Below are 110,869 nucleotides of genomic sequence, written 5' to 3' on the forward strand. Positions count from 1 at the left end.
CTCACCCCGCCGGTCCACCATGAACGGCGAGTCCGGCCGCACGCTGCGCGCCCCGAACCGGCGACGGCGGCTGTCCAGGTAGCCGGCCAGCACCCGGTCCAGCCCGTCCTCGATCGGCACCGTGCGCGGCCGCCCGCCCTTGCCCGCCACCTCCACCCGTCGCTCGCCCTCCCGGCCGGTCACCGACGCCACGCGCAGCGCCAGCAGCTCGGACAGGCGCAACCCCGCGCACAGCGCCAACGCCAGCACCGCCAGGTCCCGCTCCGGCCACGGGTCCCGCTGCCGGCCGGCCTCGCGGGCGACCGCGGCCAGGAGCTCCTCCGGGGTGTCCTCACCGCGCAGGGGCTTCGGCTGGGGGAGCGGGGCCCGGGGTCGCCCCACCGCCGGCATCGGGTTTCCCGGTACGACCCCCTCCGCGACCAGGAAGGTGAAGAAGGTGTTCCAGGTGGACCAGGCGCGGTGGACGGAGGCGGCGGCGCGGGGCGCGGCGAACCGGGCGAACGCCGCCCGCATGAGCCGGGGGGAGAGGGCGTCGAGCGGCAGGGCGTCGAGGGGGAGGGGAGGGGTGAGGGCCTCACCGGCCAGGGCGCCGACAGTGCGCAGATCACGCCGGTAGGCCTCCAGGGTGTGCGGCGAGGGTTTGCGGGTGGCCCGGGCCGTCAGGAACTCCTCGATCCAGAACTGCACCGATTCGTCCCGTTTGTCATGCATAAGGCAAATTATGCATGATTTTCGCGTTGCCGGACAACCGAGGGGAGAGGGGGCCAATGGCGCAGCACGGGCCGCACGTCAGGCCGGCGGCCGGGTGAGTCTGGCGGCCACGGTGTCGAGGATCCACTCCAGGCCGGTCGCGAAGGATGCCTCGGGGTCCACGTCCGTGCCGTCGTACACGACCCTGCGCAGCGCCGGGAAGCGCCCCGTGGCCAACATCCTCGTCACGTGGGGGCCGGAGGCGCGCTGCCAGTCGCGCTCGGACAGTCCCGTGGCGCGCTCGGCCCGCAGGTGCGCGATCTCCCGCCTGATCGCGCCGATGTAGTAGGCGCTGACAACCTCCACCGCGCGCATGACGGTGTCGAGGTCGGCGAGACCGTCGAGCGCGGCCAGCGTCGCCTCGGTCACCGCGAGCCCGTTCGGACCCAGGGTGGGGCGGCCGCCGAGCAGGTCGGCCAGCCACTCGTGCCGGAGAGCGGACTGCCTGGTGCGATGGGCGAGGACGCGTAGCGCCTCCCGCCACTCGCCGGGCCGCTCCTCGGGGAGGATCTCGGCGTGGACCTCGTCCACCATGAGGTCGAACAGCTCCTCCTTGGTGGAGATGTACCCGTACAGCCGCATCGGGCCGGCGTCCAGCCGGGCGGCCACCTTGCGCAACGACACCGCCTCCAGCCCGCCCTCGTCGGCGAGCGCGATGGCGGCGGCAACGATCCGCTCCCGATCGAGCGGCACGGGGCGAGTCGGCGGCTCCGGCCGGTCCCACACGGTCATGGTGACACCGTACTGTTGCGATGCGGTGTAACGCGGCAATACGGTGTATCGACATGAGACGCCGTATCGCCGTGGTCGGGGCCGGGCCCGCGGGCCTCACCTTCGCCCGCGTCCTGCACCGCCACGGTCACCCCGTCGCCGTCCTCGAACGCGATTCCGCCCCCGACGCCCGACCACCGGGCGGCACGCTCGACCTGCACGAAGGGCTGGGCCAGCGCGCACTGGAGAAGGCGGGGCTGCTGGCGGAGTTCCGGGCGCTGTCCCGTCCCGAGGGGCAGGCGATGCGCATCCTGGACACCGACGGGACCGTCCTGCGCGACTGGCGGCCCCGTCCGGAGGACCGGGCCAACCCCGAGATCGACCGCGGGCAGCTTCGTGACCTGCTGCTCGGCCCGCTCGACGTCCGGTGGGGGCGGGGCGTGACACAGGTGGCGCCGGGCACCGGGGCCGGCGTCCTGGTCCACTTCGCCGACGGGCGGCAGGAGACGTACGACCTCGTGGTGGGCGTGGACGGCGCCTGGTCGCGGGTTCGCCCGGCGGTCTCGCCGGTGACGCCGAACTACACCGGTGTCACCCTGGTCGAGACCTCGCTCGACGACGTCGACACCCGCCACCCTGACCTCGCCCGGTTGATCGGCGACGGTTCCGTGGCCGTGTACGGCGCGAACCGGGCCCTCGTCGCCCAGCGCAACAGCGGCGGCCACGTCAAGGTGTACGCCCAGTTCCGCGCCCCGCTGGACTGGCACGCGACCCTGGACCCGGCCGACGCGCAGGCCGTGCGATCGAGGCTGCTGGCCCTGTTCGACGGGTGGGCCGATCCCGTCCTCGACCTGCTGCGCCACGGCGCCGCCTTCGTCCGCCGGCCCCTGTACGTCCTGCCCGCGTCCCACACCTGGACCCACGTTCCCGGGGTGACGCTGCTGGGCGACGCCGCCCACCTGATGCCTCCCTTGGGGGCCGGCGCGAACCTCGCGATGCTGGAGGGCGCGGAACTCGCCGAGTGCGTCGCCGCCGATCCGGAGGATCTGGACGAGGCCGTCCGCGCGTTCGAGGAACGCATGTGGGCGCGGGCCGCCAGATGGGCGGAGATCACTCTGGCCGGCCTGGAACGCCTCGTGAGCCCGGACCCCGCCGAAGCGCTCGCCCTGTTCGACGAGGTCCAGCAGGCCTGAGGGCGAGGGGCGGGTCGCGCCGGCAGTCCCGAGCCCACCGACCCGACCGACCCCCTCTCGAGGGAGGGCCCGATCCGGTGAGCTTTACATAATGTAGATTATCGAATCTGGGCTGCCGGGTGCGTCACCTGCGGGAAGCGCTGCGTCCGAGGCATTCTCGATAACCCGGGCCATCTCCCAGTGCCGTCGCCTTCCGGTACGCGCTGCCCCCGAGGCCGCGCAGCCGTTATCGACGGCGGGTTCGCCCGCGCGGTCATGCCCGACGTGTGCAAGCGCGCGCCTCGCCGCCACACCCGAGGGCCGGCTCGTCCGGCCGCAGCGGTTACCCGGCACTCCCCGCGCTGCCCGGGATCGCCGGTGAGAGGGCCGGCTCTCGTCCGCGAGCCGCCGTCGAGGCTCCCCCGGTCCGGATGGCTACGCTGGCTCCCGCGTGCCGGAGGAGGTTGCGATCTGCATGGGTGACTGGCCCGAGCCCGAACTGTCGGAGCAGGAGGACCCGCTCGGCGCCGGATGGGAGACCCACCGCCCCGCGGTCTTCGGTGTGGCCTACCGGCTGCTGGGAAGTGTGGCCGACGCCGAGGACGTGACCCAGGACGTCTGGCTGCGGGCGGCCGGGGCGGATCTGCGGGACGTCGCGGATCTGCGGGCCTGGCTGGTGACGGTGGCCGCGCGACGGTCGTACGACATCCTCAAGAGCGCCCGGTTCCGCCGTGAGGCCTATGTCGGGCCGTGGCTGCCGGAGCCGCTGCTGACCGGGCCGGACGCGTCGCAGCCGGTCCTCGTCGACGAATCGGTCAGTTCGGCGATGCTGTTGATCATGGAGGAGTTGAGCCCACCGGAGCGGGTGGCCTTCGTCCTGCACGATGTTTTCGGTATCGAGTTCGGCCGGATCGCCGAGGTGCTGGCGGTCTCCGTGCCGGGTGCCCGGCAGCTCGCCTCGCGGGCGCGACGGCGGGTGGCCAGCGCCAGGCAGTCCGCGCCGCAGGCGTCGAAGGCGGAGCGGGAACGTGTCCTCAGGGTCTTTCGTGCCGCCTACGAGGCCGGGGACCTGGCCGGCCTGGTCGGGCTCCTGCACCCGGACGCCGTCTACGTCACCGACGGTGGTGGCAAGGCCTCCGCGGCGCGCAAGCTCATCCTCGGTGGCGAGCGGGTGGCGGAGGTCATGGTGCGTACGGGCCGCCGGTGGCGCCCGGACCGGATCGACTTCGCCGAGGTCGGCGGCGAGCTGGCCCTCGTGTTCCACCGGCAGGGGCGGGTCTACTCCGTCGACACGGTGCAGATCACCGGCGGTCTGATCACCGCGTACCGCCGGGTCCTCAACCCCGACAAGCTCGCGCGCGTCTGAGCTGTCACGCCCGGAGGGGTCACCTCGTCTCCCTGATGAGAACGCGAACGGGCGGCGAAGGAACACGCGCGAGCAGGTGGGATCGGCCGTAGCACCTGCGCGGGTGTGCGCCCTGCGCGAGTCGCCCCTCCCCAGTAAGGACCCTTATGCAAGCCATCATCTGGGTGGGATCGGGCTGCCGGTCCTGCCGGTACGTCCCCGACGGAGCCACCCGCCGCACCGCGACAGGAGATCCGTCGTGATCGGAATGCGGATCGCCGGCGGCCTCCTGGCGGTTGCCACGCTGACCGTGGCCACGGCCTGTTCGGCCTCGGAGCAGCCTGCCCGGGCCGACGGGCCGGCCACGACCACGGCTGCGGCGTCGGCGTCGGCATCGGGGCGTCCTGCCGAGGCGCTCAAGCCGCTGCTCCAGCAGGCCCTGCCAAATGTGACGGGCAAGACGTTCACCTCTGCGATCGTCGAACTTCCGCCCGACGCGAGCGCCGCGCCGCACAGGCACGGGCAGGCGTTCGTGTACGCCTACGTGCTCGAGGGCACGGTGCGCAGCAAGCTCGACGACAAGCCGGTGACCACCTACCACCAGGGCGAGAACTGGGTCGAGCAGCCGGGCGCCGACCACGTGCTCACCGAGAACGCGAGCCGGACCGAGCCGGCCCGGCTACTGGTCGTCTTCGTCTCGACCACCGGAGACAAGCTCAAGGTCGAGCACCCGGAGCCGTAGCCCGGCGCGGCCCGAATCCCCTCCCCTGCCCGGACACGCGCCGCGCGCCGTCATGCGGACGCGCGGCGCGGATCACGAACGGATCAACGGAATCATGACCGAACATCAGCGTGTCAACATCGGCGAGCAGCATCCGGCCGCCTACAAGGCCCTCATCGCCCTGTCGTCGGAGGTGACCGAGGCCGCCGCCGCGGCGGGCCTCGACCCGCTCCTGGTCGAGCTGCTGCGCATCCGCGCCTCCCAGATCAACGGCTGCGCGTTCTGCCTGCGCATGCACACTCGCGACGCCCTCAGGAAGGGCGAGAGCCCCGACCGGATCGCGGTGCTGCCGGCCTGGGAGGAGAGTGACTACTTCTCCGAGACCGACCGCGCCGCCCTCCGCCTGACCGAGGCGGTCACGGGTGTGTCGGACGGGCACGTCAGCGACGAGGACTACGACGCCGCGGCGGCCGTGCTCACCGCGGATCAGGTCTCGGCGGTCGCCTGGCTGGCGACCGTGATGAACGCCTTCAACCGAGTCTCGATCACCAGCCGGTACCGGGTGGGCGACTGACCTCGACGGTGACACCGGCTGGGTCCGGTCCACGCGGGTCGCCGTCGACGTCGAAGGGGCGCGGGCTCTGTACGAGCACGCGCCCCTTCGGATCGGTGGTGTCGGTGCCGCCTCAGTTCTCGCGCAGCGGCGCGAGCGCGCGGCTCCAGGCGACGACCTGGTCGAGGGTGGCGTTGAGCGAGTCCCGCTGGAAGTCGTTGGGCTTGAAGACGCTGAAGTTCTCGAAGTCGGTGAAGAGCGAGAGCGCCACCTGGGCCCGCACGTCGGCCATCTGGAGCTCGGCGGCGATCAGGCGCAGGTGCTCGACGGCCCGGGTGCCGCCGACGGAGCCGTAGCTGACGAAGCCGACCGCCTTGTTGTTCCACTCGTTGTAGAGGAAGTCGATGGCGTTCTTGAGCGCGCCGGAGGTCGAGTGGTTGTACTCCGGGGTGACGATGACGTACCCGTCGAAGGACGCGATCTTGTTGGCCCATTCGAGGGTGTGCGCCTGCTGGTACTGCCCCATCGACGGCGGGTAGATCTCGTCGAGGTGCGGCAGCTTGTAGTCGAGCAGGTCGACGAGTTCGAACTCGACGTCGGTGCGCTGCTTGGCGACCTCGTACACCCACTGGGCCACGGCGGCGCCGTTGCGGCCCGGGCGGGTGCTGCCGAGGATGATTCCGATCCTGGTCATCTTCCACTCCTCTTCGCGTCGGACACCCTCGTTGGCGGATGTCCTTGCTTGACGAAGCAAAGGTACCGGCAGAAATTGCTTCGTCAAGCAAGTACACTGGTGTCATGTCCAGCGTCACACCGGAACCGGCATCGACTCCCAAAACGGCACAACCGCTCAACCCGGACGAAGAGGCCGTCGTCCGGGCGCTCACGCGCGTGATCTACGCGCTCCCCCGCGCCGTCGACGCCGACATGATGCGCGAGCAGGGCCTGCCCCTCATCGAGTACCTCGCCCTGATGAACCTCTCCGAGGCTCCCGGGCGGCATCTGCGGATGAGCGAGCTCGCCACGGCGTGTGACATGTCGCTCAGCGGCATGAGCCGGGTGGTGCAGAAGCTGGAGTCGCAGGGCCTCGTGCGGCGGGTCCGGAGCGAGGAGGACGCCCGCGGCTGGAACGCCGTGCTCACCGACGCGGGTCTCACCCGCCTGGAGCAGGCCTGGCCCACCAACCTGGCCGCCACCCGCCGGCACTTCCTGGACCACCTCGCCGGGCTGGACCTCAGGAAGGTGGCGGCGGCGTTCCGGAGGATCGCCACGTGACGGGAGCCACCCGTCGAGCGGGTGGCTCCGTCACGGCGGGTCAGGCGCCCACGTAGGCGGCGAGGTGCTCGCCGGTGAGAGTGGCTCGGGCGGCCACCAGGTCGGCCGGTGCGCCCTCGAAGACGATCCGGCCGCCGTCGTGGCCCGCGCCCGGGCCCAGGTCGATGATCCAGTCGGCGTGTGCCATGACCGCCTGGTGGTGCTCGATGACGAGGACGGACTTGCCGGAGTCGACGAGCCGGTCGAGCAGGCCGAGCAGTTGCTGGACGTCGGCGAGGTGCAGGCCGGTGGTGGGCTCGTCGAGGACGTAGATGCCGCCCTTCTCGGCCATGTGGGTGGCGAGCTTGAGTCGCTGGCGTTCGCCGCCGGAGAGGGTGGTGAGCGGCTGGCCGAGGGTGAGGTAGCCGAGCCCGACGTCGGCGAGCCGGTCGAGGATGGCGTGTGCCGCCGGGGTGCGGGCGTCGCCGGCGGCGAAGAACTCCTCGGCCTCGGAGACGGACATCGCGAGCACCTCGGCGATGTCGCGACCGCCGAGGGTGTATTCCAGCACGGAGGCCTGGAACCGCTTGCCCTCGCACTCCTCGCAGGTGGACTCGACGGTGGCCATCACGCCCAGGTCGGTGTAGATGACGCCGGCGCCGTTGCAGGCGGGGCAGGCGCCCTCGGAGTTGGCGCTGAACAGGGCGGGCTTGACGCCGTTGGCCTTCGCGAAGGCCTTGCGGATCGGGTCGAGCAGGCCGGTGTAGGTCGCGGGGTTGCTGCGCCGGGAGCCGCGGATGGGGCTCTGGTCGACGACCACGACGCCGTCGCGGCCGGCCACCGAACCGTGGATGAGGGAGCTCTTGCCGGAGCCGGCGACGCCGGTGAACACGCACAGGACGCCGAGGGGGATGTCGACGTCGACGTCGCGGAGGTTGTGGGTGGTGGCGCCGCGGACCTGGAGCGCGCCGGAGGGGGCGCGAACGGATGTCTTGAGGGCCGCCCGGTCGTCGAGGTGACGGCCGGTGATCGTGTCGCTCGCCCGCAGGCCGTCGAGGGTGCCCTCGAAGCAGATGGTGCCGCCGCCGGTGCCCGCGCCGGGGCCGAGGTCGACGATGTGGTCGGCGATGGCGATGGTCTCGGGCTTGTGTTCGACGACCAGGACGGTGTTGCCCTTGTCGCGCAGCCGCAGCAGCAGGTTGTTCATCCGCTGAATGTCGTGCGGGTGCAGGCCGATGGTGGGCTCGTCGAAGACGTAGGTGACGTCGGTGAGGGAGGAGCCGAGGTGGCGGATCATCTTGGTGCGCTGCGCCTCTCCCCCGGACAGCGTGCCCGCCGGCCGGTCGAGGGAGAGGTAGCCGAGCCCGATCTCGGTGAAGGAGTCGAGGAGGCGTTGCAGCCCGGTAAGCAGTGGGGCCACGGTCGGTTCGTCGAGCTTGCGGACCCAGTCGGCGAGGTCGGTGATCTGCATGGCGCACAGGTCGGCGATGTTCTTGCCGTTGATCCTGGAGGAGCGCGCCTCCTTGGTCAGCCGGGTGCCGTCGCACTCGGGGCAGGTCGTGAAGGTGATGGCCCGTTCCACGAAGGCGCGGATGTGGGGCTGCATGGCGTCGACGTCCTTGCTGAGCATCGACTTCTGGATCTTGGGGATGAGGCCCTCGTACGTGAGGTTGATGCCATCGACCTTGATCTTGGTCGGCTCCCGGTAGAGGAGGTCGTGCAGCTCCTTCTTCGTGTACTTGCCGATCGGCTTGTCCATGTCGAAGTAGCCGCTGCCGCTGAAGATGCGCCCGTACCAGCCGTCCATGCTGTAGCCGGGGACGGTGAGGGCGCCCTCGCTGAGCGACTTGGTGTCGTCGTAGAGCGCCGACAGGTCGAAGTCGTTGACCGAGCCCATGCCCTCGCAGCGGGGGCACATGCCGCCGAGGCGGGTGAAGGTGGCCTTCTCGGTCTTCGTCTTGCCGGCGCCGCGCTCGACGGTGATCGCCCCGCTGGCCTTCACCGAGGGGACGTTGAACGAGTAGGCGTTGGGTGAGCCGATGTGCGGCGTGCCCAGCCGGCTGAAGAGGATGCGCAGCATGGCGTTGGCGTCGGTGGCGGTCCCGACGGTGGAACGGGGGTTGGAGCCCATCCGCTCCTGGTCGACGATGATCGCCGTCGTGAGCCCGTCGAGCAGGTCGACCTCGGGCCGGGCCAACGTCGGCATGAAGCCCTGCACGAAGGCGCTGTAGGTCTCGTTGATCATCCGCTGGGACTCCGCGGCGATCGTGCCGAACACCAGGGAACTCTTGCCGGAGCCGGAGACGCCGGTGAACACGGTCAGGCGGCGTTTGGGGATCTCGACGCTGACGTCCTTGAGGTTGTTGACGCGCGCGCCGTGCACCCGGATCAGGTCGTGGCTGTCGGCGGCGTGGGGCGCGGGCGACTGCGGGTCGGTCCTCGTGGCCGTGCTCATCGTCTCTCCATCTGTCGTCCTGCGCCGGGGTCCGGCCGGCGTCGGGTCGGTGTCGGGTCGTCGTGGTGGGCGGGCCGCTCAGCGCACCTCGTTGATGCGGACGAGGTTGCCGGCGGGGTCGCGGAAGGCGCAGTCGCGCACGCCGTACGGCTGCTCGGTCGGCTCCTGGACCACGTCGGCGCCGCTGGCCTGCAACCTGTCGAAGAGGCCGTCGAGGTCGTCGGTGGCCAGGGTGACGGCGCCGTAGTTGCCCTTGGCCATCAGTTCGAGGATCGTCCGGCGCTCGTCGTCGGTGATGCTGGGATCGGCGGCCGGCGGGTGCAGCACGATGGAGGTGCCCGGCTGGCCGGGCGGGCCGACCGTGAGCCAGCGCATGCCGTCGTAGCCGACGTCGTTGCGCAGCTCGAAGCCGAGGGCGTCGCGGTAGAAGGCCAGCGCGGCGTCCCCGTCGGTGTGCGGGAGGAAGGCGTAGTGGATGGTGACGTTCATGGCGGTCAGGCTAGTTGCGGCTGCGCGACCGGTGCTTCTCGATTCCTGATCGGTCGGGTCACCCGCTTCGACATGCACGCCGGCATCTCCGTGCTCGCGCCGGCCGCCGCCCGCGCGCGGTAGGTGCTGGGCGGGACGCCGACCAGCTCGGTGAAGCGGGTGCTGAAGGTGCCCAGCGACGAGCAGCCGACCGCGAAACAGACATCGGTGACGCTGAGGTCACCGCGGCGCAGCAGGGCCATGGCCCGCTCGATGCGCCGGGTCATGAGGTAGGCGTAGGGGGACTCGCCGTAGGCCTGGCGGAACTGGCGGCTGAGGTGCCCGGCGGACATGTTCACGCCCCGGGCGAGCGCCTCGACGTCGAGCGGTTTGGCGTACTCGCGGTCGATGCGGTCGCGGACGCGGCGCAGCCGCGCGAGGTCGCGCAGGTGCTGCTCCTCGGCGGATCTGCTGGTCACGTGCTGGATGGTGCCACATGGGGCCGACAGTTGCCCACGCACGCGCGCTCCGGGCGTGGCACGGTCGCTCAGCTGGTGGTGTCGGCCGTGGCCCGCATGCCGGTCAGCAGCGCGGTCAGGATGCGGGTGAGTTGCGGGCCGACGTCGACCGCGGCGTGGGCCAGCTCCGGGTGGGTCTCGTAGAGGGTGCGCAGCTGCGTGCCGGGCGCGGCCATCTGCCAGAGCGCCCCGGCCATGGCGGTGGCGGTGGCGACGACGTCGACGGCCTGGCGGTCGGTGAGGCCGAGGAGGCGGCGCAGGTCGTGGACGATCGCGTCGACCCGGCTCAGCACGAGCTTCTTGAACCGGTGGGCGGCGTCGAGTGACACGTTGCGTTCGAGGTTCAACGGGGCCTGGGAGAGCAGGTCGCAGAAGAACGGGCGGTCGGTCAGCGACTCGGCGATGGCCGCCGCGGCGGTCTCGGCAGTGGCGGGGTCGAGGGCGTCGAGGGCCGCGTGGACGGCGTCGGACCACTCGCGCCACCCTTCCGCGGTGAGGGTCAGGAAGATCTGCTCCCGGGTCTCGAAGTAGCGCAGCATGGCGGACTTGTGCATGCCGACCGCCGCGGCGATGTCGGTGAGGGTGACCTCGCGGACGGTGCGGGCGGCGCCGAGGGCGCGGGCGGCGTCGAGGATGGCCCGCTCACGCAGCTGCTTCGCCTGGTCGCTGCGCGCTCGCTGCTGGGGGGTAGCTGACGTCACACACCCAGACTAACACAACACCGTTGCGATATTAACGAAACAGTGTTTTGCTAGGTGCATGACGAAGACATGGTTCATCACGGGCTCGTCCCGTGGCTTCGGCCGCGCCCTCACCACGGCCGCTCTGGAGGCCGGCGACCAGGTCGTGGCCACCGCCCGCACCCCCGAGCAGCTCTCCGACCTCGTCGAGCAGTACGGCCAGCGGATCCTGCCGGTGGCCCTCGACGTGTCCCAGCAGGCCGCCGTCGCGGCCGCCGTCGAGAGCGGGGTGGACCGCTTCGGTCGCCTCGACGTGGTCGTCAACAACGCCGGCTACGCGAACCTCGCCCCGGTGGAGACCGGCACCGAGGAGGACTTTCGGCGCCAGTTCGAGACGAACTTCTGGGGCGTCTACCACGTGTCGAGGGCGGCGGTGCCCGTGCTGCGCGCGCAGGGCGGCGGCCTGATCATCCAGTTCTCGTCCATCGGCGGACGGGTCGGCGGCAGCCCCGGCCTGGGCTCGTACCAGGCGGCGAAGTTCGCCGTCGACGGCTTCACCCGGGTGCTCGCCGCCGAGACGGCGCCGTTCGGCATCCGGACCCTCGTCGTGGAGCCCAGCGGCTTCGCCACCGACTGGGCGGGCTCGTCCATGCAGGTACACGACATCCCGCCGGAGTACGCGGACACGGTGGGCCTGCGCCGGGAGAACAACCCGCTGCTGACCGCGGGCGACCCGAAGCGCGCCGCCGAGATCCTCGTCCGCATGGCCGACCGTCGTGACCTGCCCTCGCACCTGCCCATCGGCGCGTACGCGGTGACGTCGGCGCTGGACTACTCGCGGCGGCAGATCGCCGAGGCCGGCGCGTGGGAGCAGGTCAGCCGCTCGGCCGACTTCGCCGAGCCGTACCCGGTGGACTTCCCGCCGGAGCAGCCGGCGGGCAGCTGAGGCGATCCGCCGCCGGGTCGCTGCGGGCCGGCGCGGCCCGCAGCGACCCGGGCCCGGTCAGGACCAGGGCACCTGCGCCGACGGGTAGAAGTTGACCTCCTGCAGGCGCCAGCGGGGCCCCTGCGTGCCCAGGCGCGCCCGGAACGACTCCCAGTCGTGGCTGGCCGCCGTGGACCAGCCGAGCTCGGCGATCGCGGGCAGGCGCGGGAAGGCCATGTACTCGATGTCGTCGATGCTGCGCAGCGTCTCCGACCACAGCGGCGCCTCCACGCCGAGCACCGCGTCCTCCCCCACGCCGGTCACCCGCGTCGCGGGATCCCAGTCGTAGGCGTCGCGCACCTCGATGTAGCCGGCCCAGCGCAGGCCCAGCGGGGTGCTGGGGTCGTACTTCATGTCGAGGTACGTCTTGTTGGCCGGCGACATCACGACCTTGTTGCCGCGGGCCGCGGCCTCGGCCAGGTCGGCGTTGGTGGTGCCGGTGCCCCAGTACTGCGCGACGACGTCGGTGGACGGGTCGACCTGCATGACCTCGTTCCAGCCGAAGGCGCGCTTGCCGTACTTCGCGACGAGCGGCAGGACGCGGCGCATGAAGGTGGCGTAGTCCTCGTCGGTGGTCGCGTGGGCCTCGTCACCGCCGATGTGCAGGTACGGGCCGGGGGTGATCGCGGCCAGCTCGCGGATGACGTCCTCGACGAACCGGTAGGTCAGCTCGTCGTCGATGCAGAGGGAGCTGTAGCCGACGGCCGTGTCGGTGCGCGGCGGCGGCGCGACCCCGTCGCAGTTCAGCTCGGCGTAGGTGGACTGCGCGGCGTTGGTGTGCCCCGGCATGTCGATCTCGGGGACGACCGTGATGTGCCGGGCGGCCGCGTACGCGACGACCGCCGCGTAGTCGGCCTTGGTGAGGTATCCGGGGCCGACGCCGTCCACACCGGTGCCGGGGCCGCCGCCCACGGTGGTCAGTCGCGGCCAGGAGTCGATCTGGATGCGCCAGCCCTGGTCGTCGGTCAGGTGCAGGTGCAGGTGGTTCACCTTGTACTGACTGATCAGGTCGATGTACGTCTTGATCTCGTCGACGGTGTGGAAGTGCCGGGCCAGGTCGAGCATCGCGCCGCGGTAGGCGAAGCGCGGGTAGTCGACGACGCGTCCGCCGGGCACCGTCCAGGTGGTCCGCTGCCGCGTGCCGGCCTCGATCTGGGCGGGCAGGAGCTGGCGCAGGGTCTGCGTGCCGGCGAAGAGACCGGCGGCGGTGTTGGCGCGGATGGTCACCCCGCGGCGGGTGACGTCGAGCTGGTAGCCCTGCTGTCCGACGCGGGGGTCGGCGCCGCCGAGGAGCAGGGCGATCTCGGGCAGCGGGGTGGCGGGGACGGGCAGCACGGGCAGCGGGTAGCCGGTGGCGGGGCGCAGGGTGTCGGCGAGTTGCCGGCCCACCTTCCACGCGGCGGTCGAGCCGGGTGCGGTGCGGATGACGGTCAGCGGGCCGAGGGTGAACGTGCCCCGGGCGTCGGGGCGGGTCTCCACCGGCGCGGGGATCACGTCGGTGAGCTGCCGGGTGGGCGCCGCGGCCGGCGCGGCAGCCGCGGCGCTCGCGGGAACGGCCAGTGGCAGGGTGAGCGCGGCTGCGGCGACCAGCCGGGTGAGGGTGTGGCGGCGACGCACGGACACCTCCAGGTGCTCGTCGTGATCGGTGGTGATCGATCCGATTCGCACGCTACCGGTGACCCGCCCGGACTGTAAACCTTCCTTATCGTCGCTCGGTCGTCCCGGCGGGGCGGCGAGCCAGCACCAGGCTGGTGCGCAGCCGCAGGACGATGCTGCCGCCGAAGCCGTCGACCAGGGAGCGGACCGCGGCCAGCGCCCGCGCCTGTTGGTCGGCGGTGTGCTGACGGAACGGGCCGAAGGTGCGCACCAGGTCGAGGTAGCGGTCGGTGGACAGGGTGATGTCCCGGTCGACCGTCTCGGCGCGCACGTCGGTGAACAGGCCGCTGGCGCTGATGTCGAGGTGGAACCAGCCGGCGGGCCGGTCCTTCACGTCCGGGTCGATCGCCCGCAGCGCGGCGTCGACGGCCCGGGACTGGCCGGGGTCGGCGTACCCGTACGTGTGGCCGAACACGGCCAGGGTGCCGCCGGGGGCGAGGGCGTCGTGGGCACGCCGGTTGCGGGTGGCGGGATCGAGCCAGTGCCAGACCAGGGCCGCGGCGATCAGGGGTACGCCTTCCGCGGGCGGCTGCCACTGCTCGAACGTCTCGGTGCGCACGGTCACCCGGGGCAGGTTCGCGGTCAGCCGGGCCGCCATCCGGGGGTCGGGCTCCAGACAGGTGATCGGTGCGTCGAGGCGCAGCAGCAACCGGGTGCCTATGCCGGTGCCCGCGCCGATCTCGACGACGTGCTCCGGGGTCGCGCCGTGGTAGTCGCGGATCGCCTCGGCGACGCTGTCGGGATAGCCCGGGCGTACGTCGTCGTAGGTGTCGGCGACCGCACCGAAGACGAGGGTCACGACCTCATCCTGGCACGGTGTCGCCGGCTGGTCGATGGTCGCCGGTGCGACCGTTCGGCTCACCGCACCGACCGCCCGGCGATGATCGGGTTTCCCGCGGCCCGCCGTCGGGGGGATGAAGGGAGGCGAACCCGCCTCCTGGAGGAAGGACCAGCGGCATGCTCTCCGCTCTAGATCGTCGGCACACCGTCGCGCCGCCGGGGTACAGCCGTTGGCTGATACCACCCGCGGCGCTGGCGATCCACCTCTGCATCGGACAGGTCTACGCGACGAGCGTGTACAAGAACTCCCTCATCGCGCACTTCGACACCAGCCAGACCGCGATCGGGGTCATCTTCAGCATCGCGATCGTGATGCTGGGTCTGTCGGCCGCCGTGGCGGGCACCTGGGTGGAGGCGAACGGGCCGCGCAAGGCGATGTTCGTCTCGGCGTGCTTCTGGGCGGCCGGCTTCCTGGTCGGGGCGGTGGGCATCGCCACCCGGCAGCTGTGGCTGCTGTACCTCGGCTACGGGCTGCTGGGCGGCATCGGCCTGGGCATCGGCTACATCTCCCCGGTCTCCACGCTGATCAAGTGGTTCCCGGACCGGCCCGGCCTGGCGACCGGCCTGGCGATCATGGGTTTCGGCGGCGGGGCGATGGTGGCCTCTCCCCTGTCCCGCCAGCTGCTGTCCCTCTACGACGCCGGCTACGACCCGTCGAACGCCGGCTCGACGGCGTCCGGAAGCGCCCTGGTGTGGCTGTTCGTGACACTCGGCGTCGGCTACTTCCTGATCATGATGTTCGGGGTGTTCAACGTGCGCGTCCCGGCCCCGGACTGGCGCCCGGCCGGATTCGACCCGGCCCGGGTGGCGGCGAAGCCGCTGGTCACCACGGCGAACGTGTCGGCGGCGAACGCGGTGAAGACCCGGTCGTTCTGGCTGCTGTGGGTGGTGCTGTTCTGCAACGTGACCGCCGGGATCGGCATCCTGGAGCAGGCCAGCCCGATGATCCAGGACTTCTTCCGCGACGGCGGCGTCTCGACGGTGTCGGTGGCCGCGGCGGGCGGTTTCGTCGGCCTGCTGTCCCTGTTCAACATGGCCGGTCGGTTCGTGTGGTCGTCCACGTCGGACGTCATCGGGCGCCGGCCGATCTACCTGCTCTACCTCGGTGTGGGCATGGTGACGTACGCGCTGCTGGCGCTCGTGGGGCACGCCGCCACCGCGCTGTTCGTGCTGCTGGCGTGCGTCATCCTGTCCTTCTACGGTGGCGGGTTCGCCACGGTGCCGGCGTACCTGCGCGACCTGTTCGGCACCTACCAGGTGGGCGCCATCCACGGGCGGCTGCTCACGGCCTGGTCGGCGGCGGGCATCGCCGGTCCGCTGATCGTCAACGGGTTCCTCGACGCGCAGGGCGAGCCGGGGACGTTGACCGCCTCGGCGTACCGGCCGGCGCTGTTCACGATGGTCGGGGTGCTGGCGGTGGGGTTCGTCGCCAACCTGCTGATCCGGCCGGTGCCGCAGCGGTTCCACGAACGCACGGTGCGTGACCCGGAGCGGGACGCGGCAACGACGGTGGAGAGGAGCGGTACGCGATGAACGAGGTCAACCCCCGCGGCCAACGGGCCCGGTTGTGGGTCTCCTGGCTGGTGGTGTCGGCGCTGCTCGGCTACGGGGTGGCGCAGACGGTCGTCACGGCCGCGAAGCTGTTCACGAGTTGAGCGCGGCGGCGGCCCGGGGTCGCGCCCGGGCCGCCGGTCGACGCGCGAAGCCGGGCGCCCGCCGGAAACCCGTGCGGCGGAGGCCGGCGGCCGCCCACCACGGCCCGGTCAGAGGCCGCCGGCGACGCGCAGCACGGCGCCGGTGGTGTACGAGGCGTCGGGGCCGAGCAGCCAGGCGATGGCACCGGCGACCTCGTCGGGTTCCCCGGCGCGGCCCAGCGGGATGCGACCGGCCGCGGTGTCGGGCCGGTCGGGCATGCCGGACACGGCGTGGATGTCGGTGCGGATGATGCCCGGGGCGACGGCGTTGACCCGGATCCCCCGGGGGGCGAGCTCCTTGGCCAGGCCGACGGTGAGCGTGTCGGTGCCCGCCTTCACGGCGGCGTAGTGGATGTACTCGCCGGGGCTGCCGAGGGTCGCGGCGGCGGAGGAGACGTTGACGATGGCGCCGCCGGAGGCCATCCGCCGGGCGGCCTGCTGTGCGCAGAGCACGTAGCCCACGAGGTTCACGTCCACCACACGGCGCAGGTCGGCCGGATCCAGCTCGACGAAGGGGCCGATTGGGCTGGTCACGCCCGCGTTGTTGACCAGGCCGGTGATCTCCCCGAGGTCGGCGGCGGCGTCGAAGAGCGCCCCGACCCGCTCGGGGTCGGTCGTCTCGGCGGGCACGGCGACACCGCGCCGGCCGGCGGCGCGGATGTCGGCGAGCACCGCGGCGGCGGCCTCGTGGTCGCGGCGGTAGCCGAGGGCGATGTCGTGGCCCGCCTGGGCGAGCCGGCGGGCGGTGGCGGCGCCGATGCCGCGACTGCCGCCGGTGATGACAGTGACCGGATTCAACGCGTCTCTCCCCTGCCCGTGCTGCTGAGGCGACGTTACCGTGACCGGCACGGACGGGAAGGGAGGCGAACATCACGTGACGAGGGCGTTGGTGCTGGGCGGTGGTGGCGTCACCGGGGTGGCCTGGGAGTGGGGGCTGCTCGCCGGGTTGGCGCGGCGCGGTGTGCCGCTGGCCGAGGCGGATCTGGTGGTGGGCACGTCGGCCGGGTCCGTGGTGGGCGCGCAGCTGTGCTCGGGCCGGCCGGTCGAGGAGTCGTACGCGGCGCAGCTGGCCGCGCCGGGCGGCGAGGTGGCGGCGCGGTTCGGGTTGCCGGCGGTCGCGCGGCTGGTGTGGGCCGGTGCCCGCACCCGGGATCCGGTGCGGGCGCGGGCCCGGATCGGGGCGATGGCGTTGGCGGCGCGGACGCCCTCGGAGGCGTCGCGGCGCGCGGTGATCGAGTCCCGGTTGCCGGTGCGGCGGTGGCCGCGGCGGCGGCTGCTCGTGACGGCGGTGGACGCGTACTCGGGTGAGTTCGTCGTCTTCGACTCCTCCTCCGGGGTGTCGCTGGTGGACGCGGTGGGCGCGAGCTGCGCGGTGCCCGGCGTGTGGCCGCCGGTGACGATCGGCGAGCGGCGTTACGTCGACGGTGGCATGCGGTCGGCGGCGAACGCGGACCTGGCGGCCGGCGCCCGGCAGGTGGTGATACTGGCGCCGACGACGGCCGCGTTCGGGCCCATGCCACGGTTGTCGGCCCAGGTGGCGCGGTTGCGGGAGCAGCATGCCCGGGTGGTCGTGGTGTCGCCCGACGCGGCGGCGCGCGCGGCGATCGGGCGCAACGTGCTCGACCCGGCGCGGCGGGCGGGGGCCGCGCGGGCGGGGCTGGCCCAGGCGGCGGTCGTGGCCGAGGAGGTCGCGGCGGTCTGGGAATGATCCTCTAGGCTGCCCGCGCGTCGGTGTCGAGGCGGCGGCTCCCGTGCCCGGGCGGCGCGGGACCGGGTGATCCCCTGTCGACGGTGTCGCAGCCGACTGGTATCAAGGCAGGAATCAAACAGGTGTACGGAAGAGGTTGCTGATGGGTGCCGCTGGCCAGGGGTTGTCCGAGGACGATGTGCGCACCTTCCGGGAGGCGTTGGCCGCCGGCCGCAAGCCGAAGGTCGTGTTCACCGCCGCGGCGGGGCAGATCGCCGGGCAGGTCGGTCAGGTGGTGGAGCTGACCGACCCGGCGCAGTCCGACGAGTTCGTGGTCGTGCGGTTCGGCCGCGACGAGCTGCCCTTCTCCCCCGCCGACGTGGCGGTCGCGCCGCGCGGCGCGGGGCGCCGGGTGGCCGAGCCGCAGCCGGAGCCGGAGCCCGAGCCGGCCGCGACGCCCGCCGAGCCGGAGTTCGTGTTGGACCGGGTGCCGGCGCCGCGGCCGGCCCCGCGGGAGGAGTCGAAGGTGGAGACGGTGGAGGCGGCCAAGCCGGCGCGCCGGGCGGTGAAGGCGGCGAAGCCGAAGGGGCCCGCCGGGCTGACCGTCACGTTGGCCTACGCCGACGGCGAGTGGACGGTGGCGGCGCAGCAGGGCAGCAAGGCCCTCGCGAAGCCGTACGTGGTGAAGCCGGCGGAGGCGCTGCGGATGGTGGCGCTGGTGGACGTGCCGGGGGTGCACGAGGCCGTCGAGCAGATCCTCGCCGCCGAGCGGGCCGAGGCGGAGCAGCAGGCGGAGAAGCTGCGCGCCGAGCTGGCCGAGATCGAGGCCCGCCTGGCGGAGCTGCGCGAGGCGGGCTGAGCCCCGCACCGGCCGGGTCGGCCGCGCGAGGCAGCGACACCGCCGTCGGTGCGCGGCCGACCTCGGGCGGCGCGAGGCGCCGACACCGCCGTCAGCACGCGGCCGACCCGGCCGGAGGGCGCGAGGGTGGCGGGGCTTCCCCCGGCGCGCGGCCGACCTCGGGCGGCGCGGTCCGGCGGTCGGGCCGCAGGAGGCCGGCGGGCGGCCGGTTGCCGCTCGCGGTCAGTGGCGCTGCCGGTGGTGGGTCAGGAGCTTGTCGAGCAGGCTGACGAGCTGCTGGCGTTCCGGGGCGGTCAGCGGGGCGAGCAGCGTCTCCTGCACCTGGTCGAGGGTCTGCGACATCCGCTCGAGTTCCCGCCGCCCGGCGGGCGTGACGGTGATGACGTTGCGACGCCGGTCGGCGGGGTCGGGCGCGCGGACGACGAGCTTCGCGGCGACGAGGTCGTTGACGGTGGCCACCACGTCGCTGCGGTCGATGCCGCCCCGCCGGCCGAGGTCGGCCTGGCTCGCGGGGCCGAACTCGTCGAGGGCGGCGAGGATCCGGAAGTGGTAGCCGCGGGCGCCGATGCCGCCGAAGCCGTCGCTGACGAGCCGGCCGGCGTGGGCGGCGGTCTGGGTCAGCAGCCAGCTCGGGGTGGCGCGTAGCCGCGCGGGTGGTTCCTGCTCGCCGGTGTGCCGCATGGCGCGAGCCTAACCCAGCCGTTGGCGCGGCCCACGAGTCCGCGCCGCCGGGTCGACGCCCGCCACCGCCGCCGCACCCGGCGACGCGGGTCCGCGCCGCCGCCCCTTCGGTGGCGGCTCAGTGCTGCGGGATGTGCGCGACACCGATGCGCTTGCGGAACACCCAGTACGTCCAGCCCTGGTAGGCCAGCACGATCGGGGTGAACACCACCGCGATCCAGCTCATGATCTTCAGTGTGTAGGGGGTGGAGGCGGCGTTGGTGGCGGTCAGCGTGCCGGCCGGGTCCAGGGTGGAGGGCAGCACGTTCGGGAACAACGCGGCGAACAGGGTCGCCACCGCCAGGCCGATGGCCACCGCCGTGCCGGTGAACGCCCAGCCCTCCCGGCGTACGCGGGCGGCGGCGAGACCGGCCAGCAGCGCGACCGCCGCGCCGGCGGCGAGCGCGACGGCGGCCGTGCTGGAGCGGATGCCCAGCGTCCAGGCCAGGAACGCGACCGCCAGCACCGCGGCGACGACACCCACGCGCACCGCGAGCCTGCCCGCGCGCTCGCGGACCTCGCCGACGGTCTTCAACGCGATGAAGACCGCGCCGTGGGTGAGGAACAGCGCCGCGGTGGTCGCGCCGCCGAGCAGGGCGTACGGGTTGAGCAGGTCGAGCAGTCCGCCGACGTACTCGTGCTCGGCGTCCAGCGGCACGCCGCGCAGGATGTTCGCGAAGGCGACGCCCCACAGCACGGCCGGGACCAGCGAGCCGAAGAAGATCGCCGCGTCCCAGCGCCGCTTCCACGACGGCTCGGGCCGCTTGTGCCGGTACTCGAAGGCGACGCCACGGGCGATCAGCGCCAGCAGGATCAGCAGCAGCGGCAGGTAGAAGCCGGAGAAGAGGGTGGCGTACCACTCGGGGAAGGCGGCGAACATGGCGCCGCCCGCGGTGATGAGCCAGACCTCGTTGCCGTCCCAGACCGGGCCGATGGTGTTGATGAGCACGCGGCGTTCCCGGTCGTCGCGGCCGAGCACGGGCAGCAGCATGCCGACGCCGAAGTCGAAGCCCTCCAGGATGAAGTAGCCCGTGAAGAGCACGGCGACGAGCAGGAACCAGATGGTGGTGAGTTCCACGAGGGGCTCCCTGTGATCAGTAGGCGAACGCGAGCGGGCGCTCGGCGTCGTCGTGACTGTCGTCGATCTCGGGCTGCGGGGTGACGTCGGGGACGCCGGCCTTGGCGTAGCGGACCAGCAGCTTGAACTCGATCACCGCGAGGGTGGCGTAGATCAGGGTGAACGCGGTGAAGGAGGTGAGCACCTCGGTCAGCGACACGCTGCGGGAGACGCCGTTGCGGGTGAGCATCTCGCCGAAGACGATCCAGGGCTGGCGGCCCATCTCGGTGAAGATCCAGCCGAAGGAGTTCGCGACCAGCGGCAGCACCGGCATGGCCAGGCCGGCGCGCAGCAGCCACCTGCTGCGCGGGGCGCGGCCCTTGCGGTGGGTCCAGAGCACCAGCAGGGCGATCGCGGCGGCGGCCATCCCGAAGGCGATCATGAACCGGAAGCTCCAGTAGGTGACCGGGATGATCGGCGCGTAGTTGCCGGGCCCGTACTGGCTGGCGTACTGGGCCTGGAGGTCGTCGATGCCGTGCACCGTGCCGTTGAGGTCGCCGGTGCCGAGGTACGACAGCAGGTACGGGATCTTGATGGCGAACAGTTCCCGGCTGCCGTCGAGGCTGCCGACGGTGAGCACGGAGAACGAGGCGGGGCTCTCGGTGTTGTAGAGCCCCTCGGCGGCGGCCATCTTCATCGGCTGCACCTGGGTCATGATCTTGCCCTGGATGTCGCCGGTGATGACGACGCCGGCGGCGGCGACCAGGGTCACCCAGGAGCCGAACTTGGCGGCGAAGCGGTAGGTCGAGGTGTCGGCCGAGTCGCGATCGCGGATCAGGTGCCACAGGGCGACGGCGACCAGCAGCGAGCCGGCCACCAGGAACGCGCCGGCGATGGTGTGCGGGAACGTCACCAGGGCGACCTTGTTGGTGAGCACGGCGACGAAGTCGGTCAGCTCGGCCCGGCCGGTGTCGGGGTTGATCCGGTAGCCGACGGGGTTCTGCATGAACGAGTTCGCGGCGAGGATGAAGTACGCGGACAGGTTCGTGCCGATCGCCGCGGCCCAGATGCTGGCCAGGTGCAGCCGCTTGGGCAGCCGGTCCCAACCGAAGATCCACAGGCCGATGAAGGTCGACTCGAGGAAGAACGCGACCAGCGCCTCGATGGCCAGCGGGGCGCCGAAGATGTCCCCGACGAACCGGGAGTAGTCGCTCCAGTTCATGCCGAACTGGAACTCCTGCACGATGCCGGTCACCACGCCCATGGCGAAGTTGATGAGGAAGAGCTTGCCGTAGAACTTGGTGAGCTTGAGGTAGCGCTCGTTGCCGGTGCGGTGCCAGAGGGTCTGGAGGATGGCGACCAGCACGGACAGGCCGATTGTCAACGGCACGAAGAGGAAGTGGTAGACGGTGGTGACACCGAACTGCCAGCGGGCGACGTCCAACGCGTCCACCTGGAACCCCCTGCGGTTCATACTACGAGACGTAGTAAATACTACCGCTCGTCGTAGAGGATTCGGCAGGGACGGTGGTCCCGAACCGCCCCGGGACCAATGACCCTGATCACCCCGGGCCGCCCGGCCCCGGGGAGCGCGACGCGAACATCGCCGGCGCGTCCGATGGCCGGCCTCGGCACCGCGCCCCGGCGGGCGTGCGACCATGTCCCGCTGATGGACACCGCCCACGCCACCTGGCAGCCGCCCGCGATCTGGCGCGTCGCCCAGATGCTCGCCCGCGCGGTCGTCGCCGCCCTCGCCCGGCTCGAGGTCAGCGGGGAGGTGCCCGAGGCGCTGCGCCGCGGGCCGCTGGTCCTGGCCGCCAACCACATCAGCCCTTTCGACCCGGTGGTGCTCACCGCCGCCTGCCGGGCCCGCGGCGTCGCCCCCCGGATCATGGCCACCGCCGGGCTGTTCCGGGCGCCCGTCGTCGGGCCGCTGATGCGCCACGCCGGGCACATCCGCGTCGACCGGGGCACGGCCGCCGTCGGCCGGGCGCTCGACAACGCCGCGGCGGCCGTCGCCACCGGCTCGGTGATCCTGGTCTACCCCGAGGGGCGCATCGGGCTCGACCCCGGCCTGTGGCCGGAGCGCGGCAAGACCGGCGCCGCCCGCCTCGCCTTCGCCTGCGGCGCCCCGGTGATCCCGGTGGCACAGTGGGGCTCGCACGAGGTGGTGCCGTACCGGGCGCCGAAGGGGCTGCTGCGCGGCCTGGCTCGCTCGATCGTGCGTCGCCCGGTGATCCGGGTGCACTTCGGCGCGCCGGTCGACCTCGCCGACCTCGCCACCGGCGCCCCCGGCGCGGCCCGCCGCGCCACCGACCGGATCATCGACGCGATCACCGACGCGCTGGTGCCGCTGCGCCGTGAGGAGCCCGACCGGCCCCGGCACGTCGACCCCGGTCGGCCCGTCGACACCAGCCGCTCGCACCGCCGCAGGCCGGCCGGATGAGCAGGCCCCACCGCCTCACCCTGGTCGTCCTGGTGCTGCTCGTCGTCGGCGGGATCGGGTACGCCGGGCTGCGCTCGGCGTACCACCGGGCCAAGGACCAGCGCGACCTGCTCGACCTGACCGCGCGGTCCCCGTGGCCGCGCGAGCACCTGCTGATCCCGGACGGGACGGCCCGCCCCGGAAACGTGGCCTGGCTGCACCGCGAGGGCCTGGAGGTAGCGTACGACCTCGACGCCGGTCACGGCCGGCGCGTGCCGGTGGTGTGGGGGCTGTACGTCCCGCAGCCCCGCACCGGGCTGCCGGAGGGGGTCGACTGCGGATCGCCGCGGCTGCGCACCTGCACGGATCTGGGCGACGGCGAGCTGCTGATGGTCACCCACCGGACGGAGAACAGCAGCCCCTCCACCGCGCTCTACCGCACCGACGGGGGCCGGGTGCGCGCGGTCGAGGTGCAGGGGCCGGACCCGGTCGAGGTCGACGTGCTGCGCGCCGCGCTGGACCGGGCGCACCGGCCCACCGACGCCGAACTGCTGGAGCTGCTGCGCGGCGAGGGCTACCAGACCGACTGGAGCTGACCTGTCCACCCGCCCGGTGTGGGGCGCCTCACCCGACGGCGCAGCGCCGGACGTCGACGCCGGCCGGACCCGGGGATCAGGCGGCCAGCCGGGCGTCGAGCGCGGCCAGGTCGGGCACGAACCAGACGTGGTCGTGCCGGTTGGACTCGGCCACCAGGGCCCGCAGCGCACCGCTGGTCGCGAGGTGCGCGGAGATGTCGCCGACCACCACCAGCCGCAGGCGGTAGTTGACGAACTTCTGCATGATCTCCCCGGCGACCCGGGTCTCCAGGGAGAAGAAGCTCGGGTCGAGCCGGCCTGCGGGCACGGCCACGACCTCGGCGCCGCCGAAGGACGCGTTGCCGATCAGGTCGAGGACCTGATCGACGGTGGCTACCGGCGGGCCGGCCGGGTCGCAGCGCAGCACGGGCACCCCGGCCCGGTCCTCCAGCACGTCAGCCATCGGTGGGCTCCTTCGAGAGCAGGTCGGTGCCGCCGCGCAGCAGGGCGTCGACCAGCCGCAGCAGGTCAGCGGTGTCGGCGGCGTCGCCCAGGATCACGATCTTCATCCGGTGGCGCTCCTCGTCGTAGAGGGTCTGCACGCGCATCGGGCGTGCCGGGTCGTGGTGGGTGTTGACGCCGGCCAGCACGAGGGTGGCGAGCCGGTCGGCCGCGGCCCGGTCGACGCCGTCGACCTGCACGATGCTCGACACCTCCAGCGCCGGCCCGGCGGCCGCCGGCGCCGGCGCGGGCCCGCCGGTCATCGCGTCGAGGTCGGCCCGCGCGATCCGGTACTGCTTGCCGATCCGCACCGCGCGCAACCGGCCGGTGCGGATGTAGCCCCGCACGGTGCGCACGTGCAGGCCGAGAAGCTCTGCCACCTGCTCGGCCGAATACATGTCGTTACGCATCGCACCCTATCTTAGGCGCATTAGGGAGCGGTAGGGAAGTTGGCCGGCTCGTCACCTGCACGCCACCCGCGCCCGGCATACTTCCGGCGTGCGACCCCGCCACCCCTACCTCGACGCGCCCGCGCCACTGGCCTTCGCCCACCGCGGGGGCGCCGCCGAGGGCGACGAGAACACCACCGAGGCGTTCGCCCGCGCCATCGCCCTCGGCTACCGGTACGTGGAGACCGACGTGCACGCCACCGCCGACGGCGTGGCGGTGATCTTCCACGACCCCACCCTGCGCCGGGTGACCGGCGAGCCGGGGCGCATCGCCGACCTGCGGTGGAGCGACCTCGCCTCGGTGCGCGTCGGCGGCGCCGCCGTGGTGCCCCGCCTCGACGAGGTCCTCGGCGCCTGGCCCGAGGTCCGGTTCAACGTCGACGTCAAGTCCGACGGCGGCGTCGAACCGGCCGTGGCCACCGTCACCCGCGTCGGCGCCGGTGACCGCGTGCTGCTCGCCTCGTTCAGCGACGCCCGGCTGATCCGGCTGCGCGCCCTGGCCGGGCCGAAGGTCGCCACCAGCCTCGGCGTGCGCGGCGTGGCCCGGCTGCGGCTGGCCTCCCTGCACGGGCGGCCGCTGCGGCTGCCCCCGTCCGTCGTCGCCGCCCAGGTCCCCGTCCGGTACGGGCGCATCCCGGTGGTCGACCGGCGCTTCCTCACCTACTGCCACCGGCTCGGGTTGCAGGTGCACGTCTGGACGATCGACGAACCCGCCGAGATGCACGACTTACTTGATCGTGGCGTGGATGGCATCATGACCGATCACGTCGGCGTGCTGCGCGACGTCTACCGCAGCCGCGGCCACTGGGCCGCCTGAAACCCCCGAGGACCCCGATGGCCGAAACGGTCACCCCCGCCGTCGCCGAGCCCGCGCAGCCGGCCAGCACCCGCCGGGAACGCACCGGCTGGTACGTCTACGACTGGGCGAACTCCGCGTTCCAGACCACCGTGATCACGGTCTTCCTCGGGCCGTTCCTCACCACCGTCACCGAGCTGGCCGCCGGCTGCGAACTCGGCGCCGACACCTGCGACGGTCACGTGTACCCGCTCGGCATCCGGGTCGCCGCGGGCTCGTACTACCCGTACCTCATCTCGCTGTCGGTGTTCCTGACCGTCTTCGTGCTGCCGGTCATGGGCGCCATCGCGGACCGGTCGATGCACAAGAAGCGGCTGCTCGCGGGCGCGGCGTTCACCGGCGCCGCCGCGACCACCGCGATGGCCTTCGTCACCGGCGACCGCTACCTGCTCGGCGGGGCGCTCTTCCTGATCGCCAACATCAGCTTCGGCGCCGCGATCGTGGTCTACAACTCGTTCCTGCCACAGCTCGGCGGCCCCGACGAGCGGGACGGCATCTCCAGCCGCGGCTGGGCGCTGGGCTACCTCGGTGGCGGCCTGCTGCTGGCGTTGAACCTGGTCGCGGTCACGATGTTCAGCGAGGAGGGCAACCCCCAGCGCACCCTGGACCTGGCCCGCTGGTCGATCGTCTCGGCCGGCGTGTGGTGGGCGGTGTTCACCCTCGTACCGCTGCGCTGGCTGCGCGAACGCCCGACCGCCGCCGCCCTGGCCGGCCGCGGCAACGTGCTCACCGACGGGTTCCGGCAGCTCGGCCGCACCCTGCGGGAGATCAAGGCGTACCCCCTCACACTGTTCTTCCTGCTCGCCTTCCTGGTCTACAACGACGGCATCCAGACCGTCATCACTCTCGCCAGCCAGTACGGCACCGAGGAGCTGAGGCTGGAGCAGAGCACCCTCATCACCACGATCCTGCTGGTGCAGTTCCTCGCCTTCGGCGGCGCGCTGCTGCTCGGCGCGCTCGCCCGCCGCGTCGGCGCGTGGAAGACCGTGCTGCTCAGCCTCGTGCTGTGGACCGTCGTGATCGTCGCCGCGTTCCGGCTGCCCGCCGAGGCGCCGCTGCCGTTCATGGTCCTCGGCGCCGCCATCGGCCTGGTCCTCGGCGGCAGCCAGGCGCTGAGCCGGTCCCTGTTCAGCCAGCTCATCCCCGCCGGCAAGGAGGGCGAGTACTACGGCTTCTACGAGATCAGCGACAAGGGCACCAGCTGGCTCGGGCCGCTCGCGTTCGGCCTGGTCTTCCAGCTCACCTCCTCCTACCGGGTGGGCCTGGTCTCGCTGCTGATCTTCTTCGTGGTCGGCTTCCTGCTGCTGCTGGCCGTGCCGATCCGGCGGGCCATCGTCGCCGCCGGCAACACCCCGCCCCGGGTGCTCTGAGGCCGGCGGCGCGGGCCGCAACCATGATCCGCAGCCCTGATCCGCCCCGGTCGATGGGTTAGGCTGCCCGACCGTGACCGACGACGCCGCTGCCGCACCCACCTGCCTGGCCCGCCCCCTCGGGGTACCGGACGACGTCCCCGCCGGGTGCGCGGCGGCGCGCGGCATGGACGGACGACCGCTGCACGCGGCGGCGCTGCGGTTCTTCTGGGGGCCGATGGACTGCGGGAAGTCCACGATGGCCCTCCAGATGAACTACAACCACGCCCGGCAGGGCCGCCGGGGCCTGGTCACCACCCGCATCGACCGGTCGATGGGCCCGCAGGTCACCACCCGCATCGGGCTGGCGCACTCCGCCATCGAGATCACCGACGACCTGGACCTGCGGACGCTGGTGCGCGACCGCTGGGATCGGGGGGAACGGGTCGACTACCTCGTCTGCGACGAGGCGAGCTTCTACACCGTCGCGCACGTCGAGCAGATGGCCGACCTGGTGGACAGTTACGACGTCGACGTGTACGCGTTCGGCCTGGCCACCGACTTCCGCTCCTGCCTGTTCCCCGCCGCCCAGCGGCTGTTCGAGCTGGCCGACGAGGTGGCCCGCATCCAGGTGGAGGTGCTCTGCTGGTGCGGCAGGGAAGGGTTGCTCAACGCCCGGGTGGTCGGCGGCCGCGTGGTCCGCGAGGGCGAGCAGGTCGTCATCGGCGACACGGTGGAGAGCGCCGAGGTGCGCTACCAGGTGCTCTGCCGGCGGCACTACCGCAGCGGGGACCTCGGCCCGCGACGCTGACCGGGCGACGGCGCGCGGCGGGCCGGCTCAGAACGGGTCGCCGCACACCCGCCAACCGCCGTCCTCCTGCACCACCGGCACCTCCCGCTGCTCGGTGAGGCCGCTCTCGCGGGTCAGCTGGACGACCACGGTGCCCCACGGACGCCCGCCTCGGGTGGTCACCGACACGTCCACGATCTCGAAGTCCCGCACGGTCGGCGGCGTACGCACCCAACTGGTGAAGCCACCCTCGCTCCACTTCTCGCGGGCGTCGGCGCAGAGCCGCTCGTACGCGCCACCGGTGTCGCCGAGCGTCACCTCCTGGAGGAACTCCTCCGCGGTCTCCCGCACCGGGCCGGCCGCCTGCGTGACCACCTGGAGGTTGCGTACCGCGAGACCGGCGACGCCGACACAGCACAACGCGACGCCGACACCGGCGAACACCAGCCCCGTACGCACGCGACGGTGACGCCGGGCCGGCCGGCTCCACGGCTGTCCCGCCCCCACGCCCCGACCGTAGAGAACGCGGCCGGTCCGCGGGCGGCATTCGCCTCTGTCGCCCGCGCCGCCGCATCGTCTACCGTCGGGCCACCACCCCCCCGCACGCGCCAGGAGCGAGCATGACCCGCTACGTGCAGCCGGTTCCCGCCCCCGACGACCCGTACACCGCCGACACGCTGCTGTGCTCCTGGCTGGAGCGGCAGCTCGGCGCCGCCGGGCACGCCGCCGCCAAGGACCGGCTCGCCCACCTCGCCGCCGACGTGGCCGGGCCGTTGCGCGCCGCGCACGCCGACGCGGAGGCCCACCCCCCGACGCTGGTGCGCTACGACCCGTGGGGAGCCCGGATCGACCGCGTCGACACCTCCGCCGGCTGGCAGGCGCAACGCGCCGCCGCCGCCCGGCACGCCGTGGTGGCCCTGCCCTACCTGGAGTCGGCCCGCGGCACGTGGGGCGCGGCCGCGCGGGTGGTCCAGCACGCCCTGCTGCACCTGTACGGGCCGGAGTCGGCGACCTTCTCCTGCCCGGTGGCGATGGCCGACGGCGCGGCCGCGCTGCTCAGCCTCCCCGAGGTCGATCCGGCGGTACGCGACGCCTGGCTGCCCCGGCTCGTCTCCACCGACCCGGACACGGCGATCACCAGCGGCCAGTGGATGACCGAGTCGCAGGGCGGCTCCGACCTGGCCCGGTCCAGCACCACCGGCCGCCCCGCCGCCGACGGCTCCTGGCGGCTGACCGGGGAGAAGTGGTTCTGCTCGGCGGCGGACTCGGCGATGGCCGTGGCCCTGGCCCGGCCCGAGGGCGCCGGGCGGGGCAGCCGCGTCCTCGCCCCCTTCCTGGTCCCCCGCTACGCCGCCGACTCACCCCTCGCGGGCGGCGCCGCCCCGGACGCGCCCGCGCCCGGCGTCACCGTGCACCGGCTCAAGGACAAGCTGGGCACGCGGGCGCTGCCGACCGCCGAGATCGGGCTGCGCGACGCCTACGCCCTGCCGCTCGGCGACCCCGCGCGGCCCGGCCTGGCCCGGGCCATGACCCTCGTGGTGGTGACCCGGGTGCACAACGCGGCAGCCGCCGCCGGCGGGATGCGCCGCGGCCTGGCGTACGCCCGCGCGTACGCCTCCGCGCGGCACGTCGCCGGCGGGGCGCTGGCGGCGAACCCGCTGCACCGGGCCACCCTCGGCACGCTCGCGGTCGACGCGGCCGGCGCGTTCGTGCTGGCCGGGCACGCCTTCGCGCTGCTGGGCCGGGTGGAGGTGGGCGCCGACCCGGCGGCCGCCGCCGAGCTGCGCATCGTGGCGCCGCTGGCGAAGCTGGCCACCGGCCGGCTCGCGGTCGGCTCCGCCAGCGAGTACGTGGAGAGCTTCGGCGGCGCCGGCTACGTGGAGGACACCGGCGTGCCCCGGCTGCTGCGCGACGCGCAGGTGCTGCCGATCTGGGAGGGCACGACCAACGTGCTCGCCCTGGACGTGCTGCGCGCCGTCGCCCGCGAGGACGCCGGCGCGCCGCTGCTGCGCCGCCTCGACGCCGCCGCCGACCTGGCCCGGCCGCTCTCGCCCGCGCTGGCCGACACCCTCGCCGCCGTCGGCGGCGAGCTGCGGGAGCGCCTCGACGCGGTCGCCGCCGACCCGCAGGGCGTGACGGTCGTGGCCGGGGCGCGTGACCTGGCGCTGCGCCTGGCGTACGCACTCACCACCGCGCTGCTCGTGGAGCACGCGGCCTGGGGTGACGAGCAGGCGGAGCTGGCCGCCCGGCTGTGGGCGCGTCGCCGGCTGCGGCACGAGGAGATCGCGGATGACGCCCACCACCACCTGGAGCTGCTCTGCTGACCCGGACTGTCGCGTCGAGGTCGGGACGGGTGACGTGGAACCCGTGATCGAGCTGGGCGCCGAGCGTGGCGCCCCGGAGCTGGACGGGCCGCCGCCCGCCGCGCCCCGCTGGTGGCGGGCGGTCGCCCTGCTGCTGCTGTGCGCGCTGCTGGCCGGGGCGGCCCCGCCGGCCCGGCTGCCGGCCGTGGCCGGGCCGGTGCTGCCCGAGTGGTCCGTGCTGCTCGGCGGCGGCCCGCTGGTGCTCGTCGTCGACCGCGGCGTCCGCCCTCCGTCGATGACCGCGTACGACGCCGCTGCCCCGCACCGGCCGCCGCGCTGGCGGGTGCCCGTGCCGCCGGCCGTCGGCTGGTCCGCCGAGCCCGCCGGGGACCTGGTGCTCGTCGCCGAGCGTGATCCGGCCCGCCGCGTGGTGGCGACCACCGGCCGCGACGCGCGCACCGGCGAGGCCCGCTGGCGGCGGGCCGACCGGGTGTACGCGGCCGGCGACGGCGCGGTCGCGGTGACCGAGGTGCGCAGCGTGGGCGATCCGGGCCGGCGGATCGAGGGCACCGTGCACGGCGTCGACCCGGCCAGCGGCGCGACGCGCTGGCGGGTACGGCTGCCGTCCACCGCCGTCCTCACGGTGCTGCCCGGCACACCCGGGCGGGTGCTGCTGCTGCGCGACGACGGCGTGGCCCGGGTGCACGACGTCCACGACGGGCGGGTCCTCGGCGAGGGGCGACTGCCGCCGGCCGACTACGACCCGGACAACCCGCAGGTCGCCGGCGGGCACCTGGTGCTGCGTCACCCGGTGCCCGGCGGCGCCGAACTCGTCGGGTACGACCTGCCGGGCCTCACCGCCCGCTGGCGGCGGCCGGTCGACGGCGGCGAGGTGACGATGCAGCCGTGCGACGGGCTACTGTGCGGTCAGGACCGGCGGGACCGGTGGGCGCTCGACCCGGCCGGCGGCGCGACCGTATGGCGGTGGCCCGCCGCGGCGGCCTGGCGCGGGCTGCCCGGCGGGCGGGGCGGCGGGCCGCACCTGCTGACCCGGGCCGCGGAGGACGGCCGGCGCAGCCTCGTCGCCCGGGTGGGCCGGGACGGGCCGCGGGTGGTCGGCGTGCTGCCGGCGGGCGTACGTGACTGCCGGACCGTCACCGGCGTGCTGGTCTGCCGTGATCCCGCCGGCCGGTTGGCCGTCTGGACCGCCTACGGCTCGATGAGGCCCGCCCGGATGGCGTAGCGGGTCAGTTCGAGCCGGTCACGCAGGCCGAGCTTCTGCAGCAGGTTCGCCCGGTGCCGCTCCACCGTCTTGACGCTGATGAACAGCAGCCGGGCGATCTCCTTCGAGGAGTGCCCCTCGGCGACGAGCTTGAGGATCTCCTCCTCGCGCTCGGTGATGGCCCGCGCGGGCGGGTCGGCGCCCTGCGCGCTGCGCTCCAGGTAGTTGCGGATCAGGGCGTTGACGGCGCCCGGGTAGAGGAACGGCTCGTCGCGCATGGCCGCCCGGCACGCCTCCACCAGGTCCCGGTCGGCGACGGACTTGAGCACGTACCCGTTCGCGCCGGCCTTGAGGGCCTCGAAGAAGTACTGCTCGTTGTCGTACATGGTCAGGATCAGGATCCGCAGGTCCGGCTGCTGCCGCGCCAGTTCCCGGGCGGCCTGTAGGCCGGTCATCCGGGGCATGGCGATGTCCAGGATGACCAGGTCGGGTCGTTCGGCGGCGGCCAGGCTGAGCGCCTCGGCGCCGTCACCGGCCTCGGCCACCACGGTCAGGTCCGGTTCGCTGTCGAGGATGAGCCGTACCCCCCGGCGGACCAGGGCGTGGTCGTCGGCGAGCAGGATGCGCGTGGTCACGACCGACCTCCCGCGGCGTCGACGGGCACGGTGAGCCGCACCTCGGTGCCACCGCCGCCATCCGCCGGGCCGATGCCGAGGTGCGCGCCGATCAGCAGGGCCCGCTCCCGCATGCCTCGGATGCCGGCTCCCTCCGGTGCGGCGCCGATGCCCCGGCCGTCGTCGCGTACGCGCAGCCGCACGTACCCGCCGCGGTGCTCCAGGGACAGGTCGACGGCCGTGGCCTTGCCGTGCCGCACCGTGTTGGTGAGCGCCTCCTGCGACACCCGGTAGATCACCAGCTCCGCCTCCCGCCCCAGCGCGGGCAGATCCGTGGCGAGGTGCTGCTCGACGCTCAGGTCGGTGTGCCCGGTGACCTCGGTGGTGAGCGCCTTGAGCGCGCTGACCAGGCCCAGCTCCTCCAGCACGCCGGGGCGCAGCCGCCGGGCGATCCGCCTGATCTCGTCGAGGCTGTCGCGGGTGGTCTCCTGCACCTGGGCCAGCTGGGCCCGGATCGGCTCCGGGGCGTGCCGGGCGACCTGCTTGAGTTCGAGCAGCATCGCGGTCAGGGTCTGCCCGACCTCGTCGTGCAGCTCCTGCGAGACGCGCCGCCGCTCGGCCTCCTGCGCGGACAACGCGGCGGCCGCGCTGGCGGCCCGCTCCGCCTCCAACCGGTCGATCATGGCGTTGTAGGCGTGGATCAGCTCGGCCGTGCCGCCGTGACCGGCGGCGACCAGGCGCGGCTCCGGCTGGAGCAGGTCGATGGTGGTCATCGCCCGGGCCAACCGCCGCAGCGGCGCCAGCCCGACCCGCAGCAGCACGGCGTTGGCGACGAGCATCGCCGCGAGCCCGACGGTGAGGACGATCGCCTCGGTGAGCAGCACCGGGGTGGAGACGGTGACCGGGCCGAGCAGCAGCAGTGTCGCGGTGACCAGCACGGCGGCGTTGAGCAGGAAGATCCGCCAGAACAGCGACACCAGTACGTCTCCTTCCCCCGGTCGGTCGCCGCGACCGGGCCACGCTCGCCGTCCGCCACTGTCGGTTGCCAGCCTGTCGGGGGCCGGGTGCGGGTGTAAATGAGTGCCCACACCCATTCGCGTTCGGTGGCACACCCCACCTGCCCCCGCCCGCCGCGCCGCCCCGTCGCCGGAGCCGCCAGTACGGGCAGGCCAGGGCCAGCATGCCACGCGGCGACGGCGACGGCCGAACCCGCGCGAGCGACGGATACCCGGATTTGCGGGCCGCCACCGGCGGCAAATGGGTGTCAGACCCGATGCCCGGGGGCGGCCTCGGCGGGATGAACTGGCACCGGGGCCGACCCGACCTGCGGCCCTCACCCCGCACCACCCCCACGGCCCTCCCCGGTGGTCCCGAGCCCGCCGGGGAGGGCCCGGTGGTCGACCCCGTGGAGGAAACCGTGATCTCCGGACAGAAACGGCCCGTACCGGCGGCGCGTCCGCCCGCAGCCGCCCAGGCGCGTCCCGGCGCTGAGCACGGCCCGCCGGGCGGGCGCCCGTGAGTGCCTGGCCCGCCATCGCCGCCACCGTGATCTTCGCGGTGGCGTTCCTGTTCATCGCCACCGAGAAGATCAACCGGGTGGCGGTGGTGCTGGGAGCCGCGGGCCTGATGGCCCTGCTCAACCTGGTGCCGGGCTCCGAGGTCTTCTACGGCCACCATGCCGGCATCGACTGGGACGTCATCTTCCTGCTCCTCGGAATGATGATCATCGTCGGCGTGATCAAACAGACCGGCGTGTTCGAGTTCCTCGCCATCTGGGCGGCGCAGCGCTCACAGGGCCGGCCCTACCGGCTGATGCTGCTCCTCGTCGCGATCACCGGCGTCGCCTCGCCGTTCCTGGACAACGTCACGACGGTCATGCTGGTCGCCCCGATCACCATCTCGGTCTGCCGCCGGCTCGGCATCTCCGCCGTCCCGTACCTGATCGCCGAGGTGCTGGCGTCGAACATCGCGGGCGCCTCGACCCTCATCGGCGACCCCCCGAACATCATCATCGGCAGCCGCGCCGGGCTCAGCTTCAACGACTTCCTGGTGCACATGGCGCCGGTCGCCGTGCTGATGTTCCTGGCCTTCCTCGTGCTGGCGCGGATCATGTTCCGCCGGTCGTTCGAGTACCACCCGGAGCGGTTCGAGGCCGTCCGCGACATGGACGCGCGCGCCGCCATCACCGACCCGGCCATGCTGACCCGCAGCCTGGTCGTGCTCGCCCTCGTGATGGTCGGGTTCGGCCTGCACACCGTGACCGGCGTCGACGTGGCGATCGTCGCCCTCGTCGGTGCCGGCCTGATGGTCCTGGTCACCCGCGTCGAGACCGCGAGGTACCTGGCCGAGGTCGAGTGGTCGACCCTCGTGTTCTTCCTCGGCCTGTTCGTGATGGTCGCCGGGCTGACCGAGACCGGCGTCATCGAGCAGGTCGGGCAGTGGGCGACCAGCGCCGTCGGCGACAGCTGGTTCGCCGGCGCGACAAGCCTCATCTTCGGGTCGGCGGTCCTGGGCGCCTTCTTCGACAACATCCCGTACACGGCGACGATGGCGCCGATCGTGGAGAACATCGTCGCCGAGGCGGACCCGCACACCGGGCAGGCCCTGTGGTGGTCCTTCGCCCTCGGCGCCGACCTGAGCGGCAACGGCACGGCCGTCGCGGCCAGCGCCAACATCGTCGTGTTGGGCATCGCCGCCCGCGCGGGCGAACCGATCAGCTTCTGGCGGTTCACCCGCTACGGCATCGCCACCACCGTGCTGACCACCCTGATCGCCTGGGGGTACGTGTGGCTGCGCTACTTCGCGTGAGGCGGACCGCCGGCGGGAGGGGGCCGCGATGACGCTCACGGAGTTGTACGTCGTCCTCGCCGTGGGCACCGGCGTCATCCTGGTCAGCGTCGCCGCGGCCCGACTCGCCACCCGGCTCGGCATGCCCGTCCTGCTGGCGTACCTCGGCGTGGGTCTGCTGCTCGGGCAGGACGGGCTCGGCCTGCCCTTCGACGACGCCGCCCTGGCCCAGGCCCTGGGCCTGGCGGCGCTCGCGGTCATCCTCGTCGAGGGCGGCCTCACCACCGACGTGCGCGACGTCCGGCCGGTGCTGGCGCCCGCGACCGTGCTCGCCACGCTCGGCGTGCTGGTGAGCGTGGCGGTCACCGCCGCCGCGGCGTACCTGCTGCTGGACGTCGGCTGGCGGACGGCGCTGCTCCTCGGCGCGATCGTGTCCTCCACCGACGCCGCCGCCGTCTTCTCGGTGCTGCGGTCCGTGCCGCTGCCCAAGAGGCTGACCAGCCTCGTCGAGGCCGAGTCCGGTCTCAACGACGCCCCGACGTTCATCCTGGTGCTCACGTTCAGCGCCACCAGCCTGGCGGCGGTCGAGCCGCTGCCGCTGCTGGTCGCGATGCTCGTCCAGCTCGCCGGGGGCGGCGCGATCGGCCTGCTCATCGGCGTGGTCGGGGTGTGGCTGCTGCGCCGGATCACCCTGCCCACCTCCGGCCTCTACCCGATCGCGATCGTGGGCTGCGGTGTGCTCGCGTACGCCGTGGCCGGGCTGACCCAGACCAGCGGCTTCCTGGCCGCCTACCTGGCCGGGCTGGTGCTCGGCAACGCCGGGCTGCCGCACCGGCGGGCCACCCGCTCCGTGGCCGAAGGGCTCGGCTGGATCGCCCAGATCGGGCTGTTCGTCATGCTCGGGCTGCTGGTCACGCCGAGCGAACTGCCCTCGAGCGTGGTGCCCGCGCTGGTGGTCGGCGCGGCCCTGCTGCTGGTCGCCCGGCCGGCGTCGGTGCTGGCGTCGCTCGCCGCGTTCCGGGTGCCGCTGCGGGAGCAGGCGTTCCTCTCCTGGGCGGGGCTGCGCGGGGCGGTGCCGATCGTGCTGGCCACCATCCCGGTGGTGGCGGGCGCCCCCGGCAGCGAGCAGGTGTTCAACATCGTGTTCCTGCTCGTCGTGGTGTTCACCGTCATCCAGGCGCCGGCGCTGCCCTGGCTGGCCCGGCGGCTGCGGCTCACGCCGCACGGCGTCGGGCCGGACCTCCAGGTGGAGCTCGCACCGCTGGACGCGATGGACGCGGACCTGATCCACGTCACCGTGGATCCCGGTTCCCGTTTGCAGGGCGTGTACCTGGCGGAGTTGCGGCTGCCGCCGCCGGCCGCGACCACGCTCGTGGTGCGCGGCCCGGACACGTTCGTCCCCGACGAGCACACGCGGCTGCGCGTCGGGGACCAGCTCGTCGTGCTCACCACACCGCCCGTGCGGGACGCCACCGAACGGCGGCTGCGGGCCGTCGCCCGCGCCGGCCGCCTGGCCGGCTGGTTCGGCGAGACCGGGCACCCTGAACCCGCCACCCGACCCGACAGGAGGCGACAGTGCACATCGAACGCGTGACGCTGCCCGGAATCGGTGTCAGCTACACCCTGAAGACGGCCGAGGGGCAGCGCCTGGGGGTCGTCTGCCGCCGCGGTGGCCGGCGCGACCTCGTCCTCTACACGCCCGGCGACCCGGACACGGTGGAGCGGTCGCTCACGTTGACCGTCGCCGAGGCGCGGGAGCTGGGGGAACTGCTGCACCCGGTCGCGACCCTGGAGCACGTGCCCGAGCTGGAACGCAGGGCCGGGTCGCTGACGGTGGCCGTCGTGCCGGTCACGGCCGCCTCGCCGCACGTCGGCCGCACCCTTGGGGAGATCGTCGCGGACCTGCGGGGCGTGACCGTGGTCGCGGTGCTCTCCGACGGGCACACGGCGACGGCCCCCGGGCCCGAGCATCGGGTCACGCACGGCGACGCCTTGGTGGTCGCGGGCACCTCGGCCGGTGTCGGCGCGCTGAGCAGCCGGCTCGTCCCCGACCAGCCGTGAACACCGCCGCAGGTACCTGACACAGGATGTCAGGTACCTGCGGCAGGCTGCCGGCATGACAACGACAGCCGACCTCGCCATGGTCAACCTCGACAGCTCCGACCCCGCCGCGCACGCCGCCTTCTACCACCGGGTCCTCGGCTGGGAGATCACGCACAGCCAGCCCGAGTACGCGATGCTCAGCGGGGGCGGCGTGAGCATCGGCTTCGGGCTGGTCGAGGGGTACCGCGCGCCGTCGTGGCCCGACGCCACCGCCGGCAAGCGCTACCACCTCGACCTCTACGTCGACGACCTAGCGCGGGCCGAGAAGGAGTTCGTGGCCGCGGGTGCGACGAGGCCGGACTTCCAGCCCGGTGACGGGCGGTGGGTGGTGCTCATCGACCCGATCGGCCAGCCGTTCTGCATCTGCCCCCGCCCGCAGGACTGACCGGAGATCGCCGCCGCCGGCGGGGCGCCGCGCCCGCCGGCGGCGGTGCCCGGCCCGCCGGCGGCGGCCTCGGCCGGGTCGGGTCAGCCGCGGCGACGCGACCGGGCCGCCCAGATGACGTACGCGGGATCGCGGTCGAGGTTGTGCCGGTCCCGGTCGTAGCGGCGGGTGGTGCGGGGGTCGGCGTGCCCCATCGCGTCCTGCACGTCCTCCAGCGGCACCCCTTCGGCGCGCGCAGTGGTGGCGAACGCGTGCCGCAGCGAGTGCGGGGACAGCCTCGCCCAGGCCGGGATCCCGGCCGTGCGCGCCAGCCGGCGCACCAGGCGGAACACCGCGTGCCGGTCCAGCCTCGCGCCGGTCGCGGTGACGAGCAGCGGTCCGGTCAGCTCGGCCACCGGCACGCCCGCGGTCGCGGCACGCTGCGCGAGGTAGGCGTCGACGGCGTACGCGGTGCCGGGGGTGAGGGCCCGACGCCGCGGCTTCCCGCCCTTGCCGACGAAGCGGACGCTGCGGTGCCCCCGCTCGGTGCCGAGGTCGGTGACGTCCAGCGAGACCAGCTCCCCCACCCGCAGTCCGAGGTCGGCCAGCAGGGCGATCGCCGCCCGGTTGCGCACCGCCGTGGGGCCGGTCTCCGCCTCCGCCGCGGCCAGTAGCGCGTCCACCTCGTCCGGGGTCAGACCGACGGTGGCCGAGTAGTCGCGGTCCACGCGGGGGCGGTCGGCGCCCGTGACCGGGTTCGCGTCGACGGCCCGCAGCTTCGCCAGGAAGTCGTACCAGCTCGACAGCGCGGAGAGCTTGCGCGCCACGGACGCCGGGGTGAGGGGACGCCCCGTCCGGGTGTTGCGGGTCGACTCCAGCGCACGGGCGTACTCGTTGACGTCCAGGAAGGTCGCCCGCAGCGGGTCCAGGCCACGGTCGCCGCACCAGCCGAGCCAACCGGCGATGTCCCGCCGGTACGCGTCGCGCGTGTGGGCCGACAACCGGCGGTTGTGCAGCCACGCCTCCGTGAACTCGACGGGACCGGCGGGCAGTGCGGGGTGGTGCGACGGGCGGGCGAGCGCCGGGGCCTCGGAGGAAACCATGTGAAAAAGGTTCTCAGGTTCGGGTGGGCAGAATGGGAAGGCGCGCCCGAACGGATTGCCGCTACGGTCGAGCGGTGCGTGCGAGTCGCCTGGTGTCCCTGCTGCTGCTCCTGCAGACGCGCGGCCGGATGTCCGCGCAGGAGCTCGCCGGGGCGCTGGAGGTGTCGGTCCGGACGGTCTACCGGGACGTGGAGGCGCTGGGCGCCTCCGGTGTGCCCGTCTACGCCGAGCGCGGCCCGGCCGGCGGCTACCGGCTGATGGACGGCTACCGCACCCGGCTGACCGGGATGACCCCGGCCGAGGCGGAGGCGCTCTTCCTGGCCGGAGTGCCCGGCCCGGCCGCCGAGCTGGGGCTCGGGTCCGTGCTGGCGACCGCCGAGCTGAAGGTGCGAGCCGCGTTGCCGGGCGAGCTGGCCGACCGGGGCGGGCGCATCCGCGAGCGCTTCCACCTCGACGCGCCGACCTGGTTCCGGGAGCCCGAGCCCACCCCGCACCTGTCCGCGCTGGCCGAGGCGGTCTGGGCCGACCGTCGTGTGCGGGTGCGCTACCGGCGGTGGCGGGCGCCGCGGGAGGTGACGCGGATGCTCGACCCACTCGGCCTCGTGCTCAAGGCCGGGCGGTGGTATCTCGTCGGTGCCGTCGACGGTCAGGTGCGCACCTACCGGGTCGGCGCGATCCTGGAGCTGGCCGTGCTGGACGAGCCGGTCGACCGGCCGCCCGACTTCGACCTGGCGCGCTGCTGGCAGGAGCACGCCGACCGCTACGAGCAGGGGGTCTACCGCGCGCAGGCCCGGGTGCGGATGACGGCTGGGGCGCTGGAGCTGATGCCGTTCGTCTTCCCACCGGCGATGAGCCGGGCGGCCCGGGCGGCCGCCGGTGAGCCGGACGCGGACGGCTGGCTGCTCACCACGGTGCCGATCGAGTCGGTGAAGCACGGCCACATCGAGCTGCTGAAGCTGGGCGCCGACGTGGAGGTGCTCGACCCGCCCGAGCTGCGGGAGCGGTTCACCGCCACCGCCCAGCGGCTGGCCGCGCTCTATCCCGCGGGCGACCGCTCCTGCTGATCGGCGTGGCGCAGGGCGGCCAGCGCCGCCCGTACCATCGCCTCATCCGGAGGCAGCAGCGGCAGCCGCACCGCGGGGGTCGGGATCCGCCCCTGGGCGTGCAGGACGGCCTTGACGACGCTGGGGTTCGGCGCGGCGAACAGCGCGGCCGACAGGCCGGCCAGCCGGTGGCCGAGCGACCGGGCCCGCGCGACGTCCCCGGCCCGCCACGCGGCGACCAGGTCGACGAAGCCGGCGGTGGCGAGGTGCGCGGAGGCCAGGATGCCGCCGTGCGCGCCGAGCGCGAGCAGCGGGGAGATCACCGCGTCGTCGCCGCCGAGCACCGCGAAGCCGGGCGGCGGGTCGGCCAGCAGCCGTACGGTGTCGGCGTCGACCGCGCCGACGGCGAGCTTGACACCCACCACGCCGGTGAGCGCGGCGAGCCGGCGCAGGGTGTCGACCGTGAGCGGCTGCGCGGTGCGGTGGGGCACGTGGTAGACCACCAGCGGCACCGGGCTGGTGGCGGCGAGCGCCGCGAAGTGGGCCACCACCCCCGCCTCGCCGGGGCGGACGAACGGCGGCACCAGGCTGAGCGCGGCGCTCACCTCGGCTCGGCCGCGCAGCGCGGCCAGCGCCCCGGCCGTGCTCGCCCCGACCAGCAGCGGGGCGTCGCGTTCCCGGCAGACGCGGGCGAGGAGATCGACCACCGCGCGCTGCTCGGCCGGGTCGAGGGAGGTCGGCTCGGCGGTGGTGCCGAGTGCCACCAGACCCGCCGCGCCGGCGTCCAGCACCTCTCGCCCGAGCGACTCCAGCGCGTCGCGGGCGACCGCGCCGGTGGCGTCGAACGGGGTGATCAACGGTACGTACACACCGGAGAACGTCATGGCCTCAGCCTCCGGTAGCAGAAGCGTAAGGTCCAGTTCACGTTGCTTGCCTGGTGCGTAAGCTGAGCTGATGCTCGACGTGCGCCGGCTGCGCCTGCTCCACGACCTGTCCCGGCTGGGCACCATCGCCGCCGTCGCCCAGGCCCACACCTACACCCCGTCGGCGGTCTCCCAGCAGCTGTCCGCCCTGGAGCGCGAGGCCGGCGTGGCGCTGCTCGAACGCACCGGGCGCCGGGTCGCCCTCACCACCGCCGGCCGGGTGCTCGTCGCGCACGCCGAGACCGTCCTGGCCGCACTGGAACAGACCACGGCCGCGCTCGCCGCGGTGGCGACCGGCCTGACCGGGCCGCTGCGCATCGGCGCCTTCCCCACGGCCGTCCGTACGCTGCTGCCGGCGGCCCTGGTGGCGCTGGGCCGGGAGCACCCCGGGTTGGAGCTGGCCGTCACCGAGCTGGACCCGGTGGCGGTGCCCGACGCGCTGCGCGAGCGGCGCCTCGACGTCGGTCTGCTGCACGACTACGACGTGGTGCCGGTCGAGCCCGACCCGTCGCTGGATACCATGCCGCTGCTGGACGAGACGGTCTTCCTGGCCCTGCCGGAGCCGTCCGGCGTCGGGTCCCGGTCCGGGGTGGACGATCCCCTCGGCGTGGCGCGCGACGCCGACTGGATCATGGCCACGCCGGGCACCCTGTGCCACACGGTCACCCTGCACGTCTGCCGCGGCGCCGGGTTCACGCCCCGGGTGCGGCACCGCGCCGACGACTTCGCCGCGGTGCTCGCCCTGGTCGCGGCCGGCCAGGGCGTGTCGCTGGTGCCGCAGCTGGGCGCCGTCCGGCCGCCCGACGGGGTGCGGCTGGTCCCGCTGCCGACCCGTCGGCGCACCCGTGTCGCCTACCGCCGGGGCGCGGCGGCGCACCCGGCGGTCGCCGCGTTCGTCGGCGCCGTCCGCGCCGCCGCCGAGGCGTTCCTGGCGCGGTGACCGGTGGACGGACGCGACCGGGGCGGCGCGGCCTCGCCGGCCGTTCCGCCCCGATCGCCCGGTCAGGCGTTGATCTGCTTGCGGCCGTTGCCGGCCACGGCGACCGGCACCCGGCGCGGCCTGGCCCGCTCCGCCACGGGGATCCGCAGCGTGAGCACGCCGTTCTCGTAGCCCGCCTCGAGGTGGTCGGCGTCGAGGGTGTCGCCGAGGAAGAGCTGCCGGGTGAAGACCCCCATCGGCCGCTCGGCGGCCACCAGCTCGACCTTGTCGTCGGTGGGCCGGCGTCGCTCGGCGCGTACGGTCAGCACGTTGCGCTCGACGGTGCAGTCGATGCTCTCCGGGTCGACACCGGGCAGGTCGAACGCGGCGTAGAAGTGGTCGCCGTCGCGGTAGGCGTCCATGTGCATGACGCCCGGGCGGGCGGTGGTGCCGAAGAACTGCTCGGCGAGCCGGTCGATCTCACGGAACGGGTCGGTACGCATCAACATGGTCTGTCTCCTCGGTTCTCCTGTCCCAAGGTCTAAGTTGAGTCGGGATGACTCAACTTCCTTTTCTGTGATAGCGCGACCCGGCGCCGTCGTCAACCGGAGGGCAGCACCTTCTCGAACCAGTGCTCGGCGTACCTGGCCTGCGAGTACGCCGGAATCTCCCGGTACCCGTGGCGGGCGTAGAGGGCGCGCGCCTCGACCAGGTCGCCGCGGGTGTCCAGGCGCACCCGGTCGGCACCGGCGTCGCGCGCGTACGCCTCGGCGACCGCCAGCAGCGCCGCGCCGCCGCCGCGGCCACGATGCCCGGCGCGGACGTACACCCGGGTCAGCTCGGCCCAGCCCGGCCGCAACCGCAGCCCGGCGCAGCCGGCGAGACGGCCGTCGCAGCGGGCCAGGAACAGCACCCCGGTCGGCGGCACCAGATCGTCGCTGGGCGACTCGACCAGGGCGGCGTCGACCTCGCCGGGCCGTGCGGGGCGACGGTGGTAACGCTCCACCATCTCCGTGATGTACTCCCGCAGCAGCGTCGCCGCGTCGGGGTGGTCGGGGTGCGCCGGAGCCGCGCACCAGGCCGATCGGCTACCCGTGGTCACCCGCTGATCGTCCCCACCGGGGCAAACCGTTTTCCGGCAGCGCCGCCCCGCCGGCTGGCCCTCAGACCCGGCGGTAGATGCCCTGGTCGCGGGTGAGCAGCAGCTCGTCCACCAGGTACCGGCGCAGCGTGACGTGATCCGAGCCGCCGTCGGCGCACCAGGGGCGCAGCGCGTCGTTCACCGCCCGCTCCGAATAGGAGGTGTCCGGCGTGAACGACCGCCGCGCGATGTGCTCCAGCACGATCCGCCGCCGCCCGCGCTGCGCCGGCAGCCCCACCAGCACACCGTCGCGCACGAACGTCCGCAACACCGTCTCCTCACGACTCTCGGCGGGCCGGTCGGGGCGCGGGACGCGGGCCAGCTCGCGCAGGCGTCCGTCGTCGATCGCGAGCGTGCCGCCGGAGTCGGCGACCAGCCCGGCCTCGGTGAGCCGGCGCACCGCCGTCACCGCCTCCCGAGCCGGCAGGCCGGTGCGCGCGGCGACCTGCGCCGTGTCGGTCGCGCCCAGCACGATCGCCGCGAAGGCCCGTCGGCGTGCGTCGTCGGCCAGCGCCCCGGCCAGCGCGTGTGCGGTCATGCCGGACACCCTGCCAGCGCCCCCGAGGCCCACGCCACACGATTTCGCGTGTCCCCCACTCACCGGCCGACGCGGCCGGTGCGACCCCCCGGCCGCCGCGGAACGCATGACCCGCCCGATGGGCCGTCCGGTCGGTCCCGGGCCGCCGGGGTACCGCCGGTGCGCCCCGGCGGCCATGATATGGACGTGCCCGAATCCGTTGCCGACGTGGAGCGCGCCGACCGCGGCACGCCCACCCCGGCCACCGACCCGCCCCTCCCCGGCCCCCGAGCCCGTGGCCCCTGGTTGGTCGCCGGCGCGGTGACGGCCGTGCTGCTGGCCCTCGCCGGTCGCTACGGCTACCACCGCGACGAGTTGTACTTCCTGCTCTGCGGCCGGCACCTCGACTGGGGCTACGTCGACCAGGGCCCACTGGTTCCCGCCCTGGCCCGGCTGCTCGACACCGTCGCGCCCGGCAACCTCGTGGCGCTGCGCGCCCCGTCGGCGCTGATCGGCGGCGGCTGCGTGCTGCTCGTCGCCGCGATCGCCCGCGAGCTCGGCGCCGGGCGCGGCGCGCAGATGTTCGCGGCATTCCTCGCCGGCACGTCCGGCCTGGTGCTCGCCAGCGCCCACCTGCTCAGCACCACCACCGTCGACATGCTGGTGTGGCTGCTCGTGGCCCTGTGCGCGGCGCGGATGCTGCGCACGGGCGACACCCGATGGGCGCTCGGCATCGGGCTCGCGATCGGCGTGGGCATGCTCAACAAGCTGCTGCCCGCGCTGCTCGCCGCCGGGCTGGTGGCCGGCGTGGCGATCGCCGGGCCACGCCGGCTGCTGCGCGACCGGTGGGTGCTCGCCGCGGCGGGCCTCGCGCTGCTGCTCGCCGCGCCCACCCTGATCTGGCAGGCCGCCCACGGCTTTCCGCAGCTGTCCGTCGCCGCCGCCATCTCCGACGGCGACAGTTCCTACAGCGGGCGCCTCGACGCGCTCGTCCTCCAGTTCGTCATCGTGAGCCCGTACGCCGTGCCGATCTGGATCGCGGGGCTGGTGGCGCTGCTGCGCCGGCCCGCGTGGCGGGCGTACCGGGCGTTGGCATGGACCTGGCTGGTGGTCGTCGGTGTCGTCCTGGTCGCCGGCGGCAAGGGCTACTACGACGCGCCGCTGCTGCTGGTGCTCGCCGGCGCCGGGGCCGTGCTCACCGTCGCCTGGGCCAGCCGTGGCGCGGTCCTGGCGCGACGCGGCCTGCTGGTGCTCGGCACGCTGCTGTTCGTCGCGCCCAATGGCGTGCTGCTGCTGCCGACCCTGCCCGCCGACCGGCTGCCCGGCTTCGTCGTCGAGGTCAACTACGACGCCGGCGAGACGATCGGCTGGCCCGAGTTCGCCGACTCGCTCGCCGCGGTGCACCGGGCGCTGCCCGACCAGCAGCGCCAGCGGGCGGTGATCCTCACCGCCAACTACGGCGAGGCCGGGGCCGTCGCCCGCTTCGGGCCGGCCCGTCGGCTGCCGCCCGCCTACTCCGGTCACAACAGCATGGCCGACTTCGGCCAGCCGCCGGCGGACGCCGACGTGGCGATCGCCGTCGGCTGGGACCACCCCGACCAGCTGCGGGCGTGGTTCCGTGACGTGACCCTCGCCGGCCGCGTCGACCAGGGCGTCGAGGTGGACAACGACGAGAACGGCGGCCCCATCTGGGTCTGCACGGGCCTGCGGCGGCCGTGGGCCGAGATCTGGCAGACCGAGGTACGCCACGCCGGTTGACCGGGCCGCGACCGCGGCCGTGATATCGCCGAAGCGGCGGCCCGCTGCCACCGGGCTGCCGATAATCGGGGGGAACGTGCGGCCTCCCGCGCCACGTGAGGGCGCCGCACGGGCAGTGGACGGTGAGGCGCCGTCCGCCCTGCGACCGGGCGGGACAGCGACGGCGGGAGGCCGGCATGACGACCGGAGACGCCGCCGGGCTGGTGCGCCGGCCGGACGCCTCCAACCGGGCCACGCTGCTGGAACTGCTCTTCGACGTGGTGTTCGTGGCCGCCCTCGCGCTGGTCTCCATGCTGGTCGCCGAGGAGCGCACCTGGGCGGACACCGGGCACTGCCTGCTGCTGCTCATGGCCATCTGGTGGACGTGGTCGGTCACGTCGGTCACCACCGACTTCTACGACCCGGAGCAGCGACCCATCCAGACCGTCCTCATGGTGACGATGCTGGGCGCCGTCGTGGCGGCCGCCGCGCTGCCGGGAGCCGGGAGCGGGCACGCGCTGATCTTCGCGGTGGCGTACGTGGCACCGCACCTGGTGCGCGGCGTGATCCTGGTCGGCGCCCTGCACCGGCACCGGCACAAGGCCCAGGAGCGGGCGGCCCGGTTCTTCTTCTGGTTCGCGGTCTCCGGGGTGTTCTGGATCGTCGGGGCGCTACCGCCCGGCGAGCCGCACTGGCCGCTCTGGGCCGCGGCGGTGGCCATCGACTACGTGTCGGCCGCGGCGCGCTACCCGACCCCGTGGCTCGGTCGGGTGCCACTCGACCAGTTCGAGAGGACGACCCCGCACCTCGGCGAGCGGTACCAGCAGTTCGTCATCCTGGCTCTCGGCGACATCATCCTGGTGCCGACCCTGAAGATCAGCACCTCGGACTTCGCCGCCCCGAAGCTGATAGCCTTCCTCACCGCCATCGTGACGATGCTGCTGCTCTGGCAGATCTACGTGCACCGCGCCGGCTACATCCTCCAGATCACGTCCCGGCGCCTGCTCTCCCGGGCGACCCGGATCGCCCCGTACACCCACATGGTGCTGCTGGCGGGCGTGGTCTGCGTCGCCGCCGCCTTCGACCGCCTCATCGTCCAACCGACCGGGGAGACGTCGCCACGCCAGCTCGCCCTGGCCCTGGGCGGTCCCGCGCTGTTCATCGCCGGCCGGGCGCTGTTCACCTACCGCGTCAAGGAGGGCGTGCCGTGGCGCCGGCTGCTCTGGTTGCCCGTGCTGGCCGCCCTCGCGCCCTGGGCGGGCGGATGGCCGCCGGTGACGGTCTCCCTCGCGGCCACCCTCGTGCTGGTGGGCGTCGTGCTCAGCGACATCGTGGTCGTCCGGTGGCGACGGCCGGCGCCCCGTCCGGGCTGAGGCCGCCCGTCCCCGTCGGCCGGTGTCGAACACCCGCCGGAACGCCGAGCGCCGCAGATCATCTCCCTGCCTGCTGCTCGTGCCGGTCGAACCGGCACGAGCAGCAGCGGCGGCGAGGTCGCATCACGCGACGGCGGTTCCCTCGAGTTCGACCATCTGGCCGGGGACGGCCAGCCGTGTCACCCCGAGCATCGTGGTGGTCGGCGCCACCCCGGCGGCGCCCAACCGCGACGCGAGCACGCCGTAGTGCGGGAACAGCAGGTCGACGTCGGTGGTGTAGACGTTGAGGCGGATGAGGTTCGCCAGGGACATGCCGGCCTCGCCGAGGACGGCCTCCAGGTTGTCGAGGCTCAACGCCAACTGTGCGGCCATGTCACCGTCATGCTGGGGCTTGCCGTCGCCGCCTATCGCGGTCTGTCCGGAGCAGTACAGGGTGCGGCAGATCAAGTTCTGGCCCCTGGGCGGTTCCCACCAACACCCCTTGTCGGCGTACGGCCGCGGCCGACCGGCGCCGGGAAGGGCCTCGTCACGGGGTACGCCCGGCGGTGGCCCCGACCGGAACCGCGGCGATCTGCGGATTCCGGGCGAATCCCCGCCGCCGGTGGCCGAAGATGGCGCCAGGGGGAAGGCCCGCCGACCGACCAGGGGCCTTCATCGGGGAAGGAGCCGGCGGGTGGACATGAAGCTCGAGGTGATCGTGCTGCCGGTCACTGACGTTGACCGGGCCAAGAACTTCTACGCCTCCCTCGGCTGGCGGGAGGACGCCGACTTCGCCGACGGCGACTTCCGCGTGGTGCAGCTGACCCCGCCCGGATCGGCGTGCTCGATCATCTTCGGCAGCGGCATCACCTCGGCCGCGCCGGGCGCGACGCAGGGCCTGCACCTGGTGGTGGACGACATCGAGGCGGCCCGGGCCGAGCTGGCCGGCCGCGGCGTGGACGTGAGCGAGGTGTTCCACGACGCGGGCGGAGGCTTCCACCACGCCGGACTCGAGGCGCGCGTCCTCGGCCCGGCTCCCGACCGCAAGAGCTACGCCTCGTTCGCCTCCTTCAGCGACCCGGACGGCAACGGCTGGTACCTCCAGGAGATCACCACCCGGCTGCCCGGGCGGTGACCGGGCCGGAGCGTGCCGGGCGTCGGAGCGGCGCCCGCAGAGGAGGAGGATCCACATGAGCGCCACCTACGACTCGGCGGCAGATCTGGCGGCCGCGCTGCGGCGCGCCGCGGACGCGCACGGCCGGTACGAGCAGGAGCTCGGGCACGCCGACCCGGACTGGCCGGACTGGTACGCCAGGCACATGCTGGACGAGCAGTCCGGCCAGGGCGGATCGGGACCGACGTGAGCGTCGCCGGCCGGAGGCCGGCGGCTAGGAAACGCAGAGCGGCACGTCCGGGATGGTCTGCGTCGCCTGCTTGATGGTCCGCAGCACCTCGGCCTCGAGGTCGAGCTTCATCGTGGGCCGGCCGGGCAGGAGCCCGCTGATCAGCTCGGCAAGTTCCCCGCTGATGTTGAGCCCGACCCCGGTGCCCGCCTTGAGGACCACGTCGACCCGGCGGCAGCGGACCAGCGGCGCGCCGAGGGCGGAGCCGTTGGCCACGCCGACGCTGGCCCGGAACTTGACGTACGGCCCGGCGGCGGCGCCGGGGATCCCGAAGCCGACGAGGAACCGGAACTCCGGCGAGATGACGAGACCGGCGCCGGCCAGCGCGATTCCGCTGATCGAGTCGAGCATCGGCCGGATGGTGGAGAACGCGGGCGTCAGCCCCGCCCCGCTGGCGACGCCGATCGCGCCGGAGAGCCCCCAGGTGCCGGCGGCGCTGATGGTGGTGTGCAGGCCGGCCAGCGCCGTCTGGACGATGACCTTGCCCTTGGCGATCAGCATCATCGGTACGCCGCCCACCACGACGGGCTTGTTGAGCAGGTCGAACGGCACCTCCAGCCGGAGCTTCGCGTTGCCGTCGGTGGCGCCGAGGCCGGCCTGGACCTTGACGGTCAACGAGTCGATGCCGCGTACCGCGGTGCCGGTGTGGGCGGCGAGGCGACCGTCGCGCAGCGAGATGTCGGTGTCGAAGCGAAGGTTCGTGAAGCCGAGCGTGACGTCCGCCCCGAACCTGAGGTTTTCGTGGCGGTTGTGCAGCAGCGACAGGCTCAACCCGGCCCCGTCGAGCGCGGCGGCCACCTGCCAGGCACCGATGGTCGCCCGTAGCTTGCCCTTGGCCGGCGGCGGCAGCTCCCCGGGCGCGGGCTGACGCGCCGACGCCGATCCGGCGACGCGGCCGCCGGCGAGGACGGTCGTGGCGGCGTGAGCGGACGTGGCGCGCACCGGGCGCAGGTCGCTCTCCCCCGCACCCGGCGTGCCGACGGGGCCCGGCATCCCGGGCACCTCCTGGATGGTGACCCGGCCGGCGTCGATGTCCTCCGGGCCGATCCCGGTGCTGACCGCGATGCGGCCGTCCCGGACGACCTCCTGCAGTTGCACCGGCGCCAGCGAGACGACCACGTTCCCGCCCCGGATCTCCCGGGTGGCGACCCGCCCGACCGCGCGCGAGGTCAGGAACATGACGTCGCCGACGTCGAGCGCGTCGACGCCGCGCGCGCCCGCGTCCACCGTCCAGATCAGTCCGTCGCCGCTCACCGAGCGGACGGCGGCGGCGCCCCCGCCCACCACGACCACGTCCGGCTGGTACGTCAGACCGGTCGGCTTCTCCGCCGGCGCCTGCCCGTAGCGGGCCTCCAGCTCCGGCGACACCGGCTGCGGCCGGGGGCCGGCGGCCGACCCGCAGCCGACCAGCGCCAGGACGCCGCACGCGGCGACGGCCGTCCGGGCCCACGCGCGACCGGCGGATCGCGCGCCGGCCGTCCGGCGACGAGCAGACCAGGACATGGCACCTCCCCTGTGGCCGGCGCCGGGGCTCGTCCTCGGGCCTGCCGCGACGGGACACCGCGGGACCCCCTGACCGTAGGCCGGCGGCGGGCGGAACGAATCGGGGAAGTCCCTACCTATTACCACCTCCACCGGTGCGGGACGGCGGTGACCGCGACCACTAATTGTTGGTCACGCCAAGGACGTCGAAGGCGAACGCCTCGGCGAACTCGCTCGTGTTCGTCAACCCGCGACGGCCAGGCGCCACACGAGGCGGGCGGCCTGAAGCCGGCCCGCACCGCCGTACGCACGCCCGCGGGCTGGCGCTTCCGCGAGACGCGAATCGCGCCCGCCTGGACCCGCGCGGACTAGCCCCTCCCGCCGGTCGGGCGGCCCGCCCGGGTGGGCGGTACCGGTGTGGCGGCGGCGGACGCCCGGCCCGCCGCCGCCACACCGCCGCTAGTCCCCAGCCAGCACGGTGAACGGGAATCCGGCGCTGGTCCGACGGCGCAGCGGAATGTCGCACTTGATCCGCCGCAGTACCTCGTTCCTGCTGAACCCGAGCCCGTGCGCGATGAGCCGTTCCGGGCGCACCGGCACCGGGTCGTCGAACGCCACCTCCACCCGGACCGGCCACGGCTCGTCGAGCGGTGCCGGCGGGGCGTCCAGCCGCCACGCCCCCGTCCAGTCCAGGGCGAAGCGGTTGCGCCGGGCCAGCAGCGGATCCAGCAGTCTGGCGGCCACCAGTGCGGGATCGTTGTCGCGGTAGCCGTCGAGCTCGACCGGGTCGAGGGCACTGACCGGCGTTCGCTCGTGCACGGTGAGCTTGCTCGTCCGGTCGCAGGACACGCAGCGGACCAGCAGCCACACGTCCAGCAGTTTGCGGTTGGCGTTGACGCGGAACCTGCCGTCGCCGGTGGTGGCCGACGCCGACCCGCAGTCGACGCAGCGCAACGACAGCAGGGGCAGCCTGGTCCGACGAACGACCCAGGGCAGCACGACATGGGGTCGTGAAGACATGATCTCGAGACCTGATCTCTGTAGACCTGACACGAGGCCGATTACGCGGGGCCTCACACGCTGTAGGCCCGGGCGCACGGGGGCAGCCCGGCGGAGCCGACGGGAGCGTCGGCCACGGATGAGCGGAAGAAGGTGTCAGGTCTACAGGGCAGGCGGGGTCACGCGATCTTGTCCTCTGTCCTCACGGCTACGGGTGCAGGCAACCTACGGGAGCCCGCCGGCACCGCTCAAACGGTTTTCCGGGGCGTCCACGGCCGCTCGGTTTCGTAACCCGCCATGAGGCGGCGGGCGCACATAACAGTGATTATGGTGCTGGGGCGTTATGTCCGAATAACCCGGGCCTTATTATTGAATTGCCATTGCCGATATTCCGATAATCCGAGCCTGCCGCGCTCAATCCCCGATCCGGATCGTGTGCGGACCACGTCGCCGCCAACAGAGGCGCGAGGGCTCTCCGGCGTTGCCCTCGCCGGTCGGGGTGCCGCGAGTCGGCGGTGGTGACCGAAGTGCCCCCGTCGAACACCCCGGGGCTGCGGTGGCGTGCCGTCGACGCGCCAGATATTGCCTCGTCGTGCCGAAGCCCGTCCGGCGATACTCCCTACACATGACGGCTGACGGTCCCGATCGGGACATCCCCGCCAATCCAGCACTGCGGCGAATCCTGCGAAGCCATCGCTCGGAGCTGCTGGACCTACTGGCCGACGGTATGTCTGGCAGCGACCTGACCACCCTGCTGCTCGAGGTGTTCCGGCGCAGAGCCGACCGGCTCTCGCCGGCAGAGGTGATGCGCCGCTACCGCAGCGACCGGTTCGTCACACCGGCACCGATCAGCGTCGCCGCACTGCGCCGCGCCGAGGACGCCTTGATATCCGCGTTGCCCGACGACTTCGAGATGCTCGTGCTTGCCCCGGTCCTGCCTCTGGCAGCCCATTCAGCCGTCGCGACCGTCGACCCGCGCAAGGTGATCGCAACGGTTCGCGGAAGCGAGGTTGCCGCCGACCCGACGAACGCATTGGCCCTGGAGGCGTCCGTGCGGCGCGCCCTGGCCCTGGCCGCAGATCCCCGTTCAGAGGTGCCGGTGCGGCTGGCGGCCAGCCAGCGTGTGGCTCGTGCACAGCACTTCGACGGCCCCGGGATGCTGGCTCACTTCCAGATATTCGGCGTGGTGACCGCGGGACGGGATACCGGCAACCGATCCTTCGAACACCGGCATCTCACCGAACACTTGCGGTTCGCTACCCGGGCGCTGGCCGCCGCCGGAGCCCGCCGCACCCGGATCCAGCTCACCTGCCTCGACGACGCGAGCCGCTTGGTCATCGAGCGGCTACGTCAAGACCTCGCCACGCTTCCAGGCGTTGCCGTGGTCGAGGATGCCGAGCGAACGACCGGGCGCGGCTACTACACGGGCATCTGCTTCAAGATCTATGCCGATGTCGAAGACCAGCACCTGGAGGTCGCCGACGGCGGCCTCGTCGACTGGAGTCAACTCCTCACCGGCAACCGCAAGGAACGCCTTCTGATCAGCGGCTTCGGTGTCGACCGACTCGCGGGAACGGTGGCCTCGCCCCCCACACGCGACCAGTCCCCACCGCGCGGGCCGGGCAACCCGAGCCACGGGTAGTGATGACGGCTCGTTCTCAGCCGGCGCGTATCCGATCCGTCTCACCAGCGCTGCTGCGCTGCCGTTGACGGACGGCGCCGAGCGGTGGCTGTTCTGCCGCAGCCGTCACCGAGATCCGCCCGTTCGGGGTCGTGATCCTCCGGCAGGGAAAGGAGTGGACCAGATGGTGGGCAGGCTCGTAACGTGCAGGTGCCCGTGACACCGCCCGAGGAGGTGAGACCCATGAACGTTGCATCGATGTGGGTGCTCCCCCTTCGCGTCACGGTCGGGCGATCGACGTAGGTGTCGCCGGGAGCGCCTCGCCACCAGGCACTCCCGAAAGGGCGACACCTATGCACCCTCAGCAGTTCACCGCCGAGCCGCCGTCCGGCGACACGGTCGAGCGCGACGTCCCCCGACTCCCGTCGCCCGCCGCCGGCCGCGATCGGACGGCCCTCCCGTTCGACGTGATCATTGCCGGTTGCGGGCCGACCGGCGCCATGCTGGCCGCCGAGCTGCGGCTGCACGACGTGCGGGTACTCGTCCTGGAGAAGGACACCGAGCCCGTGTCGCACGTCCGGATAGTCGGTCTACACATTCGCAGCATCGAGCTGATGGCGATGCGCGGGCTGCTGGAACGCATCCTCGAACATGGACGCCGGCGTCCGGCCGCCGGGTTCTTCGCCGCCATCGACAAACCCGCGCCCGAGGGCCTGGATTCCGCGTACGCCTATCTGCTCGGCATCCCGCAACCGGTCATCGTCCAGCTGCTCGAGGAACACGCGATCGCGCTGGGTGCGCAGGTCCGGCGCGGCCGAGCGGTGACCGGCGTCGCGCAGGACGACGACGGTGTGACGGTGACGCTGGCCGACGGGGAACAGCTGCGGTCGCGCTATCTCGTCGGCTGCGACGGCGCGCGCAGCACGGTGCGCAAGCTGCTCGGCGTCGGCTTCCCCGGCGAGCCCGCGCGCACCGAGACGCTGATGGGCGAGATGGAGGTGGGCGTGCCGCAGGAGGAGGTCGCCGCCAGGATGGCCGAGATCCGCGCGACCGACCGGCGGTTCAGCGTCGGCCCCGCGGGCGTCGGGGTCTATCGCGTCGTGGTGCCCGCCGCCGGAGTCAGCGATCGTGCGGAGCCGCCCACGATCGAGGATTTCCGACGGCAGTTGCGCGCCATCGCCGGAACCGACTTCGGCGTGCACTCCCCGCGCTGGTTGTCCCGCTTCGGGGACGCCACCCGGCTGGCCGACCGATACCGGGTCGGGCGGGTGCTGCTGGCCGGCGACGCGGCGCACATCCACCCACCCATCGGCGGGCAGGGCCTCAACCTGGGCGTCCAGGATGCGGTGAACCTCGGCTGGAAGCTGGCCGCACAGGTTCGCGGCTGGGCGCCGGAGGCGCTGCTGGACACCTACGAGGCCGAACGCCGACCGGTCGCCTGGGACGTGCTGGAGAACACCCGCGCCCAGACGGAGCTGCTGTCCACCGGACCGGGCCCGCGGGCCCTACGCAGACTGCTCACCGAGCTGATGGACTTCGACGAGGTGAACCGCTTCCTGATCGAGAAGATCACCGGGATCGGCGTCCGCTACGACCTCGGCGCAGGCCCCGACCTGCTCGGCCGCCGCCTGCGCGACGTCGACGTGAAACAGGGCCACCTCTACGACCTGCTGCATCGCGGCCGCGGCCTGCTGCTGGACCGCACCGAACGCCTGACCGTCGGCGGCTGGTCGGACCGGGTCGATCACCTCGCGGATCCCACCGTGGCACTGGACGCCCCGTGCGTCCTGCTACGCCCCGACGGCCACGTCGCCTGGATCGGCGACGACCAACAGGACCTGGACGAGCACCTCTCCCGCTGGTTCGGCAGGCCCACCTGATCCGGCCTCGCCACTGCAACGAAGCCAGACATCCACCTAGGGTGGGCGTGTGGAAGAGGACGAACGGCTGCGCCACTCCTCGTCGTTCGGCGCGGCGGCCACCGCGTACGCCGAGCACCGCCCGGACTACGCGCGGGCGGCGGTGCGCTGGGCGCTCGAGCCGGCGCCCGGCCGGCGGGTGCTCGACCTCGGCGCGGGGACCGGCAAGCTGACCGCCACGCTGGCCTCGGTAGACGCCGACGTCACCGCGGTCGAACCGGACCCGGCGATGCTGACCGAGCTGCGCCGCACGCTGCCGCGGGTCCGCGCACTCGCGGGTAGCGCCGAGGCGATCCCGCTGCCGGATGCGTCCGTCGACGCCGTGCTGGCCGGCAACGCCCTGCACTGGTTCGACATGGCCGTGGCGGGCCCGGAGATCGCCCGGGTGCTGGCGCCGGGCGGCGTCCTGGCCGGCCTGTGGAACGTCATGGACGACACGGTCGGCTGGGTCGCCGGGCTCGCGCGGGCCGCCGGGAGCGCGGTCGTCGGCCCGCGCGACACCCCCGCCGGTTGGCGCGTCGAGACGGCGGACATGCACGTGCCGAGGACCGGCGGGGCCGCCCGGTTCGGCTCGCCGGAGCAGGCCGAGTTCCCGCACGGGCAGCGCCGCACCGCCGACTCCCTCGTGGCGACGCTCGCCACGAGGGCCGGGATGTTGGTCATGCCAGAACGGGAACGAGCGGACACGCTCGGCCGGATCCGCGCCTTCCTCGCGAGCAGACCCGAGACGGCGGACGGTGAGTTCACCCTCCCGATGCGGACCTGTGTGCTGCGCGTGCGACGGCTCTGAGGTGCCGCCGCGGCGCGTCAGGCGGGCCGGGCCAGCCGGCCGGCCGCCGCCAGGCGCCGCACCGCCGCGTCGTGCGGCACGGCATGGCGGACGCGACCGCCGACCCCACGAGTGGTCGTGGCGGTGAAGAGCGAGTTGAGCAGCGCTTCCTCGACCGTGTCCAGGACGGCGGTGAAGAGCGGGTTGAGCTGCGCGTCGGGTATCACCGGCTGGTCCGATCGGGCCGTGCTGAACGCGATCGCGTAGTCGCCGCTGCCGTTGCTGTACGACGCGCCCACGCGGCCCATCGCGAAGATGGCGCGGCGGGCGAGGCGGCCGAGCTGGCGGGCGTCCAGCGGGGCGTCCGTGGCCACCACGATCATGCACGAGTTGCCGGGCGGTTCGGCGCGGTCGGCCTCGGGGATCAGCTCCGCCACGGGCAGCGGCACGCCCGCCGCGGTGAGCACTCCCCCGAAGTTCGACTGGGTGAGGGCGCCGACGGTCACCGGCCCGTCCCCGACCGGCACGAGCCGGGACGAGGTGCCGATGCCCGCCTTGTAGCCCAGTGCCGTCGTGCCGGTTCCCGCGCCGACGCAGCCCTCCGCCGCCGGCCCGTCCGCCGCCCGGTCGATCGCGTCGAGCACGTGCTCCTCGGTCACCGGCCGCCGCCGGATGTCGGACAGGTGACCGTCGTTGGTCTCGCCCACCAGCGGGTTGAACGACACCCCGTCCGGCCGTCGTCGCATGAGATATGTCAGCAGCGCGTCCGCGGCCCGGAACACCGACAGCGTGGCCGTCAGGACGATCGGCGACTCCAGCACGCCGAGTTCGTCCACCTGCGTCGAGCCGACGAGCTTGCCGTAGCCGTTGCCGCGGTACACGGCCGCGGGGAGGGTCCACCGCCGCGGGCCGAGCTGGCTCGGCACGATCGCCGTGACGCCGGTGTGCAGGTCGGCCCCGTCGTCGATGGTGGTGTGTCCCACGAGCACCCCCGGCACGTCGGTGATCGCGTTGTGCCGCCCGGGTGGCAGCGCGCCGATGACGACACCGAGGTCGCGGGCGCGGCGGGGTGGCTGGTCCATGGTGCTCCTGTCCTGGTCGACGCGGCGCGGGGCTCGGCGGGCGGGGTGGGTCAGGCCATCGCGTCGAGGATCGGCACCAGCTGCTCCTCCTCGTACGCCAGGTGTCGTTCGAGCTCGTCGGTGAGCTGGTCGACCCGCCGGCGTACGTCCGTCGGGTCGGCGGCACCGTCACCCAGCACTGTCTGGAGCTGGTCGATCAGCGCCGACACCCGGACGTGTTCGGCCCGGAGCCGGTCCAGCGTCGGCGCGAGTTCCGGGCGCTGCGCCGCGAGGCCGACGAACATGCCCCCGTCCTCGTGGCTGTGGTGCAGGTGCAGGCCCTGACAGACGACGAGGCAGTTCACCCGCAGTTGGGCGCCGAGGCGGGGGCCGGTGGCGGCCACCTCCCGACGGATCAACTCCAGCTCCCGGCGGAACGCGTCGTGGATCCGGACGAGCGCCGCGCCCCACGACGGCGCCTCGGGCGGCCCGCCGCCGATCCGCGTCAGCGCGACCACGGGAAGGACCCGGCTGGTCTTCGCCTGGTACGCGGCCCAGCCGGGATCCGCCTCGACCGCGCGGGCGAACACCTCGTCGCGTTCGGTGCCGGACAGGACGGTCGCGCGGGCCGGGTAGGTGAAGATGCCGTCCTCGACGGTGACCCGCGGGTCGGCGAGGACGTTGTGGAGCCAGTCCGGATGCCGGGGCGCGCCGCCGGCCGAGGCGATGACGAGGATCCGGCCGCCCGTGTCGGGCAGGTAGGCCAGCGGGGTGGTGTGCGGCGCGCCGGAGCGCGCGCCGGTGGTGGTGAGCAGGATCAGTCGTCCACCCTCGAACGGGCCGCCGACCCGGCCCGCGTTGGCGCGGAACTCGTCGATGATCTGTTGGTTGAAGTCGTTCGGCAATGCTCCACTTTCTGGATCTGGACAGCACGGAACGCGCGACGCCGGCGGCGGCGTCCGCGACGGAAAAGGGAGAGCACGACGGCAGCGGTCGTGCGTGAGGTGGGCGCGGGACGGAGGACGGCGGGCCGCGGGCCCGCCGGGCGGTCACTCCGCGGCCGGGTGCCTCACTCGCTCGTGGCCCATGGCCGACCCGGCAGTCACGCGTACGACCCTAGTGCCGCGCCCGGCCGGCGGCAACGCCGTTACCGACACCCGCATCCCGGAGCGGGATTACCGGACGGTGCGGGGAAGGCACCCCGATGTCGGCCGCCCGCGGGGCGCACCGGGCGGCGGGCCCGCGGGCGCACCCCGACCCGCGACACCGAGGGGGACCGGCTTGTGCCCGAGGGGCCCCGCTGCCAAGGTCGGGGCATGGCGGGGATGAACGGGCGCGACGTTCTGCGGGCGGCCGGCGAGATGGTCCGGGTGCTCGAGCCGTACGCCGGTCGCGACTGGAGCGTGCCCGCCGGCGGCCTGGAGTGGAGCTGCTGGACGACCGCCGCGCACGTCGCGCACGACCTGCTGGCGTACGCCGGGCAGGTCACCGGCCGGCCCACCGACGGGTACCTCCCCTTCGACCTGCGGATCCGCGCCACCGCGAGCCCCCGCGAGGTGCTGACGGTGGCCACCGCGTGCGCCGGCCTGCTCGCCGCCGCCGTCGACACGGCCGGGCCGGCCGCCCGCGCGTGGCACTACGGGCCGTGCGACCCGGCCGGCTTCGCCGCGATGGGGGTGACCGAGACGCTGCTGCACACCGGGGACATCGCCGACGGGCTCGGCGTGCCGTGGGAGCCCCCCGCCGACCTGTGCGCCGCGGCCGTCGACCGGCTCTTCCCGGACGCCCCGGCCGGCCCGCCGCCGCAGGTGCTGCGCTGGCTGACCGGCCGCGGTGAGCTGCCCGAACACCCCCGCCGCACCTCCTGGAGCTGGCGGGCCGCTCTCGCCTGAGGAACCCGGCTGCCGGGCTCAGCCGCGTGGAGCGGCCGCGCCCGCGGCGTCGCGCATCTCCGACGTGTGCGCGTCGGCCAGGTCGGGGCGCCCGTGGTACTGGGCCGGCGTGTTCTGGAACAGAGCGACGCGCCACCCGCCGTCGCGCCGGACCGCGACGAGCGACTGCACCGCGTTCACCGCCGGGTTGGGGTCGGCCTGACCGGGCGGGATCATCCCGACCCGCGCGCGCAGCAGCACGACGTCGGCGCCGAGCGGGCGGATCTCCCGCACCTTCCAGACGTACGCGGCGGTGGGGTGGTCCGCGAAGATCGGCGTGAGGTGGGCCTCCACCTCGGACGCGTCGACCTGGCCGCCGTCGAAGCCGATCAGCGCGCCGTCGTCGGCGAACAGCGCGGCGTACCGGCGGGCGTCGCGGTCGTTCCAGGCGGTCAACAGGTCCTCGTACAGCTGCCGTACGGCCTCAGTCGCCTCAGCCATGCCGCCCATCCTGCCAGCCCGGCCCCCGACGCGTCGCCCGTCGGGCCGGCCGGTCGCGGTCGGTCCGACGTCGTCCAGGCACGGCCACGGTCGTCATCCCCGCATCCGTCACGAGCACACCGAGGCCCGCGCGCCCGCCTGCCGTCAGGCTGCCGGACGGCGTACGTGCCGGTGCCCGTCACGGGGAAACGGTGGCCGGGCCGGCAGCACCTCCACGAACCGGAAGCCCGCCTTCTCGGCGACCCGGCAGGAGGCCGGGTTGTCGATCTGGTGCAGCAGTTCCAGCCGGCTCAGGCCGGCGGCGGCGAAGCGGGCGAACGCCCAGCGGCTGACCGCGTCGACGGCCCGGCCGGCGATGCCCCGCCCGCGCGCGGCCGCCGCCGTCCAGTAACCGACCTCGGCGTCCGGCCGCCCCGGCGTGACGTTCTTCAGCACCACGTTCGCCACCAGCCGCTCACCGCCGTCCGGGTCCGGCTCGTGCACGGCGAAGGTCAACCAGTCACCGCGCTGCCAGCCCTCGCGCGCCCGGGCGAGCCAGCGGCCCGCCTCAGTCGGGGTGGTCACCGGGTGTCGGGTCCAGCGCCGCAGCACCGGGTCCCGGTGGGCGGCCAGCAACGCGTCCTGGTCGTCGTCGCGCCAGGGTCGCAGGACCAGTTCCGGTGCGGACGCCGTCGCCGGTGCCCGGAGGATGATCGACACTGGCCCAGTCTGCCCCGCCGCCACAGCGCCGGCGCCCGGGGCCGCCCGCGGCCACACCGGCCAGGAGGACCGGCAACCGTACGGCGACGCGCACGCGGCCGAGGCGACGCAGCGACGCCTTCAGGCGGTCGCGCGGCCGGCGGCGGCGCTCACCCGGCCGAGGGGCCGGCGGGAGGGGCGGTCAGGCGGCCGAGCGGCGGCGCCACGGCCACCAGGTGCGCCGCGGCGCATGCTCGGCCAGGGTGGTGGCCGGCGCGACCGGGGCGGGCGACGCGGCACGGCGCTGCTCGCGCCAGCGGCGGACCACCTCGTCGACGTTGACCGGCCGCACCACGACCCGCGGGCCGGTCGGCGTGCGCAGCCAGGCCAGGACCTCGCTGTTCAGGTGCCCGCAGAAGGCCCGTACGGCCTCCTCGGTGGGCAGGTCACGCACCTCGTCGGGCAGCCGCTCGATGCGGCGGCGCAGCTGCAGTGGTGTCGGCAGCAGCAGATCGCCGGGGAGCTTCTCGCGCTCCATGAAGCTCTTGATCCACCACGACTCGTCGTAGGGCAGGTTCCGGCCCGGGATGGGCTTGCCCGCGCCGGGCAGGTTGTCGAACTCGCCGCGCTCCTGGGCGGAGCGGATCTGGGCCTCGACGGCCGCTTCCCACATGTTCGTCACCTGTCACCTCCCCGATCCACCGTAACGCGGCGCGCGGCGGCGCCCGATCCGTATCCACAGCGTGCGGGCCGTGCCGGGAATTCCCCGAGACCGCCGGACGAGGGCCACCGTCGGCCGGGTGGCGCTCGGTCGACGGCGGCCCGACCCGTACGGTCGACGGTGTCGATCGAGTACGAGGGGGGCCGTCGATGGTGGGTACGGGCGCATTGGTGGGAATCGCACTGGTGGCGATCGGCATGGTCCTGACGCCCGGTCCGAACATGGTGTACCTGGTGTCCCGTTCGGTGACCCAGGGGCGCCGCGCGGGGCTGATCTCGCTGCTCGGGGTCGCGGCCGGGTTCGGGATCTACCTGGTGACGGCGGTCGCCGGGCTGGCCACCGTGTTCGTGCTGGTGCCGGCGCTGTACACGGCGGTGAAGCTGGCCGGCGCGGCGTACCTGCTGTGGCTGGCCTGGCGGACGCTGCGCCCGGGCGGCGCCTCGCCGTTCACTCCCGCGCCGCTGCCGCCGGAGCGGCCCCTGCGGCTGTTCACGATGGGCCTGGTGACCAACCTGCTCAACCCGAAGATCGCGATTCTCTACGTGTCGCTGCTGCCGCAGTTCATCGATCCGCAGCGCGGTCACGTGGCGGTGCAGAGCCTGCTGCTCGGCCTGACCCAGATCAGCATCGCGCTGGCGGTCAACGGCCTCATCGTGCTCACGGCCGGCACGCTCGCCGGGTTCTTCGCGCGCCGGCCGTCGTGGCTGCGGGTGCAGCGCTGGGTGATGGGCACCGTGCTGGGCGCCCTGGCGGTCCGCATCGCCGCCGACCGGTCCCGCGCCGCGGTCGCCGTCTCCTGACCGGGCCGGGCGGTCGCGCCGCCGTCTCCTGACCGAGCCGGTCCCGCCGCCGCCTCCCGACGATGCCGGGCGGTCGCGCCGCCTCCCTGGAGGCGGCACCGCCGCGCGGCCGGGCGCCCCACCGCGCACTAGACTGCGGCCTCGATGGACGCCCAGCCCACCACCCCCGACACCCGTCCCTGCGCCCACTGTGGACGGCCGGTGCCGCAGCGGGTCGGCGCGGGCCGGCCGTTCCGCTACTGCCGCGACAACGACGGCGCCTGCCAGCGGGCCTCCCGCAACAGCCGGATGCGGCACCGCAACGCCCCCGGCCTGCCGGGGCAGGTGGCGCGGACGTGGGAGGCGGTGGACCGCCTCGACCAGATCGTCGAGACGCTGACCGAGGCCCTGCACGCCGAGCTGTCCCCGGTCGGCGTGGAACGGCAGCTCGCCCAGGCCCGTGCCGACGCCGCCGCCGAGATCGCCGCGGTGCAGACCGAACGCGACGAGGCGCTCCGCGAGGCCGAGGACGCCGCCGCCGCCACGGCACGGGCGCGCGAGGAGGCCCAGGCCGCCCGTGCCGAGCGCGACGCCGCCCGCGCGGACGCCGACCGGGCGGCCGAACGGTCCGCCCGCGATGCCGAGCGGGCCGAGCGGGCCGAGGCGGCCCGCGACGAGGCGCGTCGGGCGGCGAGCGCCGCGGAGGCCCTGCGGGTGCAGGCCGAGCGGGACCGCGACGCGGCGCGGCAGGAACTGCGGGCGGTACGCGCCGAGCGGGACGCCGAGCGGCAGCGTGCGGCCGACCTCACCGCCGAGCGGGACGCCGCCCGGGCCGACGCGGACCGGGCCGGTCACGACGCGCGGGCCGCGGCCGAACGCGCCGAGCGGTGGCGGTCCGAGGTGGAGGACGTACGCCGCCAGATCGAGCAGGCCCGCACCGACACCGCGCGGGCGCGGGCGAACGCCGCCGACGCGGTCCGGGCCCGCGAGGAGGCCGACCGGGTCCGGGGTCGCGCCGAGACGGCCGCCCGGCAGGCCGAGGCCGCGCGGTCGGAGGCGGAGGCCGTGGCCGGCCACCTCCGCGGCGAACTCGCCACGGTGGCCGCGCAGCGGGACGCGCTCGTCGCCGACCTGGCCGCCGCGCGGCACGCCGCGGCCACCGCGGAGGGCCGGCTGACCGAGCTGACCGTACGGTTGCGGGCCGCCGAGACGGACCGGGACACCGCGCAGCAGCGCGTGGCGCAGCTGGCCGCCCAGGTCAGTGACCTGGCCGCGGCGCTGGCCCGCCTCGGTTCCGGCGCCGGGACCGCCGGCGTGGCCGACACTCCGGTGGCCTGAGTCGCCGCGTCGCCCGCCAGGACCGGGGGTTGGGACGGGGTCGGGCGGGGCGGCGGCCCCGGCGGGCGGCGCGGGAGGATGGCCGGGTGGGAAAGACACATGAGCGCATCGAGGGCCGGCTGCGGTCGTTCATCGAGGAGCAGCCGATGTTCTTCACCGCCACCGCGCCGCTGGCCGGTGACGGCACCATCAACCTCTCCCCCAAGGGGCTGCGCGGCTCCTGGGCGGTCCTCGACGAGCGCACCGTCGCGTACCTCGACTTCGCCGGGAGCAACGCCGAGACGGTCGCCCACCTGCGGGAGAACGGCCGGATCACGCTGATGTGGTGCGCGTTCCAGGGGCCGCCGAACATCGTTCGGGTGCACGGGCGTGGGGAGCCGGTGTTCCGGGACGACCCGCGGTGGCGGGAGCTGGTCGGCCACTTCCCGGACATCGACCCGAGCGTGCACGGCCTGCGGGCGATCATCGTGGTACGCGCCGAGTTGATCCGCGACACCTGCGGCTACGCGGTGCCGTTCATGAGCTACGACGGTGACCGGGACCTGCACGGCCGGCGCTTCGCCCGCGAGGACGACGCGTCGCTGAGCGACTACTTCGCCGGCAAGGAGCACGTCGCGTCCAGCATCGACGGCCTGCCCGGGCTGCCGCTGCCGCTGCCACCGACGCCGGTCTGAGGCGGCGGCGCCGGGCCGGGGCGACGACGCCGCGAGCCCGGGCCGCACCCGGTGGCGTGGGCCGGCGCAACCTGCGCGCCGCCACGGCGGTTAACATCGCCGGTGGCAGTCGACACGCAGCACCACCGCCGCGACCCGGCCGTCGACGATCTCGCCGGGTTGCCGTGACGGCCGGCTACCCTTGTTCAGGCTCGGCCGTGGGCGTCACGCGCCCTCTGGCGGGAATGGCCTGGCGGGCACCGACCGTTACACCAGAAGACCAGCACCACGAACGAGGGGAAGTCGATCATGGGCGAGCGCATGCTGCGCGGAAGCCGCCTTGGCGCGGTGAGCTACGAGTCCGACCGCAACACGGAGCTCGCGCCGCGGCAGACCCGCGAGTACCTGTGCGCCAAGGGTCACCAGTTCGAGGTGCCGTTCGCTGTCGACGCCGAGGTCCCGACGACCTGGGAGTGCAAGTTCGACGGCAGCGTCGCCCGGCTGGTCGACGGCAGCGAGCCGGAGCAGAAGAAGGCAAAGCCGCCGCGCACCCACTGGGACATGCTGCTGGAGCGCCGCTCGATCGCCGAGCTGGAGGACATCCTCGCCGAGCGGCTGCAGGAGGTCCGGACCCGGCGCGGCCGGGCCTGACCGAGCGAGCGCGACAACCCGTAGCGAACGACGGCGCCCCCGGGGAGAACCCCGGGGGCGCCGTCGTCGCTGCGGTCAGCGTTCGACGATCTCGCCTTCGATGGCGCGGCCGCCGTCGACCACCACCGGCTCCTCGGACTCGGGACGGGGCTGCGGCTGCGGCGCACCCCGGCGCACCCGCACCCGCCGCGGCCCGAAAAGGTCACCGGCGACCATCGACGACACCCGGCGTTCCGTGGCGCGCTGCACGCCCCGGCGGGCCACCGCGCGCACCGGAGGGATCAGCAGCAACAGGCCGGCCACGCCGGTGACCAGGCCGGGCACCGCGAGCAGCAGCGCCCCCACCAACCCCACGAGCCCGTCGGTCACCTGCCGCCCGGGCGGTTGGCCGGCCTGCGCGGCCGTGCGGAAGCCGCGCCACGCGCGCATCCCCTCCCGCCGCAGCAGCACCAGCCCCAGCAGCGACGCGGCGAACACCAGCAGCACCGCCACGCCGAACCCGACGGCCCGCCCCACCAGGACGAACACGGCCAGCTCGAGCACCACCGCGACCAGCATCGCCAGTGGTACGAACCTCACTCCTCGGCCCATGTCACCTCATCGGTCGTCCCGGGGCGCCCGCGGCGCCGGCGTCGTCCCGTTCAAGGATGACACGGCGGCGCTCAGGGTCACCGCGCCTGACCGTCGGGGGTGCCGTGCCGGCCGCGGCGGATCGCCTGCCGCCGGTCCTGCACCGCCCACGTGGTGATCCGCCACAGCGCCTCGGCCACGATCAGAGGGCTCATCTTGCTGTCGCCGCGCTCCCGCTCGGCGAAGGTGATCGGCACCTCGACGATCCGCATCCCGGCCCGGTGCGCCAGCCGCGACAGCTCCACCTGGAACGAGTAGCCCTGCGAGCAGACCGACTCCAGGTCCATGGCGTCGAGCGCGCCGCGCCGGTAGACGCGGTACCCGCCGGTGGCGTCGGAGACCGGCATGCCCAGCGCGAGCCGCGCGTACAGGTTGCCGCAGCGGGACAGCGCGAGGCGCCGCAGTGGCCAGTTCACCACCCGCGCCCCGCTGGTCCACCGGGACCCGATCACCACGTCCGCCGCACGGGCGGCCTCCAGCAGGGCGGGCAGGTCCTCCGGCGCGTGCGAGCCGTCGGCGTCCATCTCCACCACCGCGTCGTAGCCGCGCTCACGCGCCCACGCGAACCCGGCCAGGTACGCCGCGCCCAGCCCCTGCTTGCCCTCCCGGTGCAGCACGTGCACCTGCGGGTCCGTCCCGGCGAGCGCGTCGGCGATCACGCCCGTGCCGTCGGGGCTGTTGTCGTCGGCGACGAGGACCTCCACGGCCGGGGCGGCTCGGCGTACCCGCGCCACGATGTCGCTGACGTTGTCGGCCTCGTTGTAGGTGGGGATCACCACCAGCACCCGGCCGACGCCGCTGACGCCTCCCGTACGCCGGTGCTGCCCGGTCGCCTCGTTCACGGTCCCCCTCCGCTCCCGCCGGCGTACCGGCTGGTTCTATGCGGGCCCGACGCGGTGCCGGCGGCGCGGCACGGCCGCACCGGCCAGGGCCGCCACGGCCAGGCCGGCCAGGACCACCTCGGGCCACAGCCCGACCCGGGTGGCCAGGGTCCGCCCGTCGGCGAGGCGCAGTTGCCGCACCACCACCTCCCGGGTGTTGAACCCGGTGGCGTCGCTTACCCGCCCGTCGGGGGCCACGAACCCGGACACGCCGACCGTGGAGGCCATCAACGCGGGCCGGCCGTGCTCCACCGCCCGCAGCCGCACCATGGCCAGCTGCTGGCGGGCCTCGGCCTCGTCGAACGTGGCGTTGTTCGTCTGCACCACGAGCAGCTGCGCGCCGCCGGTGACGGTGTCGCGCACCACCTCGTCGTAGGCGACCTCGAAGCAGATCACGTCGCCGAGCAGCACCGGGCCGGCGCGTACCACGCCCGGGGTGCTGCCGGCCACGAAGTCGGCGCGCACCCGGTCGACCTGCTTGCTGACCATGCGCGCGATGTCGCGCAGCGGCACATACTCGGCGAACGGCACCGGGTGCCGCTTGACGTACAGCTGCTCCAGGTCGGCGCCGCTGCCCGGCCGCCACAGGATGCCGGCGTTGCGGACCTGCCCGTCGCCGGGGCCGAGCAGCACCGCGCCGACCAGGATCGGGGCGCCGATCGTGTCGGCGGCCTGCGAGATCCGGGCCCCGGCTTCCGGGTTGCGCAGCGGGTCGATGTCGCTGGCGTTCTCCGGCCACACCACCAGGTCGGGGCGGGGTTGCGCTCCGGCGGCGACCCGCGAGGCGAGCTCCAGGGTGGCGTCGACGTGGTTGTCGAGCACCGCCTGCCGCTGCGCGTTGAAGTCCAGGCCCAGCCGCGGCACGTTGCCCTGCACGATCGCCACGGTCACCGTGGGTCCGCCGCCGGCGTGCCCCACCGGCACCAGCAGCCCCGACGCGCACACCAGCACCGCCGTGGCGACCAGCCCGGCGGCCGGCCCCCACCGGCGGACGTCGCGCCGGGTCGGGGCGTCCCACCGCCGCCACGCGGCGGCGAGCAGCAGCCCGCCGGCGGTGGCGACGGCGAAGCTCACCAGCGGCGCCCCGCCGAGCGCGGCCAGCCGCAGCAGCGGCGCGTCGCCCTGGCTGAACGCCAGCCGCCCCCACGGGAACCCGCCGAACGGGGTCCGGTCGCGCAGCGCCTCCTGCCCGACCCACAGCACACCGGTCAGCGGCGCCCAGCACCACCGGAACCGGTCGGCCAGCGGCGACACCCACGCCGTGGCGACGCCGAGCAGCGCCAGGTAGCCGGCCTGCAGCAGCGACAGCAGCACCCACGGCAGGTAGCCGGTGTGCAGGTTCGTCCACGCCAGCAGCGGCGCGAACAACGCCACTCCGGTCAGGAAGCCCAGGCCGGCGCCGGCGCGCAGCCGCCGCCGGTGCACCGCCGCGGCCAGCAGCGCCACCCCGACGGGCGCGAGCGGCCACACCCCGTACGGGGGGAACGCCGCCAGCAGCGCCAGGCCGGCCAGCACGGCCGCGGCCACCGCGACGGGCAGCGGCAGGGGGCGCGGGCGCGCGGCCGGACGCGGCGCGGCCGCGTCGGCGGGCTTCTCGTCCCGGTCGACGGTCGTCACGGGCGCCTCTGCACGATCACGGGGGTGAAGGCTACCCGGCCGACACCGGGACCGGCGCGGGCCGGGTGGGGCGGGCCACATCCGGCGCGCGCGGGTCCGTCGGGGCCGCGTCAGCGGCGGCGGGCCACCAGCACGGCGTCGTGGACGGTGATCTCGCGTCCCTCCGGTCCGGTGGCGACGCGCGGCCGCGCCTGCGCCGCCCGCATCTCCCACCGGGCCGGGTCCAGCTGGGCGGCGACCTCCTCGGCGGTGAACATCATCTCCGGCATGTGCATCCGCAGGGAGCTGATACGCAGGTCCCACGGGTGGTGGCCGACGACCAGCAGGGTGCCGCCGGGGGCCACGGCGGCGGCCAGGCGGGCGAACAGCTCCCGCCGCTCGTCGGCGGGCAGGTGCATGTACTGGGCGTTCACCAGGTCGTACGCGGCCTCGGCGGGCGGCTGCTCGCGGACGTCGGCGTGGGTCCACTCGATCCGGGCGGCGATCTCGGGGCCGGCGGCGTCGGCGTGCCCGGCGGCCCGCTTCAGCGCGGTGCGGGAGATGTCGACGCCGGTGACCCGCCAGCCCCGCTCGGCGAGCCAGAGCGCGTCGGCTCCCTCACCGCTGCCCACGTCCAGGGCCCGGCCCGGCGGCAGGTCAGCGGCCTCGGCGACGAGCTGCGGGTTGGGTCGCCCGCTCCACACGGCCGGGCGGGAGGAGTAGCGCTCCTCCCAGGCGTCCTCGGTGAACATGGTCGCGAGCCGCTCGCGGCGCTCCCGCACGGCCTCGCGGGTGTCCTCCGCCACCAGGTCGGCGTTGATTGCCGCGCCGGCGGTCAGGCCGGCGGCGGCGGAGCTGACGACCTGGGCGCGTACGTCGGCGACGTTGCCGGCCACCCACACCCCGGGCACCGCGGTGGCGCCGTCGGCGCCGGCGGGGATCTGGGTGCCGAACACGTGCCCGCCCATCTCCACCTCGACCGGGGTCAGGCCGAGGTCGGCGAGCAGGCCGGCGCGGGCGGTGAACCGGGGTGCCACGACCACGGCGTCCAGGTCGACGACCGAGCCGTCGGCCAGGCGGACGCCGGTGAGCGCGTCGCCGGTCACCAGCAGCTCCTGGACGGGGCCGTCCACGACGGTGATCTCCCGGGCGGCGAGCTGCTCGGTCTCGTCGGCGGTCAGCTCCGGCGCGCCGTGGCGCAGCAGCAGCACGTGCGGGCTCCACTGCCGCCACAGCTGCGCCTGGTGCACCCCGAACGGCCCGGTGGCGAGCACCCCGACGCGCCGGTCGCGTGCCTCCCACCCGTGGCAGTACGGGCAGTGCAGCACGTCCCGGCCCCACCGCTGGGCCAGGCCGGGCACGTCGGGCAGCTCGTCGACCAGCCCGGTGGTGACCAGCAGCCGCCGCGCCCGCACGGTGGCGCCGTCGTCGAGGGTGAGGGTGAACCCGCCGTCGTCGCGGGCGGCGGTCTCGACGCGGGCGGTGACGATCCGCCCGCCGTAGCCGGTGACCTCGTCCCGGCCGGCGGTGAGCAGGTCGGCGGGCGGGGTGCCGTCGCGGGTGAGGTAGTTGTGCACGTGCCCGGCCGGGGCGTTGCGCGGTTCCCCGGCGTCCACCACCAGCACTGAGCGGCGCGCGCGGGCCAGCGCGAGCGCGCCGGAGAGCCCGGCCGGCCCACCGCCGACCACCACCACGTCGTACCTGTCGTCCACCTGGCACCTCCTGGTCGTCACGTCGTCGACCACGGTGCACGCCCACCGGCGAGGACGACAAGTATTGTTGCCGCTATGGCAAACGACGAGGCGGCGGTGCTCGCCGCCGTCGGGCCCCGGCTGCGGGCCCTGCGCAAGCAGCGTGGCACGACCCTGGGCCAGCTCGCCGAGGCCACCGGCATCTCGGTGAGCACCCTGTCCCGGCTGGAGTCCGGCGGGCGCCGCCCCACCCTGGAGCTGCTGTTGCCGTTGGCCCGCGCCCACCAGGTGCCCCTCGACGAGCTCGTGGGCGCCCCGCAGGTCGGTGACCCGCGGGTGCGCGCCCGCCCGATCGTGCGCCACGGCGTGACGTACCTGCCGCTGACCCGGCGCCCCGGCGGGCTCCAGGCGTTCAAACAGATCCTGCCGCCCGGCACCCCCAGCGGCGACCCGGGCCAGCAGACCCACGAGGGCTACGAGTGGCTCTACGTGCTGTCCGGCCGGCTGCGCCTGCTGCTCGGCGAGCACGACCTGACCCTGGGTCCCGGGGAGGTCGCGGAGTTCGACACGCGGGTGCCGCACCGGATCACCAACCCGGGCCCCGGCACCGCCGAGGCCATCAGCCTCTTCGGCCCGCAGGGGGAACGGCTGCACGTGCGCGCCCGCTCCCGCTGACCGGCGCCGGCGGGCATGAAAATCGGGGCGCGGCTCGCGCCGCGCCCCGATGCTCCCAGGCCCTTCCCGGCCGGTGGGGCGAGAATGCGGCACGCCGACCTTCGGACCGACCGGACGCGGACTGGCTGCCCCCGCCGGGCCGTTGTCTACTGGCCGTGCGCCTCACTCCACCCGTACACCGGTAACCGCGGCCGGTTCGCGCCGCCCCGCCGACCCCCGCCCGCTGGACCTGGCCGCCGCGACATCATCGTGTCGCTCGGCCAGCGGACGAAGGGACGAAGCGAACAACAGCCGCTTCCCGTAGTAGGACTCAAAGACGGTACGTGCTGCCCCCCGGGCCCTGTCAACCCGCCCCCGGCCTGTCGCGTGTCGCACCTACGGCGTGTCGCGCCGGCAACCGCTGTCCCCCGGGTGGCCGCGGCTTCCACCGGGGACGGTCAGCCGGTGAGGTGACGCTCCAGCAACGCGGCCGACGCCTCCGGATGGTCCTGCGCCAGCAGGCCGCCGGCCGCCAGCACGTACTCCACGTCCACCACGGCCCGCGCCGCGCGGGGCAGCGCCCACCCGCCCGCGTGGTCGGCGAGCACCGCGGTCAACACCGAGACCGCCTCCCCGGGCGGCGCGTGCCGCAGCACCCCGCCGGACCCGACGACGAGCCGCACGTCCCGCAGATCCCGCCCGCCCCGCTCACCGGTGGCGCCGCCGCGGGCGTGCCGGCGCAACGCCACCGTGGCGGCCAGCTCCGCGAGGCGCCGCTCCGCCGCCCGCGCGGCCTCGTCGGCGGGCAGGAACCCCGGCTCGGCCGCCCGCACCGCGGCCGCCTGCGCCAGGTCCTCCCGCTCGCCGGGGCCGAGCAGCCGCTCCTCGGCGGCGGCCCGCACCACCCCCGGCGCGCTCCACCGCATCCCCAGGTCACCCTCGACCGTGCGGGCCCGCCACAGGCTGCCGGCCACCTCCCGGCCCGGCCCGGTCGCCCGCTCGTCCGGAGTGAGCACCGAGTACACGTCGGTGGTGGCCCCACCGACGTCCACCACGGCCAGGTCCCCGCCGATCCGGTCGGCGAGCACCTCCACCCCGGTCAGCACCGCGTCCGGGGTGGCCGCCCGCACCAGCCGCGCGAACCGGCCACCCCGCGACAGCCGCTTCCCGCCGATGACGTGCCGCAGGAACACCTCCCGGATCGCGGCCCGCGCCGACGCGGGCGCGAGCACCCCGATGCGGGGCAGCACGTTGTCGGCGACCGTCACCGGCACCCCGGCCGCGGCCAGCACCGCGGCCAGGTCGTCGCGGACGTCGCCGTTGCCGGCCAGCACCACCGGCACCCGCCAGCGGGCCCGCGCCAACCGGGTCGCGTTGTGGGTCAACGTGTCGGCGTCCCCGCCGTCGGTGCCGCCGACCAGCAGCACCACGTCCGGTCGGGCCGCCCGCAACCCGCGCAGCCCGGCCGCGTCGAGCCGCCCCGCCGCCACGTGCACCACGTCCGCCCCGGCCGACAGGCCCACCCGACGGCCCGCCTGCGCGGTGACGAGCTGCTCGTAGCCGACCACCGCCAGCCGCAGCCCACCCCCCGCCGACGAGCACACATACCAGGGCGCCTCGCCGGCGCCCAGCCCGGCCGTGGCCGCCGCGACCGCCGCGTCGAGGCCGCGCAGCACGTCCGTGCCGACCGTCGTCGGCGCCGCGGCCGCCGCGACCAGCTCACCGCCGTCGAGGTCGACCACCGCCACCTTCGTGTACGTCGACCCGACGTCGGCGCAGACGGCGACGCTCACGCCGGCGGCGGGACGACCACCGTGCCGGTCGCGGTGACCGCCACGATCGGGCTGTCGAGGACCTCCGCGGCCGACCCGCCCCGGTCCGGGCGGCCCCGGCACACCACCCGCGCCTCGAAGTCCAGGGTGCGGCTGCGGCTGCCCACCCGGGTCACCGTCGCCGACACCTCCAGCACGTCACCGGCGCGCACCGGCGCCCGGAACTGCACGTCCGAATAGGACGCGAACAGCCCCTCGTCGCCGTCGGTGCGGATGCACACCTCCGTGGCCACGTCACCGAACAGGCCCAACGCGTACGCCCCGTCGACCAGGTCACCGGCGTAGTGGGCGTGCGAGTACGGCACATACCGCCGGTGGGTCACCGTCAACCCGAGTCTCGTGTCGCTCATGCCGCCGTCGTCCTCCTGCTCGTGATCAACGCGTGCACCAGGTAGCTGGCCACCTCACCGGGGGTGGTGCCCCGCCCGAAGATCCGGTCCACGCCCAGCTCCTCGGCCATCGTCTCGTCGAACCGCGGCCCGCCGACGATCAGCAGCGGACGCTTCCCCGCCGGCATCGCCTCCCGGAACGCCGCCGACATCTCCCGCGTGTTGTGCAGGTGCGCGTCGCGCTGCGTCACCACCTGCGACACCAGCACCGCGTCGGCCCGCTCCGCCCGGGCGGCCTCCACCAGCTCCGGCACGCTCACCTGCGCACCCAGGTTGACGACCTTCAACTCCCGGTAGTACTCCAGGCCCTTCTCGCCCGCGATGCCCTTGACGTTCAGGATCGCGTCGATGCCCACGGTGTGCGCGTCCGTGCCGATGCACGCCCCCACCACCGACAGCTTGCGGCGCAGCTTCTGCTTCACCAGGGCGTTGACGTCCTTCGCCGACAGCAGCGGGAAGTCACGCTCCACCACCTGCACCGCGGACAGGTCCACCAGGTGGTTCACCCGCCCGTACACCACGAAGAACGTGTAGCCGTCGCCCATCTGCTTGGCGTGCACCAGCATCGCCGGGTCGATGCCCATCTTCCCGGCCAACTGGATCGCCGCGCCCTCGGCCCGCTTGTCGTGCGGCACCGGCAGCGTGAACGACACCTGCACCATCCCGTCGCCGGTGGTGTCCCCGTACGGCCGGACGATCTTCTTGCCGACGCCCGCGGCGCCCTGCGCGGCGCTCACGACCGGGCCGCCTTCCCGGCGCCGGCGCCCACCGGCCGCCCCTCGAGGATCTCCGTGGCCGGGTTCCAGTAGTCGGCCTCGTGCCGGGCCACCCCGTCGAGGCCCTTGCCCCGGTCCGGTGGGCGTTTCATGATGCCGAACGTGCCCTCGGCGATCGCCGTCAGCAGCGACTGCTCACCGATGCGCTCCAGCAGCTCCACCGCCTCCCGCAGCACCTGGTGCGCCCGCCGCTGGATGAACCCGCCCGGCGCCGGCACGAAGTCCTCGTGCAGCCCGCCCGCCGCGCCCAGCACGTACCGCACGTTCTGCAGGGCGATGTCCCGGTCCGACAGCCACGGCGTCACCACCGCCTCGGTCATCATCCCCACCAGCAGGATGCCCTGCCCGGTCAGCGTCCCCACCAGGTTGAAGAACCCGTCGAGCAGGTTGCCGCGGAACACGTCCCCGGTCATGTGCTTCGTCGGCGGCATCCACTTCAGCGGCGCGTCCGGGAACAGCTCCCGCGCCAGCAGCGCGTGCGCCAGCTCCAGCCGCAACGACTCCGGCACGTCCGGGTTGATCTCGAACGCGTGCCCCAGGCCCAACTGCCAGTCCGCCAACCCCGCCTCGTGCGCGAAGAACTCGTTGAGCAGCTGCGACACCGTCACCGTGTGCGCCTCCTCCACCGCGTCGGCGGTGGTGAGGTAGTTGTCCTCCCCGGTGTTGATGATGATCCCCGCCCGGGCGTGCACCTGCCGGGAGAACCGCTGGTCCACGAACGTGCGGATCGGGTTGATGTCGCGGAACAGGATCCCGTACATCGAGTCGTTCAACATCATGTCGAGCCGCTCCAGGCCGGCGAGGGTCGCCATCTCCGGCATGCACAGCCCCGACGCGTAGTTCGTCAGCCGCACGTACCGGCCCAGCTCCCTCGACGACTCGTCCAGCGCCGCCCGCATCAGCCGGAAGTTCTCCTGCGTCGCGTACGTGCCGGCGAACCCCTCCCGGGTCGCCCCCTCAGGCACGTAGTCCAGCAGCGACTGCCCCGTCGACCGGATCACCGCGATGACGTCCGCGCCGGCCCGCGCCGCGGCCTGCGCCTGCGGGATGTCCTCGTAGATGTCGCCCGTCGCCACGATCAGGTAGATCCACGGCCGCTGCCGCGGATCCCCGTACCGCTTGACCAGCCGCTCCCGGTCGGCCCGCCGCCGGTCGATCTGCCGGACACCCGCCGCGACCGCCCGGCGGGCCGCCCGCCGCGCCACGGTGGCGTCCTTCCCCGTCGGCTGCCGGAACCGCACCGACCCCGCCGCCGCCTTCTGCGCCAGCAACGTCACGTCCGTCAGGTCCTCCCGGGCGAGCGCGTCGAACACCGCCGCCGCCACCCCGTGCCCGAGGCCCACGTCCCCCACCACCGCGTCCACGAGCCGGTTCACCCACGGAATGCCGTCCGGGTCCGCGCCGACCACCCCGGCCAGCCGCAACACCGCCCGCTCCACCGACACCGTGGTGTGGCTGCGCGCCAGATCCACCACCGGCTGCCCGGCCCGGCGCGCCAACTCCCGCGCCCGGCCCACCAACGCCGGATCCAGGTCCAACTTCCCGCTCACGCCACCGCTCCACTCCGTCGCGGGGCGGCCCGAGCCACCCCGCTGCTGTACCCGACGGCCCGCCCGATCAGGCGGACCCCTCCCCGTAGATCACGTCGCCGCGCAGCACCGTGCGCCGGCACACCGGCAGCGGCGTCGGGTCCTGCGGCCCCCGCAGCTCCGGGTCCTCGGCCAGCAGCACCGGCAGCCCCCGGTCCACCCCCGCCGGGGTGTCCCACACCGCGAACGTCGCCGGCGCGCCCAACGCGAGCACCCCCTCGTTGTCCAGGTGCACCGCGCGCCAGCCGCCGCGGGTGTGCGCCGCGAACGCCGCCCGCACACTCATCCGCTGCACCGGGCTGTGGTGGGCCGCCGCCGCCCGCACCGAACCCCACGGGTCCAGCGGGGTCACCGGCGAGTCCGACCCGAACGCCAACGCCACCCCGACACCGTGCATCGCCCCCATCGGGTTCGACGCCAACGACCGCGCCAACCCCAGCCGCGACTCGTACATGCGGCCCGCGCCGCCCCACAACCGGTCGAACGCCGGCTGCATGCTCGCCACGATCCCGTACTCCACGAACCCGGCGATCAACCGCTTGCTCATGATCTCGGCGTGCTCCACCCGGTGCCGGGCCGCGCGCACCCGCTCCACGCCCAGCTCCCGCGCCGCCGCCGCGAAGCCCTCCAGCACCGTGCCGATCGCCGCGTCACCGATCGCGTGGAAGCCGCCCTGCAGGCCGTGCGCCGCGCAGTCCAGCAGGTGGTCGCGCACCTGCCCCGCCGACAGGTAGCCGTGCCCGCACCCGTCCCCGTCCAGGTACGGCTGCGACACGTGCGCGGTACGCGACCCCAGCGCCCCGTCGGCGAACAGGTCACCACCGGCGCCCACCGCACCCAGCTCCCGGGCCCGCGCCGCGCCGCCCAGCTCACCCCAGTACCCGTACACCTCCGGCACGCCCGCACCGGAGACCGCCAGCAGGCCCGTGAAGTCCTCCTCGTCGGAGATGTCCGGCCCGCCGCACTCGTGCACCGCCGCGATGCCCAACGACGCCGCGTGCGCCAGCGCCACCCGCTGCGCCGCCACCCGCTGCGCCCGGGTCACCGACGCGAACGCCGCCGCCCGCACCACGTGGTGCGCGTCGCGGCGCAGCCACCCCGACGCGTCGTACCCGGCCGCGTCCGCCACCCCCGGCGCCGCCGCCAGCATCGCCGCCGACACCAGCGCCGAGTGGATCGACGCCTGCGACAGGTACACCCGCCGCCCGCCGCCCGCCCGGTCCAGCGCCGCCGCGTCCGGCAGCTCCGGCACCGCCCACGTCGACTCGTCCCAGCCGTGCCCCAACACCACCGCGTCCGCCGGCAACCCCGCCGCGAACCCCGCCACCGCGTCCAGCAGCTCCCCCGCCGAGCGCACCCCCGCGAGATCCAGGCCCGACAGCGCCAGGCCCGTGTCCGTGGCGTGCACGTGCGCGTCCACGAACGCCGGCGTCACCAACGCCCCGTCCAGATCCACCACACGGTCGGCCGCGGGCGCGTCCGCGTCCACCCCCAGCCAGGTGATCCGCCCACCGGACACCAGCAGGGCCGTCGCGTTCGGGTCGGCGGGGCAGTGCAGCACTCCGCCGCGGTACAGCGTCGAGGGGTTCGTCATGACCTCAGTCTGCCGCCAACCGGGACGCGAAGAGCCGACGGATCCCCGGCTCCGCGCGCAGCAGACCCCACGCCAACTCCGCGTGCCCCGGCACGTACCCGTTGCCCACCAGCATCGTCACGTCCGCCGCCAGGCCCTCCGCGCCCAGTGCCGCACCCGCGAAGCTCGTCGCCATCGAGAAGAAGATCACTGTGCCGCCGTCCGCGGTGCCCAGGATCGCCCCGTGCTCGCAGCCGGGCACGTCCACGCACACCACCGTCACGTCCGCCGGCACCCCCAGCGCGGTGGTCACCGCCGTCGACACCGCCACCGGGTCCCGGGCGTCGGCCACCGCCACCACGTCGGCCAGCCCCGCCGCCGCCAGCGCGTCCCGCTCCGCCGCCACCGGCACCACCCCGACCGTACGGGCGGCGCCCGCCCGCCGCGCCGCCGCCAACGACAGCGACCCGCTCTTGCCCGCACCGCCGATCACCGCCACCGTCACCGGCCGGGCGTCCCCCTCGCGCGCCCGGTCGGCCACGTACCGCGACACCACCCGCCCGGTCAGCGCCGGCGCCCCGCACACGTCCAGCACCGCGAGGGCCAGCTGGGGGTCCTCGTCCTCCGGCAGCACGGCGGCGATCGACCGCGCGAACAGGATCGCGTGCCCGTCACACGGCACCTGCTCGCTGCGCCCGTCCCACCGCGCCAACCCGTCGGTGATCACCAGCGGTGTCAGCGTCAGCGACACCAGCGTCGCCACCCGCTGCCCCGGCGCCAGCCCCAGCGGCGACCGCCGCCCCGCCTCCTCCACCGTGCCGATCAGCATCCCGCCCGAGCCGGTCACGGGGTTCTGCATCTTGCCCCGCGTCCCGATGATCTCCAGCACCTCGGCGCGCACCGCGTCGCCGTCCCCGCCGTGCTTCTCCCACAGCTGCCGGAAACTCGCCGCGTCCAGGTTCAGCCGCTCCACCCGGATCCGCACCTCGTTCGCCGCGATCTCCGGGCTCGCGTCCAGCCGCCACGCCGCCTGCGGCAGCACGCCCACCGGTTCCACGACACGGTGCAGACCCACCGGTGACGTCACGCCGACCTCCCCTGTCCAGCCGCTCGAAGCCCCGGTCAAGGCTCGCATCGCGGGAAAACTTCCGGCAGACTAATTTCTACGCCGGAGATTTTCCAGTAGCCTTCCGGCTGCTGATCACCCGCACCGCGCCGAGGAGGGGCCGTGACCCAGACACAACCGGTGGAGACCATCCCCACTGCCCGCCCCATCCCCACCGCCGTGCCCACCGCCGGCCAGCCCTACGAATACCGCCGCGCCCCACTCGTCGAACCCGACTGGACCCGCTTCCCCGGCTGGCGCCACGTCACCCGCGAACAGTGGGAATCCGCCCAGTGGCAACGCGTCAACTGCGTCAAGAACATCAAGCAACTGCGCGCCGTCCTCGGCGACCTCGTCGACGACACCTTCTACGACGACCTCGCCGCCGACCAGGCCACCCACGCCACCATGTCCATGCTGGTGCCGCCGCAGATGCTCAACACCATGGTCCCGTTCGCCCCGGTCACCACCGACGCGTTCCTCGCCGACCCCATCCGGCGCTACATGATCCCCGTCGCCTCCGACCGGCGCACCGACTGGCCCTCACACCCCTACGCCAGCCGCGACTCCCTGCACGAACACGACATGTGGGTCGCCGAGGGCCTCACCCACCGCTACCCCACCAAGGTCCTCGCCGAACTGCTCTCCACCTGCCCGCAGTACTGCGGCCACTGCACCCGGATGGACCTCGTCGGCAACTCCACCCCCACCGTCGACAAGCTCAAGCTCAGCCTCAAGCCCGTCGACCGCTACGACGCCCACATCACCTACCTCAAGGCCCACCCCGGCGTCCGCGACGTCGTCGTCTCCGGCGGCGACGTCGCCAACGTGCCCTGGCGCAACCTCGAGACCTACCTCATGCGGCTGCTCGAGATCGAAACCATCCGCGACATCCGGCTCGCCACCAAGGCCCTCATGGGCCTGCCCCAACACTGGCTCCAGCCCGACGTCGTCGAGGGCCTCGAACGCGTCGCCCGCACCGCCGCCCGCCGCGGCGTCAACCTCGCCATCCACACCCACGTCAACCACGCCCAGTCGCTCACCCCACTGGTCGCCCGCGCCGCCCAGACCGCCCTCGACGTCGGCGTACGCGACGTCCGCAACCAGGGCGTCCTCATGCGCGGCGTCAACGCCACCAGCCGCGACCTGCTCGACCTCTGCTTCGCACTCCAGGGCGAAGCCGGCATCCTGCCCTACTACTTCTACATGTGCGACATGATCCCCAACGCCGAGCACTGGCGCGTCCCCGTCTGGCACGCCCAGCAGCTCCAGCACGACATCATGGGCTACCTCCCCGGCTACGCCACCCCGCGCATCGTCTGCGACGTCCCCTTCGTCGGCAAACGCTGGGTGCACATGCTCACCGAGTACGACCGCGAACGCGGGATCTCCTACTGGACCAAGAACTACCGCACCTCGATCGAGTCCGCCGACCTCGAAGCGCTCAACCGGCGCTACGCCTACTACGACCCGATCGACACCCTGCCCGAAGCCGGGCAGCGCTGGTGGACCGAACACCGCGACGACTGACCAGCGACACCGTCGGCCCCCGCCCGCACACCGGGCGGGGGCCGACGCGCAACCGACTAACCTCCACACACATGGAACCCGCGCGGCGCGAGACCGACCCGGAAACCGCCGACCGGGCCACCCCCGTCGAGATCTTCTTCGACGTGGTGTTCGTCCTGACCATCACCCAACTCGTCCGGCTCCTCGAAGAACACCTCGACTGGACCGGACTCGGCCGCACCCTGCTCATCTTCGGCCTGCTCTGGTACCTCTACACCGGCTACGCCTGGCTCACCAACCACGTCCCACCCCGCCGGCCCGCCCGCAAAATCCTGCTCTTCGCCGGCATGGCCGGCTTCCTGCTCACCGCCGTCGCCATCCCCGACGCCTTCACCGACAGCGGCCTGCTCTTCGGCATCGGCTACCTCGTCGTGGTCGTCGTCCACCTCACCCTGTTCAGCCAGAGCACCGCCCGCGCCGGCGTCCGCCGACTCGCCCCCTACAACCTCGCCGCCGCGCTGCTCGTCATCACCGCCGGCCTGCTCGACGGCCCCGCCGTACCAGCCCTCTGGGCCGCCGCCGTCTTCACCCAGACCGTCCTGCCGTACCTGCTCCCCGGCCACTCCTGGCTCAGCGCCGCCGCGAGCTTCCACATCACCGCACCCCACTTCGTCGAACGGCACGGCCTGCTCGTCATCGTGGCCCTCGGCGAGATCGTCGTCGGCATCGGCATGGGCACGCCCCTCGACCACCTCGGCGCCGGCACCGCCGCCGCCGTCGTGATGGCCCTCGCCCTCCCGGCCACCCTCTGGTGGACCTACTTCACCGACACCCCCGCCGCCGAAGCCGTGCTCGACCGCGCGCAACCGGGCACCCGCAGCCGGTACGCCGCCCGCGTCTGGATCCTCCTGCACTTCGTCCTGCTCATCGGCGTCATCGCCACCGCCACCGGCCTGCACGCCGTCGTCGCCCACCCCACCGAGCCCGCCGGCTGGCCCCGCGCCCTCGCGCTCTGCGGCGGCGTCGCCCTCTTCCTGCTCGCCATCGCCGACGCCCGCCGGGTCCTCCACACCGGCCGCCTCCGCAGCCGCCTCGTCACCGCCGCCCTCGTCCTGGCCAGCACCCCCGTCGGCGCCACCGTCAACGCCGCCCTGCAACTGGGCGTCCTCATCACGCTCATGACCGCCATGCTCGTGGTCGACGGCCACCGGGCCGCCCCGACCGTCAGCGCGGCGCGTACATGATCACGCCGACGCCGAGCAGGCAGATCACCGCGCCGGTCACGTCCCACCGGTCCGGGCGGAACCCGTCCACCAGCACACCCCACAGCAACGAGCCGGCCACGAACACACCCCCGTACGCGGCGAGGATCCGGCCGAAGTTCGGATCGGGCTGGAACGTCGCCACGAACCCGTAGACGCCGAGCGCGATCACCCCGGCGGCGATCCACCACAGCCCGCGGTGCTCCCGCCAGCCCTGCCAGACCAGCCACGCCCCACCGATCTCCGCCAGCGCGGCCAGCACGAACAGCAGCAGCGAACGCAGGACCGTCACCCCGCGACCCTAACCAGTGCGCAGCCCGGTCATGACCGCACCGCACGGCCAACCCCGCGTCGCCCGCCGGCTCCCGGCGCAGCCGCCGCGGCGAGAGCCGGCGCTGCCCGCGTGCCGCCCCCGCAGCAACGCGTCGGACTCGGCCGACCCCGGCGGCCGCTCCACCGCCGGCTAAGCCCCTGCCCGGGCACCGGACGGCACCCCGGGCACGCGTCGGCGGGCCCCGGCATCCCGGGGCCCGCCGACGTACGGGTCACCTGTCGAACGCGTTCCCGACGTCCCGCTCCGCCTCGCGCCGCCGGGCCTCGGCGGTGCTCTGCTGGCTGGCGCCGTCGGCCCGCATCCGCTCGTTGTCCGTGACGTCACCGATGCGCTGCCGGGCGGCGCCCGCGAGCTCCTGGACGCGGTTCTTCGCCTTCTCCGTGAAGCTCATCTCGCCTCCTCGGTTGCGGCCTTCCGTCGCTGCATGCCCGGTCCCCGGTAAGGCAAACGGGTGTGCGGACCCGCACACCGCGTACGGCATCCTAGGATGATAGGTGGGGAGGGTCTCACCAGGGCAGCGGGCCCGCCACGTCGAAGTAGCCGCCTGTCGGGCCGTCCGGGCCCACCTGGGCCATCCGCACGATGATCTCGGCGCCCTCCTCGACGGTCTGCGTGCCGGTTCGCCCGTTCAGGTCCGTCGCCGTGAAGCCGGGCTCCACCGCGTTGATCCGCATGCCGGGGAACGCCTTCGCGTACTGCACCGTGACCACGTTGACCGCCGCCTTGGAGGCCGGATAGGCCACGCCCGGATAGCCGTAGGCCGGGGCGGCCGGGTCGGTCAGCAGGCTCGCCGAGGCGAGTCCGCTGCTGACGTTCACCACCACGGGCGCGGCCGAGCGCCGCAGCAGCGGCAGGAACGCGTGGGTGACCCGGACCAGCCCGAACACGTTCGTCTCGAACAGCGCCCGCATGTGCTCGGCGGTCACCTCAGCCGCGCCCACCACCCCGTTGTCGGCGGTACGCCCCTCGATGCCGGCGTTGTTGACCAGCACGTCCAGTCCCCCGCCGGCCTCCACCACCCGCACGGCCGCCGCGACCGAGGCGTCGTCGGTGACGTCCAGCAGGACGAACCGCGCACCCAGCCGCTCGGCGGCCCGACGGCCGCGTTCCGCGTCCCGGCTGCCGACCCAGACGGTGTGCCCCGCGCCCAGCAGCCGGCGGGCGGTCTCGTAGCCGAGCCCCTTGTTCGCTCCGGTGATCAGTGTCGTCGTCATGCCCCCACGCTCCGCCCGGATCCGGCGGTCAGCCAGGCGTCCCCGCTTCCTGGGAACGACAGGGCCACCCTCGGCGCCGGGTCGCGCGGCAGACTGGGGGACATGACGACGGCGGAGTTCGGGCGGGCGGTGCGCCGCTGGCGCGACCGGGTGCGACCCGAGGCGGCCGGCCTGCCCGCCGGCGGTCCCCGCCGGACGGCCGGGCTGCGCCGCGAGGAGCTGGCGATGCTGGCCGGCATCTCCGTCGACTACCTCACCCGCCTCGAACAGGGCCGGGCGTCCCACCCCTCGGCGCAGGTCGTCGCGGCCCTCGCCCGGGCGCTGCGGCTGTCCAACACCGAGCGGGCCCACCTGCACCGGCTGGCCGGGCTCGCGCAGCCCGACCCGCAGACGATGCCCACCGAGGTCACCCCGAGCGTCCAGCGGCTGCTGGACCGGCTCGCCGGCACCCCGGTCGCCGTCTACGACGCGTCCTGGACCCTGCTGGTGGCCAACCCGCCGTACGCGGCCCTCATGGGCGACCCGTCCGGCTGGCGGGGCGACGAACGCAACGGCGTGTGGCGGCAGTTCCTCGGCACCGGCTCGCGCGCCCGACTCGACCCGGCCGAGCGGCGCGCGTTCGAGACCGCCCTGGTGGCCGACCTGCGCGCCGCCACCGCGCGCTACCCGGCCGACCCGCGCCTACGCCGGCTCGTCGGTGAGCTGCGGGCCCACAGCCACCGGTTCGCCGAGCTGTGGGACACCGGCGCCGTGGGCCGGCACGAGGCCGCCCGCAAGACCATCGACCATCCGCGCGTCGGCGCGTTGACGCTGGACTGCGACGTGCTCACCGTGGCCGGCAGCGACCTGCGGATCATGGTCTACACCGCGGCGCCGGGCACCGAGGACGCCGAACGCCTCGCCCTGCTGACCGTGCTCGGCACCCAGTCCCTGGCCGGGTAACCGCCCGCCCACCGGCCGGGGTCCACCGGTCGTGGTTGACTGGGCGGGTGAGCGAGATCCTGCTGATCCGGCACGGCGAGACGACCTGGAGCGCCAGTCGCCGGCACACGTCGTACACCGACCTGGAGCTCACCCCCGACGGCGAGCGGCAGGCCCGCACGCTGGCCGCGTTCCTCGCCGGCCGGCGCTTCGTCAAGGTGCTGGCCAGCCCCCGGATGCGGGCGCTGCGCACGGCCCAGCTCGCCGGCCTCACCGTCGACTCCGTCGACGAGGACCTCGTCGAGTGGAACTACGGCGAGTACGAGGGGCGCACCACCGTGGACATCCACGAGGACGACCCGCACTGGAACATCTGGACCGACGGCTGCCCCGGCGGGGAGTCGCCCGCCCAGGTCGGCGAGCGGCTCGACCGGGTGCTCGCCCGGGTCGCTCCGCTGCTCGACCGCGGCACCGTCGCGCTGGTCGGCCACGCGCACAGCCTGCGGGTGCTCGGCGCCCGCTGGATCGGCCTGCCGCCGTCCGCCGGCGGCCTGCTCCGCCTGGACACCGCCACCGTGAGCGTGCTCGGCCACGAGCACGGGCGGCGGGTCATCCTGCGGTGGAACCAGCCCGCTCCTCCGGCACCCGGGACCGCGCCCGACTCGACGAGTCGCCACTGATCTTCGGAGGCCGGTTCTCGTACGGGGTGGAGAGCACCACAGTGGTGCGGGTGGTGACGTTCGCCGCCGTGCGGATCTCCTGGAGCAGCCGCTCCAGGTCGGCCGGGCCGGCCACCCGCACCAGCAACAGGTAGAAGTCCTCCCCCGCCACGGAGTAGCAGGAGTCGATCTCCGGCAGGTGCGCCAGCCGCTCCGGGGCGTCGTCCGGCTGGGAGGGGTCGAACGGCCGGATCGCCACGAAGGCGGTCAGCGGCAGGTCCAGCGCCTCGAACGACACGCGCGCCGCGTACCCCTTGATGACGCCCCGCTGCTCCAGCCGGCGCACCCGCTGGTGCACGGCGGAGACCGACAGGCCCACCTTCTCCGCCAGATCCGTGTACGACAGGCGGCCGTCGGCGGTCAGCGCGGCGACGATGGCACGGTCGGTCTCCTCCACGGCGTGCAACCTACCGGGAAAAACGCCGGACGGCGACGACGCGGCCCGGGCCGCGCGGCGCGATCGACGCACCGCACCGGCCCCGCCACCGTCGGTCCACTCAGCCCTTGGCCAGCGCCCGGGAGATCACCATCCGCTGGATCTGGTTGGTGCCCTCCACGATCTGGAGGACCTTCGCCTCCCGCATGTACCGCTCCACCGGGTGGTCGGCGACGTAGCCGGCGCCGCCGAGCACCTGCACCGCGTCGGTGGTCACCCGCATCGCCACGTCCGTGGCGAAGAGTTTCGCCTTCGCCGCCTCCACCGAGTAAGGCCGGCCGGCGTCGCGCAGCCGTGCGGCCGCCAGCGTCAACGCCCGCGCCGCCGAGATCTGCGTGGCGTGGTCGGCCAGGACGAAGCCGAGCCCCTGGAACTCGACGATGGCCCGGCCGAACTGCTGCCGTTGCCGCGCGTAGCCGATCGCGTAGTCCAGCGCCGCCTGGGCCAGGCCCACCGCGCAGGCCGCGATGCCCAGCCGGCCCGAGTCCAGCGCCGACATCGCGATGGTGAAGCCCCGGCCCGCACCGCCGATCAGCCGCTCGGCCGGCACCCGCGCGTCGTCGAAGGCGATCTGCGCCACCGGTGAGGAGTGCAGGCCCATCGTGCGCTCGGCGGCCTGCGGCGCGATGCCGGGCGTGCCCCGGTCGGCCAGCAGGCAGGAGATGCCCTTGGGGCCCGGCCCGCCGGTGCGGCAGAACACGTTGTAGAAGTCCGCCACCTGCGCGTGGGTGATCCACGCCTTGGTCCCGGTCACCACGTAGTGGTCGCCGTCGCGGACGGCCTTCGTGGTCAGCGCCGCGGCGTCGGAGCCACCCTGCGGCTCGGTGAGGCAGTACGCGCCGAGCAGCTCCCCGCCGATCATGTCGGGCAGCAGCTTGCGCTGGTCGGCCGTGCCGAACTGGGCCACCGGGTGGCACGACAGGGTGTGCACGCTGACGGCCTCGGCGACCGCGAGCCAGCGGCTGGCGAGGATCTCCAGCACCTGCACGTAGACCTCGTAGGGCTGGGCGGCCCCGCCGTACTCCTCCGGGTACGGCAGGCCGAGCAGCCCGGCCCGGCCGAGGGTGCGCAGCACCTCGCGGGGGAACTCGCCGCGCTCCTCGTACCCGGCGACCTTCGGCGCGAGTTCGCGGTCGGCGAGCTCCGTCGCGAGGTCCAGCAGGTCGCGGGCCTCGTCGGTGGGGAGGATCCGGTCGACAGTCATAGCGCGATGAGCTCCGTGGTGGTGGTGTTGAGCCGCTGGACGCCGTCCGTCGTGCAGACGACGATGTCCTCGATCCGGGCCCCGTGCCGCCCGGCGAGATAGATGCCCGGTTCGATCGAGAAGGCCATGCCGGCCTCCAGGGGCCGCGGGTTGCCGGCCACCACGTACGGCTCCTCGTGACCGTCCAGGCCGATGCCGTGCCCGGTGCGGTGCAGGAAGGCGGCCCCGTGGCCGGCCGCCGTGATGACGTCCCGGGCGACCGCGTCGACCGTCTCGGCGCTCACCCCGGGGCGTACGGCGGCCACCGCGGCGCGCTGCGCCTCCCGCAGGACCGCGTAGTAGTCGGTGAACTCGGCAGGGGCGGGCCCGCCGGCGACGTAGGTGCGGGTGCAGTCCGAGCGGTAGCCGGAGGGCATGGTGCCGCCGATGTCCACCACGACGGGCTCACCCGCCCCGATCGGGCGCTCCGAGGTGCCGTGGTGCGGGCTGGCGCCGTTCGGGCCGGCGGCCACGATGACGAAGTCGACCGTCACGTGCCCCGCGTCGCGGATCGCCGACGCGATGTCGGCGGCCACCTCGGTCTCGGTGCGCCCGGGGCGCAGCCACTCCCCCATCCGGGCGTGCACCGCGTCGATGGCCGCACCGGCCTCGGCCAGCGCCGCGACCTCGGCCGGGGACTTGCGGATCCGCAGCTCGCGCAGCACCTCGCCGGCGAGGCGCTGCCGCGCGTCGGGCAGTGCCGCGCGCAGCGCGAGGACCTGCTCGGCCCACATCCGGTCGGCCAGGCCCACGGCCCGCGCCGGGCCGCCGAGGGCGGCGACGACCAGGGGGTACGGGTCGGTGCCGTCGGCGTGGTCGACGATGCGCACGCCGGTGGCCGGCGCCGGTGACGCCTCCGCGGCGGGCCGCTCGAGCGTCGGCACGATGAGCGTCGGCTCCCCCTGCGCCGGCAGCACGAGGCAGGTCAGCCGTTCGCCGGCGTGCGCGTCGTAGCCGGTGAGGTAGCGCAGGTCGGAGCCGGGGGTGAGCAGCAGCGCGTCCAGCCCGGCCGCGGCGGTGGCGCGGCGGGCAACTTCCAGCCTCTCCGGCGGGTAGAGCTCGTCGATTCCCACGCGGTCAGCTTAACGGTCGTTTGGGGAGCGACCTAGCCGACCGGCGCGTCGGGAAGCGCTCTCCCATTCATTGAATGACATCGTTGACTCTGACAGTTAACACTCTTTAAGATTTGGCTTCCTCGAGGAACCCTGTCCCCACCCGTACGCCCACCGACCCGGCGTCCGGCCGCACCGGCCGGCCCCGGGTCCGGTGGCACGGCTCCGCAACCCCGTCCACGGGAAGGCCCTCGATGTCCACACCACGACCCCGGCGCTCGGCCCTCGCCGCCGGCCTGCTCGCGCTGGCGACCGCCGGCGCCACCCTCGCCCTGTCCCCCGCCACCGCCGAGGCGGTCGTGCTGCCGAACAACTTCAAGAGCGTCGGCTACCTGCCGTCGTGGAGCGGCAACGTCACCTCCGTCCAGTACAACAAGCTCACCCACATCAACTACGCGTTCGTGCTGCCGAACAGCAACGGCACGCTCCGGGCCGTCGAGAACCCGGGCAAGCTCTCCCAACTGGTGTCGCTGGGGCACGCCAACAACGTCAAGGTGTCGATCGCGATCGGCGGCTGGAACAACGGCGACGACTCCGCCTTCGAGGCGCTCGCCGCCAACGCGAGCAGCCGCACCACGTTCGTGAACAGCGTCGTCAGCTTCGTCAACCAGTACAACCTCGACGGCGTCGACATGGACTGGGAGTACCCGGACCCGGGCACCTCCGCCACCAACTACAGCCTGCTCATGCAGCAGCTCAGCAACGCGCTGCGGCCCCAGGGCAAGCTGCTCACCGCGGCCGTGGTCTCCGAGGGCTACTACGTCCAGGGCGTGCCGGCCGCCGTCTTCGGCTATGTCGACTGGCTGAACATCATGGCGTACGACGGTGGCAGCCCGCACGCCAACTACGACTGGTCGATCAACAGCGTGAACGGCTGGAAGGCGCGCGGCCTGCCGGCCGCCAAGGCCGTACTCGGGGTGCCCTTCTACAGCCGCCCCGGCTACTACACCTACAGCGCGCTCGTCGACATGGACCCGGCCAACGCCAACCGCGACTGCACCACCGTCAACGGTGTCCAGCAGTGCTACAACGGCGTGCCGACGGTCAAGCGCAAGACGCAGTGGGCCATGGCCAACGCCGGCGGCATGATGAACTGGGAGCTGTCGCAGGACCGCAACGACTCGACCTCGCTGGTCAGCGCCATCTACGACACCGTGATGGGCGGCACCCCGCCGCCGACGGGGCGGACCGGGCAGATCACCGGGATCGGGGGCAAGTGCGTCGACGTGGCCGCGGCGAGCACCGCCAACGGCACGCCGATCCAGCTCTACACCTGCAACGGCACCGCGGCGCAGCGCTGGACGGTGGGCACCGACGGCACCCTGCGGGCGCTGGGCAAGTGCGCCGACGTGACCAGCGCCGGCACCGCCAACGGCACCAAGGTCCAGCTCTGGGACTGCAACGGCACCGGCTCGCAGGTCTGGCAGGCCCAGTCCAACGGCACCCTGCGCAACCCGCAGTCGAACCGGTGCCTCGACGCCACCGACAACAGCTCCGCCGACGGCACCCGGCTGCAGATCTGGGACTGCTTCGCCGGCGCCAACCAGCGGTGGGTCCTGCCCTGACCCGTGTGGAGAGGCCCCTGTCGGCACCTCGCAGGGGCCTCTCCCCGACGCCGGTCAGGCGCGTCGGTGCCGGCGCACCAGCTCGAGCATCTCGTCCACCGAGCCGGCCGGGTCGGTGATCGGGAACTGGACCGCGCGGACCACCGCGCCCGGGTCGACGAGCAGGCTGAGCCGCTTCAACCGGGCCACCCCGCCCGCGCGGAACGTGGGCAGCAGCAACCCCGCGGCGAGGCGACCGTCCTGGTCGGACAGCAGGGGGAACGGCAGGCGGGCGTACGCCGCGAAGTCGGCGAGCTGGTCCGGGCGCTGCGTGCTCACGCCGCGCACCGCCGCGCCGGTGGCCTCGAAGGTCGCGTGGCGGTCGGCGTACGTCGCCGACTCCACCGTGCAGCCCCGGGCGCCCGGGATCTCGCCCCAGCCGGGCGGATAGTCCTCGACGCCCGGCGCGTACGCGCCGGGGAAGGCGTAGAGCACGGTCCACCGGCCGGCGACCGCCGGCGCGACGGGCCGGCCGTCCGCCCCGGGCAGGGCCACCTCCGGCAGGCGCCGCCCGACGAGGTCGTGCACCCGCCGCGCCTCGGCCGACCCGGCCTCGGCCGTCGCGGTGAGGTCCCCGTCGCCCATCACGTGCCGGGTGCCCCAGTCCTGCAGGGCGATCAGCGCCGGTAGCAGCCCCTCGCCCTTGCGGGTCAGCAGGTAGTCGTAGCGGGGCGGGTGCTGCGAGTACGGCCGGCGCTCCAGCACCCCGTGCTCGACGAGCGCGGCCAGCCGCTCGGTCAGCGCCCGCCGGCTGACCCCGAGCTCCCGCTGGAGCGCGTCGAAGCGGGTCGTACCCCCGGCGACGTCGCGCACGATGAGGAACGTCCACCAGTCGCCCAGCACGCCCAGCGCCTGCGCGATGCCGCAGTCCGCGTCCGCGAGGTCGGCTCGCCGCACATCCCACCTCCGCCGCTCCGGTCCGACTCGACTATAGTGCGTTTCAAATTGGAACTCACCGGTTCACGCGGACGGGGGCGGATGACATGAGCGTCGGAGCGCGGGCCGGGGTGTTCTGGCGGTGGTGGACCGCCGGCACGACGAGCATGGTCGGGTCGGCGGTCGGCGCCGTGGCGCTACCCCTGACCGCGCTGACCGTCCTCGACGCCACCCCCTTCGAGATGGGGCTCATCGCGGCGGCCGGCTACGTCGCCTGGATCGTCATCGGGCTGCCCGCCGGGGTGATCACCCAGCGGTTGCCGCTGCGCGGCACGCAGGTCACCGCCGACCTGCTCCGGGCCCTGGCCGTCGCGTCCGTCCCCCTCGCCTGGTGGTGGGGGCACCTCACGGTCGCCCACCTGGTCGTCACCGCGCTCGTGGTCAGCTTCGCCACCGTGCTCTTCGACGTGGCCAACGCGACGTTCCTGCCCGGCATCGTCGAGCGGGACCAGCTACAGTCCCGCAACAGCCTCGTCTCCGCCACCCACGCCGCGTCCCAGCTGAGCGGGCCCTCGGTCGGCGGCGTCGCCGTACAGGCGCTGGGAGCGGTGCCGACGCTGCTGGTGGACGCGGTCAGCTACCTCGTCTCCGCCGTGCTGCTGCGCACTTTGCCCGCCCGCCGCGCCGACGCGCCGGACCGGTGGCCCCCGATGGGCGCGCTCATCCGGCAGGGCTGGCGCTTCGTCGCGTACCACCCGGTGATGGGCCCGAGCATGTGGGCCGCGACCGCCGTCAACTTCGTCTGCGGCGCGCAGCACGCCCTCTACCCGCTCTACCTCGTACGGGAGCTGCACGCCCCGGCCGGTCTGGTCGGCGTGCTGCTCGCGGTCGAGGGCGTGGGCTCGCTGCTCGGCGCCGCGCTCACCCCGCGGATCACGGGGTGGCTCGGCACCGCGCGGGCCCTGGTCGTCGCCGGTCTGGTCGCCGTCGGCGGCGCGTTCGTCGTCCCGCTGGGCGTCGGCTGGCCGGCGTACGCGGCGTTCGCGGTCGGCAACGTCGTCTTCTCCGTCGGCGTGGTGGTGCTCAGCGTGACCACGCGGACCTACCGGCAGATCGCCAGCCCGCCCGACCTGCTCTCCCGGGTGATGGCCACGGTCCGCTTCGTCTCCTGGGGCGCGATCCCGGTCGGCGGTCTGGTCGCCGGTGCGCTGGCCGGCTTCGTCGGCGCCCGCACCACACTGCTGGTCTTCGCCGCGGCGGTGATCTGCGCGCCGCTGGTGCTGCTGCTCTCCCCGATCCGCCGGCTGCGCGACCTCACCGACCACGACCGGGACACCGCGCCGGAGCGACGGCCCGCGCCGTTGGCCTGACCGGTCCGGCCGGCGACGGCCGCGTGGGATGTCGGTTCGGGGGCAACGGTGGGGTGTGCGTCGATAGCCTGGAACCGGGTCCCCGCACGGGCGGCCGGACCGGGAAGGACCGACGGTGGCAGCCGACAAGCCGAACCGCCACGTGGTGCGCCGGCGCGCACAGCTCTGGGCCGGCGTGCTGGCGCTCGCCGGGCTGGTGCTGCTGGTCATCGGGCTCACCGTGGCCGACGGTGTGGCGGCCTGGGTCGAGGTGGTCGTCGCCGGCGTGCTCCTCGTCGTGGCCTACCTCGTGCAGGCCGCCGCCCGCCGCCAGACGCTGTACCGCCGCGACGACGACCGGCGCTGACGGCACCGCCCCCTCGTCGGGGCGGCCCGGTACCGCCGCGAACGGCCCCGGCTGCCGGTGCGCGTCGCGGGCGGTCGGTGCTGTCGTTCGTCAGTGGCCTGTGCCAGGCTGTCCGGCGTGGCACACCGACCCCCGATCCTGCTGATCGACTCCCCGAGCCTCTACTTCCGGGCCTACTTCGGCGTACCCGAGTCGGCCGCCCGGGCCGAGGACGGCACCCCGGTCAACGCGGTGCGCGGTTTCCTCGACATGCTGGCGACGCTGATCCGCACCCGTCGACCCGACCGGATGGTCTGCGCGCTCGACCACGACTGGCGGCCCGAGTGGCGGGTGGCGCTGTTGCCGTCCTACAAGGCGCACCGGCTCGCCCCCGAGGGTGGCGAGGTCGTGCCCGACACGCTCACCCCGCAGGTGCCGGTGATCCTCGACGTGCTCGCCGCGGTCGGCATCACCACCGTCGGTGCCGCCGGCTACGAGGCCGATGACGTCCTGGGCACCCTCTCGGTCACCCAGCCGGCGCCGGTCGAGGTCGTCTCCGGTGACCGCGACCTGTTCCAGCTGGTCGACGACGACCGCCCCGTCCGGCTGCTCTACGTGGGGCGCGGCGTGGCGAAGCTGGAGGACTGCGACGACGCCGCCGTCCGGGCCCGCTACGGGGTGCCCGCCTGCCGCTACGCCGACTTCGCGGCCCTGCGCGGTGATCCGAGCGACGGGCTGCCCGGGGTGCCGGGCGTCGGCGAGAAGACCGCGGCGCGGCTCATCGAGCGCTACGGCGACCTGGCCGGCATCCTCGCCGCCCTCGACGATCCACGCTCGGGCTTCGCGCCGGGCCTGCGGACGAAGCTCGACGCCGCCCGGGACTACCTCGCGGTGGCGCCGAAGGTGGTCCGGGTGGCCCTCGACGTGCCGCTGCCGGCGCTGCCCACGGCGCTCCCGAGCGCGCCCGTCGACCCCGACGGCCTGCTGGAGCTGGCCCGCCGGTGGAACCTCGCCGGCTCCACCCGGCGCCTCGTCGACGCCCTGGCCGACACCCCCTGACCCCGCCCACCCCACCCCGCACCCCGCACCCGGCCGTGCCACAACTGCATGATCGACGGGGCCGGGTGGGCGGGGCGGGCGGCAGGGAGCGTGTGGGGTGGGGGCGGGGGTGGGTCAGGCGGCGGCGTGGTAGGCGAGGACACCCCGGTTGACCGCGGCGATCGCCTGCCGCGCCGTGGAGCGCAGGTCGGGCGACGCCCCGCCGGAGTCGGCGAGCTGGCCGAGCAGGTCGACGACCTGACGCGCCCAGCGCACGAAGTCCCCGGCCGGCATCTCGCCGTCGAACTCGTGGCCGCTCGCGAGCACCTTCGCGAGCGCCTCACCCCGCGCCCACCGGTAGATGGGCCACGCGAACCCGAGGTCCGGCTCGCGGGTCACCGACAGGCCCCGGGAGCTCTCGTCCGCCTCGATGTCGCCCCACAGCTTCAGCGTCTCGTCGACGGCGTCGGCGACCGGGCCGCGCGGCAGCGACGCCCGCTCGTCCACGTCACGGCGCGCCTCGTAGACCACCACCGACACGGCGGCGGCCAGCTCGGCCGGGGAGAGCCCGTCCCAGACGCCCCGGCGCAGGCACTCGGCGACCAGCAGGTCCGCCTCGCTCCAGATCCGGCCGAGCGTACGGCCGGCGTCGGTGACCTCGCCGTCGGCCGTCAGGTAGCCGCGGGCGGTGAGCAGGGCGACGATCCGGTCGAAGGTCCGGGCGAGCGAGCCCGTCCGCCCGGCCACCCGCTGGCGCAGCTCCTCGGTGTCCCGCTCCAACCGGCGACGCCGCTCGGCCCAGCGGGCGTGCTCCTCCCGGTCCGGGCAGGCGTGGCAGGGGTGCCGCCGCAGCTCGGTCCGCAGCTGGCTGAGCCGGTGGTCCTCGCCGACCGCCTGCCGGGAGCGACCGCCGCGCCGGCCCGCGTGCCGGTCCAGGCCGGTCGCGGCCACGGCGGCGGCGAGGTCCCGGCGGGCGGCGGGCGACCGGTGGTTGAAGTGCTTCGGGACCCGGATGCGGGCGAGCACCTCGGCCGGGGTGGTGAAGTCGCCGGAGCTGACCCGGCCCGCCCAGCGGTCCTGGGTGAGGACCAGGGGGCGCGGCTCACCGAAGCCGCCGGTGGCCGGGTCCAGCACCACGGCCAGGCCCGCGCGGCGCCCCGACGGCACCCGGATCACGTCACCGACCCGCAGGCGCTCCAGTGAGGCCACCGCCGCGGCCTTGCGCTGGGTCTGCCCCTGCCGGGCCAGGGCCCGCTCCCGGTCGGCGATCGCCACCCGCAGCGCGAAGTACTCGTCGAAGTCGCCGTGGTGGCAGGCGGCCTCCGCGCCGTACGCCTCGATGGTCTCGGTGTTGCGCTGCACCTGCCGGGCCAGGCCGACCACCGAGCGGTCGGCCTGGAACTGCGCGAACGACGACTCCAGCAGCGCCCGGGCGGGCTCCGCGCCGACGCTGCCGACCAGGTTGACGGCCATGTTGTACGAGGGCCGGAAGCTGGAGCGCAGCGGGTAGGTGCGCGTGGAGGCGAGGCCGGCCACGTGCCGCGGGTCGGTCTCGGGCGACCAGACCACCACGGCGTGCCCCTCGACGTCGATGCCGCGACGGCCGGCCCGGCCGGTGAGCTGGGTGTACTCCCCCGGGGTGAGGTCGACGTGCGCCTCGCCGTTGTACTTGACCAGCCGCTCCAGCACGACACACCGGGCCGGCATGTTGATGCCGAGGGCGAGGGTCTCGGTGGCGAAGACGGCCTTGACCAGCCCTCGGACGAACAGCTCCTCGACGACCTCCTTGAACGCCGGGAGCATGCCCGCGTGGTGGGCGGCGAGGCCGCGCTCGAGCCCGTCGAGCCACTCCCAGTAGCCGAGCACGGAGAGGTCCTCGCCGGGGATCGCCGTCACCCGGGACTCGACGACCCGCCGGATCTCCGCCCGCTCCTCCGGCGAGGTGAGCCGCAGCCCGGCGGCGAGGCACTGCTGCACGGCCGCGTCGCAGCCGGCCCGGCTGAAGATGAACAGGATCGCCGGCAGGAGCCCCTCCCGATCGAGCCGGTCGACGATGTCGGGGCGCATCGGGCCCCGCCAGCGCGGCCCCCGCCGGCCGCCGCCCGGGCCGGCGCTGCGTCCCTCGCCCAGCTCCAACCGGCGCATGGTGTCCCGGGTGTAGCGCAGCAGCTCCGGGTGGACGTCGTGCTTGCGGGCGGCGTCGGCGTCGTGGAACAGGTCGAACATCCGCTTGCCGACCAGCATGTGCTGCCACAGCGGCACCGGCCGGTGCTCGCTGACCACCACGGCGGTCTCGCCGCGCACGGTGACCAGCCAGTCGGCGAACTCCTCGGCGTTGGAGACGGTGGCCGACAGGGAGACCAGGGTGACCGACGCCGGCAGGTGGATGATCACCTCTTCCCACACGCCGCCGCGGAACCGGTCGGCGAGGTAGTGCACCTCGTCCATGACCACGTAGGCGAGCCCCTCGAGGGTGCTGGAGCCGGCGTAGAGCATGTTGCGCAGGACCTCGGTGGTCATCACGACCACCGGCGCGTCGCCGTTGATCGCGTTGTCGCCGGTGAGCAGGCCGACCCGCTCGGCGCCGTAACGGTCCACGAGGTCGTGGTACTTCTGGTTGGAGAGCGCCTTGATGGGCGTGGTGTAGAAGCACTTGCGCCGGGCGCCGCCGGGCGCGCCCTCCGCGCCGCCCTCCGGCGTCGCCGTCCCGCCGCGCAGCGCCAGGTGTACGGCGAACTCGCCGACCACGGTCTTGCCGGCGCCGGTGGGGGCGCAGACCAGCACGCCGCTGCCCTTCTCCAACGCCTGGCACGCCTCCCGCTGGAAGTCGTCGAGATCGAACCCCAGGTCGAGGGCGAACTCGTCCAACGCCGGAAACATGGAGGCCTGCGCGGCCCGGCGGCGCGCCGCGGCGTACCGCTCGGCGGGACTCGACATGGCCTCAAGATTAATGCGTGCCGGGACACGACACCGGACAAGGCCGACCGGAGGGGGCGTCGGGGGCGGTCGGTAGGGTGCACCACGTGCCGGAGCAACCCGAACCGCCCCAGACCCCCGCCCCGGGTGGCGACGCGGCCGCCCGACCGCGGCCGTCGCGCCGGCCGGTCAAGGCGGTGCTCTTCGACTTCCACGGCACGCTCGCCCAGGTGGAGGACCCGCTGGAGTGGGTGCTCAAGGCCGCGGCGACGTGCGGGGTCACCCTGGACCGGGTGAAGGCCACCGCCCTGGCCGACCGGCTGCTCACCGCGGGTCGGGCCGGCGGGCCGCTGCCGGCCCGGGTGCCGCCGCGGCTCGCGGAGGACTGGTCCGCCCGCGACCTCTACCCGCACGCGCACCGGGCCGCCTACACGGGCCTCGCCGGCACCGTCGACGCCGGCATCGAGGGCTTCGCCGAGGCGCTCTACGAGCGGCTGCTCGTCCCCGACGGCTGGGTGCCCTACCCGGACACCGCGCCCACGCTCGCGGCGCTGCGTGAGGCGGGCGTCCGGGTCGCCGTGGTGAGCAACATCGGCTTCGACCTGCGGCCGCTGTTCGACGCCTGGCGGCTCGGCGAGCTGGTCGACGCGTTCGTGCTCTCCTACGAGGTGGGGCGTTGCAAGCCCGACCCGGGCATCTTCCTGCGGGCCTGCGGGATGCTCGGGGTCGACCCGGAGGAGACCCTGATGGTGGGCGACACCCCGGCCGACGCGGGCGCGGCCGCGGCCGGCTGCGCCGTGCTGGTGCTGCCGGCGGCCGAGCCGGGGCGGGCGAACGGTCTCGGCGCGGTCCTCGACCTCGCCGCGGGGGCCTGAGCCCGGACAGCGACCGGCGCTGACTGCGCGTCTTCGCAGGTGGCGGCGTGGACGTGCCGCAGACCACCCGCGCCGGACCCGGGGGTATCCGGGGCAACGGCCGGGCTAGCGTCAGGAGCGTGCACCGCGACCGCTCCTTTCATCGACGAGGCCGGCGCGTCGGCCCGGCGCTCTCGGGCCGTCGAGGGTCGGCGGCGTGACCCAGACCCTCCTTCCCGAGCGGCCGGTGGCTGCCTCCCGCCCGGCGGGACGTGCCGACGCGGGGGCGGTCGGGCTGGTGCTCGCCGGTGCGCTCTCCGTCCAGTTCGGCTCCGCGGTGGCGGCCCTGCTCTTCCCCCGCGTCGGAGTGCCGGGTGCGGTGACCCTCCGGCTGGCCATCGCGGCCGCGCTGCTGCTGCTCGTGTGCCGCCCCCGGCTGCGCGGGCACGGCCGGGCCGACTGGGCGGCGGTCGGGGCGTTCGGGCTGGCGCTCGCCGGCATGAACTCGATCTTCTACCAGGCCATCGAGCGGATCCCGCTCGGTCCGGCGGTGACCCTCGAGGTGCTCGGTCCGCTGGCGCTGTCGGTCGTCACCGCCCGGCGCGCGGCGAGCTGGGCCTGCGCCGGGGTGGCGCTGGCCGGGGTGGCCCTGCTCGGGCAGGGCGGCCTCACCCGGTTCGATCCGCTCGGGGCCGGCCTGGCGCTGGGCGCGGGGGCGATGTGGGCGGCGTACATCGTGCTCAGCGCCCGCGTGGGCGCCCGCTTCCGGGGCGCCGACGGGCTGGCCCTGGCGCTCACCGCGGCGGCCCTGGTGACCCTTCCGGCCGGGCTGGTGACCGCCGGGCCGGTGCTGTGGGAGCCGCCGGTGCTGGCGTTGGGGGCGGCCCTCGCCGTCCTCGCCTCCGGGCTGCCGTACACCCTCGAACTGCTCGCACTGCGCCGGCTGCCGACCGCCACGTTCGCGGTGCTGATGAGCCTCGGCCCGGCGGTCGCCGCGCTCGCCGGCTACCTGGTGCTCGGGCAGCGGCTCACGGCGGTGGAGGTGGCGGCGATCGCCCTGGTGATCGCCGCGAGCGTCGGCGCGGTGCGGGTCAACGCAGCAACCGCAGGGCGCCCGGAACGGCGGTCACCGTCACCGGCAGGTCCAGCGACCGCTCGCCGTCGGCGTACGTGGTGATGCCCTCGGCCGCCAGCTCCACGGTGCGCACCCGGTAGGTGGTGACCAGCGGGTGCCGCACGTGGGTGCCCTGGTAGATACTCGGCTTGACCCGCACCAGGGTGCGCCGGTCGAGGCGGCCGCCGACCACCACGTCGAGCAACCCGTCGGCCGGGTCGGCGTCCGGACAGATCCGCATCCCACCGCCGTACGTGGGACAGTTGCCCACGGCCACCAGCACCGCGTCCACCTCGTGAGGTTCGCCGTCGAGGCAGAGTTTGTAGCGGCGCGGGCTCAGCCGGGCCAGCTCCACGACGATCGCGAGGTCGTACCGGCGCGGCCCTCTCGGCCAGCGCATCCGGTTGGCCCGCTCGTTGACGATCGCGTCGAAGCCGGCGGCGAGCACCGCCCCGTACCACCGGGGCGGGCCGGTCGGGCCGGTCAGGCGGGCCAGGTCGAGGGGGCGGGCGCGGCCGGCCCGCAGCGCCCCGGCGATCACCTCGGCGGCGGCGAACGGGTCCGGCGGGTACCCGGTGTCGGTCGCGAAGTCGTTGCCGGTGCCGGCCGGGACCGCCCCGAACGGGACAGCCGTGCCGGCGACCGCCTGCAACGCGCGGTGCATGGTGCCATCGCCGCCCACCGCCACCAGCGCCGACACACCGCCGGCCACGGCGGCGTGGCAGACCGTCTCGGCCTGCTCGGCGCTGTGCGCCTCCAACAGTCGGACCTCCCGGCCGGCGCCGGCCAGCCGGGACAGCAGCGGCGCCAGGAGACCCCGGTGCCGGCCCCGGCCGGCGCTCGGGTTCGCCAGCACGGCGACGGGACCGTCGGGATCGACGGCGGGGTGATCGTCCGCGGTCATGGCGAGCAACCTACCGGTACGACGAAGGCCGCCCGGTCCGGGCGGCCTTCGCGCGTCGTCGTGTCGGGGCGGCGCCGCGCCGCGGCACCACCGGATCGGTCAGGTCATGTCGTCGTAGCGGCGCTCGATCGGCGTCGGTGCGGCGATCGGCTCCGGCGCGGAGATCGGCTCCGGCGCCTCGACCCGCCCGCCGGCCTCCACCGGCTCCGAGTCGAGATCCAGCGGCGACACCTCGTCGTCGGCGATGCCCGCGTAGACCTCCTTGCCCCGACCGCGGCGCTTGTCGTTGAGGAACGCGACACCCACCGCGACGAAGTAGAGCAGGGAGAGCGACGCCGCCAGCAGGGTCATCCCGAACGGGCCCGGGTCCGGCGTGGCGACGGCCGCGAACGCGAACGAGATGAAGATGACGACCCGCCACCAGCTCAGCAGCCGTCGCGCGCTCGCCACCCCGGTGAAGTTGAGCATGAGCAGGATGAGCGGGAACTCGAACGCCACGCCGAACAGCAGGATCATGTTCGTGATGAACGCGATGTAGGCGCTCACCTCGAACTGGTTCGACAACCCGCCGACCCCGGACGCCATGAGGAAACCGAGGCCCTTGTCCACCACCACGTAGGCCAGTACCGCTCCGGCCGCGAAGAGCGGAGCGGCGATCGCCACGAAGACGTAGGCCCACTTGCGCTCGTGCCGGTGCAGACCCGGGGCGATGAACGCCCAGAGCTGGTAGAGCCAGACCGGCCCGCCGATGATCAACCCGAGCCAGAGCGCGAGCTTGAGCTTGAGTACGAAACCGGTCGTCGGTGCCAACGCCAGCAGGTCTTGGCACTTCCCGAACGCGTCGGTCGTGCCGGGCAACCGGCAATAGGGGCGTTTGAGCAGCAGGAACACCGGGTCGGCGAGCCAGAACCCAGCGATCAGACCGCCGACGACCGCCAACGAGGCGCGGAATAGGCGGGTGCGCAGCTCCCGGATGTGCTCGATGAGTGTCATCGAGCCGTCGGCGGCCCGTTCGAAGTTGCTCGGGCCGCGCTTACGCAGCGCGAAGGCCACGGTCTTCGGGCCCCTCGGTCAGTTGTCGCGGACGCGCTGCACCGGGTCGACGACCGGCTGCTGCGGTGCGGCCTGGTAGGGCGCCTGCTGGGGCTGCTGCGGCGCGGCCTGGTAGGGCGCCTGCTGCGGGGCGGCGTGCGGCGGCAGCGGCTGGTAGCCGGCCTGCGCGTCGGCCTTCTCGGCCAGGTCGCGGTCGTCGTCGTGCAGGCTCTTGGTCTCGGCCTTGATGATCCGCAGCGAGCGGCCGAGCGAGCGGGCCGCGTCGGGGAGCCGCTTCGCGCCGAAGAGCAGGATCAGCACGACCACGAGTACGGCGATGTGCCACGGCTTGAGGGCACCCATGGGAAGCTCCAGTCGCTTGTGAGACAGCAAGGGGTGTGTCGGAGCCCATCGTACGTGCGTATCGGCCCGATGCCACCCGCCGGGGCGCGGTGGTTCGTCCCGGCCGGTGAAGTCTTGACCAACCCGGGATGTCCCGTCAACAGGCGATGACGGTTCGTTTCCCCGGCCTCGTCCGGCCGCTCGGCATGGTCGATCGGGGCCTCCGCGCCCGGCGCCTCCCGCCCGGAGCGCGAGGAGATCGCCCACCCCGCCGGTCAGCCCTGCCGCTTGGCCCTGATCAGCTCGATCCGGCGCTGGGTGGTGGCGAGCTGCTCCTGGAGCGTCTCGGCCCGCTCCTGGAGCACGTGGGCGGCCCCGGCCAGCTCGATCGCCTCGGCCTGGCGACGCTGCAGCTTCAGCGCCGCCCGGCGCAGCCCGGGCAGCCGGGCCAGCACCCCCCGCACGGCCAGCGCGAGCAGGACGAGGGCGGCCAGCACCACCGCGAGCACGATCCACCACAGCACGGCGGCCAGCCTACCGGTGGCCGGCCGCGACCGCCGGGTCGGCGGAGGCCGGCTCGGGGTCGTGTCGCGCCGTGGGCGCCGGCCTGGCGTACGCGTCCAGCGCCGCGCTCGCCGCCGCGCGGACCTGCTCGGCCAGCTCGGCGGGGGCCACCACGGTCACGTCCGGGCCGAGGCCCAGCACGAACCGGCGCGCCCACCCCAGGTCGGTGACCCGCAGCGACACCAACCACTGGTCGCCGTCGCCGGCCTCCACGTGCTCGCACGGGTAGTACTCGGTGATCCACCGCTCGCCACGGCCCACCCGCAGGGTGATCAGCGGCAGGTCGGGTGAGGGGCGGAAGACACCGTCGCTGAGGTCGTGCGGGCGGGCCTGCGGCGGCACCGCCGCCGGCTCGTCCAGCTCGGTCACCGCGTCGATTCGGTCGGCCCGGAACAGCCGGACCGCCTCGGCCCGGCGGCACCACGCCTCCACGTAGGCCCGGCCGCCGACCATCAGCAGCCGCAGCGGGTCGATCGTGCGCTCGGTGGTCTCGTCCCGGGCCGCCGTGTAGTAGGTGATCCGCAGCGCCCGCCCGCCCTCCACGGCCGTGCGCAGCTCCTCCACCCGGCGGGTGTCGGCGGGCAGCCGCACCTCCACCGGTGCGGCGACCAGATCACCGCCCGCGTTCTCGATCTTCGCGAGGGCCCGCTCCACCGCCTCCCGGTTGGTCACACCGGGCGTCTCGGCGAGCATCCGCAGCGCCACCACCAGCGCGAGCGCCTCGTCCGGGGTGAGCCGCAGCGGCCGGTCGATGCCGGCGTCGTAGGTGATGGTCACCCGATCGCCGTCGAAGGCCATGTCGATCAGGTCGCCCGGCCCGTAGCCGGGCAGCCCGCAGACCCAGAGCAGCTCCAGGTCCTCCCGGAGCTGCCGCTCGGTGACGCCCAGGTCGGCGGCGGCCTCGGCGATCTCGATGCCGGGGCGGGCCAGCAGGTAGGGCACCAGGTTGAGCAGCCGGGCCAGTCGGTCCGCGGAGGCGCGGGAGCCGCCACGGGCGGCCGGGCGGGTCATCGCGGGCCTCCGGCGGGCGCCAGATCCTCGTGCCGGGCCGCGATCTCCTTCAACCGTTGGATCACGGCCTCACGCACCTCCGGCGGGTCGAGCACGCGCACGTCCGGGCCGTAGCCGACCAGGTGCGCGGCGAGGGAGTCCGGGTCGGCGTAGGGCAGGACCAGCCGGTCGCCGTCCGGGCCGGCGGTGACGTCCACGGCCCACCGGCGCAGCCCGGCGGCCCGGCCCGGCGCGGCCAGCACGGTGGCCCGCCCGGTGCGCTCCACCGGACCGGACCAGCGCGCCACGTGGCTGATCAGGTCGACCCCGGCGGGCGGCTCGTAGACGCCCGCGTCACCGGTGACCCGCACCGGGCCCACGACGCGCGAGAGCCGGAAGCAGCGGGTGGCGCCCCGGTCGAGGTCGTGACCCACCACGTACCACCGGCCGCGCCAGCAGACCACGCCCCACGGCTGGAGCCGGCGGCGGGTGGGCGCGTCCTGGTCGGGCACCCGGTAGTCGAAGCCCACCTCCCGGCGGTCGCGGGCGGCGGCGGTCAGCGGGGCGAAGGCCGGGTCGACGGTGACCATCGGCTCCAGCCCGAGGGTGGCCTGCGGGTCGACGTCCACCCCGGCGGCACGCAGCTTCGCCAGCCCGGACGACGCCGCGGCGGCCAGCCCGGCGTGCTGCCAGAGCCGCGCGGCGATGCCCACCGCGGCCGCCTCGTCGGGCTCCAGGGGGATGTCGGGCAGCGCGTACTCGCGGGGGGCGATGCGGTAGCCCGGCTCGGCGTCGAAGACGCTCGCCGTGCCGGTCTCCAGCGGGACGCCCAGCTCACGCAGCTCGGCCTTGTCCCGCTCGAACTTTCGCTGGAACGCCTCGTGGTCACGTGCGTCGGTCGGATCGTGCTCGTAGCCGGGCACGGTCGCGGCGATCTGCGCGGCGGTGAGGAACCGTCGCGTGGAGAGCAGACAGATCACCAGGTTGACCAGGCGTTCGGTACGGGTCCGGGACACGCATAGACGCTAGCAGCCGGCACCGCGTGGTCGTGCACCCGCGCGGGCGCGGCGCGCGGTGAACGCGAACGAAGCCTCCACCCGGTCGGGCCGCTCGCCGGGCGGGCCGCCGGGGACGGCCATAGGGTTTCCCCATGTCCCAGCCGGAGGTGAAGACCGAGAGCGTCGCGACGGTGGTCGTCGCCGGCGCGGCGAACCTCGCCATCGCGGTCGCGAAGCTGATCGCCGGCCTGGTCTCCGGTTCCGCGGCCATGCTCTCCGAGGCCGCGCACTCGGTGGCCGACACCACCACCGAGGTGCTGCTCTTCATGGCCCTGCGCCGCGGCGCGCGGCCGGCGGACGCCCGGCACCCCTTCGGCTACGGCAAGGAGAGCTACATCTGGGCCTTCTTCGCGGCCCTGTTCACCTTCGTCGCCGGCGCCGGCTTCGCGATCACGCACGGCGTCACCACCATCCTGGTGCACGAGCACAGCGGCGACTTCCTGATCTCGTACGTGGTGCTCGTGGTCTCGTTCGTCATCGAGTCGATCTCGCTGGCCCGGGCGGTACGGCAGGTGCGCCGCGAGTCCCGGCGGTGGCGCACCACACCCCGGCGCTACCTGCGGCTGACCGCCGACACCACGGTCAAGGCGGTCTTCCTGGAGGACAGCGCGGCGCTGGTCGGGCTGTTCCTGGCCGGCTGCGGTGTCGCCCTGTCCGAGCTCACCGGCGACGAGCTGTGGGACGGCATCGCCTCGGTGCTCATCGGCCTGCTGCTGCTCACCGTCGCCGGCATCCTGGCGTACAGCAACCTGTCCCTGCTGGTGGGGCGCGCGGTCCCGGACCGCCTGCGCCGCGAGATCGAGCGGTCCCTCGCCGCGCTGCCCGAGGTGCAGGGCATCGACACGCTGTTCACCATGCAGCTCGGCCCGGAGGACATCCTGGTCGCCGCCAAGGTCGACTTCCGCGACGAGGCCACCGGGGCGGCCATCGAGGCCACCGCCGACGAGGCGGAACGGCGGCTGCGGGAGCACTACCCCGAGATCCGCTACCTCTTCCTCGACCCGACCCACTCACTGCCCGGCGCCACCCGGCGGGCCCGCCCCGATCCCGAACCCCCGCTCGACGACGGCGTCGTGGACCCCGGCGTCGGCTGACGGCCGCACCGCGGACCGGCCCCGGCCGTGCCCGCGGCGGGGCGCGCCCGCTAGCGTGCCCGTCATGGTGCGATGGCGGTCCGGGACGGTGACGGCGCTGCGGCGGCGGTGGGCCGGGGCGGTGGAGCTGGACGTGGCCCTGCCCGACGGCGCCACCATGCGCGCGCTGGCCTACCCCCACCTGGTCGGCCACCCGGAGCCCGGCGACCGGGTGCTGCTCAACGCCGGTGCGCTGCTGATGGGCCTCGGCACCGGCGGGTACGCGCTGGTGGTCGCGCTGCCGGACCGGCTCCCGCCCGACCCGCCGCAGGCCGTCGACACCCGCGACGCCGGCCACCTCGTGAAGGCCCGCTACACCCCGCTGCAACCGATCCTCCTCGGCGTCGACGAGGAGGCGTCACCGCACCGGACCGTCCTGGAGGCCGCCGAGGAGGTGGCCGGCCTGCCCGTGGTCACCGCCGACCTGCACTCGGCCCTGCCGGCGATCCTGGCCGGCATCCGGGCCGACGCGCCGCGCGCCCGGGTCGCGTACCTGCTCACCGACGGCGGGGCCCTGCCGGCCTGGTTCTCCCGCACCCTCGCCGGGCTGCGCGACGATCTCGCCGGCACGATCACCGTGGGGCAGGCCTTCGGCGGCGACCTGGAGGCGAGCACGCTGCACGTCGGGCTGCTCGCCGCCCGCCACGTGCTCCACGCCGACATCGCGATCGTCACGCAGGGGCCGGGGAACCTGGGCACCGGCACCCGCTGGGGCTTCTCCGGCGTGGCCGTCGGCGAGGCGGTCAACGCCGTCGCCACGCTGGGCGGTCGCCCCGTCGGCTCGCTGCGCATCTCCGCGGCCGACCCCCGTCCCCGGCACCGCGGCGTCTCCCACCACAGCCTCACGGCGTACGGCCGGGTGGCGCTGGCCCCCGCGGAGCTGGTGGTGCCCGACGGCCTGGACCCCGCGCTCGCCGCCGAGGTCGACACCGCCCTGGCGCCGCTGGCCGCCCGGCACCGGATCGTCCGGGTACCCAGCGACGGCCTCGACGGCGCGCTGCGCGCCAGCGCCGTGCCGCTGTCGACGATGGGGCGCGGCCTCGACGCCGACCACGCCTACTTCCTCGCCGCCGCGGCCGCCGGCCGGCACGCCGCCGCCCTGCTCGGCTGAGTCAGCGGACCACGGGCCGCTTCACCTTCGGCAGCGCCTCGACCAGGTCGCGCGGCAGGTTCAGCGTGTCGGACACGACCTGCGGCGGGGTGTTCGCCATCCACTGGGCCAGGGAGATGTCCTCGAAGCGGGGCTTGCGGAACATCTCCAGGAAGACCAGCGGCTCGGTGCCCAGGTTCTGGATGTAGTGGCCGTACGCGAACGGCACGTATCCCACGTCGCCGGCGCGGAAGTCGAAGGTCCGCGCCACCCCGGTGCTCGCGAAGACCCCCATCCGCCCCTGCCCGGAGATGTAGTACTGCCACTCGTCGTCGGTGGGGTGCCAGTGCAGCTCGCGCAGGCCGCCCGGGTCGATCTCCACGAGGGCGGCGCAGATCGTGGTCGCCGCCGCGAAGTTGCTGACGTCGGCGACCCGGACCGTGCCGCCCGGGAAGCGCTGCGGCTCCTGCGCCAGCATCCGGTGGCTGAACGTGCGCGGCACGTCGCCGGTCGGGCTGATCACCCGGTCCTGCTCCAGCGGTGGGGGCACCTGCCCGGCGAAGATGTACTTCTCCCGCTCCGGCAGCCGGTCCAGCTGCTCCGGCGCCCACCCGAAGTTCTTCGCCAGCACGTCGCGCGGGGTGTGGGCGAAGAAGTCGCTGATCAGGAAGGTGCCGTTCTCGGAGAACGCCCCGTCGTCGAAGACCAGCAGGAACTCGACGCCCTCGTCGAGGGCCTGGATGTGGTGCGGCACCCCCTGCGGGAAGAACCACAGGTCCCCCGCCCGCACGTCGTCGAGGAACGTCCGCCCCTCCTGGTCGACCGCGCTGATCCGGCAGCTGCCGCGCAGCACGTACGCCCACTCGGACTGCTTGTGCCAGTGCAGCTCCCGGTACGCGCCCGGCTCCAGGGCCATGTCCACGCCGCTCAACTCGGTGGCGATGGGCAGTTCCCGCATGGTCACCTCGCGGGTCCAGCCGCCGCGCTCGATGCGGGTGTGCGCGTCGGAGAAGGAGAAGCGCAGGTTCGGTACGGTGCCCGCGTCCGTGGCGGGCGCGACGAGCAGGTCCGGGTTCTCCCGGTCCCGCGTCACGTCCCGCGGCCCGGGGTCCCGCCACCCCTTGCCGTCGCGCGTCGGCTGGGGAACGCTCGTCTCGTCGGCCATGATCCGTCGCCTCCCGCGTCGTCGGTCCGTGGTCGCCGACGCGGACGTTCCGGTGCGGGCCCCGACCGCGGCGGCGACGGGCGGTTACCCGCCGCCGCGACCCGACGGGGCCATCCCCTGGCCCGCACGGGCCGCCAGGCCCCGGCGCCGTCCGTCCCGCCGAGCGGAGGCGCGCAGGAACGGAGGCGGCAGCGCGGGCGGCGCGGAGACGCGCGCTGGCGCGGAGACGCGCGGCGACGCGTGGAGGCGCGGTCAGGCCAGGAAGATCAGGGCGAGCCAGCCGCCCACGATCAGCACCAGCGCGAGCGCCAGCACCCAGGTGGGCACGGTGTACTCACCGCGCCGGTTGCGCTCGATCTCGGCGCGGATCTTCGCCCGGCGGCGCTCCACCCAGTTCTGGCGCTGCTGACCGCCCTCGGTGGGCTCGGGACTCGGGGATGTCGTCATGGCCCGGTCAGCCTACCGGGCCGGCCGGCCCCGCGACGCGCACCGTCGCCGGGCCGGCCGGGCACCGGTCACATGCTGGCGATCAGCCGCTCGACGCGCTCGTCGTACGCCCGGAACGGGTCCTTGCAGAGCACGGTCCGCTGTGCCTGGTCGTTCAGCTTCAGGTGCACCCAGTCGACCGTGAAGTCGCGCCGCTTCTCCTGCGCGTGCCGGATGAACTCCCCGCGCAGCCGCGCCCGGGTCGTCTGCGGCGGCGTCTCCTTCGCCTCGAAGATCTCCGGGTCGGTGGCCACCCGGTCCACGTCGCCGCGCCGCTCCAGCAGCGCGTACAGGCCGCGGCCGCGGCGCAGGTCATGGTAGGCCAGGTCCATCTGGGCCACCCGCGGGTGCGACAGCGGCAGGTCGTGCTTGCGCTGGTAGCGCTCGATCAGCCGCAGCTTCGTCACCCAGTCGATCTCGCGGGCCACCGGGTCCAGGTCGCCGGTCTCCACCGCGCGCAGCACCCGACCCCACAGCTCCACGACCCGCTTGGCCGTCTGGTCACCGCCGCGCCGCTCGACGAACTCGGTCGCCTTGGCCAGGTACTCCTGCTGGATCTCCAGCGCGCTGATCTCCTTGCCGGAGGCGAGCCGCACCTTGCGCCGCCCCGTGATGTCGTGCGACACCTCGCGGATCGCCCGGATCGGGTTCTCCAGCGACAGGTCGCGCATCACCACGCCCGCCTCGATCATCCGCAGCACGATGTCGGCCGTGCCGACCTTCAGCAGCGTGGTGACCTCGTTCATGTTCGAGTCGCCGACGATCACGTGCAGCCGCCGGTAGCGCTCGGCGTCGGCGTGCGGCTCGTCGCGGGTGTTGATGATGGGCCGGCTGCGGGTGGTCGCCGAGGAGACACCCTCCCAGATGTGCTCGGCGCGCTGGGAGAGGCAGTAGACGGCCCCCCGTGGCGTCTGGAGCACCTTCCCCGCCCCGCAGATCAGCTGCCGGGTGACCAGGAACGGGATCAGGACGTCGGCCAGCCGGCCGAACTCCCCGTGCCGGGAGACCAGGTAGTTCTCGTGGCAGCCGTAGGAGTTGCCGGCCGAGTCGGTGTTGTTCTTGAACAGGTAGATCTCACCCGCGATGCCCTCGTCGTGCAGCCGCTTCTCCGCGTCGACGAGCAGCCCCTCGAGGATCCGCTCGCCGGCCCGGTCGTGGGCGACCAGGTCGACCACCGAGTCGCACTCGGGGGTGGCGTACTCCGGGTGGGACCCGACGTCCAGGTAGAGCCGGGCCCCGTTGCGCAGGAACACGTTGCTGGACCGGCCCCAGGACACCACGCGGCGGAAGAGGTAACGGGCGACCTCGTCGGGAGAGAGCCGCCGCTGCCCGCGGTAGGTACAGGTGACGCCGTACTCGGTCTCGAGGCCGAAGATTCGCCGCTCCATGGTGTGACATTAGCCGCCCGGGGCCCGGATTGGGCAGCGCTCAACCCCGCGGCCTTCGGCGGGCACCCTCGCTCCGCGATCGGCGCCGCCGAGGAGCCGGTACCTTGGCAGCCGTGAAGGTCCTCGTCACCGGCGGAGCCGGGTTCATCGGCTCGGCGTACGTCCGGCGGCTGCTCACCGGCGCCGAGCCGCTGCTGCACCCCCGCGCGGTCACCGTGCTGGACAAGTTCACCTACGCCGGCACCCACGGCAGCCTCGACCCGGTGCGCGACGACCCGCGGCTGCGCGTCGTGGCGGGCGACGTCTGCGACGGCCCGCTCGTCGACGCCACCGTCGCCGGCCACGACGTCGTGGTGCACTTCGCCGCCGAGTCGCACGTGGACCGCTCGATCGCCGGCGCGGCGCCGTTCGTCACCACGAACGTGCTCGGTACGCAGACCCTCCTCGACGCCGCGCTGCGGCACGGCACGAGCCGCTTCGTGCACGTCTCCACCGACGAGGTGTACGGCTCGATCGCGCACGGCTCGTGGACCGAGACCGCCCCGCTGGACCCCAGCTCCCCGTACTCGGCCAGCAAGGCCGGAGCCGACCTGCTCGCCCTCGCCTATCACCGCACCCACGGCCTCGACGTGGTGGTGACCCGGGGCGCGAACACGTACGGCCCCTACCAGCATCCCGAGAAGGTGGTGCCGCTGTTCGTCACCAACCTGCTCGACGGGCGGGACCTGCCCCTCTACGGCGACGGCGGCAACGTCCGCGACTGGCTGCACGTCGACGACCACTGCCACGGCATCGCCCTCGCCCAGCTCAAGGGGCGCGCGGGCGGGATCTACCACCTCGCCGGTGGCACCGAACTGACCAACCGCGAGCTGACCGGCCACCTGCTCGACGCCTTCGGCGCCGGCTGGGAGCGGGTCCGGCCGGTCGCGGACCGCAAGGGCCACGACCGGCGCTACTCCCTCGACACCGGCACCACCCGCCGGGAACTGGGCTTCACGCCCCGGGTCGAGTTCACCCGGGGGTTGCGGGACACCATCGCCTGGTACCGGGAGCACCGGGCGTGGTGGGAGCCGCTCAAGCACTCCCGGTGAACGGCCGCCTCGGCGTGCGACGCCGAGGCGGGCCACCCATGTGGGCGAGGGCCGGCGTGCGCGGGCGCGCCGTCAGGCGTCGCCCTCCGACTCGCGGCGCTCCAGGTCGGCCGAGGCCGCGGACGTGGTCGGCTTGTTCGCCTCCCCCGTCGGCACGGTGGGCGTCTGCGGGCCGCCGGCCGCCTCCTCGCCGGCGGCCGCTCCGCCGTCCAGCAGCGCGGTCAGCGCGGCCCCGGTGATCCGTCGGAACGTACGCCCGATCCGGCGACGGTCGAGGACCGCCACCTCCAGCTGGTTGGCCGCGATGGTACGGGCCGCGCCGCCCTCGCCGCCGACGCTGCTGAGCGCCTTCACGGCCACCTTCACGGCCTCGCCCAGCGACATGTCCGGCCGGTGCTCCGACTTCAGCACCCCCGTGATCGCCTCGGCCTGGCCACCCATCGCCATCCGGCCCGGCTCGTCGTTGACCGAACCGTCGTAGGTGAGCCGGTAGAGCTCGTCGTCGGCGGGGCTCGCGCCCACCTCCGCCACGCAGATCTCCACCTCGAACGGCTTCGACTGCTCGGTGAAGATCGCCCCCAGGGTCTGCGCGAACGCGTTGGCGAGGGCCCGTCCCGTCACGTCGCGCCGGTCATAGGACAACCCGTTCAGGTCGGCCATCCGTACTCCGGCGCGGCGCAGGTTCTCGAACTCGTTGTAACGGCCGACGGCCGCGAAGCCGATCCGGTCGTAGATCTCGCTGACCTTGTGCAGGGCGCTGGAGAGGTTCTCGGCGACGAAGAGCACCCCACCCTCGTAGCTCAGCACCACGGCGCTCCGCCCCCGGGCGATGCCCTTGCGGGCCAGCTCGGAACGGTCGCGCATGATCTGCTCGGGCGAGGCGTAGAACTGCATGGCCACGGCGGCTGGTTCTCCTTAGCGCTGTGCGGACGACTGCTGACGAATGCGGACGGGGGCCGGGGTCAGCCGCCCGGGTTCTCCATGCGGGCGGAGACCACGGCCTCCGCGATCGCGCCCGTCTCGGCGTCGGTGAGCCGGTGGGTGCCCTCCGCGGTCGCGGTCATCACCACCGGGTAGATCCGGCGGGTCAGGTCGGGGCCGCCCGTGGCCGTGTCGTCGTCGGCGGCGTCGTAGAGCGCCTCGACCGCGAGCCGGACCGCGTCGTCGATCGACAGCCCGGGGCGGAACCGCTTCTTCAACGCCGACTTCGCGAAGAGGGATCCCGAGCCGATCGCGTCGTATCCCGTCTCCTCGTAGGGGCCGCCGGTCACGTCGAAGCTGAAGATCCGGCCGGCGCGCGCCGGGTCGCTCGCGGCCAGGTCGAACCCGGCGAACAGCGGGATCACCGCGAGCCCCTGCATGGCGGCGCCCAGGTTGCCGCGGATCATCGCGGCGAGCCGGTTGGCCTTGCCGTCGAGCGAGAGCATGGCGCCCTCGATCTTCTCGTAGTGCTCCAGCTCCACCTGGAACAGTCGCATCAGCTCGATGCCGATGCCGGCCGTGCCCGCGATGCCTACCAGCGAGTACGCGTCGGCGGGGTGCACCTTCTCGATGTCACGCTGGGCGATCAGGTTGCCCATCGTGGCCCGGCGGTCGCCCGCCATCACCACGCCCCCGTCGGCCGCGATCGCCACGATGGTGGTCGCGTGCGGCGCCATGTCGGCCGCCATGCCGGGGGGCAGCGGCCGTCGCCCGGGCAGCATCTCGGGTGCCACCTTGCTCAGGAACGAGGTGAAGGAGGACGTCCCCGCGTTGGTGAACACATCTGGTAGACGCCCGGATGGATCAAAACCCGCTGCCACGTGGTTCCTCTCAGATACGTGATCGCCCTGCCCAGCCGCTCGGGACTGTCGCGGAACTGGCCAAGACCACCGTTGCAGTTGAAGCAGAGTATCCCGCGCACCCACCCGGTGCGATGATCGTGGTCCACATGTTCCGGATCGGGGACGCCGCGGACCGCGCACACGCCGCCCTGTTCGGCGAGGAGCTCGTCGAGTCCGGGCACCACTTCAGTCCATCGGCGACCGGCGCGGCGGCCCTCCGCTGCGGCGCGATCCCCCGCCTGAGACGGCTCGCCTCGGAGACCGCCGCCGCACGGGCTCGGCGAGAGGGCGAGGCCGTCGGGCCGGCGTCGGTTGCGGTGGAAGGCCGGTGCCGGGAGCGACCGGCCGCACCTGGGGCACGGCTGTCCGGCAAGTCGGGGAGTCGGAATCGAATATTCCTCTCACTCGCCGCCTTTCTGGACATACCCCCTCACAAACTCCTCGGCGTTCTCCTCGAGGACGGAGTCGATCTCGTCGAGCAGGTCGTCGACGTCCTCGGTGATCTCGGCGTGCCGCTCGGCGACCTCCGGGTTCGCCTCCGTGGTGACGTCCTCGATCTCCTCGCCCTGGCGGGACTTGCCCGACTGCGACTGACCGCCGCTGTCACGAGTGGCCATCTGTGCCTCCTCCAACGATCTCTTGCGAGAAACTTACCTCGCGACGGCGACGAAAAGCCCGCCGCGCGCCGTTGTCGGCACCCGCGGCGGGCTGATCGGGAACGGGCGTCAGCCGCCGGTGAGCGTCTCCAGGAGGTCCTTGGCGCTGGCGCACCTGTCGAACAGGGCGCCGACGTGCTTGCGAGTGCCCCGCTCGGGCTCCATCATCGGCACCCGCACCAGTGACTCGCGGCCCACGTCGAAGATGACCGAGTCCCAGCTCGCGGCGACGACCTCGGAGGCGTACTGGGCGAGGCAGCGTCCGCGGAAGTAGGCGCGGGTGTCCTCCGGCGGCTCGGTCATCGCCGAGCGCGTGTCATCGTCGCTGAGCAGCGTCTTCATCGCCCCTCGCGAGACGAGCCGGTGGTAGAGGCCCTTCTCGGGGCGCACGTCGGCGTACTGCAGGTCGACCAGCTGGAGCTTGTGCGACCCCCAGCCGAGCTTCTCCCGCTCCCGGTAGCCCTCCAGCAGCCGCAGCTTCGCGACCCAGTCCAGCTCGTCGGCGCAGAGCATCGCGTCCCGGCCGAGCCGGTCGAGCACGCTCTCCCACCGGGTCAGCACGTCCGCGGTCTGCGCGTCGACGTCGGTGCCGTAGCGGTCGTCGACAAAGGACCGGACCCGTTCGTAGTACGCCCACTGCACGTCGAGCGCGGTGAGCCGCCGTCCGTCGCGCATCCGCATGAGGTGGGTCAGGGACGGGTCGTGGCTGACCGCGCGCAGCTCGTTGACCGGGTCGGCGATGCCCAGGTCGGGGCCGAGCGCCTTCTCCTCGATCATGGTGAGGATCAGCGCCGTGGTGCCGACCTTCAGGTAGGTGGAGATCTCGGAGAGGTTGGCGTCGCCGATGATGACGTGCAGCCGCCGGTACTTGTCCGCGTCGGCGTGCGGCTCGTCGCGGGTGTTGATGATCGGCCGCTTCAGCGTGGTCTCCAGACCGACCTCGACCTCGAAGAAGTCGGCCCGCTGGGAGATCTGGAAGCCGTTCTGGCCGCCGTCCTGGCCGATGCCGACCCGGCCGGCGCCGCAGACGATCTGCCGGGTCACGAAGAACGGCGTCAGGTAGGCGACGATGTCGGCGAACGGGGTCTGCCGCCGCATCAGGTAGTTCTCGTGGGCGCCGTAGCTGGCGCCCTTGTTGTCGGTGTTGTTCTTGTAGAGGTGGATCGGCTGGGTGCCGGGGATCGTGGCGGCCCGCCGCGACGCCTCGGCCATCACCCGCTCACCGGCCTTGTCCCAGCGCACCAGGTCCAGCGGGTTGGTCACCTCGGGAGTGGAGTACTCCGGGTGCGCGTGGTCGACGTAGAGGCGGGCGCCGTTGGTGAGTATGACGTTGGCGAGCCCGAGGTCCTCGTCGGCGAGCGCCTCGGCCGGGTCGTAGGCGGCGCCGGAGTAGGTGAAGCCGCGGGCGTCGCGCAGCGGCGACTCCTCCTCGTAGTCCCAGCGGGCGCGGCCACCCCGGTTGAGTTCGGGGCGCGCCCCGTAGGCGTTGACCACCTGCGAGGAGGTGACCATCGGGTTGGCACCGGCCTGGCCGGGCACGGAGATGCCGTACTCGACCTCGGTGCCCATGATCCGTCGTACGCTCATCGACCTGCTCGCTCCGCTCGCCCGTCCGGTCCCCCGTCCCGTCGAGCGTAGTCGGCCACGCGGCGGGCGGGGGCGTGCCGGGGCTCGCGGCGTCCGCGCGTGGCGTGAAGGGTTCGCCGCGACGGGGCGCGGCCGGCGGCCCGACCCGGCCCGCGAGGGCCCGGGTGGACGTGCGGGTGGGACCGACGCACGACGGGGCCCGGGGTGGTGGCCACCCCGGACCCCGTCATCGCACGCCGCCGGTCAGAGGTACTGGCCGGTGTTGCTGGCGGTCTCGATGGACCGGCCGGCCTCGGCGCCCTTGCCACCCGAGACGAGCGTGCGGATGTAGACGATCCGCTCGCCCTTCTTGCCGGAGATGCGGGCCCAGTCGTCGGGGTTGGTCGTGTTGGGCAGGTCCTCGTTCTCCCGGAACTCGTCGACGCAGGCGTCGAGCAGGTGCTGCAGACGCAGCCCCTTGCGGCCGGAGGTGAGGAACTCCTTGATGGCCATCTTCTTGCCCCGGTCGACGATGTTCTGGATCATCGCGCCGGAGTTGAAGTCCTTGAAGTAGAGGACTTCCTTGTCGCCGTTGGCGTAGGTGACCTCGAGGAAGCGGTTCTCCTCGGTCTCCGAGTACATCCGCAGCACGACCGCGTCGATCATCGCGGCGACGGTGGCCTGCGCGTCGCCACCGTGCTCGGCCAGGTCGTCCGGGTGCAGCGGCAGCCCGGAGAGGATGTACTTGGAGAAGATGTCCTTGGCCGCCTCGGCGTCCGGCCGCTCGATCTTGATCTTCACGTCGAGCCGGCCCGGGCGCAGGATGGCCGGGTCGATCATGTCCTCCCGGTTGGAGGCACCGATGACGATGACGTTCTCCAGGCCCTCCACACCGTCGATCTCGCTGAGCAGCTGCGGGACGATGGTGTTCTCCACATCGGAGGAGACACCGGAGCCGCGGGTGCGGAACACCGAGTCCATCTCGTCGAAGAACACGATCACCGGGGTGCCCTCGCCGGCCTTCTCACGGGCCCGCTGGAAGATCAACCGGATGTGCCGCTCGGTCTCGCCGACGTACTTGTTGAGCAGCTCGGGGCCCTTGATGTTGAGGAAGAAGCTGGTGTGCTTCTCCTCGCCCCGCCGCTCGGCGATCTTCTTCGCCAGCGAGTTGGCCACCGCCTTGGCGATCAGCGTCTTGCCGCAGCCGGGCGGCCCGTAGAGCAGTATGCCCTTCGGCGGGCGGAGCTGGTGCTCGCGGAACAGGTCGGCGTGCAGGAAGGGCAGCTCCACGGCGTCGCGGATCTGCTCGATCTGCGCCTGGAGGCCACCGATGTCGGTGTAGTCGACGTCGGGCACCTCCTCCAGGACCAGCTCCTCGACCTCGCTCTTCGGGATCCGCTCGTACGCGTACGCCGAGCGGGGCTCGATCATGAGCGAGTCGCCCGCCCGCAGCGGAGAGCCGACGAGCGTGTCGGCGAGGTGCACGACCCGCTCCTCGTCGGAGTGGGAGACCACCAGCGCCCGGTCGCCGGGTGCGCCGCCGGGGCTCTCCAGCACCTCCTTGAGCATCACCACCTCGCCGACCCGCTCGTAGCCGAACGCGTCGACGATGTTGAGCGCGTCGTTGAGCAGGACCTCCTGGCCGCGCCGCAGCTCGCCGACGTCGAGCGACGGCGACACGGCGACGCGCAGCTTGCGGCCGCCGGTGAAGACGTCGACGGTACCGTCGTCGTGCCGGGCCAGGAAGACACCGTAGCCACTCGGTGGCTGGGCGAGACGGTCGATCTCCTCCTTGAGCGTCACGATCTGCGCGCGAGCCTCCTTGAGGGTGCTCACGAGCCGTTCGTTGTTCTCGGTCAGCCGCGCCAACTGTGCCTGGGTGGCCGCCAGCCGCTCCTCGAGCTGCCGGACGTGTCGGGGGCCTTCGGTCAACTTGCGCCGCACCAGAGCGAGTTCCTCTTGAAGGAACGCGACCTGCGTGGAGAGATCGTGGGCCTCCTTCTCCCACCGTGCGGCGCGCGAGTCCGCGTCGTCGCTGCGTGCCACGTCCCACCTCCCCGGGGGGCTTGAACGTTCTGCCCTAACACTAGCCGCTATGAGGCCGATTCGGTCCCGCGCAACGCCCCTGTCACCGAACCTTGATCGCAAAGGGTGGCCGCGGGGACCGGTACGGGTGTTCGGGTACCGTCGGGGCGTGGGACGGGAGAACATGGGGGGTGCGCCGGTGGCGCAGGTCGCGACGGACCAGCTCCAGGTCTGGGTGGACCAGGATCTCTGCACCGGCGACGGGCTCTGTGTGCAGTACGCGCCGGAGGTCTTCGAGTTCGACATCGACGGCCTGGCCTACGTCAAGGGTCCCGACGGCGAGCTGCGG

The 110,869-nt window shown here is 73.9% G+C and carries 114 protein-coding genes (2 of these 114 only partly in view); 50 read left to right on the forward strand and 64 right to left on the reverse strand.

Annotated features, from left to right (window positions below; genetic code table 11):
- Both SM573_RS24000 and SM573_RS24005 read right to left on the reverse strand, forming a co-directional pair.
- Positions 1-711, reverse strand: partial view of a tyrosine-type recombinase/integrase gene (locus SM573_RS24000; RefSeq protein ID WP_474617133.1) — the 5' portion only. It extends 306 nt beyond the left edge of the window; the window shows 711 of its 1,017 coding nt (coding positions 1-711); its start codon is at positions 709-711; its stop codon lies off the left edge, out of view.
- A 78-nt stretch (positions 712-789) separates the two neighbouring features.
- Complete coding sequence (locus SM573_RS24005; protein WP_474609593.1) at positions 790-1,482, reverse strand: TetR/AcrR family transcriptional regulator; 693 nt, start codon at positions 1,480-1,482, stop codon at positions 790-792.
- A 53-nt stretch (positions 1,483-1,535) separates the two neighbouring features.
- On the opposite strand from SM573_RS24005, the gene SM573_RS24010 reads away from it, so the two are divergent.
- The 4 genes from SM573_RS24010 (at position 1,536) to SM573_RS24025 (ending at position 5,273) form a co-directional block, all read left to right on the forward strand.
- On the forward strand, positions 1,536-2,654 hold the full coding sequence (locus tag SM573_RS24010; protein WP_474617134.1) for an FAD-dependent oxidoreductase: 1,119 nt from the start codon (positions 1,536-1,538) through the stop codon (positions 2,652-2,654).
- A gap of 430 nt (positions 2,655-3,084) precedes the next feature.
- On the forward strand, positions 3,085-3,999 hold the full coding sequence (sigJ, locus tag SM573_RS24015; protein ID WP_474617135.1) for an RNA polymerase sigma factor SigJ: 915 nt from the start codon (positions 3,085-3,087) through the stop codon (positions 3,997-3,999).
- Positions 4,000-4,246: 247 nt separating this feature from the next.
- On the forward strand, positions 4,247-4,720 hold the full coding sequence (locus SM573_RS24020; protein WP_474617201.1) for a cupin domain-containing protein: 474 nt from the start codon (positions 4,247-4,249) through the stop codon (positions 4,718-4,720).
- 94 nt (positions 4,721-4,814) lie between these two features.
- Positions 4,815-5,273 (forward strand): carboxymuconolactone decarboxylase family protein, encoded by a 459-nt coding sequence (locus SM573_RS24025; protein ID WP_474609590.1) that lies wholly within the window; start codon positions 4,815-4,817, stop codon positions 5,271-5,273.
- 112 nt (positions 5,274-5,385) lie between these two features.
- Here the strand turns inward: SM573_RS24025 and SM573_RS24030 are convergent, their stop codons facing one another.
- Entirely contained in the window at positions 5,386-5,946 is a 561-nt protein-coding gene (locus tag SM573_RS24030; protein WP_474617136.1) for an NADPH-dependent FMN reductase, read from the reverse strand.
- Between the two features lie 104 nt (positions 5,947-6,050).
- Here SM573_RS24030 and SM573_RS24035 point away from each other — a divergent pair, with 104 nt between their 5' ends.
- The gene (locus SM573_RS24035; RefSeq protein ID WP_474609588.1) at positions 6,051-6,527 is read left to right on the forward strand and encodes a MarR family winged helix-turn-helix transcriptional regulator; all 477 of its coding nucleotides are present in this window, start codon (positions 6,051-6,053) and stop codon (positions 6,525-6,527) included.
- Positions 6,528-6,567: 40 nt separating this feature from the next.
- Here the strand turns inward: SM573_RS24035 and SM573_RS24040 are convergent, their stop codons facing one another.
- From SM573_RS24040 to SM573_RS24055, 4 genes are all read right to left on the reverse strand, one after another.
- Positions 6,568-8,961: an ATP-binding cassette domain-containing protein gene (locus SM573_RS24040; RefSeq protein ID WP_474617137.1), complete on the reverse strand. Its 2,394-nt coding sequence runs from the start codon at positions 8,959-8,961 to the stop codon at positions 6,568-6,570.
- Between the two features lie 78 nt (positions 8,962-9,039).
- Positions 9,040-9,450: a VOC family protein gene (locus SM573_RS24045; protein ID WP_474609586.1), complete on the reverse strand. Its 411-nt coding sequence runs from the start codon at positions 9,448-9,450 to the stop codon at positions 9,040-9,042.
- Between the two features lie 5 nt (positions 9,451-9,455).
- Positions 9,456-9,908, reverse strand: a complete 453-nt coding sequence (locus SM573_RS24050; RefSeq protein ID WP_474617138.1) for a helix-turn-helix transcriptional regulator — start codon at positions 9,906-9,908, stop codon at positions 9,456-9,458.
- Positions 9,909-9,976: 68 nt separating this feature from the next.
- Positions 9,977-10,648 (reverse strand): TetR/AcrR family transcriptional regulator, encoded by a 672-nt coding sequence (locus SM573_RS24055; RefSeq protein WP_474609584.1) that lies wholly within the window; start codon positions 10,646-10,648, stop codon positions 9,977-9,979.
- Positions 10,649-10,706: 58 nt separating this feature from the next.
- Between SM573_RS24055 and SM573_RS24060 the strand changes: the two genes are divergently transcribed.
- On the forward strand, positions 10,707-11,573 hold the full coding sequence (locus tag SM573_RS24060) for an SDR family NAD(P)-dependent oxidoreductase (RefSeq protein ID WP_474609583.1): 867 nt from the start codon (positions 10,707-10,709) through the stop codon (positions 11,571-11,573).
- 57 nt (positions 11,574-11,630) lie between these two features.
- Here SM573_RS24060 and SM573_RS24065 read toward each other — a convergent pair whose 3' ends face one another.
- Both SM573_RS24065 and SM573_RS24070 read right to left on the reverse strand, forming a co-directional pair.
- Entirely contained in the window at positions 11,631-13,280 is a 1,650-nt protein-coding gene (locus SM573_RS24065) for a beta-N-acetylhexosaminidase (RefSeq protein WP_474617139.1), read from the reverse strand.
- Positions 13,281-13,314: 34 nt separating this feature from the next.
- The gene (locus SM573_RS24070; RefSeq protein WP_474609581.1) at positions 13,315-14,067 is read right to left on the reverse strand and encodes a class I SAM-dependent methyltransferase; all 753 of its coding nucleotides are present in this window, start codon (positions 14,065-14,067) and stop codon (positions 13,315-13,317) included.
- A 158-nt stretch (positions 14,068-14,225) separates the two neighbouring features.
- Between SM573_RS24070 and SM573_RS24075 the strand changes: the two genes are divergently transcribed.
- Together SM573_RS24075 and SM573_RS24080 are read left to right on the forward strand one after the other, a co-directional pair.
- A complete protein-coding gene (locus SM573_RS24075; RefSeq protein ID WP_474609580.1) occupies positions 14,226-15,641 on the forward strand; it encodes an OFA family MFS transporter in 1,416 nt (471 codons plus the stop codon).
- Positions 15,638-15,763 carry an MFS transporter small subunit gene (locus SM573_RS24080; protein WP_474609579.1) on the forward strand — a complete coding sequence of 42 codons (126 nt, stop codon included), beginning with the start codon at positions 15,638-15,640 and terminating at the stop codon, positions 15,761-15,763. The genes SM573_RS24075 and SM573_RS24080 overlap by 4 nt, the downstream gene beginning before the upstream one ends.
- Positions 15,764-15,871: 108 nt before the next feature.
- Here the strand turns inward: SM573_RS24080 and SM573_RS24085 are convergent, their stop codons facing one another.
- The gene (locus tag SM573_RS24085; RefSeq protein ID WP_474617140.1) at positions 15,872-16,600 is read right to left on the reverse strand and encodes an SDR family NAD(P)-dependent oxidoreductase; all 729 of its coding nucleotides are present in this window, start codon (positions 16,598-16,600) and stop codon (positions 15,872-15,874) included.
- Positions 16,601-16,676: 76 nt separating this feature from the next.
- Between SM573_RS24085 and SM573_RS24090 the strand changes: the two genes are divergently transcribed.
- A complete protein-coding gene (locus SM573_RS24090; RefSeq protein ID WP_474617141.1) occupies positions 16,677-17,510 on the forward strand; it encodes a patatin-like phospholipase family protein in 834 nt (277 codons plus the stop codon).
- 142 nt (positions 17,511-17,652) lie between these two features.
- Positions 17,653-18,348, forward strand: a complete 696-nt coding sequence (locus tag SM573_RS24095) for a hypothetical protein (protein ID WP_474609575.1) — start codon at positions 17,653-17,655, stop codon at positions 18,346-18,348.
- A 222-nt stretch (positions 18,349-18,570) separates the two neighbouring features.
- Here SM573_RS24095 and SM573_RS24100 read toward each other — a convergent pair whose 3' ends face one another.
- From SM573_RS24100 to SM573_RS24110, 3 genes are all read right to left on the reverse strand, one after another.
- On the reverse strand, positions 18,571-19,029 hold the full coding sequence (locus SM573_RS24100; RefSeq protein ID WP_474609574.1) for a MarR family winged helix-turn-helix transcriptional regulator: 459 nt from the start codon (positions 19,027-19,029) through the stop codon (positions 18,571-18,573).
- A gap of 118 nt (positions 19,030-19,147) precedes the next feature.
- On the reverse strand, positions 19,148-20,146 hold the full coding sequence (cydB, locus tag SM573_RS24105) for a cytochrome d ubiquinol oxidase subunit II (RefSeq protein ID WP_474609573.1): 999 nt from the start codon (positions 20,144-20,146) through the stop codon (positions 19,148-19,150).
- Positions 20,147-20,162: 16 nt separating this feature from the next.
- The gene (locus SM573_RS24110; protein ID WP_474617202.1) at positions 20,163-21,578 is read right to left on the reverse strand and encodes a cytochrome ubiquinol oxidase subunit I; all 1,416 of its coding nucleotides are present in this window, start codon (positions 21,576-21,578) and stop codon (positions 20,163-20,165) included.
- Positions 21,579-21,794: 216 nt separating this feature from the next.
- On the opposite strand from SM573_RS24110, the gene SM573_RS24115 reads away from it, so the two are divergent.
- Both SM573_RS24115 and SM573_RS24120 read left to right on the forward strand, forming a co-directional pair.
- Entirely contained in the window at positions 21,795-22,571 is a 777-nt protein-coding gene (locus SM573_RS24115; protein WP_474609572.1) for a lysophospholipid acyltransferase family protein, read from the forward strand.
- Entirely contained in the window at positions 22,568-23,146 is a 579-nt protein-coding gene (locus SM573_RS24120) for a hypothetical protein (RefSeq protein ID WP_474617142.1), read from the forward strand. The genes SM573_RS24115 and SM573_RS24120 overlap by 4 nt, the downstream gene beginning before the upstream one ends.
- Positions 23,147-23,222: 76 nt before the next feature.
- Here SM573_RS24120 and SM573_RS24125 read toward each other — a convergent pair whose 3' ends face one another.
- A complete protein-coding gene (locus SM573_RS24125; RefSeq protein WP_474609570.1) occupies positions 23,223-23,588 on the reverse strand; it encodes a DUF4180 domain-containing protein in 366 nt (121 codons plus the stop codon).
- Entirely contained in the window at positions 23,581-24,036 is a 456-nt protein-coding gene (locus tag SM573_RS24130; RefSeq protein ID WP_474609569.1) for a helix-turn-helix domain-containing protein, read from the reverse strand. The genes SM573_RS24125 and SM573_RS24130 overlap by 8 nt, the downstream gene beginning before the upstream one ends.
- Before the next feature lie 88 nt (positions 24,037-24,124).
- On the opposite strand from SM573_RS24130, the gene SM573_RS24135 reads away from it, so the two are divergent.
- The 3 genes from SM573_RS24135 to SM573_RS24145 all read left to right on the forward strand — a co-directional run bounded on the left by SM573_RS24135 (position 24,125) and on the right by SM573_RS24145 (position 27,091).
- Positions 24,125-24,892 (forward strand): glycerophosphodiester phosphodiesterase family protein, encoded by a 768-nt coding sequence (locus tag SM573_RS24135; RefSeq protein ID WP_474609568.1) that lies wholly within the window; start codon positions 24,125-24,127, stop codon positions 24,890-24,892.
- Between the two features lie 17 nt (positions 24,893-24,909).
- A complete protein-coding gene (locus SM573_RS24140; protein ID WP_474609567.1) occupies positions 24,910-26,301 on the forward strand; it encodes an MFS transporter in 1,392 nt (463 codons plus the stop codon).
- Between the two features lie 73 nt (positions 26,302-26,374).
- Positions 26,375-27,091, forward strand: a complete 717-nt coding sequence (locus SM573_RS24145) for a thymidine kinase (protein ID WP_474609566.1) — start codon at positions 26,375-26,377, stop codon at positions 27,089-27,091.
- A 27-nt stretch (positions 27,092-27,118) separates the two neighbouring features.
- Here the strand turns inward: SM573_RS24145 and SM573_RS24150 are convergent, their stop codons facing one another.
- Positions 27,119-27,577: an Rv0361 family membrane protein gene (locus tag SM573_RS24150; protein WP_474609565.1), complete on the reverse strand. Its 459-nt coding sequence runs from the start codon at positions 27,575-27,577 to the stop codon at positions 27,119-27,121.
- 113 nt (positions 27,578-27,690) lie between these two features.
- Here SM573_RS24150 and SM573_RS24155 point away from each other — a divergent pair, with 113 nt between their 5' ends.
- Both SM573_RS24155 and SM573_RS24160 read left to right on the forward strand, forming a co-directional pair.
- Positions 27,691-29,394, forward strand: coding sequence for an acyl-CoA dehydrogenase family protein (locus tag SM573_RS24155; protein WP_474609564.1), 1,704 nt, complete (start codon positions 27,691-27,693; stop codon positions 29,392-29,394).
- Positions 29,360-30,616: a PQQ-binding-like beta-propeller repeat protein gene (locus tag SM573_RS24160; protein WP_474609563.1), complete on the forward strand. Its 1,257-nt coding sequence runs from the start codon at positions 29,360-29,362 to the stop codon at positions 30,614-30,616. The genes SM573_RS24155 and SM573_RS24160 overlap by 35 nt, the downstream gene beginning before the upstream one ends.
- Here the strand turns inward: SM573_RS24160 and SM573_RS24165 are convergent.
- Entirely contained in the window at positions 30,583-31,230 is a 648-nt protein-coding gene (locus tag SM573_RS24165; RefSeq protein ID WP_474609562.1) for a response regulator, read from the reverse strand. The genes SM573_RS24160 and SM573_RS24165 overlap by 34 nt on opposite strands.
- Positions 31,227-32,186 carry a sensor histidine kinase gene (locus tag SM573_RS24170; protein WP_474609561.1) on the reverse strand — a complete coding sequence of 320 codons (960 nt, stop codon included), beginning with the start codon at positions 32,184-32,186 and terminating at the stop codon, positions 31,227-31,229. Before SM573_RS24170 ends, SM573_RS24165 begins: the two co-directional genes overlap by 4 nt.
- A 538-nt stretch (positions 32,187-32,724) precedes the next feature.
- Here SM573_RS24170 and SM573_RS24175 point away from each other — a divergent pair.
- Genes SM573_RS24175 through SM573_RS24190 form a run of 4 tightly spaced genes read left to right on the forward strand, consistent with a single transcriptional unit; the run spans position 32,725 to position 36,484 of the window.
- Positions 32,725-34,017, forward strand: coding sequence for an ArsB/NhaD family transporter (locus tag SM573_RS24175; RefSeq protein WP_474609560.1), 1,293 nt, complete (start codon positions 32,725-32,727; stop codon positions 34,015-34,017).
- A 28-nt stretch (positions 34,018-34,045) separates the two neighbouring features.
- Positions 34,046-35,590, forward strand: a complete 1,545-nt coding sequence (locus SM573_RS24180; protein ID WP_474609559.1) for a potassium/proton antiporter — start codon at positions 34,046-34,048, stop codon at positions 35,588-35,590.
- The gene (locus SM573_RS24185) at positions 35,572-36,057 is read left to right on the forward strand and encodes a cation:proton antiporter regulatory subunit (RefSeq protein ID WP_474609558.1); all 486 of its coding nucleotides are present in this window, start codon (positions 35,572-35,574) and stop codon (positions 36,055-36,057) included. Before SM573_RS24180 ends, SM573_RS24185 begins: the two co-directional genes overlap by 19 nt.
- Before the next feature lie 55 nt (positions 36,058-36,112).
- Positions 36,113-36,484, forward strand: coding sequence for a VOC family protein (locus SM573_RS24190; protein WP_474609557.1), 372 nt, complete (start codon positions 36,113-36,115; stop codon positions 36,482-36,484).
- A gap of 83 nt (positions 36,485-36,567) precedes the next feature.
- On the opposite strand, the gene SM573_RS24195 is transcribed toward SM573_RS24190, so the two are convergent.
- A complete protein-coding gene (locus tag SM573_RS24195; RefSeq protein ID WP_474609556.1) occupies positions 36,568-37,566 on the reverse strand; it encodes a tyrosine-type recombinase/integrase in 999 nt (332 codons plus the stop codon).
- 74 nt (positions 37,567-37,640) lie between these two features.
- On the opposite strand from SM573_RS24195, the gene SM573_RS24200 reads away from it, so the two are divergent.
- Positions 37,641-38,630 carry a helix-turn-helix transcriptional regulator gene (locus SM573_RS24200; RefSeq protein WP_474617143.1) on the forward strand — a complete coding sequence of 330 codons (990 nt, stop codon included), beginning with the start codon at positions 37,641-37,643 and terminating at the stop codon, positions 38,628-38,630.
- On the opposite strand, the gene SM573_RS24205 is transcribed toward SM573_RS24200, so the two are convergent.
- Positions 38,603-39,493: a dihydrodipicolinate synthase family protein gene (locus SM573_RS24205; protein WP_474617144.1), complete on the reverse strand. Its 891-nt coding sequence runs from the start codon at positions 39,491-39,493 to the stop codon at positions 38,603-38,605. The genes SM573_RS24200 and SM573_RS24205 overlap by 28 nt on opposite strands.
- A 70-nt stretch (positions 39,494-39,563) precedes the next feature.
- Between SM573_RS24205 and SM573_RS24210 the strand changes: the two genes are divergently transcribed.
- Complete coding sequence (locus tag SM573_RS24210; RefSeq protein ID WP_474617145.1) at positions 39,564-40,472, forward strand: LysR family transcriptional regulator; 909 nt, start codon at positions 39,564-39,566, stop codon at positions 40,470-40,472.
- A 62-nt stretch (positions 40,473-40,534) separates the two neighbouring features.
- Here SM573_RS24210 and SM573_RS24215 read toward each other — a convergent pair whose 3' ends face one another.
- From SM573_RS24215 to SM573_RS24225, 3 genes are all read right to left on the reverse strand, one after another.
- Complete coding sequence (locus SM573_RS24215) at positions 40,535-40,960, reverse strand: Hsp20/alpha crystallin family protein (RefSeq protein WP_474609552.1); 426 nt, start codon at positions 40,958-40,960, stop codon at positions 40,535-40,537.
- 92 nt (positions 40,961-41,052) lie between these two features.
- The gene (locus SM573_RS24220) at positions 41,053-41,553 is read right to left on the reverse strand and encodes a GNAT family N-acetyltransferase (protein WP_474609551.1); all 501 of its coding nucleotides are present in this window, start codon (positions 41,551-41,553) and stop codon (positions 41,053-41,055) included.
- Between the two features lie 61 nt (positions 41,554-41,614).
- On the reverse strand, positions 41,615-42,130 hold the full coding sequence (locus SM573_RS24225; RefSeq protein WP_474609550.1) for a DUF2087 domain-containing protein: 516 nt from the start codon (positions 42,128-42,130) through the stop codon (positions 41,615-41,617).
- Positions 42,131-42,310: 180 nt separating this feature from the next.
- Between SM573_RS24225 and SM573_RS24230 the strand changes: the two genes are divergently transcribed.
- Together SM573_RS24230 and SM573_RS24235 are read left to right on the forward strand one after the other, a co-directional pair.
- The gene (locus tag SM573_RS24230) at positions 42,311-43,867 is read left to right on the forward strand and encodes an ArnT family glycosyltransferase (RefSeq protein WP_474617146.1); all 1,557 of its coding nucleotides are present in this window, start codon (positions 42,311-42,313) and stop codon (positions 43,865-43,867) included.
- Between the two features lie 176 nt (positions 43,868-44,043).
- The gene (locus tag SM573_RS24235; protein ID WP_474609548.1) at positions 44,044-45,219 is read left to right on the forward strand and encodes a low temperature requirement protein A; all 1,176 of its coding nucleotides are present in this window, start codon (positions 44,044-44,046) and stop codon (positions 45,217-45,219) included.
- 123 nt (positions 45,220-45,342) lie between these two features.
- On the opposite strand, the gene SM573_RS24240 is transcribed toward SM573_RS24235, so the two are convergent.
- The gene (locus SM573_RS24240; protein ID WP_474609547.1) at positions 45,343-45,666 is read right to left on the reverse strand and encodes a RidA family protein; all 324 of its coding nucleotides are present in this window, start codon (positions 45,664-45,666) and stop codon (positions 45,343-45,345) included.
- 232 nt (positions 45,667-45,898) lie between these two features.
- Here SM573_RS24240 and SM573_RS24245 point away from each other — a divergent pair, with 232 nt between their 5' ends.
- Entirely contained in the window at positions 45,899-46,333 is a 435-nt protein-coding gene (locus SM573_RS24245; protein ID WP_474617203.1) for a VOC family protein, read from the forward strand.
- Positions 46,334-46,388: 55 nt separating this feature from the next.
- Complete coding sequence (locus tag SM573_RS24250) at positions 46,389-46,562, forward strand: hypothetical protein (protein WP_474609545.1); 174 nt, start codon at positions 46,389-46,391, stop codon at positions 46,560-46,562.
- 24 nt (positions 46,563-46,586) lie between these two features.
- On the opposite strand, the gene SM573_RS24255 is transcribed toward SM573_RS24250, so the two are convergent.
- A complete protein-coding gene (locus SM573_RS24255) occupies positions 46,587-48,104 on the reverse strand; it encodes a hypothetical protein (RefSeq protein WP_474609544.1) in 1,518 nt (505 codons plus the stop codon).
- Between the two features lie 438 nt (positions 48,105-48,542).
- Positions 48,543-49,103: a DUF1062 domain-containing protein gene (locus SM573_RS24260; RefSeq protein ID WP_474609543.1), complete on the reverse strand. Its 561-nt coding sequence runs from the start codon at positions 49,101-49,103 to the stop codon at positions 48,543-48,545.
- Between the two features lie 604 nt (positions 49,104-49,707).
- Here SM573_RS24260 and SM573_RS24265 point away from each other — a divergent pair.
- The 3 genes from SM573_RS24265 (at position 49,708) to SM573_RS24275 (ending at position 53,412) form a co-directional block, all read left to right on the forward strand.
- Entirely contained in the window at positions 49,708-50,724 is a 1,017-nt protein-coding gene (locus tag SM573_RS24265; protein WP_474617147.1) for a hypothetical protein, read from the forward strand.
- A 332-nt stretch (positions 50,725-51,056) separates the two neighbouring features.
- Positions 51,057-52,583, forward strand: a complete 1,527-nt coding sequence (rox, locus tag SM573_RS24270) for a rifampin monooxygenase (protein ID WP_474609541.1) — start codon at positions 51,057-51,059, stop codon at positions 52,581-52,583.
- A gap of 49 nt (positions 52,584-52,632) precedes the next feature.
- Positions 52,633-53,412: a class I SAM-dependent methyltransferase gene (locus SM573_RS24275; protein ID WP_474609540.1), complete on the forward strand. Its 780-nt coding sequence runs from the start codon at positions 52,633-52,635 to the stop codon at positions 53,410-53,412.
- A 17-nt stretch (positions 53,413-53,429) separates the two neighbouring features.
- On the opposite strand, the gene SM573_RS24280 is transcribed toward SM573_RS24275, so the two are convergent.
- Positions 53,430-54,473, reverse strand: coding sequence for a P1 family peptidase (locus tag SM573_RS24280; protein ID WP_474609539.1), 1,044 nt, complete (start codon positions 54,471-54,473; stop codon positions 53,430-53,432).
- Between the two features lie 50 nt (positions 54,474-54,523).
- The gene (locus SM573_RS24285; RefSeq protein WP_474617148.1) at positions 54,524-55,357 is read right to left on the reverse strand and encodes a nitroreductase/quinone reductase family protein; all 834 of its coding nucleotides are present in this window, start codon (positions 55,355-55,357) and stop codon (positions 54,524-54,526) included.
- Positions 55,358-55,777: 420 nt separating this feature from the next.
- Here SM573_RS24285 and SM573_RS24290 point away from each other — a divergent pair, with 420 nt between their 5' ends.
- Positions 55,778-56,344 carry a hypothetical protein gene (locus SM573_RS24290; RefSeq protein ID WP_474617204.1) on the forward strand — a complete coding sequence of 189 codons (567 nt, stop codon included), beginning with the start codon at positions 55,778-55,780 and terminating at the stop codon, positions 56,342-56,344.
- A gap of 18 nt (positions 56,345-56,362) precedes the next feature.
- Here SM573_RS24290 and SM573_RS24295 read toward each other — a convergent pair whose 3' ends face one another.
- From SM573_RS24295 to SM573_RS24305, 3 genes are all read right to left on the reverse strand, one after another.
- Positions 56,363-56,824: an SgcJ/EcaC family oxidoreductase gene (locus tag SM573_RS24295; RefSeq protein ID WP_474609537.1), complete on the reverse strand. Its 462-nt coding sequence runs from the start codon at positions 56,822-56,824 to the stop codon at positions 56,363-56,365.
- Between the two features lie 144 nt (positions 56,825-56,968).
- Positions 56,969-57,523 (reverse strand): GNAT family N-acetyltransferase, encoded by a 555-nt coding sequence (locus SM573_RS24300; protein ID WP_474617149.1) that lies wholly within the window; start codon positions 57,521-57,523, stop codon positions 56,969-56,971.
- Between the two features lie 181 nt (positions 57,524-57,704).
- Positions 57,705-58,175 (reverse strand): DnaJ family domain-containing protein, encoded by a 471-nt coding sequence (locus SM573_RS24305; protein ID WP_474617205.1) that lies wholly within the window; start codon positions 58,173-58,175, stop codon positions 57,705-57,707.
- 197 nt (positions 58,176-58,372) lie between these two features.
- Here SM573_RS24305 and SM573_RS24310 point away from each other — a divergent pair, with 197 nt between their 5' ends.
- The 4 genes from SM573_RS24310 to SM573_RS24325 all read left to right on the forward strand — a co-directional run bounded on the left by SM573_RS24310 (position 58,373) and on the right by SM573_RS24325 (position 61,644).
- Positions 58,373-59,023 carry a LysE family translocator gene (locus tag SM573_RS24310; protein WP_474609535.1) on the forward strand — a complete coding sequence of 217 codons (651 nt, stop codon included), beginning with the start codon at positions 58,373-58,375 and terminating at the stop codon, positions 59,021-59,023.
- A 144-nt stretch (positions 59,024-59,167) separates the two neighbouring features.
- Positions 59,168-60,340: a hypothetical protein gene (locus SM573_RS24315; RefSeq protein WP_474617150.1), complete on the forward strand. Its 1,173-nt coding sequence runs from the start codon at positions 59,168-59,170 to the stop codon at positions 60,338-60,340.
- 86 nt (positions 60,341-60,426) lie between these two features.
- Positions 60,427-61,014 (forward strand): pyridoxamine 5'-phosphate oxidase family protein, encoded by a 588-nt coding sequence (locus SM573_RS24320; RefSeq protein ID WP_474609533.1) that lies wholly within the window; start codon positions 60,427-60,429, stop codon positions 61,012-61,014.
- Between the two features lie 288 nt (positions 61,015-61,302).
- Positions 61,303-61,644: an RNA polymerase-binding protein RbpA gene (locus SM573_RS24325; protein WP_046564157.1), complete on the forward strand. Its 342-nt coding sequence runs from the start codon at positions 61,303-61,305 to the stop codon at positions 61,642-61,644.
- A 75-nt stretch (positions 61,645-61,719) separates the two neighbouring features.
- Here SM573_RS24325 and SM573_RS24330 read toward each other — a convergent pair whose 3' ends face one another.
- From SM573_RS24330 to SM573_RS24345, 4 genes are all read right to left on the reverse strand, one after another.
- Positions 61,720-62,235: an FxsA family protein gene (locus SM573_RS24330; RefSeq protein WP_474617151.1), complete on the reverse strand. Its 516-nt coding sequence runs from the start codon at positions 62,233-62,235 to the stop codon at positions 61,720-61,722.
- Positions 62,236-62,312: 77 nt separating this feature from the next.
- Positions 62,313-63,116, reverse strand: a complete 804-nt coding sequence (locus SM573_RS24335; protein WP_474609531.1) for a polyprenol monophosphomannose synthase — start codon at positions 63,114-63,116, stop codon at positions 62,313-62,315.
- Positions 63,117-63,152: 36 nt separating this feature from the next.
- A complete protein-coding gene (gene lnt, locus SM573_RS24340) occupies positions 63,153-64,772 on the reverse strand; it encodes an apolipoprotein N-acyltransferase (protein ID WP_474617152.1) in 1,620 nt (539 codons plus the stop codon).
- Between the two features lie 110 nt (positions 64,773-64,882).
- Positions 64,883-66,484 carry an FAD-dependent oxidoreductase gene (locus SM573_RS24345; protein WP_474617153.1) on the reverse strand — a complete coding sequence of 534 codons (1,602 nt, stop codon included), beginning with the start codon at positions 66,482-66,484 and terminating at the stop codon, positions 64,883-64,885.
- A 54-nt stretch (positions 66,485-66,538) separates the two neighbouring features.
- On the opposite strand from SM573_RS24345, the gene SM573_RS24350 reads away from it, so the two are divergent.
- Positions 66,539-67,117, forward strand: coding sequence for a helix-turn-helix domain-containing protein (locus SM573_RS24350; protein ID WP_474609528.1), 579 nt, complete (start codon positions 66,539-66,541; stop codon positions 67,115-67,117).
- 437 nt (positions 67,118-67,554) lie between these two features.
- On the opposite strand, the gene SM573_RS24355 is transcribed toward SM573_RS24350, so the two are convergent.
- From SM573_RS24355 to kdd, 6 genes are all read right to left on the reverse strand, one after another.
- Complete coding sequence (locus SM573_RS24355; protein ID WP_474617154.1) at positions 67,555-68,889, reverse strand: glutamate mutase L; 1,335 nt, start codon at positions 68,887-68,889, stop codon at positions 67,555-67,557.
- The gene (gene kal / locus SM573_RS24360; protein WP_474609526.1) at positions 68,886-69,278 is read right to left on the reverse strand and encodes a 3-aminobutyryl-CoA ammonia lyase; all 393 of its coding nucleotides are present in this window, start codon (positions 69,276-69,278) and stop codon (positions 68,886-68,888) included. Before kal ends, SM573_RS24355 begins: the two co-directional genes overlap by 4 nt.
- Positions 69,275-70,054, reverse strand: coding sequence for a lysine 5,6-aminomutase subunit beta (gene kamE, locus SM573_RS24365; protein WP_474609525.1), 780 nt, complete (start codon positions 70,052-70,054; stop codon positions 69,275-69,277). Before kamE ends, kal begins: the two co-directional genes overlap by 4 nt.
- Positions 70,051-71,643 carry a lysine 5,6-aminomutase subunit alpha gene (gene kamD, locus SM573_RS24370; RefSeq protein WP_474609524.1) on the reverse strand — a complete coding sequence of 531 codons (1,593 nt, stop codon included), beginning with the start codon at positions 71,641-71,643 and terminating at the stop codon, positions 70,051-70,053. Before kamD ends, kamE begins: the two co-directional genes overlap by 4 nt.
- Before the next feature lie 67 nt (positions 71,644-71,710).
- Positions 71,711-73,276: an amidohydrolase gene (locus tag SM573_RS24375; protein WP_474609523.1), complete on the reverse strand. Its 1,566-nt coding sequence runs from the start codon at positions 73,274-73,276 to the stop codon at positions 71,711-71,713.
- 4 nt (positions 73,277-73,280) lie between these two features.
- Positions 73,281-74,342, reverse strand: coding sequence for an L-erythro-3,5-diaminohexanoate dehydrogenase (kdd, locus tag SM573_RS24380; protein ID WP_474617155.1), 1,062 nt, complete (start codon positions 74,340-74,342; stop codon positions 73,281-73,283).
- Between the two features lie 141 nt (positions 74,343-74,483).
- Between kdd and SM573_RS24385 the strand changes: the two genes are divergently transcribed.
- Together SM573_RS24385 and SM573_RS24390 are read left to right on the forward strand one after the other, a co-directional pair.
- Entirely contained in the window at positions 74,484-75,890 is a 1,407-nt protein-coding gene (locus tag SM573_RS24385; protein ID WP_474609521.1) for a KamA family radical SAM protein, read from the forward strand.
- Positions 75,891-75,961: 71 nt separating this feature from the next.
- On the forward strand, positions 75,962-77,113 hold the full coding sequence (locus SM573_RS24390; protein ID WP_474617156.1) for a low temperature requirement protein A: 1,152 nt from the start codon (positions 75,962-75,964) through the stop codon (positions 77,111-77,113).
- Here the strand turns inward: SM573_RS24390 and SM573_RS24395 are convergent.
- The 3 genes from SM573_RS24395 to SM573_RS24405 all read right to left on the reverse strand — a co-directional run bounded on the left by SM573_RS24395 (position 77,094) and on the right by SM573_RS24405 (position 78,679).
- The gene (locus SM573_RS24395) at positions 77,094-77,423 is read right to left on the reverse strand and encodes a YnfA family protein (RefSeq protein WP_474609519.1); all 330 of its coding nucleotides are present in this window, start codon (positions 77,421-77,423) and stop codon (positions 77,094-77,096) included. The two genes, SM573_RS24390 and SM573_RS24395, sit on opposite strands and share 20 nt — an antisense overlap.
- A gap of 253 nt (positions 77,424-77,676) precedes the next feature.
- Complete coding sequence (locus tag SM573_RS24400) at positions 77,677-77,856, reverse strand: CsbD family protein (RefSeq protein WP_474609518.1); 180 nt, start codon at positions 77,854-77,856, stop codon at positions 77,677-77,679.
- 115 nt (positions 77,857-77,971) lie between these two features.
- On the reverse strand, positions 77,972-78,679 hold the full coding sequence (locus SM573_RS24405) for an SDR family NAD(P)-dependent oxidoreductase (protein ID WP_474609517.1): 708 nt from the start codon (positions 78,677-78,679) through the stop codon (positions 77,972-77,974).
- 102 nt (positions 78,680-78,781) lie between these two features.
- Between SM573_RS24405 and SM573_RS24410 the strand changes: the two genes are divergently transcribed.
- Positions 78,782-79,621 carry a helix-turn-helix transcriptional regulator gene (locus tag SM573_RS24410; protein WP_474617157.1) on the forward strand — a complete coding sequence of 280 codons (840 nt, stop codon included), beginning with the start codon at positions 78,782-78,784 and terminating at the stop codon, positions 79,619-79,621.
- Between the two features lie 47 nt (positions 79,622-79,668).
- Entirely contained in the window at positions 79,669-80,280 is a 612-nt protein-coding gene (locus SM573_RS24415; RefSeq protein WP_474609516.1) for a histidine phosphatase family protein, read from the forward strand.
- On the opposite strand, the gene SM573_RS24420 is transcribed toward SM573_RS24415, so the two are convergent.
- The 3 genes from SM573_RS24420 to SM573_RS24430 all read right to left on the reverse strand — a co-directional run bounded on the left by SM573_RS24420 (position 80,210) and on the right by SM573_RS24430 (position 83,071).
- Positions 80,210-80,716 (reverse strand): Lrp/AsnC family transcriptional regulator, encoded by a 507-nt coding sequence (locus tag SM573_RS24420; RefSeq protein WP_474609515.1) that lies wholly within the window; start codon positions 80,714-80,716, stop codon positions 80,210-80,212. The genes SM573_RS24415 and SM573_RS24420 overlap by 71 nt on opposite strands.
- Before the next feature lie 100 nt (positions 80,717-80,816).
- Entirely contained in the window at positions 80,817-81,959 is a 1,143-nt protein-coding gene (locus SM573_RS24425; RefSeq protein ID WP_474617158.1) for an acyl-CoA dehydrogenase family protein, read from the reverse strand.
- On the reverse strand, positions 81,956-83,071 hold the full coding sequence (locus SM573_RS24430; protein WP_474617159.1) for a M24 family metallopeptidase: 1,116 nt from the start codon (positions 83,069-83,071) through the stop codon (positions 81,956-81,958). The genes SM573_RS24425 and SM573_RS24430 overlap by 4 nt, the downstream gene beginning before the upstream one ends.
- A 233-nt stretch (positions 83,072-83,304) precedes the next feature.
- Between SM573_RS24430 and SM573_RS24435 the strand changes: the two genes are divergently transcribed.
- On the forward strand, positions 83,305-84,675 hold the full coding sequence (locus tag SM573_RS24435; protein ID WP_474609512.1) for a glycosyl hydrolase family 18 protein: 1,371 nt from the start codon (positions 83,305-83,307) through the stop codon (positions 84,673-84,675).
- A 54-nt stretch (positions 84,676-84,729) separates the two neighbouring features.
- Here the strand turns inward: SM573_RS24435 and SM573_RS24440 are convergent, their stop codons facing one another.
- The gene (locus tag SM573_RS24440) at positions 84,730-85,611 is read right to left on the reverse strand and encodes a winged helix-turn-helix transcriptional regulator (RefSeq protein ID WP_474609511.1); all 882 of its coding nucleotides are present in this window, start codon (positions 85,609-85,611) and stop codon (positions 84,730-84,732) included.
- Positions 85,612-85,697: 86 nt separating this feature from the next.
- Here SM573_RS24440 and SM573_RS24445 point away from each other — a divergent pair, with 86 nt between their 5' ends.
- The 3 genes from SM573_RS24445 to SM573_RS24455 all read left to right on the forward strand — a co-directional run bounded on the left by SM573_RS24445 (position 85,698) and on the right by SM573_RS24455 (position 88,344).
- The gene (locus tag SM573_RS24445) at positions 85,698-86,960 is read left to right on the forward strand and encodes an MFS transporter (RefSeq protein WP_474617160.1); all 1,263 of its coding nucleotides are present in this window, start codon (positions 85,698-85,700) and stop codon (positions 86,958-86,960) included.
- Positions 86,961-87,075: 115 nt separating this feature from the next.
- A complete protein-coding gene (locus SM573_RS24450; protein ID WP_474617161.1) occupies positions 87,076-87,306 on the forward strand; it encodes a hypothetical protein in 231 nt (76 codons plus the stop codon).
- Positions 87,307-87,423: 117 nt separating this feature from the next.
- Positions 87,424-88,344, forward strand: a complete 921-nt coding sequence (locus SM573_RS24455) for a 5'-3' exonuclease (protein ID WP_474609508.1) — start codon at positions 87,424-87,426, stop codon at positions 88,342-88,344.
- A gap of 114 nt (positions 88,345-88,458) precedes the next feature.
- On the opposite strand, the gene SM573_RS24460 is transcribed toward SM573_RS24455, so the two are convergent.
- Positions 88,459-91,260, reverse strand: coding sequence for a DEAD/DEAH box helicase (locus SM573_RS24460; protein WP_474609507.1), 2,802 nt, complete (start codon positions 91,258-91,260; stop codon positions 88,459-88,461).
- A 77-nt stretch (positions 91,261-91,337) separates the two neighbouring features.
- Here SM573_RS24460 and SM573_RS24465 point away from each other — a divergent pair, with 77 nt between their 5' ends.
- The gene (locus SM573_RS24465; RefSeq protein WP_474609506.1) at positions 91,338-92,114 is read left to right on the forward strand and encodes an HAD family hydrolase; all 777 of its coding nucleotides are present in this window, start codon (positions 91,338-91,340) and stop codon (positions 92,112-92,114) included.
- Between the two features lie 196 nt (positions 92,115-92,310).
- Positions 92,311-93,270, forward strand: coding sequence for an EamA family transporter (locus SM573_RS24470; RefSeq protein WP_474617162.1), 960 nt, complete (start codon positions 92,311-92,313; stop codon positions 93,268-93,270).
- On the opposite strand, the gene SM573_RS24475 is transcribed toward SM573_RS24470, so the two are convergent.
- The 6 genes from SM573_RS24475 to SM573_RS24500 form a co-directional block, all read right to left on the reverse strand.
- Entirely contained in the window at positions 93,185-94,111 is a 927-nt protein-coding gene (locus tag SM573_RS24475) for a diacylglycerol kinase family protein (RefSeq protein WP_474609504.1), read from the reverse strand. The two genes, SM573_RS24470 and SM573_RS24475, sit on opposite strands and share 86 nt — an antisense overlap.
- A gap of 99 nt (positions 94,112-94,210) precedes the next feature.
- Positions 94,211-95,164 carry a twin-arginine translocase subunit TatC gene (tatC, locus tag SM573_RS24480; protein WP_474617163.1) on the reverse strand — a complete coding sequence of 318 codons (954 nt, stop codon included), beginning with the start codon at positions 95,162-95,164 and terminating at the stop codon, positions 94,211-94,213.
- Positions 95,165-95,182: 18 nt separating this feature from the next.
- On the reverse strand, positions 95,183-95,506 hold the full coding sequence (gene tatA / locus SM573_RS24485) for a Sec-independent protein translocase subunit TatA (protein ID WP_474609502.1): 324 nt from the start codon (positions 95,504-95,506) through the stop codon (positions 95,183-95,185).
- Between the two features lie 254 nt (positions 95,507-95,760).
- Positions 95,761-96,009, reverse strand: a complete 249-nt coding sequence (locus tag SM573_RS24490; RefSeq protein WP_474609501.1) for a hypothetical protein — start codon at positions 96,007-96,009, stop codon at positions 95,761-95,763.
- 10 nt (positions 96,010-96,019) lie between these two features.
- Positions 96,020-97,060, reverse strand: coding sequence for a helix-turn-helix transcriptional regulator (locus tag SM573_RS24495; RefSeq protein WP_474609500.1), 1,041 nt, complete (start codon positions 97,058-97,060; stop codon positions 96,020-96,022).
- A complete protein-coding gene (locus tag SM573_RS24500) occupies positions 97,057-98,055 on the reverse strand; it encodes a helix-turn-helix transcriptional regulator (RefSeq protein WP_474609499.1) in 999 nt (332 codons plus the stop codon). The genes SM573_RS24495 and SM573_RS24500 overlap by 4 nt, the downstream gene beginning before the upstream one ends.
- Before the next feature lie 134 nt (positions 98,056-98,189).
- Here SM573_RS24500 and SM573_RS24505 point away from each other — a divergent pair, with 134 nt between their 5' ends.
- Together SM573_RS24505 and SM573_RS24510 are read left to right on the forward strand one after the other, a co-directional pair.
- The gene (locus tag SM573_RS24505) at positions 98,190-99,191 is read left to right on the forward strand and encodes a cation diffusion facilitator family transporter (RefSeq protein WP_474609498.1); all 1,002 of its coding nucleotides are present in this window, start codon (positions 98,190-98,192) and stop codon (positions 99,189-99,191) included.
- 64 nt (positions 99,192-99,255) lie between these two features.
- On the forward strand, positions 99,256-100,341 hold the full coding sequence (locus tag SM573_RS24510; RefSeq protein ID WP_474617164.1) for a DUF3866 family protein: 1,086 nt from the start codon (positions 99,256-99,258) through the stop codon (positions 100,339-100,341).
- A gap of 1 nt (position 100,342) precedes the next feature.
- Here SM573_RS24510 and SM573_RS24515 read toward each other — a convergent pair whose 3' ends face one another.
- From SM573_RS24515 to pafA, 3 genes are all read right to left on the reverse strand, one after another.
- Positions 100,343-101,485, reverse strand: a complete 1,143-nt coding sequence (locus SM573_RS24515) for an oxalate decarboxylase family bicupin (protein WP_474617165.1) — start codon at positions 101,483-101,485, stop codon at positions 100,343-100,345.
- A 252-nt stretch (positions 101,486-101,737) separates the two neighbouring features.
- Positions 101,738-101,932 carry a hypothetical protein gene (locus SM573_RS24520; protein WP_474609495.1) on the reverse strand — a complete coding sequence of 65 codons (195 nt, stop codon included), beginning with the start codon at positions 101,930-101,932 and terminating at the stop codon, positions 101,738-101,740.
- Positions 101,933-102,000: 68 nt separating this feature from the next.
- Entirely contained in the window at positions 102,001-103,359 is a 1,359-nt protein-coding gene (gene pafA / locus SM573_RS24525) for a Pup--protein ligase (protein WP_474609494.1), read from the reverse strand.
- Between the two features lie 113 nt (positions 103,360-103,472).
- Between pafA and rfbB the strand changes: the two genes are divergently transcribed.
- On the forward strand, positions 103,473-104,450 hold the full coding sequence (gene rfbB / locus SM573_RS24530; protein WP_474617206.1) for a dTDP-glucose 4,6-dehydratase: 978 nt from the start codon (positions 103,473-103,475) through the stop codon (positions 104,448-104,450).
- A 72-nt stretch (positions 104,451-104,522) separates the two neighbouring features.
- Here rfbB and prcA read toward each other — a convergent pair whose 3' ends face one another.
- From prcA to arc, 6 genes are all read right to left on the reverse strand, one after another.
- Positions 104,523-105,350, reverse strand: a complete 828-nt coding sequence (gene prcA, locus SM573_RS24535; protein ID WP_474609493.1) for a proteasome subunit alpha — start codon at positions 105,348-105,350, stop codon at positions 104,523-104,525.
- A gap of 62 nt (positions 105,351-105,412) precedes the next feature.
- A complete protein-coding gene (gene prcB / locus SM573_RS24540; RefSeq protein WP_474609492.1) occupies positions 105,413-106,252 on the reverse strand; it encodes a proteasome subunit beta in 840 nt (279 codons plus the stop codon).
- The gene (locus SM573_RS24545) at positions 106,171-106,458 is read right to left on the reverse strand and encodes an endonuclease VII domain-containing protein (protein WP_474617166.1); all 288 of its coding nucleotides are present in this window, start codon (positions 106,456-106,458) and stop codon (positions 106,171-106,173) included. The genes prcB and SM573_RS24545 overlap by 82 nt, the downstream gene beginning before the upstream one ends.
- Before the next feature lie 216 nt (positions 106,459-106,674).
- Positions 106,675-106,890 carry a ubiquitin-like protein Pup gene (locus SM573_RS24550; RefSeq protein WP_088993750.1) on the reverse strand — a complete coding sequence of 72 codons (216 nt, stop codon included), beginning with the start codon at positions 106,888-106,890 and terminating at the stop codon, positions 106,675-106,677.
- A gap of 108 nt (positions 106,891-106,998) precedes the next feature.
- Positions 106,999-108,516 (reverse strand): depupylase/deamidase Dop, encoded by a 1,518-nt coding sequence (dop, locus tag SM573_RS24555; protein WP_474617167.1) that lies wholly within the window; start codon positions 108,514-108,516, stop codon positions 106,999-107,001.
- A gap of 243 nt (positions 108,517-108,759) precedes the next feature.
- The gene (gene arc, locus SM573_RS24560) at positions 108,760-110,541 is read right to left on the reverse strand and encodes a proteasome ATPase (protein ID WP_474609490.1); all 1,782 of its coding nucleotides are present in this window, start codon (positions 110,539-110,541) and stop codon (positions 108,760-108,762) included.
- Between the two features lie 178 nt (positions 110,542-110,719).
- Here arc and SM573_RS24565 point away from each other — a divergent pair, with 178 nt between their 5' ends.
- Positions 110,720-110,869 carry the 5' portion of a ferredoxin gene (locus SM573_RS24565; RefSeq protein WP_474610242.1) on the forward strand. It continues 144 nt past the right edge of the window, so 150 of the gene's 294 nt are visible here — the first part of the coding sequence; it begins with the start codon at positions 110,720-110,722; its stop codon lies beyond the right edge, outside the window.

The organism is Micromonospora xinjiangensis (assembly GCF_056150165.1).

Coding starts and splice junctions, on each gene's coding strand:
- SM573_RS24005 (WP_474609593.1), bottom strand. CDS start 1,482: ATGACCGTGTGGGACCGGCCGGAGCCGCCGACTCGCCCCGTGCCGCTC.
- SM573_RS24010 (WP_474617134.1), top strand. CDS start 1,536: ATGAGACGCCGTATCGCCGTGGTCGGGGCCGGGCCCGCGGGCCTCACC.
- SM573_RS24020 (WP_474617201.1), top strand. CDS start 4,247: ATGCGGATCGCCGGCGGCCTCCTGGCGGTTGCCACGCTGACCGTGGCC.
- SM573_RS24025 (WP_474609590.1), top strand. CDS start 4,815: ATGACCGAACATCAGCGTGTCAACATCGGCGAGCAGCATCCGGCCGCC.
- SM573_RS24030 (WP_474617136.1), bottom strand. CDS start 5,946: ATGACCAGGATCGGAATCATCCTCGGCAGCACCCGCCCGGGCCGCAAC.
- SM573_RS24035 (WP_474609588.1), top strand. CDS start 6,051: ATGTCCAGCGTCACACCGGAACCGGCATCGACTCCCAAAACGGCACAA.
- SM573_RS24040 (WP_474617137.1), bottom strand. CDS start 8,961: ATGAGCACGGCCACGAGGACCGACCCGCAGTCGCCCGCGCCCCACGCC.
- SM573_RS24045 (WP_474609586.1), bottom strand. CDS start 9,450: ATGAACGTCACCATCCACTACGCCTTCCTCCCGCACACCGACGGGGAC.
- SM573_RS24060 (WP_474609583.1), top strand. CDS start 10,707: ATGACGAAGACATGGTTCATCACGGGCTCGTCCCGTGGCTTCGGCCGC.
- SM573_RS24075 (WP_474609580.1), top strand. CDS start 14,226: ATGCTCTCCGCTCTAGATCGTCGGCACACCGTCGCGCCGCCGGGGTAC.
- SM573_RS24080 (WP_474609579.1), top strand. CDS start 15,638: ATGAACGAGGTCAACCCCCGCGGCCAACGGGCCCGGTTGTGGGTCTCC.
- SM573_RS24095 (WP_474609575.1), top strand. CDS start 17,653: ATGGGTGCCGCTGGCCAGGGGTTGTCCGAGGACGATGTGCGCACCTTC.
- SM573_RS24100 (WP_474609574.1), bottom strand. CDS start 19,029: ATGCGGCACACCGGCGAGCAGGAACCACCCGCGCGGCTACGCGCCACC.
- SM573_RS24115 (WP_474609572.1), top strand. CDS start 21,795: ATGGACACCGCCCACGCCACCTGGCAGCCGCCCGCGATCTGGCGCGTC.
- SM573_RS24120 (WP_474617142.1), top strand. CDS start 22,568: ATGAGCAGGCCCCACCGCCTCACCCTGGTCGTCCTGGTGCTGCTCGTC.
- SM573_RS24125 (WP_474609570.1), bottom strand. CDS start 23,588: ATGGCTGACGTGCTGGAGGACCGGGCCGGGGTGCCCGTGCTGCGCTGC.
- SM573_RS24130 (WP_474609569.1), bottom strand. CDS start 24,036: ATGCGTAACGACATGTATTCGGCCGAGCAGGTGGCAGAGCTTCTCGGC.
- SM573_RS24140 (WP_474609567.1), top strand. CDS start 24,910: ATGGCCGAAACGGTCACCCCCGCCGTCGCCGAGCCCGCGCAGCCGGCC.
- SM573_RS24155 (WP_474609564.1), top strand. CDS start 27,691: ATGACCCGCTACGTGCAGCCGGTTCCCGCCCCCGACGACCCGTACACC.
- SM573_RS24160 (WP_474609563.1), top strand. CDS start 29,360: ATGACGCCCACCACCACCTGGAGCTGCTCTGCTGACCCGGACTGTCGC.
- SM573_RS24180 (WP_474609559.1), top strand. CDS start 34,046: ATGACGCTCACGGAGTTGTACGTCGTCCTCGCCGTGGGCACCGGCGTC.
- SM573_RS24190 (WP_474609557.1), top strand. CDS start 36,113: ATGACAACGACAGCCGACCTCGCCATGGTCAACCTCGACAGCTCCGAC.
- SM573_RS24195 (WP_474609556.1), bottom strand. CDS start 37,566: ATGGTTTCCTCCGAGGCCCCGGCGCTCGCCCGCCCGTCGCACCACCCC.
- SM573_RS24205 (WP_474617144.1), bottom strand. CDS start 39,493: ATGACGTTCTCCGGTGTGTACGTACCGTTGATCACCCCGTTCGACGCC.
- SM573_RS24210 (WP_474617145.1), top strand. CDS start 39,564: ATGCTCGACGTGCGCCGGCTGCGCCTGCTCCACGACCTGTCCCGGCTG.
- SM573_RS24215 (WP_474609552.1), bottom strand. CDS start 40,960: ATGTTGATGCGTACCGACCCGTTCCGTGAGATCGACCGGCTCGCCGAG.
- SM573_RS24225 (WP_474609550.1), bottom strand. CDS start 42,130: ATGACCGCACACGCGCTGGCCGGGGCGCTGGCCGACGACGCACGCCGA.
- SM573_RS24230 (WP_474617146.1), top strand. CDS start 42,311: ATGGACGTGCCCGAATCCGTTGCCGACGTGGAGCGCGCCGACCGCGGC.
- SM573_RS24235 (WP_474609548.1), top strand. CDS start 44,044: ATGACGACCGGAGACGCCGCCGGGCTGGTGCGCCGGCCGGACGCCTCC.
- SM573_RS24245 (WP_474617203.1), top strand. CDS start 45,899: ATGAAGCTCGAGGTGATCGTGCTGCCGGTCACTGACGTTGACCGGGCC.
- SM573_RS24250 (WP_474609545.1), top strand. CDS start 46,389: ATGAGCGCCACCTACGACTCGGCGGCAGATCTGGCGGCCGCGCTGCGG.
- SM573_RS24255 (WP_474609544.1), bottom strand. CDS start 48,104: ATGTCCTGGTCTGCTCGTCGCCGGACGGCCGGCGCGCGATCCGCCGGT.
- SM573_RS24260 (WP_474609543.1), bottom strand. CDS start 49,103: ATGTCTTCACGACCCCATGTCGTGCTGCCCTGGGTCGTTCGTCGGACC.
- SM573_RS24265 (WP_474617147.1), top strand. CDS start 49,708: ATGACGGCTGACGGTCCCGATCGGGACATCCCCGCCAATCCAGCACTG.
- rox (WP_474609541.1), top strand. CDS start 51,057: ATGCACCCTCAGCAGTTCACCGCCGAGCCGCCGTCCGGCGACACGGTC.
- SM573_RS24280 (WP_474609539.1), bottom strand. CDS start 54,473: ATGGACCAGCCACCCCGCCGCGCCCGCGACCTCGGTGTCGTCATCGGC.
- SM573_RS24290 (WP_474617204.1), top strand. CDS start 55,778: ATGAACGGGCGCGACGTTCTGCGGGCGGCCGGCGAGATGGTCCGGGTG.
- SM573_RS24295 (WP_474609537.1), bottom strand. CDS start 56,824: ATGGCTGAGGCGACTGAGGCCGTACGGCAGCTGTACGAGGACCTGTTG.
- SM573_RS24305 (WP_474617205.1), bottom strand. CDS start 58,175: ATGTGGGAAGCGGCCGTCGAGGCCCAGATCCGCTCCGCCCAGGAGCGC.
- SM573_RS24310 (WP_474609535.1), top strand. CDS start 58,373: ATGGTGGGTACGGGCGCATTGGTGGGAATCGCACTGGTGGCGATCGGC.
- SM573_RS24315 (WP_474617150.1), top strand. CDS start 59,168: ATGGACGCCCAGCCCACCACCCCCGACACCCGTCCCTGCGCCCACTGT.
- SM573_RS24325 (WP_046564157.1), top strand. CDS start 61,303: ATGGGCGAGCGCATGCTGCGCGGAAGCCGCCTTGGCGCGGTGAGCTAC.
- SM573_RS24330 (WP_474617151.1), bottom strand. CDS start 62,235: ATGGGCCGAGGAGTGAGGTTCGTACCACTGGCGATGCTGGTCGCGGTG.
- SM573_RS24350 (WP_474609528.1), top strand. CDS start 66,539: ATGGCAAACGACGAGGCGGCGGTGCTCGCCGCCGTCGGGCCCCGGCTG.
- kal (WP_474609526.1), bottom strand. CDS start 69,278: ATGAGCGACACGAGACTCGGGTTGACGGTGACCCACCGGCGGTATGTG.
- SM573_RS24375 (WP_474609523.1), bottom strand. CDS start 73,276: ATGACGAACCCCTCGACGCTGTACCGCGGCGGAGTGCTGCACTGCCCC.
- SM573_RS24390 (WP_474617156.1), top strand. CDS start 75,962: ATGGAACCCGCGCGGCGCGAGACCGACCCGGAAACCGCCGACCGGGCC.
- SM573_RS24400 (WP_474609518.1), bottom strand. CDS start 77,856: ATGAGCTTCACGGAGAAGGCGAAGAACCGCGTCCAGGAGCTCGCGGGC.
- SM573_RS24405 (WP_474609517.1), bottom strand. CDS start 78,679: ATGACGACGACACTGATCACCGGAGCGAACAAGGGGCTCGGCTACGAG.
- SM573_RS24410 (WP_474617157.1), top strand. CDS start 78,782: ATGACGACGGCGGAGTTCGGGCGGGCGGTGCGCCGCTGGCGCGACCGG.
- SM573_RS24425 (WP_474617158.1), bottom strand. CDS start 81,959: ATGACTGTCGACCGGATCCTCCCCACCGACGAGGCCCGCGACCTGCTG.
- SM573_RS24435 (WP_474609512.1), top strand. CDS start 83,305: ATGTCCACACCACGACCCCGGCGCTCGGCCCTCGCCGCCGGCCTGCTC.
- SM573_RS24445 (WP_474617160.1), top strand. CDS start 85,698: ATGAGCGTCGGAGCGCGGGCCGGGGTGTTCTGGCGGTGGTGGACCGCC.
- SM573_RS24460 (WP_474609507.1), bottom strand. CDS start 91,260: ATGTCGAGTCCCGCCGAGCGGTACGCCGCGGCGCGCCGCCGGGCCGCG.
- SM573_RS24475 (WP_474609504.1), bottom strand. CDS start 94,111: ATGACCGCGGACGATCACCCCGCCGTCGATCCCGACGGTCCCGTCGCC.
- tatA (WP_474609502.1), bottom strand. CDS start 95,506: ATGGGTGCCCTCAAGCCGTGGCACATCGCCGTACTCGTGGTCGTGCTG.
- SM573_RS24495 (WP_474609500.1), bottom strand. CDS start 97,060: ATGACCCGCCCGGCCGCCCGTGGCGGCTCCCGCGCCTCCGCGGACCGA.
- SM573_RS24505 (WP_474609498.1), top strand. CDS start 98,190: ATGTCCCAGCCGGAGGTGAAGACCGAGAGCGTCGCGACGGTGGTCGTC.
- SM573_RS24510 (WP_474617164.1), top strand. CDS start 99,256: ATGGTGCGATGGCGGTCCGGGACGGTGACGGCGCTGCGGCGGCGGTGG.
- SM573_RS24515 (WP_474617165.1), bottom strand. CDS start 101,485: ATGGCCGACGAGACGAGCGTTCCCCAGCCGACGCGCGACGGCAAGGGG.
- SM573_RS24520 (WP_474609495.1), bottom strand. CDS start 101,932: ATGACGACATCCCCGAGTCCCGAGCCCACCGAGGGCGGTCAGCAGCGC.
- pafA (WP_474609494.1), bottom strand. CDS start 103,359: ATGGAGCGGCGAATCTTCGGCCTCGAGACCGAGTACGGCGTCACCTGT.
- SM573_RS24550 (WP_088993750.1), bottom strand. CDS start 106,890: ATGGCCACTCGTGACAGCGGCGGTCAGTCGCAGTCGGGCAAGTCCCGC.
- dop (WP_474617167.1), bottom strand. CDS start 108,516: ATGAGCGTACGACGGATCATGGGCACCGAGGTCGAGTACGGCATCTCC.